The following is a 112,524-nucleotide window of genomic DNA, read 5'->3' as shown; positions in this document are numbered from 1 at the left end:
CTGGCGGCGGCGGGCGTCGCGCCGGTGACCGGGCCGGGCCTGCTGCGCAAATCGCCGGGGATGCTGCGCGACCCCGAGTTTCCGCTGTTCCTGCGCTGGCCCTATCTGCCCCGCCTGCTGCCATGGCTGCGCCGCTACATGGCCCACGCCAATGACCGCGATACCCGCCGCATCTCTGCCGGGCTGGTGCCCATCGTGAGCGACAGCGTGGCGCAGCACAAAGCCCTCTGCGCCGATCTGGGGCTGGAGGACTGGGTCCGCGACAGCGACTACTGCTTTGCCTATACCAACCGCGCGGCCTTTGAGGCTGAAGCCTACACATGGGCGCTGCGCCGCGAGGCGGGTTTCGAGCCGGAAATCATCGAAGGCGGCGCGGTCAGGGAATTTGACCCGGCCTATGGTCCGCAGATCACCTGCATCGCACGGCTGGCCGACCACGGCTTCATCGCCGACCCCGGCGGCTATGTCCGGGCGCTGGCCAAAGCCTTCGAGAAGATGGGCGGCACCATCCGGCAGGCCGGGGTGCAGGACGTGGCGATCACCGACGAAGAAGTCACTTCGGTCCTCACCGATCAAGGCTCCCTGCCCTGCGATGACGTGCTGCTGGCGACTGGTGTCTGGTCGAAACCGCTCATGCGCAAACTGGGGATCAACGTGCCGCTGGAATCCGAACGCGGCTACCACATCGTCTTCAAGGATGCCGAGGGCGGCCCGTCGCGCCCCACCATGATGGCGGCGGGCAAATTCGTCGCCACGCCCATGGCCGAAGGGCTGCGCTGTGCCGGGATCGTCGAGTTCGGCGGGTTGGAAGCGGGCGCGTCCAAGGCGCCGCTCGCCCTACTGCGCCGTCAGGCCAAGGCCGCCTTTCCGCATCTCACCGCCAAGGAAGAGATCGAATGGCTGGGGCACCGACCCGCCCCCAGCGACTCGCTGCCCCTTATCGGGCAGATCGGGACGAGCCGGGTCTACACTGCCTTCGGGCACCATCACATCGGGTTGACGGGCGGGCCGAAAACGGGCCGACTGATCGCCGGATTGATCACGGGGCAGACGCCAAACACGGATCTGACCCCGTATCACCCCCAACGCTTCGACGGATGACGCCAAGCGTGGGACTGCAACAACAAGGGAGAAACCATATGACACTGACAGCAAGACTGATGGCCGGCGCGGCCATGACCGCCCTGACGCTGGGCACCGCGATGCCCGCCTTCGCGGCCGAGAAATGGGACATGCCGATGGCCTATTCGGCCTCGAACTTCCACTCCGAGAACGGCGTGCAATTCGCCGAATGCGTGGGCGAGAAAACCGGCGGCGAGATCGAGATCACCGTACACCCGGGCGGCGCGCTCTTTGCCGGCGCGGATATCAAACGCGCGATCCAGACCGGGCAGGTCCAACTGGGCGAGCGTCTGCTCTCGGGCCACCAGAACGAGAACGCCGTCTTCGGCTTTGACTCCATCCCCTTCCTCGCGCCCTCTTTCGAGGCCAGCGCGCAGCTTTGGGAAGCCGCCAAGCCCAAGGTTGAATCCGTGTTGGAAGAGCAGAATCTCGTCCTGCTCTATAACGTGCCTTGGCCGCCGCAGGGTCTCTATTTCAAGAAAGAAGTCGACTCGGTCGAGGACATGAAGGGCGTAAAGTTCCGCTCCTACAACAACACCACCGCGCGTCTGGCGGAACTGACCGGCATGTCCCCGGTGACCATCGAAGCTGCCGAAGTCAGCCAAGCCTTTGCCACGGGCGTTGCAGAGTCGATGATCTCCTCGGGCGCTACTGGCTATGATCAGAAAGTCTGGGAAAGCCTGACCCACTTCTACGAAGTCGACGCATGGCTGCCGCGCAACTACGTGATGGTAAACGCGGATGTCTGGGCAGATGTCTCTGATGCCAACAAGGAGGCGATCACCACCTGCGCCACCGAGGCCGAAGAGCGCGGCCTGCAAGCCTCCAAGGACTACACCCAGTTCACCTATGACGGGCTGCGCGAAGGCGGCATGAACGTGGAACCGGCCAGCGAAGAGCTGATGTCGGGCCTGCGCGAAGTGGGTGAGACCATGACGCAAGAGTGGCTCGAAGCCGCGGGCGAAGACGGTCAGGCGATCGTCGACGACTACAAGGCGATGCAATAATCACGAAACCTGCGGCGGCCCGTCACCCGGGCCGCCGTTCTCATGCCCGGGCATGACTTGACGGAGGGAGAGCCGCATGAAGGCGCTGCGCAGACTATTGGACGGGCTATATACCGGGGCGGGGGCGCTTGCCGCGCTCTGTCTGGTGGCCATCCTTACCTTGATCGTGGCCCAGATGGTCGCCCGCTGGACCGGCAATGTCTTTCCGGGCGCTGCCAGCTATGCGGGCTATGCCATGGCCGGGGCCAGTTTCCTTGCCTTCGCCAATGCGCTCAACCGCGGCTCGCATATCCGCGTGTCGATCCTGCTTAACGCGCTGAGCGCGGGCGGGAGGCGGCTGCTGGATATCTGGTGTTTCGCCGTGGCGGCTGCGGTCGCGTGGTACTTTACTTACTACGCCTATTGGTTCGTCTACTGGTCGTGGAAGTTCAACGAAGTCAGCCAAGACCAAGACGCCACCGCACTCTGGATACCGCAATCCGTCATGGTCATCGGCGGCGGCATCCTTGCCATCGCGCTGACCGACAATCTTTTGCACCTCATCTTCAAGGGCGACCACCGCGTCACCCGTGACCTAGTCGATCAAAGCTTCGGGGAATGACGCCATGACCGAGATCTATGCCATTACCCTGTTTCTGATCGTTCTCTTCTTCCTCCTCGGCACCGGTGTCTGGGTTGGCCTCGCCCTGATGGGCGTGGCCTGGGTCGGGATGGAGCTTTTCACCACCCGCCCCGTGGGCGACGCCATGATCACTACGATCTGGGCCAGTTCCTCAAGCTGGACGCTGACCGCGCTGCCGCTCTTTGTCTGGATGGGCGAAATCCTCTACCGCACGCGGCTATCGCAAGACATGTTCCGCGGGCTGTCGCCCTGGCTCGCGAAACTGCCGGGCGGGCTGGTGCATACCAATATCGTCGGCTGCACGGTCTTTGCCGCCGTCTCGGGCTCTTCCGCCGCGACGCTCACCACCGTGGGCAAGATGTCGATCCCCGAACTGCGGGCGCGCAACTATCCCGAAAAGATGATCATCGGCACGCTCGCGGGTGCGGCCACGCTGGGGCTGATGATCCCGCCGTCGCTGGCGCTGATCGTCTACGGTGTGACGGTGAACGAAAGCATCACCAAACTCTTCTTCGCGGGCGTCCTGCCCGGGCTGCTGCTGGCGCTGATGTTCATGGGCTATGTCGCCGTCACCAGCATGTTGTCGAAGGATTGGAACCCCGATGCGGAGACCGGGATGAGCTTTGGCGAAAAGCTGCGCAACTCGCGTTTCTTGCTGCCGGTCTTTGCGCTGATCACGGTCGTGATCGGGTCCATGTACCTCGGTTTTGCTACGGCGACCGAGGCCGCCGCCATCGGGGTCATCGGCTCGCTGACACTGGCGCTGTTCCAAGGCTCGCTGAACTGGCACAGTTTCCGCGAGAGCCTGATGGGCGCGATGCGCACCTCTGCGATGATCGCGCTGATCCTCGCGGGCGCGGCTTTCCTGAAACTGTCGATGGGCTTCACCGGCCTGCCCCGCGCGCTGGCCGACGGGATCGCGGCGATGGAGCTGTCGCGCTTCGAGCTGCTGATGGCGCTTTTGGTCTTTTATATCGTGCTGGGCATGTTCCTCGACGGCATCTCCTCGGTCGTGCTGACCATGGCCGTGGTTGAGCCGATGGTGCGCAGCGCGGGCATCGATCTGATCTGGTTCGGCATCTTCGTGGTCGTGGTCGTCGAAATGGCGCAGATCACCCCGCCGATTGGCTTTAACCTTTTCGTGCTCCAAGGCATGACCAACCACGAGATGGGCTATATCACCAAAGCCGCGCTGCCGATGTTTGCCATCATGGTCTTCATGGTCTTTGTGCTGATCTGGTTCCCCGAGGTGGCGACATGGCTGCCCGAAAACCTGCGCAGCGCACCGGTTTAGCGGTGAAGGGCCATGCGCTATATGCTGAGACTGGCTTCGCGCCATGCGCGGGCCTGCCTGATCGTCGGGCTGCTGTCGGGGCTGGCCCTGCCCGGCGTCGCGGCGGTGCTGGCCGACTGGCTGCCGCAGTTGGTGGCGGCGCTGCTGACGATCACCGCGCTCAGGATTGGGCATCGCGCGGCGCTTGGAGCGGTGCGCGATCTCATCTGGGCGTTGGCCTCGGTACTGGCTTTGCAGACGTTGCTGCCCATGCTGCTGTTCGGGGTCTTCGTCCTAGCCGGGCTGGGGCAGACGCCTGCGGCATTGGCCGTGACGCTTGCCGCGGCGGCCCCGGCCCTGACCGGCAGCGTGAACCTCGCCCTGCTGATGCGACTCGACGCGGGGCGGATGATGCAGCTGATGGTGTTGGGCACCGCCGCCTTTCCCCTGACCGTCTTGCCGGTGCTGGCGGCCCTGCCGCAACTCGGCCCGGCTTCGGAAATCGCGCTTGCCGCCCTGCGGCTCTTGGCGGTGATCCTTGGCGCGACGGGGCTGGGCTTTGCCCTGCGTCATGTCTTTCTGCTTCATCCCACCCCGCGCCAGACCGAGGCGCTGGATGGCGCGTCGGTGCTGGCCTTCTCGGTCATCGTGGTGGGATTGATGGCGGCGTTGAACCCCGCGCTGGGCAGCGATCCATGGGCTGTGGCGGGCTGGACGGGGCTGGCCTTCGCCCTAAGCTATCTGTTGCAGGCGGGCACGTTGCTGCTGACCCGGCGTGGCCCGCTGCGCGCCGTGGCCGGACCACTGGCGATCGGCGCTGGCAACCGCAATATCGCGCTGTTTCTCGTGGCGCTGCCTGCGGATGTCATCGCGCCGCTGATGATCTTTATCGGCTGCTGGCAACTGCCGATGTATCTGACCCCGGTGCTGCTGCCGCGCCTTTACGAAAGGATGCTTCGCAATGACTGACTGGCCCCGCATCCGCAGTGTCGGCCTCTCTGGCCTATTGGTCACCTTTGCCGAGAAGATGTCCGAACCCGCCAACCGCGCTGCCCTCGCCTTTCGCGCGGCGGTGGAGGAACAGGACTGGCCCGAGGTGAGTGAGACGAGCACCTCGCTGGTGTCGACCTTCGTGCAATTCGAGGTCTCCCAAGAAGCCATTACCAAGATGACCGACCGCCTGCACGATCTGCTGCAAACCCGCGATTGGTTCGCCGAAGCCCTCCCCGCCGGGCGCAGCCTGTGGCATGTGCCGACGGTCTATGGCACCGACCTCGCCCCGCAAATGGAGGAGGCCGCCGAGGCCGCGGGCCTCAACCCCGATGCGGCAATTGCCGAGCTGTCGCAGTCCCGCGTGCGGGTGCTGACCATCGGTTTCGCCCCCGGTCAGCCCTATATGGGTGAACTGGCGCCCCATTGGGACATCCCGCGCCAACAGGGGCTGACGAAGTCGGTGCCACCGGGATCGCTGGTGGTGGCGATCCGGCAGTTGATCATCTTCACCAATGCCTCCCCCACCGGCTGGCGGCACATCGGGCAAACCGCCTTTCGCACCTTCCGCCCCGGCAGCGATATGCCCTTTCCGCTGTCCCCGGGCGATGAGTTGATCTTCCCATCCATCACCCGGCAAGAGTTCGACCGCATCGCCGACGACCCCACCGGCGGCGCGGAGCGGGAGGCGCTGGCATGAGCGGCACGTTGACCATCCTTCAAGCCGGTCCAGCCATGACCATCCAAGATCTTGGTCGCCCCGGCTATCGCGCCGTTGGCCTGACCCACGGCGGCGCGGCGGACCCGACCGCCCTGCACGAAGGGGCCGCCTTGCTGGGGCAAGACCCCAACAGCGCCGCGCTGGAGATGGCCGGGAGCGGCGGCAGTTTCGAGGTCGATCAGGACACCCGCATCGCCCTGACTGGGGCGCAGATGCAGGTGAGCATCGACGGCGAGCCGGTCGCGTGGAACGCCAGCCACCTCTTGCCCGCCGGGGCGAAGCTGACCATCGGCGGCGCGCGGGACGGGGCCTATGGCTACCTCCATGTCGGCGGCGGGTTTGACGTAGCGCCGGTGATGAACGCGCGTGCCAGCCATCTGGCCGCTGGCATCGGCGCGCTGCTGCAAAGTGGTGAGACCCTGCCGCTGGGGGTCGATAAGGGCGGCGAGTCGAGCCTCACCCTGCCCCGCGAGAGCCGGTTCGGGGCGGAGAAGGTGCGCATCGTCGCCTCCATGCAGACCGATGCCTTCGACGAGGCAACCCGCCAGCGGTTCACCGAAACCACCTTTCGCCGTGATCCGCGCGCCAACCGCATGGGCGCACGGATGGATCATGACGGCGAAGGTTTTGCCACCGGTGGGCAGTTGACCATCGTGTCGGAGGTCATCACCCCCGGCGACATCCAGATCACCGGCGACGGCGCGCCCTTCGTGCTGATGTGCGAATGCCAGACCACCGGCGGCTACCCCCGCATCGGCACGGTGATCCCCTGCGACCTGCCCATCGTGGCGCAGGCGCAGCCGGGGGCAGCGCTGCAATTCGCGTTCGTCGACCTCGACGAAGCGCTGGCCGCCGAGACGCGCCACCGCGCCGACCTCGCTGCCCTGCCCAAGCGCCGCCAGCCGCTGTTGCGCGACCCGGCGCGGATTCGCGACCTTTTGGGCTATCAACTGATCTCCGGCGTGGTTTCGGCCACTGCCGACCCATTCGAGAAGGAGCAGACATGACCACCGTCGATCTCAACGCCGACATGGGCGAAAGCTTTGGCCCTTGGAAAATGGGCGACGACGCGGCGCTTCTGCGCGTCGTAACCTCGGCCAATATCGCCTGTGGCGGGCATGCGGGCGACGCCGATGTCATGGCGGCGACGATGCACATGGCCCATGAAAACGGCGTCGGCATCGGCGCGCATCCGGGGTTCATGGATCTTGCCAGTTTTGGCCGCAACCGCCTCTCAGTGCCGCGTGGCACCTTGCAGAACCAGATCCGCTATCAGGTCGCCGCGAGTGTCGGCATGGCGCGCAGCGTTAGCGCTGAGGTACGCCACCTGAAACTGCACGGCGCGCTGGCGAATATGGCGTCGGAGGATGAGGAACTGGCCCGCGACCTTTATGAGGCGGCGCTGAGCGTGGCGCCCGACCTCATCGTCATGGTCCTTGCTGCCACGGCGCAGGAACGGGCGGTGAAATCACTGGGCTGCAAATGGGCCGGGGAGATTTTCGCCGACCGCGCTTATAACGACGACGCGACGCTGGTCGACCGCAGCAAGCCCGGCGCGGTGATCCACGACGCGGAAACGGCAGCGGCGCGGATGGTTGAAATGGTGAAGGCAGGCGCGATCATCACCGAGAGCGGCAAGCACATCCCCAGCCGGATCGACACGATCTGCCTGCATGGCGACACCGCAGAGGCCGTTCAAATCGCAACCGCCGTCCGCAAGGGTTTGCAGGACGGCGGCGTAACTTTGGCAAAGTTCAGCGGCAGCGTTTAGCTGCGCACCAGCTTTTCATAGTCCAAGGCGATCTCACGAGTCAGCGCGCCGACCTCAAAGTTCCAGTCGCCGATCTGACCCACCGGGGTCACTTCGGCGGCGGTGCCGGTCAGCCAGCACTGCTCGAAACCTTCCAGTTCCTCGGGCATGATGTGGCGCTCGTGGACCTTGATGTTCTTCTCGCGCAGCATGTCGATGACGGTCTGCCGGGTGATGCCGTTGAGGAAGCAATCGGGCGTCGGCGTGTGCACTTCGCCATCCTTGACGAAGAAGATATTCGCGCCTGTCGCCTCGGCCACATAGCCGCGGTAGTCATACATCATCGCGTCCGAGCAGCCCTTCGCCTCGGCCGCATGTTTGGACATGGTGCAGATCATATAGAGACCCGCCGCTTTGGCATGGCTCGGGATCGTCTCAGGCGAGGGGCGCTTCCATTTGGAGATGTCGAGCTTGGCGCCCTTCATCTTGGCGTCACCGTAATAGGCACCCCATTCCCATGCCGCGATGGCCATGCGGACCGGGTTGCGGGCCGAGGCGACACCCATGTCTTCGCCCACACCACGCCAAGCGACCGCACGCACATAGGCGTCTTGCAGACCCGAGGCGGCGAGGACTTCGGCCTTGGCAGCTTCGATCTCATCAATGGTGTAGGGGATCTCAAAGTCGATCATCTCAGCCGAGCGCTTGAGCCGCTCGGAATGCTCCCGGCTTTTGAAGATTTTGCCGTTATAGGCGCGCTCGCCCTCGAACACCGAAGACGCATAGTGCATCGCATGGGTCAGGATGTGGACATTGGCCTCGCGCCAATCCACCATTTCGCCATCCATCCAGATGTGCCCATCCCGGTTGTCATATCCGCCTGCCATGGTGTTTCCCCTCCAAATGACGCGCTATCTTTTCAAAAATTGCGCAACAATCGGCAGATGCAGACATTTAATTGCGCAAAACACGAGATTCGATAGCCTTTCACTATTGGAATGTCAACAACGCTGACGTAAACTGATCCCCAACAGGCCCGAGAGAGAATGAGACTTACTATGGCTGACGGGCGCATGATGGCCCCTAGCAGCGGCGACAGCCTGCTGTTTTTGACGGACGAACAACTGCGGCAGGGGATCGAGGCGATGTTCTTTGCCTATCGCGGTTTCACTGCCGATCCCGACCGGATTCTGGCCGATATGGCCTATGGCCGCGCGCATCACCGCGCCATCCACTTCATCAACCGCGCCCCCGGCACGACGGTGAACAACCTGCTCAATATCCTTGGGGTCACGAAACAATCGCTCAACCGTGTCTTGCGCACGTTGATCGCCGATGGTCTGGTACAGAGCAAGGTTGGCCGCAATGACAAGCGCGAGCGGCATCTGTTCCTGACCGACGAGGGTCGCAACCTGGAACAGGAGCTATCAGACGCTCAGCGCGCGCGCATGCGGTTGGCCTTTCGCACCGCCGGACCCGAAGCCGTGGCCGGTTTCAGAACGGTATTGGAGGCCATGATGGACCCCGAAATGCGCCAGAGCTTTGACCGGCTGCGCGAAAGCGCCCCATGAACGATCTCGACCCGCACCTGCTGGTCGTCGACGACGATGAGCGGATCCGCAGCCTGTTGAAGAAGTTCCTGATGCGGAACGGCTTTTTGGTCAGCACGGCCCGCGATGCGGCCCATGCGCGGCGGGTGCTGGCGGGGTTGGAGTTCGACCTCATCGTGCTTGACGTGATGATGCCCGGCGAAGACGGCATGGCCCTGACCCGCGCTTTGCGCGAAACTCTGCAAACGCCGATCCTGTTGCTGACCGCCAAGGGCGAGACCGACAACCGCATCGAAGGGCTGGAGGCTGGGGCGGATGACTACCTGCCCAAACCCTTTGAGCCGAAAGAACTGCTGCTGCGCATCAACGCCATCCTGCGCCGAATGCCCGACACCTCTGCCGCCGACACCGCGCCAAAGGTGCTGTCGCTCGGCGTGATCCGCTATGACATGGAGCGGGGCGAAATGTGGCAGGGCGACGATCTGGTGCGCCTCACCGCGACCGAGGTGCAGCTGATGAAAATCTTCGCCGCTCAGCCCGGTGTCGCGCTCAGCCGTGCCAAATTGGTCGAGGAACTGGGCCGCGACCGGGGGCAGGCGCAGGAACGCGCGGTCGATGTTCAAATCACCCGCCTGCGCCGCAAGATCGAGAGCGATCCGAAACAGCCGCAATACCTGCAAACCGTGCGCGGCGCGGGCTATATGCTGGCCCCGGACTGATCCGGCCCTTTCAGCGAAACACATAGGTAAAATTCATGGGGCCAGCCCGCTGGCAATGCGCGGCGCGAAGTTCTATTGTCGCGCGAAATTCCGACAACGAGGCGCGCAATGTCCGACACACCCGTAGAAGAGATGAACTTTGAGACCGCCATGGCCGAGCTTGAAAAAGTCTTGGGCCAGCTTGAAAACGGCAATGTCGCATTGGACGAGAGCATCGCGCTTTACGAACGCGGGGCCAAGCTGAAGGCACGCTGCGAGACCAAGCTGAAAGAGGCCGAAGAGAAGGTCGCCGCGATCACGCTTGACGGCGATGGCAACCCGAATGGGCTGAAACCCGTCGAAGGGCTTTGACCGCCCACATGCAAGAGATCACCCCCCGTCCCTTGGCAGAGGCGCTCACCCATGCCCGCGATCTGTCGCAAGCGCAGATCGACACAGCACTCGGCGCGCATGACGGCCCTGTGGCCGAGGCGATGCGCTATGCCTGCGGCGGCGGCAAGGGGCTGCGCGGCTTTCTGGTGATCGAGTCCGCCCGGCTGCACGGCATCGCCCCCGGCATGGCCGCCCCTGCGGCGGCAGCTATCGAGGCGCTGCATGCCTATTCGCTGGTGCATGACGACCTGCCCTGCATGGATGACGACGATCTGCGCCGGGGCCAGCCCACAGTGCACCGCAAATGGGACGAGGCCACCGCCGTTCTGGCCGGTGACGCGCTGCAAACGCTGGCCTTTGAACTGCTCGGCAAAGCGCCCTGCCCGGCGGAGGCACGGCTGACCTTGATGACCAGCCTCGCCCAAGCGGCAGGCGTCGGCGGCATGGTCGGCGGCCAAGCGCTGGACATCGCCGCCGAAACCGCCCCCGCACCGCTGTCGCTGGCCGAGATCACGGCGCTTCAGGCGGGCAAGACCGGTGCCTTGATCGAATGGTCCGCCATGGCCGGGCCACGGATGGCGGGTGCCGATGCCACCGCCCTTGGCGCTTACGCCAAACACCTCGGCCTCGCCTTTCAGATCGCCGATGACATTCTCGATGTCGAAGGCGACGCCGAAACGGTGGGCAAGGCGGTCGGCAAGGACGACGCGGCGGGCAAGGCCACTTTCGTGTCCCACCTTGGGCTGGTCGGGGCCAAGACCCGCGCCGCCGAATTGGTGGACATGGCCTGCGACGCCCTATCTGAATATGGACCAGAGGCGCAGAGCTTGCGAGCCGCTGCCGCCTTCGTTATTGCCCGCGACAGCTAGCCGGGCGGCACATGCGCCAATGCGGCACCAGAGAGGCCCCGATGAGTGACAAACCCGCCACACCCCTGCTTGATCAGGTCACCCGCCCTGCGGACCTGAAACACCTGTCCGATGCCGAACTGACCCAAGTCGCGCGCGAATTGCGGGCCGAGACGATCTCGGCCGTGTCGGAAACCGGCGGGCATCTTGGCGCGGGGCTTGGCGTGGTGGAACTGACCGTCGCTTTGCACGCGGTTTTCGACACGCCGCGCGACAAGATCATCTGGGACGTCAGCCACCAATGCTACCCGCATAAGATCCTCACCGAACGCCGCGACCGTATCCGCAGCCTGCGCATGAAGGACGGGTTGTCGGGCTTCACCAAACGCAGCGAATCCCCCTACGACCCCTTTGGCGCGGCGCATAGCTCGACCTCGATCTCAGCCGCGCTCGGCTTTGCCGTGGGCCGCGATCTGGGTGGTGTGATCCCCGAAGGTCTGGGCGACGCGATCGCCGTGATCGGCGACGGCGCGATGAGCGCCGGTATGGCTTACGAGGCGCTTAACAACGCAGGCGATCTGAAGAAACGCCTGATCGTGATCCTCAACGACAATGAGATGTCCATCGCCCCGCCGGTGGGTGCGATGTCGAGCTACCTCAGCCGCCTCTATGCCGAAGCGCCGTTCCAAGATTTCAAAGCCGCCGCCAAGGGCGCGGTGAGCCTGCTGCCCGAACCCTTCCGCGAGGGGGCCAAACGGGCCAAGGACATGCTCAAGGGCATGGCTGTGGGCGGCACGCTCTTCGAGAACCTCGGCTTCTCTTACCTCGGTCCGATCAACGGGCATGACATGGACCAGTTGCTGCCCGTGCTGCGCACCGTTCATCAACGTGCCACCGGGCCGATCCTGATCCACATCCAGACGCAAAAGGGCAAGGGCTACGGCCCCGCCGAAGCCGCGCGGGATCGCGGCCATGCCACGGCCAAGTTCAACGTGGTGACGGGCGAGCAGAAAAAAGCCCCCTCCAACGCGCCGAGCTACACCCGCGTTTTCGCTGACAGCCTACTGGCCGAGGCCGCCGAGGACGACAAAGTCTGCGCCGTGACTGCCGCCATGCCCGATGGCACCGGCCTTGACCTTTTCGCCGAACGCTACCCCAGCCGCTGCTTCGACGTGGGCATCGCTGAGCAACACGGCGTGACCTTCTGCGCGGGCCTCGCCGCGGCGGGAATGAAACCCTTCTGCGCGATGTATTCCACCTTTTTGCAACGCGGCTACGACCAAGTCGTGCATGATGTGGCAATCCAGCGCCTGCCGGTGCGTTTCGCCATCGACCGCGCCGGATTGGTCGGCGCTGACGGGCCGACCCATGCGGGCGCCTTCGACGTGGCCTTCCTTGCCAACCTGCCGGGCTTTGTCGTCATGGCAGCCGCAGACGAGGCCGAGTTGCGCCATATGGTCGCCACCGCTGCCGCCCATGACGAGGGCCCCATCGCCTTTCGCTATCCGCGGGGCGAAGGCCGCGGGGTCGAAATGCCGGAGCGCGGCACGCCGCTGGAAATCGGCAAGGGCCGGATGATCCGCGAAGGCAGCAAGGTCGCGCTTTTGTCCTTCGGCACGCGTTTGGAAGAGGTCGAGAAGGCCGCCGAACAGCTTCGGGCCAAGGGCATCACCCCCACCATCGCCGATGCCCGCTTCGCCAAGCCGCTGGACCGTGAGATGATCCTCAAGCTCGCCCATGACCACGAGGCGCTGATCACCATCGAAGAGGGCGCCGTGGGCGGTTTCGGCAGCCATGTCGCACAGCTGCTGGCGGATGAGGCGGTGTTCGACAAGGGGCTCAGGTTCCGCTCCATGGTGCTGCCCGATACCTTCATCGATCAGGCCAGCCCGGCGGATATGTATGCCGTGGCGGGGATGAACGCCGAACAGATCGCCGCCAAGGTGCTCGAAGTGCTGGGGATCGGTGACTTGGACGCGCAGCGCGCCTAACTGGCGGCGGTTAGCACCAGCAGGCCGCCCGCAACCAAGGTGATCACCACACAGACATAGCCCAAAAGCACGAAAAGCCCGTCGCGGGTGAACAGCCCAAACACCAAGAGGGCAACGGTTCCCGCCCCCAGCGATGACATCATTGGCAGCACCTCCATAAAGGGCCAGCCGAGCGGGATGATCGTGACCACCACCAGTGTGATGAACCGCATCGGCCCGGTGGTGAGAAACTGAAGGCGCGGCTTGCAACGCCCGTCGACGAAGGCGCAAGGGCGGCGCAGAAAGCGCACGCAGCCGCTCAACCGATGGCCTGCGACCTCGCGGCGCAGCAGAAATTGCGGCATCCATAGCCTGCGCCGCCCGGTCACCGCCTGCACGGCCAGCAGGATGATTGTCACCGCCGCGAGGGTCGAGACGCCGGGAATGCCCGACAGGGGTGAGACCAGCAGCAAGGCGACGATCAGGATCAGAGGGGTGATCGAACGGTCCCCGATCTCATGCAGCACGTCGTTGATCGACACCGCCTCCCTCTCTGCCGCGCGCTCCATGCTATCCAGCAAATGGGCCAACGTGTGTTCGTCTTGACGCATTCAGTGCCTCTGGCAGTGCCTCGGATTCAGTCTTCCGCCTCCAGCAGCGCGGCCAGACCAGAGCGGTAATCGGGATAGATCGGTTGCCAGCCCAACGCCGCCTTGGCGTGATCGTTCCGGACCTTCTTGCTCTCCGCGTAAAAGCTGCGGGCCATGGGGGTCATCTCGGCCTTGTCGAAGTCCACCGCCAGGGGCAAGGGCAGGCCCAAAAGCGCAGCGGCATGGCCGATCACATCCTGCGGCGGGGCCGGATCATCGTCACAAAGGTTATAGATCGCCCCCGGCTGCGGCTTGGCCAGCGACAGGTGCAAGGCTTGGGCGATATCCTCCACATGAATACGCGAGAAGACCTGCCCGGGCTTGATGATGCGCCGCGCCGCACCTTTGCGCACCTTGGCGAATGGCCCGCGCCCGGGGCCGTAGATGCCCGCGAGCCGAAAGATATGCAGCGGCAGGCCGGGGATCGCGCCCCATGCCGCCTCGGCCTGCACCCGCGCCGCGCCGCGCCGGGTGGAGGGGGTGAGCGGTGTCGTCTCATCCACCCAATCGCCCCCATGGTCGCCGTAAACACCGGTGGTCGACAGATAGCCGACCCACCGCAAATGGGGGGCCGCTGCGGTGATTTCATCCTGCAGATCCAGCAGAACCGGATCCCCCTCCGGCCCCGGCCCGGCAGAAACCAACAAGTTGGGCACCTCTTGCAAAAGCGAAGACAGATCGCTGCCGGGCCAGAGCATCGGCTCCACCCCCGTTGCGGCAATCTCATCCAATTTTTCACGGCTGCGGGTCGTGCCAATGATGCGCCAGCCCTGCGGGAGCAACCGGGCCGCCAAGGCCCGCGCGCTATAGCCATGACCGAGGGAAAGAAGCGTTTTATCCATACCGCCAAAGTGGCCCGCATGGGCCGCAATCACAAGCGGCAAGCGGTGGATTTACTCTTTCAGGAGGTCGATCCGCTGCGATCATTAGAGCCTGCGCGACTAACCCCGGCGCTCCGCTGGTAGCGAGACTACCATGCACTTCGCTATGAGGACTTTCGCAACGCCTCAGGCGGGGCGAACCCTTCGACCCAGCGGTAGACCACTTGACGCGCCAGCGCTTCGTCATTCCCCACAAGCGCTTCACGGAGGTCTCGCAGGGCAGAGGCGATTTCGAGTTCGTGCAGCCCGTTTTCCCGCGCGGAATAGATTTTGGGATGGGCCGTATTGATCAGCAGACCGCTCAACGTGAGTTCTTCGGTCATCTTTTCGCCGGGGCGCAGACCGGTGATCTCAATCTCGATATCGCCATCGGGGTTGTCTTCGTCCCGCACGGTGTAGCCGGCGGTCTCGATCACCTGCCGGGCCAGTTTGAGGATCGGCACGGGTTTGCCCATGTCCAGAACAAAGACCTCGCCCCCTTGGGCCAGCGATCCGGCCTGTAGGACCAAGCGCACGGCCTCTTCGACCGTCATGAAGTAGCGCGCCACCCCGCGGTCCGTCACCGTCAACGGGCCTCCGCGGCTGACCTGCTCTTGGAACAGTGGCACGACCGACCCGGAGGACCCCAGAACATTGCCGAAGCGGACCATGGAGAAGATGACACCGCCCGGGCCGCCATATTTGCGCGCCATATCCTGAATGACGAGTTCGGCAAGGCGCTTGGACCCGCCCATGATATTGGTCGGGCGCACGGCCTTGTCGGTGGATACGAGGATGAAACGCTCCACCCCCGCCCGGGCCGCCTGTTCGGCCAGAGCATGGGTCCCGAGGACATTGTTCACCAGCCCCGACAACGGGTTCGCCTCGACCAAGGGCACATGTTTATAGGCCGCGGCATGAAGAACCACATTGACCCCGTGTTGCGACAGCACTTTGCGCAGCTGCCGGGTATCCGTCACCGTTCCCAAGACCGAGACGATTTCGATATCGCTGCCCTCGGCCAACTGGCGGATCTCCATGTCGGCATTATAGAGGGCCAGTTCGCTCAACTCGAAAAGCACCAGTTTGGTGGGCCGACAAAGCAACACTTGGCGGCACAGTTCCGACCCGATGGAGCCCCCTGCACCCGAGACGAAAACCACTTTACCCGCATAGCTCTCGCCCCCTTCGTTGATCATAGGGGTGACCTCATCCCGGTTCAAAAAGCGGCTCGGAGAGACGGGGGAGAGCTTGTCGACCAAAGCCTCTTCGCCGATCAGCTGCGCGAAGGAGGGGAGGGTCTGCACCTCAAGACCTAGCTTCTCCAACCGCCGGGCGATCTGGGCCTGTTTGGGGGTGCTGAGCGAAGGCACGGCAAGCAACACGCGGTCGATCTGCTTTTCGACGGTAAGTTCAGCGATGCCCCGTGGAGAATAGACCGGCAGCTTCGAGACGTTGAGCCCCTGAAGCGCGATATTGTCATCAACAAAAGCAATCGGTTCGATCGTTTCATGGCCGCGCAGGGCCGAAACCAGTTGCGTCCCCGTGGTGCCTGCGCCGTAGATCAAAACGCGGCACCGCGCGTCGCCCGTCCGGTAGATTTGCAACACGATATGCAACAAGATGACCCGCGACAGCACCACCAGAGAGAAAAAGATCGCCCCAAACATCACATGAACGCCGATTGGGAAATCCAGTCCCAGAAGGGTCGCGCCCAGCAGAGATACGGCCGCAAGGATAGTCCCGAGTATTGCGGTGCTTCCGACCGCTGCGGTCTCGTAGGCGTTGAGTTGTGTTGTGCAAACCCCCAAGCGGATCGACACGATGATACCGACAATCAGGGTGAGAGGTAGCGTGAGGGCGTAGCTGAAAAAGGCATCGAGGAAGGGTTCAGGCAATCCGCGCACCGCCAGCGCGAGGACGGCAGCCAGCAGGATCAAACAGGAATCGAGCGTCAGCATGATTACGCGCTTTTGCCGCTTGGTCAGCGACTTGATAATGCTCAACATGCGCCGCTCCCCTGTTTACGGCTGTATTCGAGAATGCACTGCGTTCCCCACCTGCGCACTACCATCTTCTGTCCTTGGCGCCGATGCACCACACTACGGGGGAAAACGGCCAAACGCGCATAATACATCGCCATCCGAATCTACAATTGCTTAAATATGCAGCAAACAATGCCACGCTTTGGTTAACAAAACCAATTCTTAACACATGTGCTCAGCGGCGTCTCGCCCGACGACTGAAAACGTTAACCACGGCTGAAGAAGTTCTGGACGGTTTGCAGCATCAGGGCAAAGTCAAAACAGATGCTATGATGGCGCTGATAGATCAGATCAAGCTGCGCCTTACGCGGGACGCAAGTGCGACAATAGACACGATCGGTCTCTGCGGCGGTCTCGCAGCGTGACAGCAGCCGTTCTTCATGTTTGTGAAAGCGGATCGTGGCCAATCCGGTCACGCCGGGCCGGGATTTCAGGACTTCGGCATAGACCTCGGGGAAACGCTCAACATATTCGCGCAGCGGCGGGCGGGGGCCGACAAAGCTCAGATCACCGCGCAGGATGTTCCACAGCTGGGGAAACTCATCCAAGCGCCGCGCCCTGAGCCATGCGCCCGTGGGGGTGATCCGCGCGGCCTTGTTGCCGCCCGACACGCCCTGATCCTCTTCGGCCACCGTCATCGTGCGCAGTTTCCAGAGCTTGAAACTCTCTTCCGGCGTTTTCATCCGCTCGGCCACATGGAAAAGTGGCCGCCCCTCTTTGACCAGCAGCCAGACCAGCAACCCCAGCAGGATCGGCCCCAAGATGACAACGAGAAGGCTGGCGAAGAACAGATCGAAAATGCGCTTGCGCAAAGTCATTGATGGGTCTTCATCGTTTGTTCATATCCTGCTGCCATTCATGCACCAAACCGGCGGGCGTTTGAGTTTCTGGCGTGAAATCGACGTGGCGTTCAAGTGCATTCGTATCCAGCCGCACCTCGGGAATGGCAGCGGCAGGGGCGGGTTTGGGCTGCCACGCCAGCCCCGCCGCATCCAGCAACGCGCCCATTTCCACCGCGCCGGGGGCCGCGATGTTCAGAATGGGCGGCAGTTTGTCTGCTCGGCAGAGCGCGTGCAGCACCCGCGCCAAGGTCACCGGCCCGATGTAACTGCGGCTTGGCGTGCGACCATTGGGGAAGCGATCAATCTGCATACCCGGCCGCCAGCCCCCGAGGATCGCATCCGCCCCCGCTACGTTGCCGATCCGTAGCGCAGTGACTGCGGTCTCGCCGCTCGCCTCTTGCACCGCCTTTTCCATCGCAAGCTTCTGCCTGCCGTAATCCGACAGCGGAGCGCAGGACAGTTCCTCTTGCAGCGGGCCGTCCTCTGCACCGTAGACCGCCGCCGATGAGGCGACGAGAAGCCGCGGGACCCCCGCCGTTTCTGCCAGTTTCAGCGCAGCTATGGCCAGGGTGGCGTTATCTTTTAAGGTGGCACCCCTAGCCCCCGCCCGGGCTGGCGTCACACCCGCCAAAGAGATGATCGCTCTTGCCCCACGCGCGGCTGCGAGGGCCGCGTCGCTTGGGCTCTCTTCTGCATCTGGCAAATCGAAATCATAAAAACCGGGCCGCGGCTCTCTCGACTGGCTGCGCAGCGCCTCCGGCTCTGGCCAATGACGGCGCAGCATGCCGCCCAGCCGCCCCGTCGCGCCAAGCAAAAGCACATCGCCAGATGCCAACCCCCTGCCCGAAGCCGCATTGCCCATTGAAATCATTGACGCCATAGGTTCAGTCATTATCCTGCCGAATTAGAATTGTAATCATAGGCCGTGCAGGCAGTATCCTGCGAGACCCGTTATTTTACATTAGACATTGATCAAATACCCCGGTTTGCCGGTAAAACATTCGGAAGCGATGCGCATCTTATGAAGCACCTCAGCAAGCTGTTCCTCTCGATCCTGCTGGCATCTTCTCTCGCGGCCTGCGCAAACCTTCCGCGCGGTGCCGCCATTCAGAAAGAGGTGACACGGGCGGCGGAGACGCCGGATGCGGATATCGCTGTCTATCCGGTGACCCATGCCTTTCTGCCCCATGTCGCCCAATGGCCCCGTACCGATAGTAAGCGCCATAGTTGGATCGGCGCCAGCCGGGGGTCAAATGCCCAAGTCATCCGCCCCGGCGATCGGCTGGACCTTTTGGTCTGGGACAGCGGCGATAACTCCTTGCTGACCTCGCCGGCTCAACAAGTCGCCACCCTGCCCGGCATTCGCGTCTCGGAAAGCGGGACCATTTTCATGCCCTATATCGGCAAGGTCAAAGTCTCTGGCCGCACACCGGATTCGGCCCGTCAATTGCTTCAACGGCAGCTTGAGGGGATCGTGCCCTCCGCACAGGTACAACTGGCAATGACCGAAGGGCGCGGCAATTCGGTGGACCTCGTGGGAGGGGTCAACAAGCCCGGCAACATCCTGATGCCAGACAACAACTTCACCGTTCTCGCTGCAATCTCAGCTGGCGGCGGCGTGCTCTCCAGTATCGAAAACCCGCAGGTCAAACTGCTGCGCGGCGCCAATATCTATACCACCTCGATCGACCGGCTTTATGAGAACCCAAGCCTCGACACCCGGCTGATCGGGGGCGATAAGCTGATCATCGAAGATGACCGCCGCTACTTCCTGTCGCTAGGTGCCGCCGGGCGCGAGGCACAGTTTCCCTTCAACCGCGACGAAGTCTCGGCGCTGGACGCATTGGCAATCATCGGCGGGGTGAACGAATCCCGCGCCGATCCCGAAGGCATCCTGATCCTGCGCGAATATCCCGCCAGCGCGGTGAGTGCGGGCGTGCGCGGCCCGCGCCGCACGCGGGTGGTGTTCACGCTGGATCTGACCACATCCGACGGGCTGTTCTCGGCGCGGAATTTCCACATTCAATCCGGCGATCTGGTGCTCGCGACGGAAAGCCCGCTGTCGGACACCCGCACCATTCTGGGCCTTGTCGGTTCGGTCTTCGGGCTGGTGAATACCGCCGGAAACCTCAGCAACTGACCCTAGCCGATCCGCTTGCCCTCGGGCACCAATGCGTTGATCTGCGCAAGGTGTTCGGGCAGGCAGCGGGTCAGGAAATCATAATTCTCGACCACATGGGCCCGCGCCGCCGGGCCGAGATGGGCGTGATCCTGCGGATGGGCGAGCACCTCTACCACCTGCGCTGCCAGCGCATCGGGGTCGAAGAAATCCACCAGCAGGCCGGTTTCACCATGGGTCACGGCCTCGCGCACCGGGGCCACATCAGAGGCGACGATCGTGGCCTGCATCGACATGGCTTCGAGCAAGGACCAAGACAGCACGAAGGGCATCGTCAGATAGATGTGACAGCGGCTGATCTGCACCAGCTTCTTGAAGTCGGGATAGGGCACTTTGCCCACGAAATGCACGCGGTCCCAATCGACCCTATCCTGCAACTCCGCCGCCATCTCTCCGCGCAGACCGCCGGGATGATCGCTCTGTTTGCCGTAGGAGACCTCATTGCCGCCGACGATCACCACCCGCGCATGGGGCCGCTCGGCCAAGATACGCGGCAGCGCGCGCATCATCGTGTGAAAGCCGCGGGTCTTTTCCAGATTGCGCGCGACATAGGTGATGATCTCATCCTCGCGCGTGACGGGCCGCGCCAAACGCCCTAGACGCAGGCTCACATCCGGGTCGGGCAAAAGCTGATCGGTGCGGATGCCGTCGTGACAGACATAGAGCTTGCGGTGAAAGCTCTCGGGAAAACGGTCGCGCTGCCAATAGGTCGGGCAATGGCCCAGATCGACGGTTTCGATATTGGCCAGCGGCACGATGTTGCGGGCATGGTTGAGGTAGGGCGCATGGGCCGAGATTTTCTCGGCAGGGTCAAAGCCCACCATGCCGCCGGTCATGTTATAGTAATACTCGAAATAACCGATGATCGGCACATCCGGCCAAAGCTGTTTGAAGAAACTCAACTCCCCCCAACCGACGTGGCCGATGATGATGTCGGGGCGAAACCCCTCTCGCGTTTCTATCTGCTGGGCGGCGTTGACGGCGCCGAACCCATTGCCTGAGGCTTCCTCCCAAATGCGCGAGAGACCATAGGCTTTCTCCTCGGGGCGGTGATGGGGGCGGTAGACACGGGTTTCGACCCCCGGCAGCTGCGGCGCATTTTGGCGTTGGGTCAGAAAATAAATGCGATGCCCGCCCGCCTGCGCCAGCCATTGTATCAATTCCCGGTATTGGCCGGGCATGTTCTGGTGCACAAAGAGAAAATTCATATAATCGTTCCGTAAATGTCTTGCGCGCCAGTTAGCCGCAAGCGGCGCGCTCTGGCAACATCGCGCGCCCTTTCCGATGGCGTGATCGCTTGAACCTCCCCCGGCCCTATGTCACCTTTGGACATGACAGATAAAACGTTCCCCTCTTGGCCCGATGTGGCCGCGCAATTGGTCGAGGTCGCCGCCGGACGGCGCGCGGCCGATACGATCATCACCGGCGGCATTTGGGTCAATGTGCACACCCGCGAATGCCTGCCCGATCATGACATCGCCATCGCCGCCGGGCGCATCGCCTTCGTTGGCCCCGACGCCAGCCATTGCCGGGGCGAGAGCACCCGCATCATCGAAGCCAAGGGCCGCTACATGGCGCCCGGCCTTTGCGACGGGCATATGCATATCGAGAGCACGATGCTCACCCCCGCTGAGTTCGCCCGCGCGGTGATACCGCATGGCACGACTTCGGCCTTCACAGACCCGCATGAGATCGCCAATGTGCTGGGCCTCGACGGCGTGCGCATGATGCACGACGAGGCGCTGCTGCAGCCCATCAACATCTTCACGCAGATGCCCTCCTGCGCGCCCTCCGCCCCGGGGCTCGAGACCACGGGCTTTGAGATCACCGCCGAGGACGTGGCCGAGGCGATGACATGGCCCGGCATCGTGGGTCTGGGCGAGATGATGAACTTTCCGGGCGTCAGCAATGCCGATCCGCAGATGCTGGCCGAGATCGCGGCCACGCAACGCGCGAACAAGACGGTGGGCGGGCATTACGCCTCCCCCGACCTCGGCGCCGCCTTCGCCGCCTATGTGGCCGGTGGCCCGGCGGACGATCACGAGGGCACCTGTGAAGCCGACGCCGTGGCGCGGATGCGGCAGGGCATGCGCTCAATGATCCGGCTCGGCTCCGCGTGGTACGACGTGAAGACGCAGATTACCGCGATCACCGAAAAGGGGCTCGATCCGCGCAACATGATCCTGTGCACCGACGATAGCCACTCGGGCACGATCACCAACGAGGGCCACATGAACCGCGTGCTGCGCCATGCCATCGACTGCGGCTGCGACCCGCTGGTGGCGTTGCAGATGGCGACGCTCAACACCGCCACGCATTTCGGGCTGGAACGCGAAATCGGCTCGCTCACCCCCGGACGCCGTGCCGACGTGATCCTGACCTCGGACCTTGTCTCTTTCCCGGTCGAGATGGTGATCGCCCGCGGTGAGGTCGTGGCTGAGAGCGGCAAATGCCTTGTCGCCTGCCCGCATTACGACTGGCCCAGCAGCGCGCGCAACACCGTGAAGATGGCGCGCGACCTCGCGGCGGCGGACTTCGACATCCCCGCCCCCGAGGGCGCCAATGCCGTCACCGCCAATGTCATCGGCGTGGTCGAGAACCAAGCCCCGACCCGGGCGCTGAAGTTCGAACTGCCGGTGACCGAAGGCCGCGTGCAGGGCACCGGCGAGGTCTGCCAGATCGCGCTGGTCGAGCGCCACCGCGCCACCGGCACGGTGACCAATGCCTTCGTCTCGGGCTTCGGCTACGAGGGGCGCATGGCGATGGCCTCGACCGTCGCGCATGACAGCCACCATATGATCGTCGTCGGCACCGATGCCGAGGAGATGGCCCGCGCCGCCAACCGTCTGCGCGAAGTGGGCGGTGGCATCACCATCTTCCGCGAAGGCGAAGAACTGGCGCTGGTCGCCCTGCCGATCGCCGGGCTGATGTCCGACCGTCCCGCCGCTGAGGTCGCCGCCGATGCCGAAGCCCTCGTCCAAGCGATGATCGACTGTGGCTGCAAGCTGAACAACGCCTATATGCAGCATTCGCTCTTGGCCCTTGTGGTGATCCCCGAACTGCGGATCTCGGACCTTGGGCTGGTCGATGTGCAGAAATTTGAAATCATACCTTTGTTAGAGCCGCAAACATGACAACGATCCTGACCCCGGACACCCCGAACCCGGAAAGCTTCCGCGATGCGACCGCTGCCGTGGACCGACTGACCGAACTCTATCAGCAGGCCACCACCTTCTTGCGGGAGTCTTTTGCCAAGGCGATGGAAAGCTCGGCCCCCGATGCGCGTGTCCGCGCTTTTTACCCTGAGCTGCGGTTTCGGACCTCTTCCTATGCGCATGTGGATACGCGGCTGTCTTTCGGGCATGTCTCCTCTCCCGGAACCTTTGCGGCGACGATCACCCGGCCCGATCTGTTTCGGAACTACCTGATCCAGCAAATCGGCCTGTTGATCGAAAACCACGACCAGCCGGTGATTGTCGGCCCTTCGACCACGCCGATCCCGGTGCATTTCGCCATGTCCGGCGACAACGCGCTGAACGTGCCGCAGGAGGGGGCGGCGGACTTCACCCTGCGTGATGTCTTTGACGTGCCGGACCTGTCGACCACCAATGACGATATCGTCAACGGCACCTATGTGCCCGAGGACGACGTGCGTCCGCTTGCCCCCTTCACCGCGCAGCGGGTCGATTACTCCCTCGCACGGCTGGCGCATTACACGGCCACGGATCCTGAGCATTTCCAGACACATGTACTGTTCACCAACTACCAGTTCTATGTGACGGAGTTCGAACAATACGCCCGCGAGATGCTGCGCGACCCGGAAAGCGGCTATACCGCCTTCGTCTCGACCGGCAATGCCGAGATCACCGACCCCGATGCGCCCTTGGCCGAGACGCTGAAGACGCCGCAAATGCCGACCTATCACCTCAAGCGGGCGGACGGCTCGGGCATCACGCTGGTCAACATCGGCGTCGGGCCGTCCAACGCCAAGACCGCGACGGACCACATCGCCGTGCTGCGCCCCCATGCATGGCTGATGGTGGGCCACTGCGCCGGTCTGCGCAACACGCAGGCTTTGGGTGATTTCGTGCTGGCGCATGGCTACCTGCGCGAGGATCACGTTCTCGACGACGACCTGCCGGTCTGGGTGCCGATCCCGGCGCTGGCCGAGATCCAGATCGCGCTGGAGCAATCGGTGGCGCAGGTCACCCAACTTGAGGGCTATGAGCTGAAACGCATCATGCGCACCGGCACCGTCGCCACCATCGACAACCGCAACTGGGAGCTGCGCGACCAATCCGGCCCGGTGCAACGGCTGAGCCAATCGCGCGCCGTGGCGTTGGATATGGAAAGCGCCACCATCGCGGCCAATGGCTATCGCTTCCGGGTGCCCTATGGCACGCTGCTATGCGTGTCGGACAAACCGCTGCATGGGGAGTTGAAACTGCCCGGCATGGCGTCAGACTTCTACAAAACCCAAGTCGCCCGCCATCTGATGATCGGCATCCGCGCCATGGAGTTGCTGCGCCGCATGCCGCTGGAGCGGATCCACAGCCGGAAACTTCGGTCCTTCGACGAAACGGCGTTCCTATAGGGCTAGAAACAGCGGAAAATCGCATGTTTTCGCGTTTATAGCGCCACAATTCGTTGTGTTATCCCACAACATACCGTTACATTCCGGCCATGAGGCCCTAAAAAGCGGGCAGTCTAAGGAGAATAAAATGGCAAAACCGATGACCAAGACCCAGCTCGTTGCTGCTCTGGCAGAAGAGATGGACACCGACAAGAAATCCGCAGGCGCAGCGCTCGACGCCGTTTGCAACCTGATCACCCGTGAAGTGTCCGCCGGCGGTGCCGTGACCCTGCCGGGCGTTGGCAAAATCTATTGCCGTGAGCGCCCCGAGCGGATGGTCCGCAACCCCGCCACTGGCGAACAGTTCAAGAAAGACGCCGACAAAGTGGTCAAGATGACCATCGCGAAGGCGCTGAAGGACAGCGTGAACGAGTAAGCCTTGGGCTGAGCGTTTACGAAAGGGTCGTCTTCGGACGGCCCTTTTTTGTTGGAGGGATTGATGGAGGGCCATCGCCTACGGCCTGTTTCCGGGCCGGGTGGCATATCCCACCAAACCCACCTTGCCCTCCCCCTACAAACCCGCCATTCCTTAGCAAGTTCAGCACAGGGGGCATTTCATGGACATCCGCGCAATTCTCATGGGGCTGGCCTTTGCCGTGATGTGGTCCTCGGCCTTCACCTCAGCCCGCATCATCGTGATGGACGCCTCTCCCCTGCTGGCCCTTTCCCTGCGCTACCTGATCTCCGGCCTGATCGGCGTTGGCATCGCGCTGGCTTTGGGGCAAAGCTGGCGGCTCACCCCGGCGCAGTGGCGGGCGACGATCATCTTCGGCGTGCTGCAAAACGCGGTCTACCTCGGCCTCAACTTCATCGCCATGCAAACGATCGAAGCCTCCCTCGCCGCGATCATCGCCTCCACCATGCCCCTGCTCGTGGGCTTCGCGGCGTGGGCGTTTCTGGGCGAGAAACTGCGCCCCTTGGGCATCGCGGGTCTCTTCGCCGGTGTCGTCGGCGTCGCCATCATCATGGGCGCGCGCCTCGGCGGGCAAGTCGACCTCTACGGCCTCATCCTCTGCGCCATCGGCGTCGTCGCCCTCACCGCCGCCACCCTGCTGGTGCGGGGGGCAACCTCGGGCGGCAATTTCCTCATGGTGGTCGGTCTGCAAATGCTCGTGGGCTGCGTCGCCCTCTCCATCGCGACGCTTTTGTTCGAAACACCCCGCATCGACCCCAGCCTGCGCCTGACGCTGGCCTTCGCCTATACCTGCCTTGTCCCCGGCCTTGCCGCCACTGTGGTCTGGTTCTGGCTGGTCAACCGCATCGGCGCTACGCGGGCGGCGACCTTTCACTTCCTCAACCCCTTCTTCGGCGTGGCCATCGCAGCGCTGCTGCTGGGCGAAACGCTGGGGCCGCGCGACATCCTTGGCGTCGCGATCATCGCCGGCGGCATCCTCGCCGTTCAAATCTCGCGCCAGCGCAAAGCGTAACGCCAGTGTGAGGCGCACCCCCTTTGAATTTCACCGCCACACCCCATCTAATAGGCCAAGCCCATGAACGGAGGACGCCATGCCGCAATACGAAAAAACCAACGCCGCGATTGACGCGCTGAGCCCCGAAGAATTCCACGTCACCCAACGCAGCGGCACCGAACGCCCCGGCACCGGCAAATACCTCGACAACAAGGAACCGGGCATCTACGTCGACATCGTTTCGGGCGAGCCGCTCTTTGCCTCCTCCGACAAATACGAAAGCGGCTGTGGCTGGCCGAGCTTCACCAAACCGATCGAGCCTGCCTACGTTGAAGAGTTGGAAGACGCCTCGCTCGGCATGGTCCGCACGGAAGTGCGCAGCAAACACGGCGACAGCCACCTTGGCCACGTCTTCCCCGATGGCCCGCCCGACCGGGGCGGTCTGCGCTATTGCATCAATTCCGCCTCCCTGCGCTTCATCCACCGTGACGACATGGAAGCCGAAGGCTATGGTGAATATCTCAACCAAGTGGAGAATGTGACATGACAACCGAACGCGCAGTGCTGGCCGGAGGCTGTTTCTGGGGCATGCAGGACCTGATCCGCCGCCGTCCCGGCGTGGTCTCGACCCGCGTCGGCTATACCGGCGGCGACGTGCCCAATGCGACCTACCGCAACCACGGCACCCATGCCGAAGGGATTGAGATCATATTCGACCCCGCCAAGACCTCTTACCGCGAGTTGCTGGAATTCTTCTTTCAGATCCACGACCCGACCACGGTGAACCGTCAGGGTAACGATATCGGGATGAGCTACCGTTCGGCGATCTACTATGTGAACGACGAACAGAAAGCCGTCGCCGAAGACACCATCGCCGATGTCGAAGCCTCCGGCCTCTGGCCCGGCAAAGTGGTGACCGAGGTTGAGCCGGTGGGCGACTTCTGGGAGGCCGAGCCCGAGCATCAGGATTATCTGGAGCGGCTGCCCAATGGCTACACCTGCCACTTCCCCCGCGCCGATTGGGTCCTGCCCAAACGCGACGCCGCAGAATGAACCGCTGCCCCCGGCTCCGCGCCGGGGGTTAGCCCACCGCCACCCGCGGGCGGCCCGAAGCTTCGACGGTCAGCGCGGCCTCCACGAAAACCTCCCGCCCCTCCACATCCGCCAGCCGGATATCCCGCGTGACATGGCATTCAATCTCCGCCGCCCCGGCTGCTCGCGCGCGGGCGCGGGCGGCTTCGGTCAAAGCGCGCTCCGCTTGGGTCAAGGCGCGTTCAGCGGTCGGGAAATCCAGTGGGCCATTGGCGAGGTGGAGGCGAAACACCCCCTCTTGCGGAACGGTGATGGTCGCGCTTTCGCGCATGGTGACCCGGCCCACCACCGCGCCGATGGCGTTGGCGACATGGGCGTATTTGGGCAAGATCATCTCATTGCCCAGCCTTTTGCCCACCGGCGGGTAGTAGGTCGCCGCCGAGGCGCCCAATCCCACGACAGGTAAGTTCAGCCCCGCATCGATCCGCAGCACGCCACGATGTCCCGACAGGCCGCGCTGCATCAACACATGGCGCGCCAGAACCTCTGGCGGCAGGTCGAAACCGGCGGTTTCCTCGGCGAATGCAGTCTCTAAAAGGGCCAAAGTCGTCTGTTCGGTCAAACGGTCGAGGATGATCTGGGCGAGGTCATCAGGGTCGGGGCAGAACCGCAGCCCCGAACCGCCCCGCTTGCGCCCGAACAGGATTAGCGCCTTGCGCGCGGCATCGGCATCCCATGCAGAAAGATGCCCCGTCACATGGCTCGCATCCGTGGGCGTCACCCCTGCCAGTTGCACCAACCCGCGTGCGACCAACCGCGCCAAAGCGCTTTGGTCGACCCGGTTCCGCAGCACATCGCCCAAGGGCCAAACGTCGCCGCCGATCCGGTCCAGCAGGCCCAAGTCGCGCGGGGCCAGACCTTCGACCCCCTGCCCCTCTACGGCGCGGACAAAGCGGCCATCGTGCTCTGCCACCACGCTGCGGCGCAGCTGCGCATCCAAGGCGCTATGCACCACCTCCGGCGCGTCGACCGCGATGAGAGAGATCGGCAACAGCCGCTTCGGCCCAAGGGTCACGCCTGCGGTGAGCCCCTCAGACGTGAAATGCACCTCGCTGTCACCGCCCAGCCCGTGGGTGCGCATCGCGACCGCCTCGACCATGGTGCGGTAGGGACCAACCTGCGCGCCCGCCGGGTCAATCGCCGGGCGACCGTCGCGCAATAGGGCCACATCGGTCGTCGTGCCGCCGATATCCGATACCAGTGCCGTCTCTGCCCCGGTCAACCAGCGCGCGCCCACCAGCGACGCCGCAGGGCCGCTGAGGATGGTCTCGATGGGCCGTTCGCGGGCCTGTGCGCTCGACATCAGGGCGCCATCGCCGCGCACCACCATCAACGGCGCGTAGATGCCCAGATGGCGCAATTGATCCTCTGCGCGGCCAATCAGCCGGTCGATCATGCCGATCAACCGCGCGTTCAACAGCGCCGTAAGCGCCCGTTTCGGCCCGTTCAGCTTGACCGAGAGACTGTGAGAGGCCGAGACGGGGCGCGCCGTGACCTCTGCCACCAGTTCCGCGATCCGCTGCTCATGCGCGGGGTTGCGCGTGGCGAATTGGCTGGCCACGGCAAAGCCGCTGACCTCTGCCCGATGTGTCTCTAAAAAGGCGATCAGGGCCGGTTCGTCCAGCGGCGCCGCCTCTGCCCCCGCGTGATCATGCCCGCCGGAGAGCAGCAGAAATGGGTCCCCGCGCAGCGCCTCCGACAGCCCATGCGCTTCAAGATCCGCCGCCCGAAACCCGACATAGATCAAGGCGACGCGCCCGCCCTGCCCCTCGACCAGAGCATTGGTCGCCAGCGTGGTAGAGAGGGAGGCAATGGCGATCTCTTCGGCCGCCACGCCGGATTGTGCCAAAACCGCGCTGACCGCCTTGCCGACACCGACGGCCAGATCGGCGCGGGTGGTCAGCGCCTTGGCGGTGGCGATCACCTCGGTCTCATCGCGGATCAGCACCGCATCCGTATAGGTGCCGCCCGTGTCGACGCCCAATAACACCGCCATGGGCGTGCCTCCTATGCCAAACGCGCTGCCGCCCAACGCGCGGCATCCGCCACGGTGGGATCAGCGTCTTCGGTCAAAGATTGCGCTACAGGGCGCAGCCGTGCCAGCCCGGAATTGCCGATGGCATAAAGCACGTTGCGCACGAAACGATCCCGCCCGATCCGTTTGATCGGAGAGCCGGAATAGCGCGCGCGGAAAGCGGTATCGTCAAGGCCCGCAAGCTCGGCCAGATCGGCGGGCTGCACCGCCGGACCATGATAGCGCATATCGCTGGCTGCCACGGCGAACTTGTTCCACGGGCAAGCGGCAAGGCAGTCGTCACAGCCATAAATCCGGTTGCCCATCTTCTCGCGCAGTTCCAGATCGACCGGCCCTTTATGTTCGATCGTCAGATAGGAAATGCAACGCCGCGCGTCGAGTTGATAGGGCGCGGGGAAAGCATCCGTGGGGCAAGCCTCAAGACAGGCCCGGCAAGAGCCGCAGTGGTCCACCTCCCGGTCGTCGGGCGGCAGATCGAGGGTGGTGAAAACAGAGCCTAAAAAAGCCCAATTGCCGAACTTCCGGCCAAGCAGGTTGGTGTGTTTGCCCTGCCAGCCGAGCCCCGCGGCCTGCGCGAGCGCCTTTTCCGGCACCGGGGCGGTATCGACGAAAACCTTCACCTCCGGATCGAGCGCGCGGGCCTCTTCCATCAGCCACCGCGCCAGCCGCTTCAGCCGTTTCTTGACGATATCGTGGTAATCGCGCCCCTGTGCGTAGACCGAAATCCCGCCCTTGTCGGGATGCTCCAACACCGCGCGGGGGTCATGTTCGGGGGTGTAGCTTTCGGCCAGCATGATGACGGACCGCGCCTCGGGCCAGAGGGCAGCGGGGTTGCCCCGCCAATGCATCCGCTCTTCCATCCAGCCCATCTGTCCGTGAAACCCGGCCTCGACAAAGCGGGCGAGCCGTTCGGGCACTTCGGGCACGTCTTGGGGGCGGCAAATGCGGCAGGCGACAAAGCCTTCCTCAAGCGCCCGGGCCACCACCCGCGCCTTCAGAGCCTCCGGCCCGATCTCGGCGCAGGGGGCGGCAGGCATCAGAAGTCGAGGTTGTTGTAATGCAGCGGCGGCGGGAAGCCCGGCAGTTGATCGGCGAGGATCGAGCGGAAGGCCGGGCGCGACTTGATCTTGGCGTACCAATCCTTGACCACGTCAGAGCGGTTCCAATCCACGTCTGAGATATAGTCGAGCGAGGACAGATGCGCGGCGGCGGCGAAATCGGCCAGCGTCATCACGTCGCCCGCCAGCCAGCGGCGGTGATCCAGCAGCCACGCCATGTAGTCGAGGTGATATTTGATCGCCTTGGCCCCGGCCTTGACGTTCTTGCTGTCGGGGTAGCCCTGTTTGGTGACCTTCTTGTTGACCCGCTCATACAGCAGTTTCGAGGTCACCTCGTCGTGGAACTTGTCGTCGAACCAACTGACCAAACGTCGCACTTCCAAGCGCTGCACCGGGTCACTGGGCAGCAAGGACGCCTCGGGGCGGGTCTCTTCGATATATTCACAGATCGCGGCGCTTTCCGCCATCATGATGCCGTCGAGCCGCAGCACCGGCACCTTGCCCGCCGGGTTGCGGCGCAGAAAATCGGGGTCTTGTTCCCAATAGCGCTCCTCGACCAGTTCCACCTCGATCTTCTTCTCCCCAAGGCTAAGCCGCACCTTGCGGCAGAAAGGGGACAAGGGAACGTGAAACAAGCGAGCCGTCATATAAAGTCCGTGTGGTTAAAGGGATTGCACTCTTCCATGCCTGCTTGCGCGGGGATTTTCAACTCTCGAAACAGGCGGCGCGACCGTCCGCGCGGATGGTCGCCGCCCCGTCCATGATCTGCGCCGTGCGCTTGCGGGTAAAGTCACCGGGGCGCGAGGCGGACCGCTCTTTCGGGTCGGGCAGGATTGCGGCAAGGCGCGCGGCCTGCGTCGGGCTGAGGTCCGCCGCCGCCACGCCAAAGTAATGCGGGGCCGCAGCACCAACGCCAAAGACGCCTTCGTCAAACTCGGCCACATTCAGATAGACCTCGATGATCCGCCGCTTGGGCCAGAGCGTTTCGACCAGCGGGGTCATCCCGGCCTCCAACGCCTTGCGCAGCCACGAGCGACCATGCCAAAGGTAAACGTTCTTGACGGTCTGCTGGCTGATCGTCGATGCCCCGCGGGCCGAGCCGTTCTCGATCGCGGTACGGATCGCCTGCATGTCAAAACCCCAGTGATTGCAGAAATTCGCATCCTCCGCCGCCACGGCGGCGCGGGCCATCACGGGGGCGATCTGTTCCAGCGGCACCCAGTCCCGCTGCACCCCGCCCAAACGGCGCGATTCCGAGAACATGTAGAAACCCGTGGGCGGATTGACGAAGCGGAAGAGCAGCACCAACAGCACCGCCAAGAGAAAGGCCAGCGCCAAGGCGCGCAAGGCCCAACGGCGCGCGCGTTTCTTGAGCGAGGGGCTGCTCTTGCTCGATTTCTTACCCTTGGGGGCGGTCTTTTTCCGTGTCGCCATAGATCAGCTATAGGCCGTCTGCGGGATTTTGTGAACGGCTCTCACGCGCGGTGATCTCTTGGGCGAGGTAGGCCCCGATCCGGGCAGAGCCTCGGGCCGAGGGGTGTACGTTGTCGCGAGCGAAGAGCCCGCGATCCCCCCGGTCGATCACATCTTCGGAATCGACGAAATGGACCCCGGGGCGGCGCGCGGCGAAGCGGGCGATGCGGGATTCGATTTCGACCAGATCATCACGGCAGCCCGCGAAGGCGCCCGAACCGGAGCCTGCGTAATACCCCATCCACATGACCTGCGCGCCGGTCTGGGCGCGAAGACGTTGCAGGAAGGCAGGGATGCTACCGCTTTGACCATCCGGCGCAATCAGCGCATCGACAGCGGCTCCGCAGGCGCCACAGCCGCAATCGGCGTTCAGGTCATTCGCGCTGCCATTGACCACCACCCAGTTCCAGCGCCCGCCGGGGAACTGCTGCTGGATGTCAAAGCCGACGGCAGAGGCCACGGTCGAGGCATTGTCGAACTGAGCGCCCGGCACGGCGCGGCTGGTGACGTTGCGACCCGTTTGACTGGCGATGACATCAGGGATGGCCCGACCCCCGTTCCACGCCATGATGGAGTCGCCCAAGACGAGGATGTCACCCCCGCCGCGCGGGGCGGTGTCGGTGCAAGCGGCAAGGCCGGTGACAAAGGCGATGGCGATCAGAATTTTATGCATGGAGTCCTCCGATGCGGAGGAGGTAGCGCATCCCGTTCCGTCTACCACCCCGGCCCGGAAGCAAGCCGATGGCCCTCCCCGCGCGACCGGAGCCGCGCGGGGCAAAGGTTACTCCGCCGGAACCGCCGCCTCTTCCACGCTGAGCGGCGCGGGCAGATGCACCAACATCTCCTTCGGGCAGACCTGCAAGAAGTTGTGCTTCTCGGTCTCCCAATGCTGAAGGATATCGGCGGCCTTGCGGCTCTTGGTCTCGGCGACATGGCGTTCCAGCAGACCGTGCAACTGATCGAGCCAATGATCGACGCTGACCGGGCATGTCACGATGGTTTCGGCGTTCATCAACTTATGGGCCGAGCCTTCGGGATCATAGAGATAGGCCATCCCCCCGGTCATCCCGGCAGCAAAGTTCGCGCCGATCTCACCAAGGATCACCGCCACACCGCCGGTCATATATTCGCACCCGTTGCTGCCGCAGCCTTCGATCACCACATGCGCGCCCGAGTTGCGGACGGCAAAACGCTCGCCCGCCCGGCCCGCGGCAAAGAGGTATCCCGCCGTCGCACCATAAAGCACCGTGTTGCCGATGATCGTATTCTCCGACGCCACCACCGGGCTCGCCATCGAAGGCCGCACCACGATCGTGCCACCCGACAGACCCTTGCCGACATAGTCATTGGCATCGCCCGAGACTTCGAGCTTGAGCCCCGGTGCGGCAAAGGCCCCCAGCGACTGCCCAGCCGAGCCGGTCAGCTTCACCGTTAGGTGGTCCGGTTGCAGCGAATTGCGCATCCCGAAGCGCTTGACGATATGGCTCGACACCCGCGTGCCGACGGTCCGGTGCGTGTTTTGGACGGCATAGGACAGTTGCATCTTCTCACCGTCCTCAAGGAAGCGCGCGGCATCGCGGACGATCTGCGCGTCCAGCGTGTCGAGCACGACCTGACGCGGCTTGTCGCGGTCATAGACGTTCTCATTCGCGCCATCGACGGTGATCAACAGCGGGTTCAGATCCAGATCATCAAGGTGCGCCGAGCCTCGGCTGACCTGCGTCAGCAGGTCCGCACGGCCGATGACCTCATCAAGGCTGCGCGCCCCGATGGAGGCGAGAATTTCCCGCACCTCCTGTGCGTAGAAGGTGATGAGGTTAACGACCTTATCCGCATTGCCGGTGAACTTGCCGCGCAGCGCTTCGTCCTGCGTGCAGACGCCGACGGGGCAGGTGTTGGACTGGCACTGGCGCACCATGATGCAGCCCATGGCGATGAGTGCCGCGGTGCCGATGCCGTATTCCTCGGCCCCCATCATCGCCGCCATGACGATGTCGCGCCCAGTGCGCAGCCCGCCGTCGGTGCGCAGCGTCACCCGGTCGCGCAGGTTGTTCATCGACAGAACCTGATGCGCCTCAGTGAGGCCCATCTCCCACGGCAGACCCGCGTATTTGATCGAGGTCGCAGGCGATGCCCCGGTGCCGCCGTTGTGGCCCGAGATCAGGATGATGTCGGCCTTGGCCTTGGCCACGCCCGCAGCAATCGTGCCGACGCCACTCGAAGCGACGAGCTTAACGGTTACTTTGCAGCGCGGGTTGATCTGCTTGAGGTCGTAGATCAACTGCGCGAGGTCTTCGATCGAGTAGATATCATGGTGCGGCGGGGGCGAAATCAGGGTCACCCCCTTCGTCGAATGCCGCAGCCGCGCGATCAGGTCGGTGACCTTCATGCCCGGAAGCTGGCCGCCCTCACCGGGCTTGGCGCCCTGCGCGACCTTGATCTCCAACTCTTCGCACTGGTTCAGATACTCCGCCGTCACACCGAAACGGCCCGAGGCGACCTGTTTGATCTTGGCCGAGGGGTTGTCGCCATTGGCCTCAGGCACGAAATGCGCCGGATCTTCGCCGCCCTCGCCGCTGTCAGACTTGGCGCCAATACGGTTCATCGCCACGTTCAGCGTCTTATGCGCCTCGGGCGACAGCGCCCCCAGCGACATGCCCGGCGTTACGAAACGCTTGCGGATTGAGGTGATGCTCTCCACCTCCTCCAACGGCACCGGGTTGCCGCGCGGCTTGATGTCCAAAAGGTCGCGCAGATGGATCGGCGGATTGCTCTGCATCTTTTTCGAATACTGCTGCCACATCTGGTAGGACGCTTTGTTGCAGGCCATTTGCAGCATATGCATGCTGCTCGCCTCCCAAGCGTGTTTCTCACCCGAGCGGCGCAGCTTGTAGAAGCCACCGATGGGCATCACGACACCGTCGCCCTGCCAGCCCTTGGCGTGAACCTCTTCGGCCTTGCGCTGGATGCCGACGACACCGATGCCGGAGATGCGGCTGGTCATGCCGGGGAAATACTCGGCACACATGGCACGGGACAGGCCCACCGCCTCGAAGTTCAGACCGCCGCGATAGGACGAGATCACGGAAATCCCCATCTTCGCCATGATCTTGAGCAGACCTTGATCGATCGCTTCACGGTATTTCTGCACCGCCTGCGTCAGGGTCATGTCCAGCAATCCGCGCTCAATCCGGTCGGCGAGGGAATCCTCGGCCAGATAGGCGTTCACCACGGTCGCACCGCAGCCCACCAGCACGGCGAAGTAATGCGGATCGACACATTCGGCAGAGCGCACGTTAAGCGAGGTAAAGGTCCGCAACCCCTTGCGCACGAGGTGGCTGTGCACCGCGCTGGTGGCAAGGATCATCGGCATCGCCACGCGGTCAGCACCGCTGTGCTGATCGGTCAGCACCAGATGCCCCGCGCCCGAGCGCACGGCGTCTTCCGCCTCGGCCCGGATGCGCGCCAGACCGGCGCTCAGATTGCCGTTGCCGGGCTCGAAAGTGCAGTCGATGGTGACTGTATGCACTTTGAACTGGGCCATCAGCTCATCGAACTGCGCGTTGCCCACAAAGGGGCTGTCGAGCACGATGATCTCGGTCTGCGAGCTGTCTTCGTCGAGCACGTTCTTGAGGTTGCCGAACCGTGTCTTGAGGCTCATCACCCGGAATTCGCGCAAGGAGTCGATCGGCGGGTTGGTGACTTGGCTGAAGTTCTGGCGGAAGAAATGGCTCAGGGGGCGGTACTGGCCGCTAAGCACCGCCGAAGGCGTGTCGTCGCCCATCGAGGCCAGCGTTTCCTTGCCGTCCTCGGCCATCGGCGCGAGGATCTGTTCTAACTCTTCGATGGTATAGCCCGCGGCCACCTGACGGCGGCGCAACTCGGCGCCTTCGAACAACGGTTTTTCGGTGACACCGGCAAGGACACCATCCATCTCGGTGATCTTGCCGACCCATTCGCCGAAGGGTTGGTTGGCGGCTAGTTTGTCTTTGATTTCAGTATCATGGAAGAGTTTCCCCTCTGCCATATCCACCGCGATAATCTGCCCGGGGCCAAGCGCGCCCTTGGCCACGACGCGCGCCTCGTCCAGCGGCACCATCCCGGCTTCGGAACCGGCGATCAACATGCCGTCCGAGGTTTCGACATAGCGCATCGGGCGCAGCCCGTTGCGGTCAAGCCCGGCGCAGACCCAGCGGCCATCGGTCATCGCTAGGGCGGCGGGGCCGTCCCAAGGCTCCATGACGGAGTTGCAATAGGAATACATGTCGCGCCACGCCTGCGGCAGTTCCACGGCCTGTTTAGACCAGGATTCCGGCACCAACATCGTCTTGGCCATCGGCGCGGAGCGGCCCGCGCGCACGAGCACTTCGAAGACCGAGTCGAGTGCCGCGGAGTCGCTGGAGCCGGAGGCCACGATCGGCTTGATGTCCTCGGCCATCTCGCCAAAGGTCGCGCTCGCCATGCGGATCTCATGGCTCTTCATCCAGTTCATATTGCCCTTGAGGGTGTTGATCTCACCGTTATGGGCCAACATGCGGAAGGGCTGCGCCAGCCACCACTGCGGGAAAGTGTTAGTGGAATAGCGCTGGTGATAGATCGCGAAGGCGCTGATGAATTTGTCGTCCTTCAGGTCGGGATAGAACTCCGCCACCTGTTCGGCCAGCATCATGCCCTTGTAGATGATCGAACGGCAGGACATCGAAGCGATATACATCTGCGGCACCTGCGCCGCGATGGCGGCTTTCTCAATGCGGCGGCGGATCACGTAGAGCTCGCGCTCAAAGGTCTCTTCATCCACGCCCTTGGCGTTGGAGATCAGGATCTGCTCGATCTCGGGCCGGGTCGCATTGGCCTTTTCACCCAGCACCGAGATGTCGACCGGCACATGTCGCCAGCCATAGATGTAGTAGCCCATGCGGAGCACTTCGGTCTCCACGATGGTCCGGCATGTCTCTTGCGCGGCGAAGTTGGTGCGCGGCAGGAAGACCTGACCGACGGCGATCAACTCGTCTTCGCGCGGGGTGTGGCCGGTGCGGCGGACTTGCTCATAGAAGAAGGGCACGGGGATCTGCACATGGATGCCCGCGCCATCGCCGGTCATGCCGTCGGCGTCGACCGCGCCGCGGTGCCAGATCGCCTTGAGCGCGTTGATCCCGTTGACCACGACCTCGCGGGTCTTCTCGCCGTTGATGTTGACCACGAGGCCCACGCCGCAGGAGGAATGCTCTTCCTCGAAACTATACATTCCCTTTTCGGCCATCATCGCGCGTTTGGCTTCTTCGCGGGCCACCCAGGCGTCATCATATTTGGTCATGGCTTGGTTCCTTCCACAAACGCCGCAAATCCTGCTTTGACTTGGGCCTTGGTTTTGTTCTCGTGCGCGCTGGCAAAGGCAGGGCCGTCGGGCGTCACGTCTATTTCACTCTTGGTCTCGGGCAGCGCCGCAGGGGGCGGGGCGGCAGGGCCGCCCCGGTGCCATCACTCCGCCGCGATGCGCTGCGCGCCGTTGAAATCGTCAAGGATCGCCTGCGCGCAGTCGCGCCCGTCTTTGATCGCCCAAACCACAAGGCTCGCCCCGCGCACGATGTCGCCCACGGCATAGACCCCGTCGAGCGCGGTCGCCCCGGTGACGTAATCGGCCTTGATCGTGCCCCAGCGGTTGACCGGCAGCTCCGGCTCGTTCCAAAGCGTTGGTAGGTCTTCAGGCTCAAAGCCAAGCGCCATGATGACCAGATCGGCCTCTTCGACGTAATCCGCGCCTTCGATAACCTCGGGCGCCTGACGGCCTGTCACATCCGGAGCACCAAGGCGCATCTTCTGCACCATGACGCCGGTCACCGGATCGCCGACGAAGCCCTTGGGCGCACTCAGCCATTCAAAGATCACGCCCTCTTCCTCGGCGTTTTGCACTTCGCGCTGACTGCCCGGCATATTCGCCCGGTCGCGGCGGTAGAGGCATTTGACGCTTTCCGCACCCTGACGGATCGAGGTGCGCACGCAGTCCATCGCCGTGTCGCCGCCGCCGATCACGACAACCTTTTTGCCCGCGGCGTTCAGACGGCCGTTTTCGAATTCTTCGACCGTGTCGCCAAAACTCTTGCGGTTGGAGGCGGTGAGGAAGTCGATCGCCCGTTCCACGCCGAAACCACCCACACCGGGGGCTTCGATCTCACGGGTTTTGTAGACGCCAGTCGCGATGATCACGGCATCATGCTTGCCCCGGATCGCGCCAAAGCTGATGTCGACACCGACATCGCAATTCAACTCAAAGGTCACGCCACCTTCGGCCAACTGCGCATTGCGGCGCTCAACCACGTCTTTCTCAAGCTTGAAGCCGGGAATGCCATAGGTCAGCAAGCCGCCGGCCCGGTCGTAGCGGTCATAGATGGTGACCTGCACGCCCGCGCGGCGCAGCATATCCGCCGCCGCCAGACCGCCCGGGCCCGCGCCGATGATGCCGACACTTTCGGGCCGCTCTTCGCGCGGGGCGGCGGGTTTGACCCAGCCCTGCTCCCAAGCGGTGTCGGTGATGTATTTCTCAATCGAGCCGATGGTGACGGTGCCATGGCCCGACTGTTCGATCACGCAGTTGCCTTCGCAGAGGCGGTCCTGCGGGCAGATACGGCCACAGATCTCGGGGAAGGTATTGGTCGCCTGGCTGATCTCATAGGCCTCTTGTAGACGCCCCTCGGCGGTCAGGCGCAGCCAGTCGGGGATGTTGTTGTGCAGGGGGCAATGGGTCTGGCAGTAGGGCACGCCGCATTGGCTGCACCGGCTCGACTGTTCTGCCGCTTTTGCATCCGCATATTCGGCGTAAATTTCATCGAAATCCGTCCGGCGCAAATCGGGCGGGCGTTTTTCGGGCATATCCCGCGCAACGTCTGTAAATTTTAGCATGACCTGCTTCGCCATATACCCGTTCCTTCGACAAATTCCGTCAGAAGGCTCGTATACGAGAGCGCCAAAGTAAATAAAAGACAGCAATGCTGACCTATTTACCTCTTTCCGAGCAAATGGGAGGCTCGACCATCATTTTTATGCATCATTTAAGGTCCGATGCGGACCTACCTACTAAAACCCAGCCCAAAGTGCGAGGATAACCACCCCGCCCACAAGGATTCGCCACCATCCGAAAAGCGCATATCCATAGCGGCTGATGTAATCGAGCACCCAACGCACCACGAAAACGGCAGAGATAAAGGCCATGGCGAAGCCCACGGCAATCTCGCCCATGGCCGAGGCATCCAGCACATCGCGGTTCTTGTAGATGTCATAGGCGAAAGCGCCCGCCATCGTCGGCATCGACAGAAAGAAGGAGAATTCCGCCGCCGCCCGCTTACTGGCGCCCAGCAACAGGGCGCCAACAATCGTCGCCCCCGAACGTGAGGTGCCCGGCACCATGGCGAGACATTGGATCACCCCAATCTTAAACGCCATGGAAAGCGGGAATTTGGTCGCGTCGGAATGGGTCGGCGCAGGGGCAATGCGGTCTACGACCAGCAGGACCACCCCGCCCAGCACCAACATGACGGCGATCAGCAAGGGCGTCTCGAAAAGGACTGTTTTGATGAAGTCATGCGCCAAGACGCCGATCACGACCGCAGGCAGAAAGGCCAGAAGCACGGACCAGATGAACCGCCGCGCCTGCGGATCATGCGGCGCGGCCGAGAAGACCGCCCAAAGCCGCGCGGAATAAACCGTCAGGATCGCCAGCACCGCGCCCAATTGGATCACGACCTCAAAGGTCCGTCCGGCGCTTTCGAAACCCAGAAAATGACCGGCCAGCAAAAGATGCCCGGTCGAAGATACGGGGATGAACTCTGTCAGCCCCTCCAGCAAACCCAGAAAGGCGGCGATCAGAGTGGTCGATTGTTCCATTATCCCTGCCGCAGGTTACGTGCCGATGCTTTGATGGCGTCATATTGCCCCGAAGGCCGGAACCGCCAGAGATAGTCAGGCAGCACCGCATCCATCGCGGTGGGGGTGATGTCAATCTCGGCAAAGCCACGCGCGTCATCCGCTACGACATTGTCCTTGCGCAGGTTCTTGACCTGATCGCGGGTCAGCATCTTGTTGGTGAACAGCCCAAAGGTAGCCGTCTGCACCATATCGAACCCGAAGGCGACGATTTTGGCGAGGAACCACGGCATGTTGAGCACCAACCGACGGCGGTGAATCACCTTAAGCATGCGCTGCATCAACCCGCGGAAGGTATCCACATCGGGACCGCCGAGTTCATAGACGCCCGAAGGGACCTGCCCCTCCAGTGCTTTTTCCGCCGCCTTGGCCACGTCATCGACGAACACCGGCTGGAAGCGGGTCGAGGCCCCGGCGACCGGCAGGATCGGGCCGGTGCGGGTCATGCCTGCAAAACGGTTAAAGAATTCGTCCTCTGGCCCGAACATGATCGAGAGGCGCAGGATCACGGCATGGGGCATATGCTTGAGAATGGCAGCCTCGCCCTCGCCTTTGGTGCGGGCATAGTCGCTTTCGGCCTCCATATCCGCGCCGATGGCGGAGACATGCACGAAATGGCCGATCTCTTCGGCGGCGGCCATGCGGGCGATACGCTCGGCCCCTTCGGATTGGACGGCGTCAAAGCTGTTCTTGCCGGTCTCGACCAGAATGCCCACGCAGTTCACCACCGCATCCGCGCCGCGCAGCGCGTCGGCCACGGAGCCATCGTTGCGGATGTTGCACAAAACAGGTTCAACCTGGCCGACCACACCATAGGTCCGCACAAAGAGCGCTTCGTTGGGATGGCGCACCGCCACCCGCACCCGCCAACCAGCTCTGGCCATGCGATACGCGATATAGCGTCCGACAAACCCCGAACCGCCATAAATCGTGACCAGCTTAGACATTCTGCCGCTCCTGTAGATAAATTCTCTGACAGGATGTACCCGCGCACCGCCCCTGTCACAAGGCCAAACCCCCGGCTGCAGCGCCTCGCGGGCAGGATTTTCCGATTTTCGCATAAATTGCGATTGACAGTCACCCGACTGAGCCTTAGAGCACCCCACACGATACGTGCCCAGGTGGCGGAATGGTAGACGCGCTAGCTTCAGGTGCTAGTACTGGCAACGGTGTGGAGGTTCGAGTCCTCTCCTGGGCACCATATTCCCCGACAGATGATTGACTAAAGATCAGGCCTTCAACGGCCCCGACGCACCACCCCTTCGGGGGCGCTTAGCCACGCCGGTCACGCACGGCCCTATTGGACGCGGACACCCGCATTTTGCAGGCAAAACTGTAGCCGCGCAGCAAGCTCGGCCAGGCTGAAAGGCTTTTTCAAACAATCGCTTGCCCCCGCCGCCAAAGCGCGGCGCAGCAGATCGGCGTCTTTCCGGGTTGAGATCATGACGACCGGGATGCCCCGATAGAACGGCAAACCTCTGACATGGCTACAGAACTCAAGCCCATCCATCGCGGGCATCATGAAATCCGTGATGATCACATCCGTCGCGATCCGCTCCTGCGCCAGCGCGAGCAGAGCTTGGGCGGGGCAGCCATAGTCCGCCACGCAGGAAAACCCGACCTCGGCGAGGGACGCTTGAATGAACTGTCGTGCGATCTCAGAATCGTCGATAACGATAGCATTCCAGTTCATCGCGCCCCGCCTTACACTTTAATCACGCCCCAAGGGGTCACCCTAGTGGTGAGGGATTTAATATGACGTGAATGCTTAAATGCGTTTGCCGACGAACATCGCCGAGTCGGAACGCACGCAGGCGATCTCACCCCTTTGCCAGATAAGCTCCCCCTGTGCGGTCGCGTATTTGCCCATGCTGACGCAGGTGGTGATCGGCGTGATTTCGCTAACGGCTTGGGCGGCGTCGAAACTGTTGCTGAACTGAATGGACATGGCTTGTGCTCCTGAGTTGACTTGCCTCAACCTTCACACATCTCGCCGCGCAATGCCTGTTGGCGTCGGGATAAGCGCCCTATTCTGAGGTATAGAGCGCCCCACCCTCGGGCTGCGGCTAATGCCTGTTCAGCAGCTTTTGGTACTTCGATACAAAGAGATGCGCGCCCTTCATCTTTTGCGTCACCCAATCGCCCGCGGTGAAGAGCATCAAAAAGCTATTGCCGCGCACCGGCCCCAAGGGCAGCAGAATCGGTGCCTCCGCGCCCCAAGGGCGATAGGTTTTCATATCCGCCAGCTTGCGGCCCGTGATCAGCCCGGTGAGGGTCTTTCGCAGCCAAGGCAACTGCCGGCTGACCGCGACGATGGTCATATTGTCGCCCGGGTCCGCCACATCCCCCGCGGCAAAGACATTGGGCGGGGATGAGGGGCGCAAATAGCCATCGGTCTTGATCCGCTCCGCAGCGGTGACCTCGGCCCCCGGCAGGTTCTTCAACAATTCTGACGCGGCGCGCGCGCCCAAGACGGGGAAGATCAGATCGAATGCCCGCTCCGCCCCGCCGTCAAGGGTGAGGCTGCCCGCATGTGGCTCTGTCATGGAGGCGAGCCCTTCGGCCTTCTTGCCGAGGATCAGCTCCACCCCGGCGCGTTTCAGCTTCCTGCCCAGCGACGCGCCGAGGCTGTCGGGCTTTCCTGCGAAAAGCTTGTCGTCTTTCGTGATCAGGGTGATCTTCTTGTCGGGCATGGCATGGGCGATCTCACCAGCAAGTTCGACCCCGACAGCACCCGCACCGATGATGCCCACCGTCTTGGCCGCGAGCAATTTCTCACGCGTCTCTTGGTTCGCGGCCCGCAGCCCGTCGATATCTGCGCCCTTGGGCTTGAACGGCGTCGCATAGTCCGAGCCGGTGGCGACGACGATGTAATCCGCCTCGACCCGCGTGCCGTCCTCCAGCGTGACACCCTCGCCATCGACACCAGTCGCCCGCGCCGCAACAACGCGGCCCCGTTTCAGCAACCGGTCATATGGGATCAGCGATTCCTCAACCAAACTGGGCTGCACCACGGCGCGGATCATCGCGGAGGCATGTACGAAATGGCTGCGCGGCTCGATCAAGGTCACCTCGGCGATCTGGTCCATCGCCTTGGCCAGTTCAGCCCCCAGATAGCCGCCCCCTACGATTGCGATACGCTTGCCCATCGGTGCCTCTCCTTTTGATCGGTTTCGCCTGCCGGACAGTCTGCCCGCGTGGTCAGCTTTCTACATAGGTGCTCTACCACCGATTTCTCGCAGAACGTGGCGAAAGCCGCCGATCTTGCCATCACCCGGGGCTAAATGCCCATGCGATAAGCGCCGGGAAGGGCGCGATTCTCTTAAATGGTGCAACATATTGTTTAGAATCATCGCACCTGTTTAACTCCCCCCAGCGACAGGGAGAGCCGCGACACAATGAAAGACACCAAAGCAGAGACTTTTCTGCGTTTCGATAACGTCAAGAAGAGCTACGATCAGGAAAATCTCGTCGTCAAAGGCTTCGACATGGATGTACAGGAGGGGGAGTTCATCACCCTTCTTGGCCCCTCGGGCTCGGGCAAGACCACCGTTTTGATGATGTTGGCGGGGTTTGAGAGCGTCACCTCGGGCGATATCGCGATCAACGGCCGCTCGATCAACAAGACCGCGCCGAACAAGCGCAACATCGGCATGGTGTTTCAAAACTACGCGCTGTTCCCGCATATGACCGTGGCCGAAAACCTCGCCTATCCGCTGAGCGTGCGGAAAATGTCCAAGGCGGATATCAAAGAGCGTGTGGCCGAGTATCTGTCGCTGGTCGAGCTTTCGGCCTTTGGCGACCGCCGCCCCGGGCAGCTTTCGGGTGGGCAACGGCAGCGCGTGGCGCTGGCCCGCGCGATGATCTTCCAGCCGACGCTCATCCTGATGGACGAACCTCTGGGCGCGCTCGACAAGAACCTGCGCGAACAGATGCAGTTTGAGATCACCCGCCTGCACAAGCAGATCGGCTTTACCGTCATCTACGTCACCCATGACCAGACCGAGGCGCTGTCGATGTCCGACCGGATCGCCGTCTTCAACGACGGTGTGGTGCAGCAATGCGCCCCGCCCGCGGAATTGTACGAGCGCCCGGTGAATGCCTTCGTGGCCGAATTCATCGGCGAGAACAACTTCGTGCAGGGCCGCGTCACCCGGATCGAAGGCGAGATCGCCAAGGTCGAGACCGATACCGGCACGATCACCACGCAGACCTCCGAAGGGCTGACCGAAGGCGCGCAATGCCGCGTCTCCATCCGGCCCGAGAAACTGTTCATCCATCCCACGACCCACGCCCATGACAACGCGCTGACGGCGACCTTTGTCACGCGCATCTATGTGGGCGATTTTATCCGCTATTATTTTCGCCTGCCGGACGGCACCGACATTATCGTCAAAGTGCTCAACGACCTGTCCGCGCCCGAGTTCGAAGAGGGCGCGACGGCGCAGCTGTTGTCCCTGACGAAAGACTGCATCGCCTTTGCCAATTAAGGGCGACCGGGGGCAAACCGGGGCCCCGCATAAAACCTGGACATGACAAGGAGAGACCGATGAAGAAGCATCTGAGTTATCTGGCCACCGCGGCGCTGATCGCCAGCACCGCCTTGGCCGAGGATCTAACGGTGACGTCCTTTGGCGGGGCCTATGGCGCCGCGCAGATGGAACATATGATCCAGCCCTATATGGATAAATCCGGCACCAACATCCTGTTCGAGGACTACGGCGGCGGCGTGGCCGAGATGAAGGCGCAGGTCGAGGCGGGCAACATCCTGTGGGATGTCGTCGACATTGAGGTGATCGACCTCGAACGCGCCTGTGCCGAAGGCTATCTGGAAGTGATCGACCAATCGGTTCTGCCCGATGGCGACGATGGCACCTCGGCAGCGGATGACTTCATCGAGGACGCGCTGGCCAATGAATGCGGCGTGGGCAATATCGTCTGGTCCGTCGTCTTTGCCGTGAACACCGAGAACGGCGAAGGCCCGAAAACCATCGAAGACTTCTTTGATACCGAGGCGTTCCCCGGCAAACGCGGTCTGCGCAAGCGGCCTCAGGTCAACATGGAATGGGCGCTGCTGGCCGATGGCGTCGCCCCGGAAGAGGTCTATGAAGTGTTGGCCACCGAAGAGGGGCAGAAACGCGCCTTTGCCAAACTCGACACCATCAAGGACGACATCACTTGGTACGACAGCTGGTCTCAGGCCCCCGTTCTGCTGAACGACGGTGGGGCGACCATGGTGCAATCCGCCAATGGCCGCATCTTCGCCGCGATCAAGGATGATGGCGCCCCCTTCGAGATCGTCTGGGACAGCCACATCTATGACCTCGACGTTTGGGCCATCATGAAGGGCACCGAGAAGAAAGAAGAGGCGATGGAGTTCATCAAATTCGCCACAGGCACCGTGCCGCTCTCGGGCATGCAGGACGTGGCCTATGGTCCGACCCGCGCCTCTGCTCAGGCGCTGCTGCCCGAAGAGGTCAAGCAAGACCTGCCGACCGCGCATCTTGACGAAGGCGTCAAAGCCGATGGCATCTTCTGGGCCGACTACGGCGAGACGTTGGGCGAGAAGTTCAACGAATGGCTGCTGCAATAAGCCCCCTGCCCCGCGCCTGACCGGGCGCGGGGCACCCAACCCCTATAGAAGAGTAACCGCGTGTCCAGCCTCAGTTCCCAAGACGCCGCCAACGCCCGTCGCCAAATGCGCAGACGCCGCACGCAGGCGTTTCTGTTCGTGGTGCCGCTGCTGGTCTTTATCCTTTTCGCCTTTGTCGCACCGATCACCACGATGCTGTTCCGCAGCGTCTACAACCCCACCGTGGCCGAACTGGTGCCCGAAACGCTGGAGATGCTCGAAGACTGGGAGGGCGAAAGCCTGCCCGACACGGCGGTCATCACCCAGATGGCCATCGACATGAAGCGCATGGCAAACAACCGCACCTCCGGCAGGTTCGCCGATGAGATCAACCGCGCCCTGCCGGGCATGTCGAGCGTCATCAAATCCACCGCCCGGGGCCTGCGCCGCGCCGAGGATGCCGAGCTTGCCGCCAATGGCGCCGAGATGCTGCTGGAAAAGAACGACCGTTGGGCCAAGCCCGCCACTTGGCGCGCGATCCGCAGCGCCGGGCAGGTCTATACGTCGAGCTACTACCTCACCGCTGTCGATATGGAATACGACTCCGAAGGGGACATCGTCCAACGCGACACGCAGATCTACAAACAGCTCTACACCAAGACGCTGAAGATGGCTCTGATCATCACCGGGCTGACGATGCTGCTGGGCTATCCGCTGGCTTTCTACATGTCGCAGGCCAGCCCCGCGACGGCGAATTTCCTGATGGTCTTTGTCCTGCTGCCCTTCTGGACCTCGCTCTTGGTGCGCACCACCGCGTGGATCGCGCTGCTGCAAGCCGGGGGCGTAGTGAACTCCTCCCTGCTCTGGGCCGGGCTGATCAACGAGCCCATTGAGCTGCTCTACAACGAATTCTCCACCATCCTCGCCATGACCCACATCCTGCTGCCCTTCATGGTGCTGCCGCTCTACGCGGTGATGCGCGGGATCGATTCGAGCTTCATGCGCGCGGCGATTTCGATGGGGTCGAACCCCATCGGCGCGTGGTACAAAATCTACCTGCCAATGAGCCTGCCGGGCCTCTCTGCCGGGGCGCTCTTGGTCTTCATCATCTCGGTCGGCTACTACATCACGCCCGCACTTGTGGGCGGCACCGATGGGCAGATGATCTCGAACATCATCGCCTTCCACATGCAGGTGTCCAACAACTGGGAACTGGCGGCGGCCTTGGGCTCGCTCCTGCTGATCCTGATCCTCGTTCTCTACTGGCTGTTCGACCGTTTCGTCGGCACCGACAACCTTAAGCTGGGATGACGTCATGAGCCAACTGCCCGACTATTACACGATCTGGCACAAGGCGGGGCACTACGGCCTGCGCATCATGGCGGGGCTGGTGCTGATTTTCCTGATGCTGCCGATCCTCGTCATCATGCCGCTGTCGTTCAATGCCGAGCCCTTCTTCACCTTCACCCAAGGCATGCTGTCGCTCGACCCGAACGCCTATTCGACGCGCTGGTATCACGAGATCGTCGACGATCAGAAATGGCGCATCGCGATCCGCAATTCCTTCGTCATCGGCATCGCTGCGGCAAGCATCGCCACGGTTCTGGGGACACTGGCCGCCGTCGGCCTCGCCTCGCCTTGGATGCCGTTCAAACGGGTCATCACCGCGCTGCTGCTGTCGCCGATGATCGTGCCGTTGATCATCATCGCGGCGGGCATGTTCTTTTTCTATACGCAGTTCAATCTGGTCGGCACCTTCACCGGGCTGATCATCGCCCATGCGGCGCTCGGCGTGCCCTTTGTCATCATCACCGTTACCGCCACACTCAGCGGCTTTGACCGCTCACTCTTCGTGGCGGGGCTGAGCCTCGGGGCCTCTCCGATCAAGGTGTTCTGGGACGTGGTGATTCCGCTCATCCGCCCCGGCGTGATTTCGGGCGGGCTTTTTGCCTTCGTGACCTCCTTCGACGAGGTGGTGCTGGTGCTCTTCCTCGCAGGCCCCGAACAACGCACGATTCCGCGGCAGATGTTCTCGGGCCTGCGCGAGCAGATCAACCCGACGATTCTGGCGGTTGCGACGCTGCTGGTGGTGCTCTCGGCGACGATGCTTTTCGTGCTCGAAGCGCTGCGGCGGCGCTCGGCCCGGCTGCGCGGTCAGGAATAGGCAAAACCGCCCGCGGGCGGCACCAAACACCTGATCCATAACCATTTAGGAAGGGGGGTGAGTGGTGAGCCGTGATGGGTTCGAACCATCGACCTACTGATTAAAAGTCAGTTGCTCTACCAACTGAGCTAACGGCCCACTAGGCGGGTAACTAGAAATTACGGGCGGCAGGGTCAAGCCCTTAATTACGAAAATCTTGCGAGATGCTGGATTAGTTTTCATGCCGGGGTTATATGCGCCGAATGTACAGCGATCAGACCCCCGGATTGCCCTTCATGAAGATGCATGGGCTTGGCAATGATTTCGTCGTGTTCGATGCACGCGCGGAAGGAATCGACGTGACCCCGGCGATGGCACAAGCCATCGGACACCGGCAATTTGGTGTGGGATTCGATCAGCTTGCGGTGATCACGCGCGGGGCCGGCGACGCGCATCTGACCTTTTACAACAGCGACGGCTCCCTTTCCGCCGCCTGTGGCAACGCCACCCGCTGCATCGCGCGCTATCTGATGGACGACACAGGCCGCGATTCGCTGCATCTGACTACAGCACGCGGCGATCTGGCAGCGAAAGACGCCGGGGGTGGCCTGACTTCCGTCAACATGGGCCATCCGCAGCTAAAGTGGGACGAGGTGCCGCTGGTGCGCGAGATGGACACGCTGCACCTGCCGATCGACGGCGACCCGACCGCCACCGGCATGGGCAACCCGCATTGCACCTTTTTCGTCGAGGATGCCGAAGCGGTGGACCTTTCCGATCTGGGCCCCCGCGCCGAGCATGACCCGCTCTACCCTGAGCGCACCAACGTGCAGGTCGCGCAGATCGTCGGACCGGACCACATCCGCATGCGCGTCTGGGAGCGTGGCGTCGGCGTGACGCTGGCCTCGGGTTCCTCCTCCTGCGCCACCGCCGTGGCCGCCGCGCGCCGGGGCCTCACGGGCCGTGCCGTGCGCATCGATCTCGACGGCGGCACGCTGCATATCGACTGGCGCGAGGATGGCGTCTGGATGACCGGGCCGACGATGCATGTCTTCTCCGGCAGCCTCACCCCCGCATTTCTGGAGAGCCTGACATGAGCGCCCCGATTTTCAGCACCATGGGCTGCCGCCTCAACGCCTATGAGACCGAGGCGATGAAAGAACTCGCCGAACAGGCGGGCCTTGAGAACGCCGTGGTGGTCAATACCTGCGCGGTCACGGCCGAGGCGGTCCGCAAGGCCCGTCAGGACATCCGCAAGCTGCGCAAGGCACATCCCGAGGCGAGGTTGATCGTGACCGGCTGCGCCGCCCAGACCGAGCCCGAGACCTTTAACGCCATGCCTGAGGTCGATGCCGTGATCGGCAACACCGAGAAGATGCAGGGCGCGACGTGGCAGGGCATGGCCGCCGATTTCATCGGCGAGACTGAGACCGTGCAGGTCGACGACATCATGTCGGTGACCGAGACCGCTGGCCATCTGATCGACGGTTTTGGCACCCGCAGCCGCGCCTATGTGCAGGTCCAAAACGGCTGCGACCACCGCTGCACCTTCTGCATCATACCCTATGGCCGCGGCAATTCGCGCTCGGTGCCCGCGGGCGTGGTGGTGGACCAGATCAAGCGGCTGGTGGACAAGGGCTTCAACGAGGTGGTGCTGACCGGGGTCGACCTGACCTCTTGGGGCGCCGATTTGCCGGCGACGCCAAAGCTCGGCGACTTGGTGATGCGCATCCTGAAGCTGGTGTCCGACCTGCCGCGGTTGCGGATCTCTTCAATCGATTCGATCGAGGTGGACGAGAACCTGATGCAAGCCATCGCCACCGAACCGCGCCTGATGCCGCATCTGCATCTGTCGCTGCAGCATGGCGACGACATGATCCTCAAGCGCATGAAGCGCCGGCACCTGCGCGACGACGCGATCCGGTTTGCCCAAGAGGCCCGCGCGTTGCGCCCCGATATGACCTTCGGCGCGGACATCATCGCTGGCTTCCCGACCGAGACCGAGGCGATGTTCGAGAACTCGCTGAAACTGGTCGAGGAATGCGACCTGACATGGCTGCATGTCTTCCCCTACTCCGCCCGTCCCGGCACGCCGGCGGCGCGGATGCCCGCGGTGAATGGTGCGGCGATCAAGGAGCGTGCCGCACGACTGCGGGCGGCTGGCGAGCGGCAGGTGCAACGGCATCTGGAGGCGCAGGTCGGGCGCACACATGACGTGTTGATGGAGAACCCCCACATGGGCCGCACGGCGCAGTTCACGGAGGTGAGCTTTGCCGCTCCGCAGGTTGAAGGTGAGATCGTGCAGGCTGAGATCACCGGAATTTCAGGAACGCAGCTGACCGCCTAGCGCGAAGGGCATCGCCCTCCCCGGGGGCGATAGAACGAGGCTGTGGCCGGAAGGGCTGCCGCACTCGAAACGATTCCGTATCATGTAACCTCGCCAAATCGCGCTGTTCCAATGCGCGGAACCTGTTGAGAGGTTTTAGGCCAAGTGGCCGCCATCATAACGCATGGCCACAAAAAAAGGGCGCCGGTTTCCCGACGCCCTTCTCATTTCCAAAAGCCGTGGCCCGATCAGCCGTCCTTGCGGCGGTTCTTGACCGGCGCCCAGAGCTTCTTGTTGGTCAGATAGAGCAGGACCGAGAGCAGACCCAGCAGAACAACCCCGGCAAAGCCAGCTTGTTTGCGTGCGCCCAGCTTCGGCTCGGCGGTCCACATCAGGAAGGCAGAGACGTCCTCGGCCATGTGCTGCACGTCGTTGGCATGCTCATCCGCGAACTCGACCAGCTCATCCGAAAGCGGGGGCGCCATGGCGATCCAGCCGCCCGGGAAAACGGTGTTCTCATAGAGAACCGTGCCCGCTTGCTCTTTCTCTTCGCCGGTGTAGCCGGTCAGAAGCGCTGTGATATACTCCGGCCCGCCGATCCCTTTAAGGAACTGGTTGATGCCCAGACCGTAAGGGCCGTGGAACGCGGCGCGCTTTTTGGCCATCAGCGACAGGTCCGGCGCGTTCGGCAGGTTGGAACCGGGGAAGTGGTCAACCGGGGTGCCGGGACGGGTGTCGTCCAGCTCGGCGTCATAGACGTCATAGCCTTTGGCGTATTCGATCACCTGCTCTTCGGGCATGTTCGGACCGCTTTCGTCCGCCAATGTCCGCATCGCGACATATTCCAGACCGTGGCAGGCCGCGCAAACCTCGGTGTAGATCTGCAGACCGCGCTGAAGCTGGTTTACGTCATAGCCGCCGAAGGGACCATCGAAGGAGAAGTCGATGTTGTCGATATGCGGTGTCGCGTGGGAATCATGCGCGTCGTCACCGTGACCGTCTTCATCCCCGTGATCGTCTGCCGCATGCGCTTCGCCGTGATCATCGGTTTCCATAACACCGACATTGGGGTCTTCGGCATGCGCCTGACCATCAACGTCGTCTTCGACGATCACTTCGTTTTCGGCGTTCTCCTCGGCTGTCGATTGCACTTCGTCGGTGGCTTCGACTTCTTCGGCAGGCGCTTCGGATGCATCCTCGGCGGAAACCTCTTCAGGCGCTTCCTCTGCGGCAGCTTCCTCAGTTGCAGGCGCTTCGGCCGGTGCCTCTTCCGCTACGGCTGCTTCTTCGGCGGGGGCCTCTTCAGCAGCAGGTACTTCTTCAGTTGCCACGTCATCCGCAGGTGCTTCCTCTTCGGTAGCAACCTCTTCAGCCGGCGCTTCTTCGGTTGCGGCTTCCTCAGCAGGAGCCGCTTCAATCGCGGGTTCCTCTGCCGGAGCCGCTTCGGCTTCGGCCTCAACGTCCGCCGCTTCGGCTTCAGCCGGGGCTTCTTCACCCGGAGCTTCTTCAGCAGGCGCTTCTTCCGCTACCGACTCTTCGACAGGCGCGGTTTCGGCTTCGGCCTCCGGCGTTTCCGCCGGAGTGGTTAGCAGTTCTTCTTCCGTCGCCGTGTCCTGCGCCAGCACTGCCGTTCCCGGCAGGGCGAGGCCCAGAGTAACCACAGCAGAAAGGAGGTTGGTCTTCATCATGGTCATGATCCTTATTCCGCCGGGTTCACAAGCGTCTTGGTGCCGCCTGCCTTGGGCGCATAATGCGCGTCAAAGTCGGCTTCGATGGTTTCAGGCTGCGCCAAGGGCTTCTCGATCACGCCCAAGAGGGGCAGGATGACGAGGAAATAGGCGAACCAATAGGCTGCTGCGATCAGCGAGAAGGTCGCATAGGGCTCCTCTGCGGGCATCGCACCCAGCCACATCAGGGCGAAGAAGTCGATCACCAAGAGGGCGAACCACCACTTGAACATCGGACGATACCGGCCCGAACGCACGGAGGAGGTGTCGAGCCACGGCACCAGCGCCATCACGGCAATCGCCCCGAACATCGCCAGCACGCCGAAGAATTTAGCGTCGATGATGCCACCGGTCACGAAGGACGCGATTTGCACGACCCAAACCTCGGAAGTGAAGGCCCGCAGGATCGCGTAGAAGGGCAGGAAGTACCATTCCGGCACGATATGTGCAGGTGTCGCCAGCGCGTTGGCTTCGATGTAGTTGTCCGGGTGGCCCAGATAGTTCGGCATGAAGCCCACGACAGCGAAGAACAGCGTCAGGATCACGGCCAGCGCGAAGAGGTCCTTGATCACGAAGTAGGGCCAGAAGGGCAGCGTGTCTTTCTTGGCGTCTTCTTTCGAGGTGCGGCGCACTTCAACCCCGGTGGGGTTGTTGTTGCCGGTGGTGTGGAAGGCCCAGATGTGCAGCACCACGAGGCCCGCAATCACGAAGGGCAGCAGATAGTGCAGCGAGAAGAAGCGGTTCAGCGTCGCGTTGTCCACGGCGGGCCCGCCCAGGAGGAAGGTCTGAAGACCCTCGCCCACGAAGGGGATCGCGCCAAAGAGGCCGGTGATCACGGTCGCGCCCCAGAAGGACATCTGACCCCAAGGCAGAACGTAGCCCATGAAGCCGGTGGCCATCATCAGCAGGTAGATCAACATGCCGATGATCCATGTGATCTCACGCGGGGCTTTGTAGGACCCGTAGTAGAGACCACGGAAGATGTGGGCATAGACCGCGATGAAGAACAGCGACGCGCCGTTCATATGCAGGTAGCGGATCATATAGCCGCCGTTCACGTCACGCATGATGTGCTCGACCGAGGCGAAGGCCAGATCGACATGCGGCGTGTAGTGCATCACCAGAACGATACCGGTGATGATTTGCAGTGCCAGACAGAAGGTCAGCACGATGCCCCAAATCCACATCCAGTTCAGGTTCTTGGGCGTGGGGATCATCAATGTGTCGTACAACAGGCCAACGATGGGAAGGCGGCGGTGCAGCCACTTTTCGCCGTTCGAATTCGGCTCGTAATGGTCGTGAGGAATTCCAGACATCTCTCTTCCGCTCCCTTAACCCAGTTTGATCGTGGACTCGTCCACGAATTCGGCGACAGGCACCGGCAAGTTGCGCGGCGCCGGCCCTTTACGGATGCGGCCCGCCGTATCGTAGTGCGACCCGTGGCAGGGGCAGAACCAGCCGCCAAAGTCGCCAGCATCACCCAAAGGCACGCAGCCAAGGTGCGTGCAGACACCCATCTGAACCAGCCATTCGCCGTTTTCGTCCAAGGCGCGGTTGGCGTCTGTGGCGGGCACGTCACCGCCCAGGTTGGCGTTCTGCGCAATGGGGTCCGGCAGGCTGGAGACGTCGACAGCGTTTGCCTCTTCGATCTCGGCCTCGGTGCGGCGGCGAATGAACACCGGCTTGCCCAGCCATTTCACGGTCAGCTGCGTCCCGACTTCGACGCCGGACACATCCACACGAATGGACGACAGCGCCTTTACGTCGGCAGAGGGGTTCATCTGGTTGACCAGCGGCCAGACGGCGGCACCAACGGCGACGGCACCTGTACCGGCTGTCGCGTAATACAGGAAATCCCTCCGGGTGCCTGCGTGTTCTTCTGCTTGGGACACGGGTTTACTCCAATTCTTGGCCAACTTTGGCCGACAGACATAGGGGTGGCGTCACCTTGCCACCTGACTTCTCGCCGCTATCTACCGGGATGGACCGCGCCCGTCCAGATGTCAAAGCCGCGCATCTTGGATCAACCGCGCCACAACGCGGCAAAAATACCGCGATTGTGGCAATATCATTACGGCACGCTTACTGCGGCGGCGCGGTATGGGTCATCGCGGGACGCGAATCAAAGGCATCGAACCATGCCGCCAGATCAGGGTTTCCGGCCCGCCAATCCCGCGCGCCATGGCGGAAATCGATATATCCCAAGGCGCAGCCAAGCGCGATTTGCCCCATGTCCAAGGGCCCGGCCAAATGTGCAGCCCATTGATTGTTAAGCGTCTTACAGGCCCGATCGACCTTGCCCCACTGGCCTTCGACCCATTCCGACATGCGTTTGTCTTCGGGGCGCAGCTTGCCCTCATAGACCATGGCGAGCGCAGCATCGAGCATCCCATCCGCCGTGGCCTCCAGCGTCAAAGTGTCCCACCTGCTTGTGCCTTGGGGGTAAAGCCCCGCCCCGGCGCGGTCATCCAAATAGGCGCAGATCACCCGGCTGTCGTACAGCGTACAGCCGTCTGGCCGCTCCAGCGCGGGCACTTTGGTCAGCGGGTTGCGCGCGGCAAAGCCCTCCGCCGGGGCCAGCGGCGTGCCCGATGTCGGCTCCAGCGCGACTTCATCAAGCTGGCCGGTCTCATGCAGCAGTACCATGACCTTGCGGACATAGGGCGAGGTTGGAGAATAAAATAGTTTCACGTGAAGTCCCCCCTTGGTTGCCCGCACTATTCAACGGCGCCGCGCCAGACGCAACGGCGATCACACCCCGCGCATCAGAGCCGCCATCACCGCCGGATCCGTGCCGAATCCATGTGCCGCCATCTGATCCGCCGCCGCGAGACGCACGGCCGCATCCTTGTTCTGGCCCAGCTTCCATGTGCCGTCGACCCCGGTGATGCGAAGGTGACAAGGCACGATCATCCGGAGCATCTTGTCCCGCGCCTCGGGGGTCATCTTGTCCATCTTCCACGGGGTCTTCGGGGCCAGCCGCGCCTCATACACCGCCGATTGCCGCGCCAGCAGATCCGGCAGTTCCTCTGCCGGGCGCAGCACCAGCGTGCCGGTCAGATGCACGGCCACATAGTTCCATGTCGGCACCTGATCCTCGATCCCGTACCAGTCGGGCGAGACATAGCTATCGGCCCCCGTCACCGCCAAACGCACCGGCTGCGGGGTTTTCAGCGCCCGCGCGATGGGGTTTGAGCGCACCAGATGCAACGCAGCCAAATCCCCGGCGTCGTTCAGGATGAAAGGCACATGCGCCATCAACGGCCCCTCTGCCCCGTTGATCGCCAGAACGCCAAAGCCGGTGTCACGAGCAAAGGCAAGGTTCCGGTCGCGGCCCTCTTTGCGGTAGATCGGATTGGGGTGCATGGTCACTCCTATGCGTTTCTTTTGGTATTGCAGAGCCTTGCGCAACTTGGCAACCTGACATCATTCTCAGGGCGGGGCGAAATTCCCCACCGGCGGTAAGCGGTCCCCGCAAGCCCGCGAGCGGCCTTTTCGAAGGTGTCAGCAGATCTGGTGCGACTCCAGAGCCGACGGTCACAGTCCGGATGAAAGAGAATGCGAACAAGGACAGGGGCGAAGCCTCGGTCTTTGCGCGTGATCGCCTTGGATGGACGTGTCTGAACCTAGGAGATCACCATGACACAAGAACGTTCCGCCCGTTTCGCCTTTGTGCGTGCAAGCTGGCATGCGGATATCGTCGACCGCGCCTATGACGGGTTTACCGAATTTATCGACGCCGCGCAGGTGGACAGCTTTGCCGTTCCCGGGGCCTTTGAACTGCCGCTCATGGCGCAGCGTCTGGCCAAGACCGGGCGCTACGACGCCGTGATCTGCGCGGCCTTCGTGGTGGATGGCGGCATTTACCGGCATGACTTCGTAGCGCAGACGGTGGTCGATGGGCTGATGCGCGTGGGGCTCGACTGCGACCTGCCGGTGCTGTCAGTCTCGCTCACGCCGCACCACTATCAGGAAACGGATCATCACAACGCGATCTACCGCGAGCATTTCGTCACTAAGGGCCGCGAGGCCGCGCAGGCCGCTCTTGGCATGACCCAAGCACTGGAGACGTTTTCTTCAAATGAAAACGGCGCGGAAATTTCAAAAATTTCCGCCGCCTAGCCGAGATAGGCGCGCAAGGCCGGGGGCGGGTTGTCGAGCAATTCCGCCGCCGGTCCCGGCGCATGGGCGCGCCCGCCTTCGACAAAGATCACCTCATCCGCGATGCGGCGCACGTCATCGGGGGCATGGGTCACCATGATCAGCCCCGCGCCGGTCTCACGGGCGAGGTCTTGGACCAAATCCAGCATCTCCACCCGCAGCGCCGGGCCGAGCGCGGCAAAGGGCTCATCCAACAGCACCCAAGGCCGCGCCTGTACCAGCACCCGCGCCAGCGCCACGCGGCTTTGCTGCCCGCCCGAGAGCGCGCCGGGGCGTTTGGCGGCATGGGCGGCAAGCCCCACCCGCGCGAGGGCGGCATCGACCGCCTCCCGATCCGCTGCTTTCAGCCGCAAATCGGGGCGCAGGCCAAGGCCGACGTTCTGCCGCACGGTGAGATGCGGGAATAGGTTGTTGTCCTGAAACAGCATCGTCATGCCGCGCTGGCCGGGATGTTGATCCGTGATCTCCTCCCCCTCCCGCAACAACCGCCCCGCCGCCACCGGCACGAACCCACAGATTGCCGCCAGCAGGGTCGACTTGCCCGACCCGGAGGGGCCGATCACCGCGTAGTTGCGCCCCTGCGCCAGCCTCATATCGGCCACGAGGGAGAACTCGCCCCGCTCAATGCGCATGTCTTCAAGCGTCAGCATGCCAGCGCCCCCATTTGTCGCAGATGAAAAACACCGCCAGCGCCAAGACCAGCAAAAGCAGCGCTGCGCCCGCCGCGGCCTCCATCCGGTAGGCGCCCATCAGACGATACATCTGCAAGGGCAGCGTCGCACGTTCCTGATCGGCGAAAAGCGCGATCACGCCGAGATCCCCCACCGAGAGCGCCCCCGTCAGCCCGGCGGCAAAGCCCAGTTGCGGGCGCAGACGCGGCAGGACCAGCAGCCGCCACAGCGCCCAACCCGTCATGCCGAGGGTTTGGGTCAGGGGGCCATAATCCTGCAAGGTCTCGCGCAGGCGCGGCACCAGAATGCGCAGCACGAAAGGCAACGCCATCAGCGCGTTGACCAAGGCGGTGACCGGCAGGCTCAGCCGTGCCGGGTCCAGCACCGGGTTGATCAAGATGAACCACCCCGTGCCAATCATCAGCGGAGAGGCCGCAAGCCCCATCAGGCCAATCGCCTCCACCCCGCCGCGCCGCCGGGTGGCGATCCAGCCTGCCATCGGCAGCGCCAGCAGGGCCAATACCGCCACGCTCAACCCCGCCACCAGAATGCTGTTCCCGGTGGCTTGCCAGACCGAGGCGGGCAGTTGCGCGACCCCCACCAGCCCGCGCAGCACCACGGCGCCCAGCGGCAGCAGCAAAAACAGCGCGGCGAGCGCGATCACCACCCCGTCCAACGCCCGCTGCACGCCGCCCCGCGCATCCCAGCGGCGCAGGGGGCGGTCCAACCCGCCGCCCAAGCTGATCGGTGGGATCAGCCAAAGCGCCGCCACCGCCGCAGCGCCAGCCAGAACAAGCTGCACCACAGACAACAGCGCGGCGCGGCCCAGATCGAAGTCAAACCGAAAGGCCTGATAGATCGCCAGTTCAATCGTCGTCGCCCGCGGCCCACCGCCCAGCGTCAGGGCCACGGCGAAACTGGTCAGGCAAATCACGAAAATCAGCGCCGCCACGCCGGGCAGCACCTGCCGCATCATCGGCCATTCCAGCGCCAGAAACAGCGCCCGCGGCGTCATCTGGAGCTGCCCCGCCAGCCGAAACCGCTCAGAAGGGATGCTCTGCCAGCCTTGCAGCAAAAGCCGCGTGGCCAGCGGCAGGTTGAAGAAAACATGTGCCAGAACCACGCCATGCAGCCCGTAGATCGACACCGGCGGCAAGCCCAGAGCCGCGCCAAATTGGTTCAGCACACCCGACCGGCCAAAGACCGTCAGCAGCCCCAGCACCGCCACGATCACCGGCAGGATGAAGGGCGCGCCCAGCAGCGTGATCAGCGCCCCACGCCCCCAGAACCGCCGCCGCGCCAAGGCCCGCGCCACCGGCACGGCCAGCAGCACCGAAAGCACCGCCGACCAAACCGCCTGTGTCGCGGTAAACCGCACCGCCGCCCAATCCGCCGGGCCGAGCCCCGCGCCCACATCGGCCGCCATGAAGACGGCGACCAAAGCGACAAGGATCAGCCCCGCGACCAGCGCGGCGGCGAAAAGCCCCGTCTTGCCGCTTAACGCGACAGCGCGGTCAGCCATTCGTCCAAAGCCTCCTCACGGAGCGCGGGGACCTCGCCGTTCGGCACCAACAGCGCCTTGCCGGGCTGGATCATGCCCTCGAACCCTGCGGGCAGACCGCCTTCGGGCGTCACGGCGGGATACATCCAGTTGGTCGTCGGCAGCACCGATTGCGCGGCATCAGAGACGAGGTATTGCAAGAACCGATCCGCCAGTTCCGGCTGATCCGACCCGGCAAGCTTCCCCGCCACTTCGATCTGCATGTAATGGCCCTCGTCGAACAGCGCCGCGGTCTTGCTGTCGTCCTCCTCCGCGATCAGGTGATAGGCCGGAGAGGTGGTGTAGCTCAGCACCATATCAGCCTCGCCTTCGAGGAAGAGACCGTAGGCTTCGGACCAACCCTTTGTCACGGTCACGACGTTGTCGGCCAGCCCCGCCCAAACCTCGGGCGCGTCCTCGCCGTAGGCCGCTTTAACCCACATCAGCAGCCCCAAACCGGGCGTCGAAGAGCGCGGGTCTTGGATCACGATTTTCAGATCGCTTTCGGCCAGCGCTTTGAAATTACCGGGCGCGTCCAGATCGGTGCCATGGACGAAGGCGAAGTAACCCCAGTCGTAGGGCACGAAGACTTCGTCTTCCCACGTGATCGGCAGATCATAGTCGGCCTGCAACCCGCTTGGCGCGAAAAGCTCAGTCTCCTTCGCGGCAGCGACAAGGCTGGTGTCCAGCCCCAGCACGATATCCGCGTCAGAGCGTGCGCCCTCAAGCTTGAGCCGCGCCAGCAAAGCCGCGCCATCGCCCATGCCGACGAATTTCACATCGCAGCCGCACTGCGCCTCGAACCCCTCTTCGATGGCCGGGCCGGGCCCCCATTCGGTGACAAAACTGTCGTAGGTATAGACCGTCAGTTCAGGCGTTTCGGCCCAAGCCGCCGATGCGCCCATGACGCCCGCAGCAAGTGTAAGATACTTCATCGCATCCTCCTTTTGCGGCGAAAGGTAAAAGGTGGATGTCTGTCCTGACCTTCCCTCCGCCGGTGTTAACCGGTTCAGGTTCAACGGGTCCGCACAACATGCACATCTCAGCCCAAAGGCCCCCCGAGGTAGCGTCAGGGGTAGATCGGACCTGCACAATTGGCAAGGCAAATCCCCTTGAGGCAGGGCGCTGCCCCGGCTAAGGGTTTGACAACAGGAGGTCCGCCCATGTCGATCAACAGCTTTGGCCATCTTTACCGGGTCACCACATGGGGCGAGAGCCACGGGCCCGCCCTTGGGGCGACCATCGACGGCTGCCCGCCCGGCGTGCCGATTGACGAGGGTATGATCCAACAGTGGCTCGACAAGCGCAAACCAGGCCAGAACAAATACACCACTCAGCGGCGCGAAGCGGATGAGGTGCGGATCCTGTCGGGCACCTTCGAAGGGGTCACCACCGGCACGCCCGTGCAGCTGATGATCGAGAACACCGATCAACGCTCGAAAGACTACGGCGACATCAAGGACAAGTTCCGCCCCGGCCACGCCGACATCACCTATTTCCAGAAATACGGCATCCGCGACTATCGCGGGGGTGGCCGTTCCTCGGCCCGGGAGACCGCCGCGCGGGTGGCGGCGGGCGGTCTGGCGCGTGAGGCGATCAAGGCGCTGGCGCCGGAGCTTCAGATCACCGGCTACATGGTGCAGATGGGGCCGCATAAGATCGACCGCGATGCCTTTGACTGGGACCAGATCGACCAAAACCCCTTTTGGGTGCCGGATGCCAAAGCAGCGGATGACTGGGCCGACTACCTCGACGGGCTGCGCAAATCGGGCAGCAGCGTCGGCGCGATCATCGAGGTGACGGCGCGCGGCGTGCCTGCGGGCCTCGGCGCGCCGGTCTATGGTAAGCTCGACACCGATCTGGCCGCCGCGATGATGAGCATCAATGCCGTCAAAGGTGTGGAGATCGGCGAGGGCATGTCGGCGGCGATGCTGACGGGCGAATTGAACGCCGATGAGATCACCATGGGGCCGGATGGGCCGGAATATTCCTCGAACCACGCGGGCGGCATCTTGGGCGGGATCAGCACCGGGCAGGATGTGGTGCTGCGTTTCGCGGTGAAGCCGACCTCCAGCATCCTGACCACGCGCCGCACCATCACCAAGCACGGCAACGAGACCGAGATCATCACCAAGGGCCGTCACGATCCTTGCGTCGGCATCCGCGCGGTGCCGGTGGGCGAGGCGATGATGGCCTGCGTGCTGCTGGATCACCTGCTGCTGCATCGCGGACAGATTGGCCAGAACCGCGGCATAATTGGCCCCGAGGCGTGAGGATCAAAGCATGAAAGTCGATGATTTCTCCGCCCGCCCCGCCCTTGGTGTCGGTCTGAAAATCACGGCGATCCTGCTCTTCACCTGCATGTCCGCGATCATCAAATCGCTGGCCGATGAGGTCCCCGCCGGGGAGTCTGTTTTCTTCCGCTCCTTCTTTGCCATTCCGGTGATCCTGATTTGGCTGGCGCAGCGCGGCAAATTGAAAAGCGGGCTAAAGACGCAAAACCCGATGGGCCATGTTTGGCGCGGGCTCTTCGGCACCACGGCGATGGGGCTGACCTTTACCGGCCTCGGCCTGCTGCCCCTGCCCGAGGTCACGGCCATCGGCTTTGCCACACCGATTTTCACGGTCATCCTCGCCGCCGTGTTGCTGGGCGAGAAAATCCGGCTGATCCGCGTGAGTGCCGTGGCGATTGGGCTGGTGGGGGTGATGATCATCCTTTGGCCGCGCTTCACCAGCATCGGCACGATGGAGCAGACAGCCACCATCGGCGCGTTGCTGATCCTGATGGCGACGATGGTGCGCAGCCTCGTGCAGATCCACATTCGCCAGTTGGTGCAAAGCGAAGACACCGCAGCCATCGTGTTCTATTTCTCGGCCACCGCGTCGATTCTGGCGCTTTTCACCCTGCCCTTCGGCTGGGTCATGCCCGATCTGCAAACCTTTGGTCTTCTGGTCCTCGCCGGGTTGATCGGCGGGGTGGCGCAGATCCTGATCACCTCGGCCTATCGCTTTGGCTCGGCCTCGATGCTGGCGCCCTATGACTACACCTCAATGCTTTTCGCCATTTTGCTGGGCTATGTCTTCTTTGCCGAACTGCCCACGATGATGATGCTGGCGGGCGCGGCGCTGGTGATCAGCGCGGGCGCGTTGGTGATCTGGCGCGAGCGGCAGCTGGGGATGGAGCGTGGCAAAGCGCGGTCTGTCACCGATCCCAAGGCGTAATTCATTGCGGGCTTTCGCCCGGCCCGGCCTCTCCCTATGGTGCCCCGAAACCGGATATAGGAGATGACCGATGAGCGACGCGGATCCGAAAGATCACAAGGAAAAGATGCAGCAGCGTCAGGCCGAACAGCGCGCCAAGGTGGCCGAGTTGCAAGACCCGGACAAGGGTCTGGTGCTGGTCCATACCGGCCCGGGCAAGGGCAAATCCTCTTCCGCCTTCGGCGTCGTGGTGCGTGCGCTTGGCTGGAAGCAGCGCGTCGGCGTGGTACAGTTCATCAAGGGCAAATGGAAAACCGGCGAACGATTGTTCTTTGAACGGCTGGACGAGGTGACATGGCACACGATGGGCGAAGGCTTCACTTGGGACACCCAAGACCGCAACCGCGACATCGCCGCCGCCGAGGCCGCATTTGGCAAGGCGCGCGAGATGATGGAAAGCGGGGAGTATGACCTTGTGGTGATGGATGAGATCAACATCGCCATCCGCTATGAATACCTCAAGATCGAGGACGTGATCGCCGGGCTCGATGCGCGCGACAAGCGCACCGCCGTGGTGCTGACAGGCCGCGACGCCCGGCCCGAGCTTTGCGACTATGCCGATCTGGTGACCGAAATGTCCGAGGTCAAACACCCGTTCAAAGCGGGCATCAAAGCACAGCGCGGCGTCGACTACTGAAACAAAAAGGATCGCCCGCTTCCGGGCGATCCTCTCACTGTGCCATCCAGAGGGCGCTTAGATCGCCGCCCCCTTGGGGTCGAGCGTCACCGAGTAAAGCTCGGTATCGGCGCGGTCCATCAGGCGCACTTTCATCTGCTGGGTCTTGGCGTCGATATCGACCAAGCCAAAGAATTGCAGACCGGCGGAAGGCGGCAGGTTCACCTGACCTTCTTCGGGGGCTTTGACGTATTTCAACTCGGGGCCAAAGGTGCCGTCCAATTCGTTCGGGCCAAAGGTGCCGGCGTGCAGCGGGCCCGACACAAACTCCCAGAATGGGTCAAAGTCCTGAAACTGCGCTTTGTCGGGGTTGTAGTAATGCGCGGCGGTGTAATGCACATCCGCCGTGAACCAGACCACGTTGTCGACCTGCGCGGTTTTGATGAAACGCAGCAGCCCCGCGATCTCTTGCTCGCGGCCTTTGGCGGCACCATCGTCGCCATTGGCAACCGCCTCGGCCCCGCCGCCGACGACCAGACCGATGGGCATGTCGCAGGCGATGACCTTCCACGTGGCCGCCGAATTGGTCAGCTCCCGCTTGAGCCATGCCATCTGCTCGGCCCCGAGGATATCGGTGGCCTGCGACATCTCGGTCTGCATGTTCTCGCTGTTCGGCCCCCGGTAGCTGCGCAGGTCAAGGAAGAAGACATCCAGCATCGGACCGTAGTTGATCTTGCGGTAGACCCGGCCCGGCTCGGCGGGGGTGATGCGCAGCGGGGTCATCTCATGGAAGGCCTGCGAAGCGCGGGCGGCGAGGACATGGATCGACTTCTCGCTATAGCGGTCGTCTTCCATCAGGCTGCGCGAGGAGGACCAGTTGTTCACGACTTCATGGTCGTCCCACTGCATGAAGGTCGGCACATGGGCGTTCATCTCACGCACATGGTCGTCCATCAGGTTGTATTTCCACTGACCGCGGTATTCGTCCAGCGTCTCGGCCACCTTGCGCTTCTCGTCGATGATGGTGGTGTTCTTCCACATCGTGCCATCGTCAAGCTGCACCTCATCCTCAAGCGGGCCATCGGCATAGATGGTGTCACCGGAATGCAGGAAGAAGTCGGGGCGGTGTTTAGCCATGGTCGCATAGGTGCGCATGCCCTCATCGTCGATGCCCCAGCCCTGACCGGCGGTGTCACCGGACCAAGCAAAGCGCACGTCGCGGCGCGCGGTGGGCGCGGTGCGGAACTGGCCGATGATCGGCTCGGAGGTGGCGTTGATGTCGCTCAGATCGGCGGCGGTGAAGCGGTAAAAGATATCCTGATCCGAGGGCAGCCCTTCGACCAGACGTTTCACCGCCAGATCGTGGTTCGGCAGCGCGTTCATCGGCGCAAGCTGGCGTGCGTTGGCAAAGCTTTCGGTGGTGGAGATTTCGACCTGCACCCGCGCCGGGCGGTCGGTGCGGGTCCAGATCATACCGGACTGCGTGTCGACATCGCCCGATTGCACCCCATGGGTAAACATCGGGCGCGAGGCCGCACGGCTAAGGCTGGGCATGGCAAGACTTGCGGCAAAGGCGGTGGAGCCCGCCAGCACAGCGCGACGGGTCGGGCGGATCAGTTTGGTCATCGTGAGCTTCCTCTGAGGGTGGCGATGGCGGCACAGAACCCCCGATGCGTGACAGATGGCCGACGAATGCGTGACTCTTTGGCAAAGCTTTGGTGACAGAGCGGTGACGTGTTACCAAAATCGACCCTCTAATTTCATTCCGTAACATTTTGATTGAACCGAATCGCCCCGATGTGTAGATTACGGTGCAACAACAGGAGACCCCCATGCAGGCATTCATCTGCGACGCGCAGCGCACCCCCATTGGCCGTTACGGCGGCGCCCTCTCTTCGGTTCGCGCCGATGATCTGGCCGCCGTGCCGCTGAAAGCGCTGATGGAGCGGAACCCTTCCGTCGATTGGGCGCGGGTCGATGACGTGATCATGGGCTGCGCCAATCAGGCGGGCGAGGACAACCGCAACGTCGCACGCATGGCGTCGCTATTGGCCGGTCTGCCGGTCGATGTGCCGGGTGCCACGATCAACCGTCTCTGCGCCAGCGGGATGGACGCCGTCGGCGCCGCCGCCCGGGCGATCCGCGCGGGCGATATGGATCTGGCCATCGCCGGCGGGATCGAAAGCATGTCGCGCGCGCCCTTCGTGATGCCCAAAGCCGAGACCGCCTTTGCGCGCAACAATGCCGTCTATGACACCACCATCGGCTGGCGCTTTGTGAACCCCAAGATGAAGGCGCAGTTCGGCGTCGACTCCATGCCCGAGACCGCCGACAACGTCGCCGCCGATTATGACGTGTCGCGTGAAGATCAGGACGCCTTCGCCGCCCGCAGCCAAGAACGCTATGCCGCCGCGGCCGAAAAAGGCATTTTCGCCGAAGAAATCGCCCCGGTCACCTTTCCGCAGCGCAAGGGCGACGACATCGTCGTCGACAGCGACGAACACCCCCGCCCCGGCACCACGCTGGAGAAACTGGGCAAGCTGCGCGGCATCAACGGCGCCGACCTGACCGTCACCGCCGGCAATGCCTCGGGCGTGAACGACGGTGCCGCGGCGATGCTGCTCGCCTCCGAGGCCGGCGTGAAGGACCACGGCCTTGCCCCCATCGCCCGCGTCGTCGCCATGTCCGCGGCGGGCGTCGAGCCGCGGGTTATGGGCATCGGCCCGATCCCGGCGGTGCGCAAGGTGCTGGACCGCGCGGGCCTCACGATCGAGCAGATGGACGTGATCGAGCTTAACGAAGCCTTCGCGAGCCAAGGCCTTGCCACGCTGCGCGCGCTTGGCGTGCCGGACGACGCACCCCATGTGAACGCCAACGGCGGCGCTATCGCCATCGGCCACCCTCTGGGCATGTCCGGCGCGCGTCTGGTGATGACGGCGGCGCTGCAGCTTAAGCGGACGGGCGGCAAATACGCGCTATGTACCATGTGTGTGGGCGTGGGTCAGGGCGTTGCCCTGATCCTCGAAAACGCAGGCTGACACTTCTTTCCTCGAAAGGAACGGACCGATGTATGCACAGATGATCAAATCCACCGGCAAGGGCGTCAAATCCCTCGACGAGATGGACCCCGAAGAGCGCGCCTTTCAGGAACGCATCGACGCGGGCGGCAAGATCGAGCCCAAGGACTGGATGCCCGACGGCTATCGCAAGAACCTGATCCGCCAGATCGGACAGCATGCGCATTCCGAGATCGTAGGCCAGTTGCCGGAAGGCAACTGGATCACCCGCGCCCCGACGTTGGAGCGCAAGGCGATCCTTCTGGCCAAGGTGCAGGACGAGGCTGGCCACGGCCTTTACCTCTACTGCGCGGCGGAAACGTTGGGCGTGACCCGCGACCAGATGACCCGCGACCTCCTTTCGGGGAAGATGAAATATTCCTCCATCTTCAACTATCCGACCCTGACATGGGCCGACATGGGCGCCGTCGGCTGGCTGGTCGATGGTGCCGCGATCATGAATCAGGTGCCGCTCCAGCGCACCTCCTATGGGCCCTACGCCCGCGCCATGGTGCGGATCTGCAAGGAAGAATCCTTCCACCAGCGCCAAGGCTTCGACATCATGCTGAAGATGGCCAACGGCACCCCCGCGCAGCGCAAGATGGCGCAAGACGCGCTCAACCGCTTCTGGTTCCCGGCGCTGATGATGTTCGGCCCTTCGGACAAGGATTCGGTCCATTCCGCGCAATCGATGGCGTGGAAGATCAAGATGAACACCAATGACGAGCTGCGTCAGAAGTTCGTGGACGAGACCGTGCCGCAGGCGGAATACCTCGGCCTCACCATCCCCGACGAGACGCTGAAGTTCAACGAAGAGACCGGCCACTACGACTTTGCCGAGCCGGATTGGGAAGAGTTCTTTCAGGTGCTCAAGGGCAATGGCCCCTGCAACACCGAACGGCTGGCGGCGCGCAACAAGGCTTGGGACGAAGGCCGTTGGGTGCGCGAGGGGCTTCTGGCCCACGCCGAGAAGAAGCGCAGCAGACAAATGGCAGCGGAGTAAGCGACATGAGCAGCCCTGAATCCAGCGAATACAAAGGTACCGAAGCCGCCCCCCACGGCGACGCACGGCCCACCGAATGGCCCCTATGGGAAATCTTCATCCGCGGCCAGCACGGGCTGAGCCACCGCCATGTCGGCAGCCTGCACGCGGCGGATGCGGAAATGGCGATCAAGAACGCCCGCGACGTCTATACCCGCCGCAACGAAGGTGTGAGCATCTGGGCGGTCGAGGCCAGCGCCATCGCCGCTTCCTCCCCCGAGGAGAAAGGCGCGCTTTACGAGCCTGCCAACGACAAGGTCTACCGCCACCCGACCTTTTACGACATTCCTGACGAAGTGGGGGCGATGTGAGCGGCACCGATCCCAAGTTCGAATTCCTCTGCCGGATGGGCGACAACGCGCTGGTGCTGGGCCACCGCGTCTCGGAATGGTGCGGCGTGGCGCCGGTTCTGGAAGAGGACATCGCGCTGGCCAATGTGGCGCTCGACCTGATCGGGCAGACGCAGTTGTGGCTGGGTCTGGCGGGCGAGGTTGAGGGCGAAGGCCGCGACGCCGACAAGCTCGCCTTTCACCGCGATGTCTGGGACTTCCGCAATGTCCTGCTGGTGGAACAGCCCAACGGCGATTTCGGCCAGACCATGATGCGGCAGTTCCTCTTCGATGCTTGGCATTTGGCGCAGCTCACCGCGCTGATCGACTCCAGCGACAAAGAGATCGCCGCCATCGCCGAGAAATCGGCGAAAGAGGTGACATATCATTTGGAGCGGTCCTCCGACACGGTGATCGGCCTTGGTGACGGGACCGAGGAAAGCCACCGCCGGATGCAGGCGGCGCTCGACCTGCTTTGGCCCTATGTGGGTGAGATGTTCATCAGCGATGATGTCGACGCCGCCATGGCCGAAGCTGGCATCGCCCCCGATCCGGCGAGCATGCGCAAAAGCTATGACCAACTGGTCGGCGACACGCTGGCGGCGGCGACCCTCAGTAAGCCTGAGGACGACTTTGCTCATAAGGGCGGGAAAACCGGCGCGCGGCACAGCGAGCATCTGGGCCATATGCTGACCCAGATGCAGTGGCTGCAACGCGCCTACCCGGACGCCACATGGTGAAACCCGCCCCCCACAGCCGGCCCGCCCCCGCGCCGGTGCCGGGGGTGGTGCGCGGGTCCCCCTCGCGCGGCCCCGCCCGCGGCGAAAGGCCGTCGGTCAAGACGGTCTGGGCGTGGCTCTCCGCGATCCCGGACCCCGAGATCCCGGCGATCTCCCTTACCGATCTGGGCATCATCCGCGATGTGGCATGGCAGGGCGACACGCTGGTCGTCACCATCACACCGACCTATTCGGGCTGCCCCGCCACCAGCATCATCAACCTCGACATCGAGATGGCGCTGCACGGCCACGGGATCGAGAAGCTGGAGCTGAAACGCCGGCTCTCCCCACCTTGGACCACCGAATGGATGAGTGACACCGGCCGCGCCAAGCTCGAAGCCTACGGCATCGCGCCGCCGCGCCCCGCCGGCGGGCCGCAGCACTGCCCGCACTGCCAATCGAAAGCGGTGGAGCGGATCAGCCAGTTCGGCTCGACCCCCTGCAAGGCGCAATGGCGGTGCTTGGACTGCCTTGAACCCTTTGACTATTTCAAATGTATCTGAGGCCCCGATGAGCCAGTTCCACCCCCTTTTAGTGACTGATATTCACCACACCATCCGCGACGCGGTGGTGTTGACGCTGAAGCCGGAAGACCCCGAGGCCTTCGCCTTCACCCAAGGTCAGTACCTGACCTTCAAACAGGATTTCGACGGCACCGAGCTGCGCCGCAACTACTCGATCTGCGCGGGGCTCGACGACGGCGAGTTGAAGGTCGGGATCAAACGCGTCGACGGCGGGGCCTTTTCGACCTATGCCAATACCGAGCTTAAGGTCGGCGACGTGCTGCACGCCATGCCGCCGCAGGGCAAGTTCTTCACCCCAATCGAACCGGAGGTCGCCAAGAACTACCTCGGCTTCGCGGGCGGCTCGGGCATCACCCCGGTGCTGTCGATCCTGAAGACGGTGCTGAAACGCGAGCCGAAGTCCACCTTCACGCTGGTCTATGCCAACCGCGCGGTGAACACGATCATGTTCCGCGAGGAACTCGAAGACCTCAAGAACCGCTACATGGGCCGCCTGACGGTGATCCACATCCTCGAATCCGGTCAGGACATGGAGCTTTTCGAGGGCCGCGTCGATCAGGACAAATGCGACGCGCTGTTCAAGCACTGGATTCAGATCGACACCATCGACACCGCCTTCATCTGCGGGCCGGAGCCGATGATGCTGGCGATTGCCGAGGCACTTAAGACCAATGGCCTGGGCGAGGAGCAGATCAAGTTCGAACTGTTCAGCGAAAGCCAGCAGGGCCGTTTGGCGAAACAGGAGATGGCCAAGCGCAGCGAGGGCCAGAAGGGCACCGAGATCACCGTCATCATCGACGGCGCGCGGCGCAGTTTCACCATGCAGAAGGGGCAATCGGTCCTCGAAGCGGCGCTGGAGAACGGGCAGGAGGCGCCGTTTTCCTGCAAGGCCGGGGTCTGTTCGACCTGCATGGGCAAGGTGCTGGAAGGCGAAGTCGAGATGATCTCGAACCACGCACTGGAGGATTACGAGGTCGAACGCGGCTACGTGCTGACCTGCCAGTCCTACCCGCTGAGCGACAAACTCACCATCGACTACGACACCCACTGAAGGAGCCGACATGCGCGATATTCACAGTTACGCCGCCGGCGAATGGCTGGCCCCCGGGGCCGGCGCCCGCAACATCGCCAGCGCCATTACCGGCGAGGTGATCGCGCAGGCCGGGAACGACGCGCTGGACGCGGGCGCCATGCTGGGCTTCGCCCGCGAACACGGCGGCCCCGCCCTGCGCGCCATGACCTTCCACGACCGCGCGCGCATGCTGAAGGCGCTGGCGCTGCACCTGATGGAGCACAAGCAGGCGCTTTATGATCTGAGCTACGACACCGGCGCCACGCTCTCGGACCACAAGATCGACGTCGATGGCGGCATCGGCACCATGCTGGTCTTCGCCTCCAAGGGCCGGCGCGAGATGCCGGATGCGCATGTCTACCTCGACGGCGCACCCGAGCAACTGGGCCGCGAGGGGCAGTTCATGGGCCGTCATATCTGCACGCCGCTGCAGGGCGTCGCCGTGCATATCAATGCCTTCAACTTCCCCGTTTGGGGCATGCTGGAAAAGCTTGCCCCGACGCTGCTTGCAGGCGTTCCGGCCATCGTGAAACCCGCGACCACCACCTGCTACGTCACCGAACATTGCGTGCGGCTGATGCTCGACAGCGGGCTGCTGCCGAAAGGCGCGCTCCAGCTTGTGAGCGGCGGCTTGGGCGACATGCTCGACCTGCTCGGCTGTCAGGATGCCGTGGCCTTCACCGGCTCCGCCGACACCGCGCTGAAGCTGCGCGGCAACCCGCGGCTCATGGAAAACTCCGTCCGCTTCACCTCCGAGCAGGACAGTCTCAACGCCTCGGTCCTCGGCCCCGATGCCGTGCCGGGCACACCGGAGTTCGACCTTTTCGTCAAGGAAGTGCAGCGCGAGATGACCGCCAAGGCGGGGCAGAAATGCACCGCCATCCGCCGCATCATGGTGCCGCAGGCGCAGGTCGACGCGGTGATCGCGGCGCTCTCCGAGCGTCTCGCCAAGACCACCATCGGCGATCCCCGCGCCGAGGACACGCGCATGGGCGCACTGGTCTCGGGCAGCCAGAAACGCGACGTGCTGGAAAAGGTCGGGCTGCTGAGCGCCGAGGCCGAGCGGGTCTTCGGCGACCCCGACAACTTCACCGTGAAGGGCGCGGACCGGGACAAGGGCGCTTTCCTGCCCCCGATGCTGTTCCACTGCGCCGATCCCGACGCGGCCGAGCGCGTGCATGATACCGAGGCATTCGGCCCGGTTTCCACCCTTATGCCCTACCGCGATTTGGCGCATGCAAGCGCGCTTCTCAATCGCGGCCAAGGCTCACTCGTCGCCTCCATCATCACCAATGACGGCGATGTCGCGCGCGAGTTGACCATGGGCTCGGCCGCCTTCCACGGACGGCTTTATTTCAACAACCGCAAATCCATGGCCGAGGCCACGGGCCACGGCTCGCCGCTGCCGCATATGGTCCATGGCGGCCCGGGCCGCGCGGGCGGCGGTGAAGAGCTGGGCGGCGTGCGCGGCGTGATGCATTACATGCAGCGCACTGCCGTGCAGGGCAGCCCCGACATCCTCACCGCCATCGGCAAGCAATGGGTGCCGGGAGCCGAGGAAATCACCGACCGCGCCCATCCCTTCACACGGCGCTTCACCGAATTGGATCTGGGCGAGACCTTCCATTCCCCCAGCCGCGAAGTGACGCTGGAAGATATCGAGACCTTCGCCCATTTCACCGGCGACACCTTCTATGCGCACATGGACGACGAAGCAGCCGCCGCAAATCCGTTCTTCCCGGGGCGCGTGGCGCATGGCTACCTTCTGCTAAGCTTCGCTGCCGGACTCTTCGTGCAGCCCGACCCCGGTCCGGTGCTGGCCAACACCGGCCTCGACAACCTGCGGTTCCTCGAACCGGTCTCGGCGGGTGACAGCATCAAGGTGCGGCTTTCGGTCAAGCACAAGACGCCGCGCAACGAGGAATATGGCGAGGTGCGCTGGCATGTGACCCTCACCAACCAACGCGAGGAAGCGGTCGCCGAATACGACCTGCTGACGATGAATGCCGTCTGACCACGCGCCAGCGGTCGTTGCCGCACTCGCGGGCCTTGGCGGTCAGCGGGTCTGGTCGCTGATGGTCAGTCTCTTCGGCGATATGGCGCAGGGACAGGGCGATGCGATCGACGGGCCGGTGTTGTCGCAGATCATGGCCGCACTCGACGTGCGCCCCGAGGCGAACCGCGTCGCACTCCACCGTTTGCGCAACGACGGCTGGCTGCAATCGGTCAAGGCCGGGCGCATCAGCCAACACAGCCTGACCCCGATGGGCCGCCGTGAGAGCGCCGCTGCCAGCCCGCGCATCTACGCCCCGCCGCCCGATCTGGACGAGCCGTGGCAACTGGCGCTTTGCGAGACCGGCGGCGCGGAGACCGAGGCCACGATGCGTGCGGCAGGTTTCATTCCCGTCATGCCGCGCGGCTTTGCCGGTCCCCGCGGAGTGCGCCCACCCGAGGGATGCGCCTGCCTGCCCGGCACCGAAGCCCCCGATTGGCTACGCCGCGCGGCCGAGCCATCGGCGCTCGAGGACGACTACACCGCCCTGCTGGAGGCTCTGCAGAAGCTGGAGGCTGCGCTGCCCCCGAACGCGGCGCTGTCGGCCCTCGACGTGGCGGTGCTGCGCTGCCTCATCGTGCATAATTGGCGTCGGTTGGTGCTGAAACACCCCGCCGCTCCCGGCGGGCTGATCCGCCCCGATTGGTCCGGTTATCGCTGCCACCTGCTGGTCGACGCCCTCCTCGCGCGCTATCCACGCCCGACGCTGGCCGAGGTCGCCGCGGCATCGGCGGCAGGCTGACCGTCCGCGAAAGGGCTGCTTTCCCATGCGCCCCATGCACGATATAGACGGCCCATGACGAATTATCTTTACCAAGGCGATCTGCCCGATGACCTCGACCTCGGTCCGATGGTCGCCATCGATTGCGAGACGATGGGCCTGAACCCGCATCGCGACCGGCTTTGCGTCGTGCAATTGTCGGGCGGGGACGGGCGCGCCCATCTGGTGCAGGTTGCGCCTGGTCAGACCACGGCGCCGAACCTTTGCGCGCTGCTGGAAAACCCGGACGTGCTGAAAGTGTTTCACTACGGACGTTTCGACATCGCGGCGATGCTGAACACCTTCGGCGCCACCGCCGCCCCGGTCTATTGCACCAAGATCGCCAGCCGCCTCGTGCGGACCTACACCGACCGGCACGGGCTGGCGAAGCTCTGCCAAGAGCTTCTGGGCGTCGATATCTCGAAACAGCAGCAGTCCAGCGACTGGGGCGCCGAGGAACTGACGCAGGCGCAGATCGACTATGCTGCCTCGGACGTGCTCTACCTGCACCGGCTGCGCGACGAATTGAACAAACGCCTCCTGCGCGAGGGCCGGATGGAGATGGCGCAAGCCTGTTTCGATTTCCTGCCCATGCGCGCGCGGCTCGATCTGGAGGGATGGCCGGACACGGACATCTTCGCACACGCATGAACACACCTTTCCTCGACACCGCCCGCCGCGTGATCCGTTGCGAATCCGAAGCGCTGCTGCTGTTGGCCGACAGTCTCGATGACCGCTTCCGCGCTGCCGTCGACCTGATGCGGACCTGCAAGGGCCGGGTGATTGTCACCGGCATCGGCAAGTCGGGCCATATCGGCAACAAGATCGCGGCGACGCTGGCCTCCACCGGCACGCCCGCGCAATTCGTCCACCCGGCCGAAGCGAGCCACGGCGATCTGGGCATGATCACCGCCGCCGATGTGGTGCTGGCGATCTCCAACTCCGGCGAAGCGCCCGAGCTTGCGAATCTCATCGCCTATTCGCGCCGCTACGAGATCCCGCTTATTGGCCTCACCAGCCGCCCCGAAAGCAGCCTTGGCCGCCATAGCGACGTGGTGCTTGAACTGCCCCGCACGGCAGAGGCGTGCGGCACCGGCGTGGTGCCCACCACCTCGACCACGCTGACGCTGGCGATGGGCGATGCCGTGGCCGTGGCGTTGATGGAAAACCGCGCCTTCACCGCCGAGCATTTCCGCGACTTCCACCCCGGCGGCAAGCTGGGCGCAAGGCTGAGCCGCGTGGCCGATCTGATGCATGTGGGCGATAAGCTGCCGCTGGTCACCGCCGACGCCCCGATGCCCGAGGCGCTGAGCGAGATCAGCCGCAAGGGCTTTGGCGTGGTCTGCGTCACCGATGCGGCAGGCGCGCTGGCCGGGATCATCACCATGGGTGACCTCGCCCGGCATCTGGATGGCTTGATGACCATGACCGCCCGCGACGTCATGACCCCCTCGCCCGTGACCATCACCCCCGACGAATTGGCCGAAAAGGCCGTGGGCGTGATGAACAGCCGCAAGATCACCTGCCTTATCGTGACCGACCCCGCGCAGAACGACGGCAAATCGCCCATCGGGCTGCTGCATATCCACGACTGCCTACGCGTCGGGCTGGGGTGACGCAGGGTGAAGGGGGATCGTCACTCTCGTGTCGTGTCGTGGCTGAAAGTGCTCTTTCCGCTGATCGCGCTGGCGCTGCTATCGACCCTGTTCCTGCTGTCGCGGGCGATTGAACCGCAGGCCGTGATCCCTTTCGCGGATAAAGAGGTTCAGGAACGGCTGCGCGACCAACAGATCACCGGCCCCTTCTATTCCGGCACCACCGCGGATGGCGATCTGATCTCTTTCTCTGCCGAAAAGCTGACCACTCCCGGCGGGGAGACGGGCACAAATGAGGCCGAAGAGATCGAGGCGACGCTGGACCTAGAAGGCGGCTCCAAAATCACGCTGCACTCCAACAGCGGGCGGTTCGACACTGGGGCTGAGGAAGCGGAACTGGCGGGCGATGTGCGGGTTAGCACCTCAACCGGCTACGAAATCTTGTCCGAGCGGATGATCTCGAACCTCACCACGCTGGACCTGCAATCGCCCGGCCCGGTGCGCGCCACCAGCCCCGCGGGCGAGATCACCGCCGGCAGCATGGCCATCACCAACCGGCAGAACAGCGCCGGATCGCAATTGCTTTTCACAAAGGGTGTGAAACTGATATACACGCCGCAAGCAACGAAAGAGTAACTGCCTTGAGACATTTGTTTATTTTGATGCTGCCGCTGTTTTTCGCGCTGCAGGCCGCCCCTGTCTCTGCACAATCTGCCAATGTCGCCTTCGGCGCGCTTGAGCAAGACACCAGCCAACCCGTCGAAGTGACCGCCGATAACCTGTCGGTCGACAATGCCACGGGCACCGCCGTCTTCACGGGCAATGTATTGATTTCTCAGGGCGAAATGACCCTTTCCGCCGGTAAGGTCGAGGTCGTCTATCGCGCCTCGGATCAGGGCATTGCCAAGCTGGAGGCGACCGGCGGCGTGGTCTTGGTCGCGGGGGAGGACGCCGCTGAATCGCAGCGCGCCGACTACGACATCGACGCTGGCACCTTGGTGATGCGCGGCGATGTGCTGATGACCCAAGGCCCCAGTGCGCTGAGCGCGCAGGAAATGACGGTGAACCTGAACGACGGCACGGCGCAGATGTCGGGCGGCGTGAAGACCATTTTGCAGCCCGGCAGCGACAACTGATGCCGCCTGAACTGAAAGTCGCCGGGGGCGATTCCGGCCTGCGCATTCAGCATCTGCGCAAGTCTTACCGCAAGAAAGCGGTGATCCGCGACTTTTCGATGGCGCTCGACAGGGGGGAGGTAGTGGCGCTTCTGGGGCCGAACGGCTCGGGCAAGACGACGACGTTCTACGCGGTGGCCGGTCTGGTCACGCCCGAAGGCGGGCGCGTCACCGTGGACGGCAAAGACGTGACCACCCTGCCGATGTACCGTCGCGCGCAGCTTGGCATCGGCTATCTGCCGCAGGAGATGAGCATTTTTCGCGGGCTGTCGGTGCAAGACAACATCAGCGCGATCCTCGATATCCGGGTCAAACACCGCCACCAGCGCCGCGAACGGCTGGAAGAGTTGCTGACTGAATTTTCCATCGAACACCTGCGCCGCGCACCTGCCCTGGCGCTATCGGGTGGGGAGCGGCGCCGGGTGGAAATCGCCCGCTGTCTGGCCGCCAACCCGAACTATCTTCTGCTTGATGAACCCTTCGCCGGGGTCGATCCGATCTCGGTCGGGGACATTCGGCAACTGGTTGCTGACCTCAAGAAACGCGGCATCGGGGTGCTGATCACCGACCACAATGTGCGCGAAACCCTAGAGATCGTGGACCGCGCCTATATCTTGCATGAGGGCAAAGTTCTGATGTCCGGAACGCCCGAAGAAGTTGTGCAAAACGAGAATGTGCGCCGCGTCTACCTTGGCGATAATTTCCGTATTTCCTAAGACTTAGCGCGTTTTTCCGGGCCTTCCAGCCCTCGGCGAAGCCTTGCTCGCATGATGCGGAAAACCGCTCTGATTGTAGCGATAAAAGGATGGCGCGCGCATCGGCGCCATTGACTTTCAAACCGAAACGCGGCCTCATTGAGCTATGGTGACATCGCGTTCCTGTTTGATCCTGCATCGCCCTTCCCGCGAAGGAACGGTCAAAATCATCCTGGTCGCAGCGCCATTCCTCCATATCTGAAAGTTGTCGCGCTCCACGCATGTGGACCGTTTGGCAATGTTCGGAACAAGAAAGACAAGGAGACGATATGCGGTATCAGATCAGTGGCAAACAGATCGACATTGGCGACGCGCTTCGGACACATGTCCGGACCGAACTGGACGAGGCGGTTAGCAAATATGCCGAACGCCCGACAGATGCGATGGTGGTGTTTTCCAAAACGGGCCACGAATTTGCCTGCGAGGCGACCGTGCATCTTTCCACCGGACTCAATGCGTCGGCCAAGGCCAAGGCGACAGAGATCTACGCCGCCTTCGACAGCTGCTGCGAAAAGATGGAAAAACAGTTGCGCCGCTATAAGCGCCGCCTGAAGGACCATCACAAAGAACGCGCCGAACCGGTTGAACTTCTGGGGGCGTCCTCCTATATCCTCGCGTCAGACAGCGATTCAGATGCGCAGGAACCTGATACCCTCCAACCCATGATCATTGCAGAGATGCAGACGAAGGTGCCAACTTTGTCTGTCGGCGAAGCGGTGATGCAAATGGAATTGTCGGGCGATCCGGTGCTATTGTTTCGCAAGGAAGGCCAGGAAGGGATGAATGTCGTGTACCGCCGCGAAGACGGCAACATCGGCTGGATCGACCCTTCGTAACCCACGGCGGTAACTTCCGCCACAGAGCAGGGCGAGCGGAATGGATTTCGGCAAACTCCTCAAGCCAGAGGCCGTGAAGGTTTTGACTTCGGCTTCGAGCAAGAAGCGTCTAATGCAGGATATCGGCGAACTCGCCCAGCAAGCCTATGGGCTGCCGGCCGGCCAAGTGGTGGACGCGCTGATGACGCGCGAAACCCTTGGGCCGACCGGCGTGGGCCACGGTGTCGCCCTGCCCCACGCGCGGATGGATGGGATCGACAAGGTTGTCGGTGCCTTCGTGCTGTTGGACAAGCCGATTGATTTTTCCTCGGTCGACCGGCAACCGGTTGACGTGGCCTTTGCCCTCTTCGCCCCCGAAGATGCGGGGGTGGAGCATCTCAAAGCGCTGGCACTGGTGGCCCGCACGCTGCGCGACACCAGCATCTGCACCAAGTTGCGGTCGAACCCCGACCCGGCCACGCTTTACACGATCCTGACCGAAGACAAGGCCGATAAGGCGGCTTGATTTTGGGCCGCTTGATCTTGGGCCGCCTGACCTTACGCTAGACGGCGACCGGTTCCGGCTCCGGCGTGGTCGGCTCGGCGCGTTTCGCTTTCTTCTCTCCCAGCATCAACATCGCCGGTGTCACCACCAGCGTCAGCACCGTGGCAACCACCAGACCGCCCGCAATGGCCGAGCTTAGTTCGGTCCACCATTGGGTGGAAGGCGCGCCATAGACGATCTCGCGCGTGAAGAAGTTGATGTTGAGGCCGATCACCATGGGCATCAGACCAAGCGCCGTGGTGACCGACGTCAGCACCACGGGCCGCAAACGCTGCGCCCCGGTGCGCAGCGCAGCCTCTAGCGGCGACAGCCCCAGTTTCTTAAGGTCGTTATAGGTATCAATCAGAACGATATTGTTGTTCACCACGATCCCCGCCAGCGCGATGACCCCGATGCCGCCCATGACCACCCCGAAGGGCCGTCCGGTAATCAGCAGGCCAAAGAGCACCCCGGCGATCGAAAAGACGATGGCCGACATGACGACGAAGGCTTGGTAAAAGCTGTTGAACTGGATCACGAGGATCACGAACATCAGGAAAATCGCGGTGACAAAGGCACCGACGAGGAAGATCATCGATTCCTGCTGATCCTCCGCCTCTCCGGCGAAGGAGGCTTCGACCCCCGGCGGCAGGTCCATCGCGTCAATCGCACTGCGCAGGGCGACGGTTTGGTCGTTCACCAAAACGCCCGGTGCGACGTTGGCCTCGATCGTCACCACCCGCTCTTGATCCACCCGCGTGATCGTGCCGGTCCGCGGACTCGGCTCAAAAGTCACGAAGTTCGAGATCGGCACCAGCCCTGCGGAGGTCGGCACGCGCAGCGATTGCAACTCTTCCAGCGTGCGCTCATCCGACGGGAAGCGCACGTTGATGTCGATGGAGCCTTCGGCATCGTCGGGCCGGTAATCCGCGACCGTGATGCCCCGTGTCAGTAGTTGCACCGCCTGCCCGAGGGTCGATATATCGGCCCCGAACCGCGCGGCCTCGGACCTGTTCACGGCGATGCGCCATTCCACCCCCGGCAGGGGGCGCGAGTCGGTCACATCGGTGAAACCGCCGATATCGGCCATCTTCTCGCGAATCTGATCCACCACCTGCTGCTGCACCTGCGGGTCATGCGCCTCGATCCGCAGATTGACGGGCTTGCCCGCCGAGGGGCCGTTCGAGGCGGTCTGCACCTGCACGTCGATCCCCGGAATGGCCGCCATCTCGGTCCGGATTTCCTCGCCAATGATGGCGGCGGGGCGGCGTTCGTCCCACTCGGTGAACTCAACCTGAATAGTGCCGATCAAATCCGCGCTGTCGCGGTTGCTGCTGCCGGTGCGGGCATAGACGCTGGCAATCTCGTCATAGGCAAAGAGGCGTTGTTCGACCTGCCGCACCAGCGCGTCTTGTTCGTAGATCGAGAAATTGTCGCGCGCGCGCACCTGCACCTGCGCAAAATCAGGCTCTACATCGGGAAAAAAGGTGATCCCATTGCCGAATTGCGCATAGGCCGTAAAGCCGCCCATCAGCATGGAAATGGCAAGGATCAGGGTCATCCACGGGCGCAGGATGGCGAATTGCAGCAGTTTGACATAGCCGCCGGTAAAGCCCTTCAGGTCACGCGGGTCGCCCTGTTCAGCGGCATGGAGCGTCGCCTTATCCTTGGCCGATTGCGGGGGGCGCTTGCCGATGATCCCGCCAACGACGGGGATAAAGACCAGCGCCATGAAAAGCGATGCGGTCAGGGTCAGGATCACGGTGATGGGCAGAAACTTCATGAACTCCCCCACCGTGCCGGTCCAGAACAGCAGCGGGAAGAACACGCTGAGCGTCGTCGCCGTTGAGGCGATGATCGGCCATGCCATGCGTTTGGCGGCATGGGCATAGGCGGCGCGGGGCGAATGCCCCTCTTGCAGACGGCGGTCGGCCAGTTCGGTGGTCACGATAGCCCCGTCCACCAGCATCCCCACCACAAGGATCAGCGAGAAGAGCACCACAAGGTTCATCGTATAGCCCATGACCCAAAGCGCCGTGACCCCGGCCAAGAAGGCGCCCGGAATGGCCAAGCCCACCAGCAGGGCCGAGCGGACGCCCAAGGCCCAGACAATCACGATCATCACAAGGATCACCGCCGCAATAACATTGGCCTCAAGATCGCTGAGCATGTCTTGGACCTGCTCGGATTCGTCTTGGGTGTATTTGACGGTGATGCTGTCGGGCCATTCCGCGCGCATCTCGTCAATCAATTCGCGCACCGCCGCGACCGTCTCGATAATATTCGCGCCCGAGCGTTTCTTGATCTCAAGCGCCAGCGCGGGCTGGCCGTCGATCCGGGCGAAGCCAGTCGGGTCTTTGAAGGTTCGGCGGATCGTGGCGACATCGGCAAAGGTCACCACCGTATCGCCGCGCACCTTGATCGGCAGAGACATGACATCTTCGACATTCTCGATCAGCCCCGGCACCTTGAGCACCAGCCGCCCCGCGCCGCTTTCAATCGCCCCCGCTGCGATCAGGCGGTTGTTGCGGTTGATCTGGCTGATCAGCTCTTCGAAAGAGATATTGTAGGTCTCAAAGACCGTGGGGTCGATCAGCACCTCCAAAAGCTCGGTCCGCTCCCCCCCGACATCGACTTCAAGCACGCCGGACAGCCCTTCGATCGCGTCCTTCAACTCTTCGGAAATGGAGTTGAGCGTCCGTTCCGGCACCGGGCCGGAAAGGATCGCGGTTAGGATCGGGAAAAGCGCCGTGTTGATCTCGGTCACGACCGGGTCGGTGGCGTCTTCGGGCAGGTCCGACTTGGCCCGGTCCACGCCCTCGCGCACCTTGTCGAGTGCCTCGTCGGAATCGAACCCCGGCTCGAACTCCAATTGCACCGAGGCATGGCCCTCGGCCCCGTTCGAGGTGATTTGTTTCAACCCGGTTATCGCGCTGAGTTCGGTCTCAAGCGGCTCAACGAGCAGCCGCTCGCTGTCCTCGGGCGAGATGCCTTCGAGAGAGGTGGAGACATAGAGCGTCGGAATCGGAATCTCGGGCGAGCTTTCCTTGGGGATACCGACATAGGCATAGGCCCCGACCGCCAAGATCATCACCAAGCTCAGGATCACCACGCGGGCGCGGCTGAAAGCGGCGTCGATCAGCGTGTTCATTCCACCTGCTCCGGCTGGGCGGCTTCGGCGCTGCCGGTGATCTGGCCGTCGCCGCTTGGCTGGTCTTCCAACTCGTCAATCTCGGGCACACCCGTCATGGGCTGCGCTTCCCCTTCATTGTCGCCACCGGTTTCGGGCTGCGGATTGACCGTTTCCCCGTCGTTGACGAAGCCCTGCCCGATGGTGATGATCTGGGCCTCATCCGGCAGGCCCGCGATCCAGATGCCATCGGTCTGCGCGCGTACGATGGCGATCTTGTTAAAGACAACCTTATCGTCATCGTTGACCGTTTTGACGCCCAAGGTGCCATTGGTGTCCAAGGATAGGATCGCCGGAGAGACGAAATGCGCGCGGGTCTCGCCCGTGGGGATGCGCACGCGGGCCGATATGCCCGCGGGGATCGAACCATCAGCGTTTTCGACCCTGACTTCGGCGGTAAAGGTCCGGGTTTCGGCGCTGGCGCTGCTTGAAACGAACTGCACCTTGCCCTGCGCCTCTGTCCCGGTGATGAAGACAACCTCGGCCTCTTGCCCCTCTTCAATATCTTTGAGCGACTGCTGGGGCACCTGCACTTGGATCGTCAGTGGCGTGTTGTCGACCAAACGCGCGATTTCTTCACCGGTAGAGACGAACTCTCCCGCTGAAATATCGAGCATCTCTAGCCGGCCCGGAAAGGGGGCGCGGATTTCGGTGTTGTTCAGAGCCTCTTCGGCGGCGGTGACCGAGGCCTGAGCGGCGGCCAAGGTCGCGCGCGCTTGGCTCACGCGGTCCACGGTCGAGACACCCCTGTCCAGTAGGGCTTGGGCGTTGTCGTATTCGCGCTGTGCGCGGCTCAATTCCTCACGCGCGCGGGCCAGATCGGAATCGCGCGCCGTGGTGCTGAGCCGCGCGATCAACGCGCCCGCTTCGACCACATCGCCCTTGGCGACCAGCACCTCGGCAATTTCACCACCCGCTTCGGCGCGGACCATCGTATCGCGATCCGGCAGGGCCTGCCCTTCGGCCACGAAGACCTGCGTCACGCTGTCCGCCTGAGAGCCGCGCACGGCCACCGTCACCGCTTCGGGAGCAATGGGCGCAGGCGCGGCTTCTTCGGTCTCTTCGGAGGGGATAATATAGCCGCTGCCCATCCAAAGAGCGATCAACAGCGCGATCCCACCGGCGATGAACTTCGACCGTTTCGAGCCGGCATCGCTGTCGAATGAAAGCGTCTGGCGCTCTTGAGATGTGTCACTCATTGATCGAACTCCATCACCGCGACCCTGTGATCAGGCGCGCGTCAATTCTTGGGCTTGCTCACCCGGGTTGCTACGTCATCAAGCGCGGCGCTGATCGTGTCATAGAAGGCGGCGAAAGTATCGAGCCTTTCGCGCACCCCTTCGGCCTCTTCGGGCAGCTTGCGGATCGTATCGTTAATCTCGGATTTGGCGTGGCGAGTCCCTGCCAGCGCGTATTTCGTCATTGCGGCATAGGCGTCATCGGCGAGTTGAAAGTAATCCTGCCGGTCGCCGGTCTTGTTCACACGCCGGATCAAGCCCCGCTCTTCGAGCAGGCGAATGGAGGTGCTGATTGTGGCGCGGCTGACGGAAAGGCGGCGCGACAGCGCGCCAAAGGCAATCGGCTCGCCCTCGAAAACCAGCATGGCAAAGACCTGCCCTGCCATGCGCGGCAACCCCTCGCCCATGGCGACGACGCCCATGCGGGTGATGAAGTCATCGCGGACTTGGTCGATCTGGTCAGTGCTATCCATCATTCCCCGTCCACGGCAGGCGCGTTGACGGTAGATAGACAAGGCGAGGCACAAATCAAGACTATTCAGAATTTTCCGAACAGACGGAACAACGCGCGTCGCCGGTAGACTTCCGGCGCTCGACCCTACTTCAACCCGTTCCGGGCGATATAGCGGGCCAGATCAAGGACGAGTTGCCCCCGCGCCGCGGCGATGGCGTTTGCGCCACCTTCGGGATTGAACGGCACGCTGAGGTCAAACAGGCCCGACCGCTCCCGACGGTCATCGCGGACGGCCACGAAATACTGACCGGAGGCGCGGAACTCCCCCGCTTCGGTGGCCACCAGTTCGGCAAAGCGCACTTCGAGGCTGGCATCGGGGAAGGCTTCGAACGGCCAAGGCTCAGACGCGATGCGCCGCCCCGTCATCCGCGCAAGGTTCTGGCTAAGCTCCAGCGCCACGGCACGCTCAGGCGCATCGGCCCAGAGCACATCGGTGGAGCTGACCAGACGGCCATCGGCCAATTGAACCGAAATCTCCTCGGAGGCGGCATAGGTCGGCAGTGAGACATCGCGCACTTCGACGGAACTGAAAGAGATGGGGGTCTTCTCTGTCACCGCCGGGGCGCGGACGGGGAAACGTTCAGCCGTACTGCCACAGGCCGCCAAGGCTGCCATGAGGCCGAGGGTGATCAAGGGTCTTGCAAATGTCATGCGTTACCGTCCCAGCAATAGAGAATTGGGGTTACGTTCGATGGTCCGCGCCAAAGATGCAAGGGCATCGGCGGCTTTCTGGATGTCGCGCAGGGTGCGCTCGGCGCTGCGGCTGAGCTGTTCACCTTGGTTATAGCCTTCGATGGTGCGGCTGGCTTGGGCAAAAAGCGCGGTCAAACGCTCGACCACCTGCGGCAGGTCTTGGGCCGAAAGGGCGATATTGTCCGCCGCTTTGCGAGCCGAGGCCAAGGTGCGGTTCACATTCTCAACCGCGCCGCCTTCGCGCAGCTCTTCCAATGTGGCGTTCAATTCGTCCAAGGCGCGTTTCAATGCGCCCGGCAGGGCCACCGCATCTTCGGTACCGATCACCGCATCGGCGGATTCGGTGAGGTCGGTGAGTGCGACGACCAGTTCTTCGACCTCAAGCGTTTCGGCCTTGGCCGCCACCGCCTGAATGCGCTCCACCAACTCCGGCACGCCTTCGACCGAGGAGGACACCGCATTGGCCGCATCCGACGCGCCTTCGAGCGCGGTGGAAAGCCGTTCGGCAATCCGCTCTTCCTCAAGCTGGGCCACCAATTCTTCGATCCGCACCAGCGTGCCGTTCAGGGCGACAGGCACGTTCTTGACCTCTTCGGAAGAGACCAGCCCGGTCAATTCACCCAAAAGGGTGCGCACGTCCTGCGGGGTTTCGCGCAGGTCTTCGTCCGACACGAAAGCCTCTGCCGAATTGAGGAAGGTGATCGCGCTGTTGAGCAATTCTTCGATCGGCAGGCTGTTGATGCGGGTAAAGACCCCTTCGACCGTGGCCGCCGCATCGGAGACATCGCTTTCGGTAGTGGGCATCAGGGCAAGACCGTTCTCCGTCTCGGCCAACGACGCTTCGGGTGCGTCTTCCACTCTCACGAATTCAACCTTCAAACCACCCGTCAAAAGGCTGGCCGAGGCAAGCCGCGCGCGCAGGCCGTTTTCCACACGTTCTTTCAAGAACGCCAGCGCGGCTTCGGCGGTCACATCGTCCTGCATCCCCAAATGCGCCGGTTGGATCGACAGGATGGCGTTCAGCCGAACGCGGCTGTCGCCGAACCGTTCGAAATCCACCAACCCCGAGAGGGTCTCGACCTCACCGATCTCCAGCCCGCTCATCTCAACCGGGGCGCCGACAATCAGACCCGAAATATTGTCGTCGAACACGACGCTCAGCTTCAGCGGATCGACTTCGGAGGCGTTAAAGACAGAGTTCCGCGCGGTTTCCTTGTCGGGGTAAATCTCAAACACCGTGCCGTCAGACACCTGCGCCCCGCCCGAGACGAAAGTGTCAAAGGTGATGCCGCCGCCAACGAGGGTCGCCAATGAGGAAAAGTCGATCTCGGCCCCCGCGGGGCCGATGTTGACGCTAAAGCCCGATGCATCCCAAAAGCGGGTGGATTCATTGATCAACTGGCGGTGCTCTTCGAAAATCAGTGCCTCGACAATGGCGTAGTTGCCGCGCGGGGCGATCTTGGCATAGCCGACGCGGCCCACTTCGATGCCCTTGTAAAGGATCGGCGCATTGTCGGTCAGATGCCCGTTTGCGGTGGAGCGGAAGGCAATCTCAAGCCCGCCTTGGCCGCCGCGGATCAACGGCTCAGTCGACGATCCCTGAAAGCGCTCTGCCGCGGGGCCGACCTGTTGGTCCCACGACCCTTCGATATAGACACCGCTCAGCACCGTGCTGAGACCGGTGATGCCCTGTGCGGTGACTTCGGGCTGCACGACCCAGAAGACCGCGCCATTGTCGATGTAAGGCGCCACGTCCTTGTCGACGCGGATATGCGCCGTCACCCGGTCCAAACCCGAGGTGAAGCCGACCTTCTCGACCACCCCGACCGTCACATCGCGAAAGCGCAATTCGGTCTCTCCGGCAGAGATACCTGCGCCCTCTTCGAATTCTACGACGATCACCGGGCCGCGCTCGCTGTAAGACCGATAGGCCACGAAAAGCGCCACGATCAGGGCGAGGATCGGGATGATCCAGATCACCGAGGCCCCGCTGAGAAACATCTTGCGGGCCGGGGAAATCGGTACGTCGGGAGGCGTCTTAGTCATTGGTTTTCAGGCCCTCGTCCTTGGTCTGAGCGTCCCAGATCATGCGGGTGTCGAACGCTTGTGCCGCCAGCATGGTAAAGATCACGGAGAGGGCAAAAAAGATGCTCGCGGTACCGGGATTGATGGCGGCCAGTGTCTTGAGTTGCACCAGAGACGACAAAATCGCAACCACAAAGATATCGATCATGGACCAGCGTCCGATGTACTCAACCACTTCGTAAAGGTAATGCCGTTGGCGCTGCGAGGTGACCGAGCGCCGCTTCACGCTGATCGCAAGAAAGGCCACGGCCATGAATTTGGCCAACGGAATGGCGACAGAGGCGAAGAGGATGATCAGGGCGATCCCCCAGTTGCCATATTGCGCCAGTTCCACCGCGCCGCCAATGATCGTGCTTTCCTCGACCTGAAACAGCGTGCGGGTTTTAAGCATCGGATAGGTATTCGCGGGGATGTAGCACATCAGCCCCACCGTCCAGAACGCCCAGACACGCTGAAGGCTCATCCGATCGCGCGAGACCAGCTTGCTGCCACAACGGCTGCAAAGCTCCGTGCCCATCGGCGCGGGCTTGTTACAGCGGGTGCAGGCCACGATGCCCAACTCCCGTGCGCTCACGATGTCTTGGGATGTTCCAGAGAGTTCCATACGGACCATTTGCATAAGAATCTGTCCTGCGCGATGACGAGGATCACCAGCGCGCCGAACATGTAAAACGCGGGGCCAAAGCCCACATCGGCCAGATCGGCCACTTTGACCAACGCCACGGCACAGCCGATGGCAAAAACCTCGGCCATCGACCAAGGGCGCAGTTCCTCCGACAGGCGAAAGGCGGCGACGGCATGGCGCGCGGGCGGGCGATCCAGCACCACGGGGATCAGCACATAGAGCGTCAGCAGCACCCGCAAGAGCGGGATGAAAAAGATCAGCGCCGCCGTGGCCAGCGACAAGAGGATCATCGGCCCGCCGGAAAAGGCAAGCGCTGCATCCAGCACCGACACCGCGTTGCTGGCCCCCGCCGCGTCGATGGTGAGGAAAGGAAAGACCGCCGCCCCGATGATCAAGACCATGACCGCCACCGCCACGGCGATGATCTGCAACCCGGCGTTCCTGCGGGGCGTGATCAGGGCGGTATGGCACCGCTCACAACTCGCCCGCTCCCCATGGGCGGGGCGGCGCAGCCGGTAGACGGCGTCGCAATGCGGACAGACGATCAATTCGTCCATGGGCAATTCGGCAAGGGGGGTGTCGGGGCGATCCATTCTGAACGCATATATGATGCCGTCCTTTGACGTATCAACAAATATTCACCGCCCTGTGGCGCATCTGCACCGGCGGATCATCGCCCTCGCGCGAATGTGAGGGGAACAGGCGGCTATGCAGACCGTTGGTCTAGCAGAAATGCCAAAGGAGAAAGCAATGACTGATATCACCAATGCAAAGATCCTGATCCTCGCCACCAATGGCTTTGAGCAGTCCGAACTGGAAAAACCCCTGAACGATCTGCGCGACCGCGGCGCCACCGTCCATGTGGCCACGCCCGACGGCAATGAGATCAAGGGTTGGGACGAAGATGACTGGGGCAACACCGTGCCCGCAGACCTCGCCCTTCAGGACGTGAATGTCGACGACTACCAAGGCATCGTGCTGCCCGGTGGCCAGATCAACCCCGACCTGCTGCGCGCCAACGAAGACGCGGTGGCTTTGATCCGCAAGTTCCACGACAGCGGCAAGACCGTCGCCGCCATCTGCCACGCCCCGTGGCTGCTGATCGAGGCGGGCATCATCAAGGACCGCAAGGCGACTTCCTTCTCCTCCATCGCGACGGATGTAAAGAATGCCGGTGCGCATTACGAAGACAGCGAAGTGGTGGCCGACCAAGGCATCGTGACCAGCCGCTCGCCCGAGGATCTCGACGCTTTCGTCGCCAAGATCGTCGAGGAAATCGAAGAGGGCAAACACGACCGCAAAGCGGCCTGAGCCTTGCCTCTGTGACAGGATTTACCCCCGGTCCTGTGGCCGGGGGTTTTTCATGCGCGGTCGCGCGGCAAGCCAAGTTCGGCCAGCACCGCATCGGTATCCGCGCCGATGGCCCGTGGGGGGCTGGGCATCTGCGGCGCGGCACCGTCAAACCGCGGCGCTTGGCCTGATTGCAACACGCCATTCGCCCTCACCACATTGCCCCGCGCCGCCATCTGCGGATGATCCGGCGCTTCGGAAAGGCTGAGCACCGGGGCCACGCAGGCATCAGAGCCGTCGAAATGCGCCGCCCAGTCGTCCCGGGCGCGGGTGGCAAAAATCGCGGTGAACTCAGCAATCCGTTCGTCCCATGTCGTCCTGTCATTCTGGCTCTCGGCAAGCTCCGCAGGCAGGCCCAACTTCTCTAACAAGATCGCGTAGAACTGCGACTCCAATGCCCCGACCGAGATGAACTTCCCATCCGCACAGGTGTAGCAACGGTAAAATGGCGCGGCCCCGTCAAGCCAATTGGCGGCACGCTCTTCGGTCCATGCGCCTTGGGCCAGCATGCCATGGATCAGCCCCATCATCGCAGGCACCCCATCGACCATCGCGGCGTCGACGACTTGGCCCTTGCCGGTCACCCCGCGTTCGATGACGGCAGCAAGGATGCCGAACAGCAAGAACATCGTCCCGCCGCCGTAATCCGCCACCATGTTCAGGGGCGGCACCGGGGGCGCGTCGGCATGGCCCATGGCATGAAGTGCCCCTGTTAGAGCCAGATAATTGATGTCATGCCCCGCCGTCTGTGCCCACGGGCCGGTCTGGCCCCAGCCGGTCATTCGGCCATAGATCAGGGCCTCAGGGCAGTCGTCGGGGCCAAGGCCCAAACGTTCCATCACGCCGGGGCGGAACCCTTCGATCAGCACATCGGCAGAGGCGATCAGCGCCTTCGCCGCGGCGATCCCTTCGGCGGTTTTCAGGTTCAACACCACCGACCGCTTGCCGCGCCGGTTGATGTCCGACGGGTCCGCCGGGGCGGCTTTGCGGTCAACCGTGATGACAACCGCGCCTAGATCGGCCAGCAGTTGCCCGGCCAGCGGCGCGGGGCCAAGGCCGGAAAACTCCACCACCCTGAGCGAGGACAGCGGCCCTTTGCGCGCCGCCCCGCTCATGCCGCCCCCGGCACCAAGACCTGCCGCGCCCCTTCGGTGAAATCCGACAGTGACAGCGCCCATGTCGTGCCGGGCCAGCGCAACTCCATCTCGCGTTTGCGCGGACGGTAGACGGCGGTGTAAAGCGTGCCGAACCCGGCGTTGAAGGCCGTGGAATAAAGCGGCGGCTTGAGGAACGCCCCGATGAACTTCTCCTCCGGGTCGCGGTGCAGACGCAGACGTTGCAACAGGTAGCGCTCACGCTCGACCGTGGCGGTAAAGCGGGCGTGGCTGATCCACTCCACATTCTCTTGATGGTTGGTCGCCACCGCGGCGCGGGTGATGACAGCGGGGCGATCGGGGGCCATCATGGCTGTCAGGTAATTGCGCTTTCGGTCCAGCACGGTGACATTGTAGCTCATATGCGTAGGCACCCGCGCCAGCACCTTGCCCGCCTCCTGCGCGGTTTCGCAGGTCTGCAAGACATAGCGCAGGATCAGCGGCACGCCGAAGCCTTCGCCCACCACACGTCGCCCGCCAAAGGTGAGCGAGATCGACAGCCCTGCATCATTCACCCCGTCGACCAGCCCCCAAAGCCCGTCGGAGGTGCCCATGACCTGCCGCCCCTGCCAACCGGTGCGCAGCACCATCGCGTCGAATGCATTGGGATTATAGTCATAGTTGCGCACCATGACCGGCTCTTTCCCCGCCCAGATCGCCTGCGAACAGGCCGACAGATAGGGCGGCGGACAATAGAAGCTAAGGAAGCGCGCAGCGTGATCGCCGCCCCCTGCAAGACTGCAAAGCTGGTCATAAAGCGGCAGCATCTCGGGCATATGCTGGGCCAGCGCACGGCGGCATTGGGCATAGGTCGGGCGCGCGGCCTCCCCTTCCTTCAACCACCATGCGTGATAATCAGGCCAATAGGCCGCGAAGAGACCGGCCCATTTCGGGCCGGGCTGGTCTTCGGACAATGCGCGCCAGTACATCGCGGCCTTTCAACTCGTTACAGGATCTTGAACGCCGGATCAGAAAGCTCTGGACCGGCAGAGGCGGTGGGCAAGGGTTTGCCATCCACGCTGCGTTTGATCCCATGAATCCACTTTTTCGCGCGTTCGTTCAACTGGAAAGACTTGGTCATCGACCGACCCCGCGTCACGAGGATGCCGATATCCGCGCCCTCGTAACGATAATCACCCGGTTGCAGGATGCGCAGGAAGAAGGCTTCGTTCTCGCTCTCGACCGCGCGGCGGTGATAGTCGAAACGGTCAAACACCACGCTGCCGTCTTCCTTCATCTTGTAAATCCCGGTCTCGGGCGCTTCGGTGCAGATGTCGACACTGTCTTCGGTGTGTTTGATGACCATCTGGCTCCAACCGTCGATATTGTCCGGATCGGCCCAGCGGGCGTTCAACTCATCCACGTCGAGGGTGAACTTCTTGCGGCTGAACTCCAGCAGGTGGAACAGGAACAGCGGCGCATCGGCATGGGCAAAGGCCGCGTGGTTGGTCATGGAACTCGCCCCGGTGATGCGCGGGTTCAACTCCCCCAACCACAGGTCGCCGGTCTTCTTGTCGATCAGGAAGTCGAGCTCGAAATAGCCGCGATAGCCTTCTTTGCGCAGCTGCTCGCCGAACTTGAAGGTCAGATCGCGCGCCTTCTCACGAACCTTGGGCGGGAAGGCGGTGGCGAGGATCTCGTTGCCGCACCAGCCACCGCGGTAGGGGGTCAATTCCTTGAAGCCGACCAGTTCGGTCATCAGCGGGCCGACGATGGTGCCTTCCTTGGTGGCGCAGGCTTCGATCGCGGCGCCACGGCAGTCGATCCTCTTCATAATCTTAATCTCACCTTCGCCGATAATCTCGCTCTCATGGCGGCGGAAATCGGCCTCGGACTTGATGAAGAAGGTCGTGTGCCCGCTGTCGCCATAGGCCGATTGTAGCACGAGGTCATGGCCCAGATCGGCCTTCTCGCAGATCTCGCGGAGGTGGTCGTAGCTTTTCACCTCGCTCAGCGTGTTGGGCACCGAAGGCACGCCGGCCTTGTTGCCGATGCGCACAGTCTCAATCTTGTTGTCCATCGACTGGCGCAGTTTCGCCTTGGGGAACCAGACCTCGGCGCCCAGCTCTTTGCTCAGGCGCTCGGTCTCTTCGTCGAACATCAGGAAGACGAACTTGGGCTTGCCCCCGCGGCGATTGATGAAGTCGATGACCTCCTTGTGCTGCAGCAGGTAGTTGTTGATGTCCTCGATGCTCTGGAACTCCGCATGGGGCTGTTCCGAGGGGCAAAAGACGTTGGGATGCTTGCCGCCGTAGCAGTCGATATAGCAGATGTATTTGAAATTTTTCACCCACTCATCGAGGCCCAGCAGATTGAAGTTGGTGGCCGAGATGAAATAGACTGGGTCCTCGTTTCGGTGAAAGAACCGGCGGATTTCGGAGATATTCTTGAGAATTTTTGCCATGTCGTAGGTCCTTTTGGTCAAACGGGTGAAGAAGAAAGGTCTTTGCGGCGCACGCGTTTCAATGCCTCCGCGGTAAAGACGCGCAGGCCCAGATCGGGCCGGTATCCGTGGATCTCGCTGACATCGAGCGCGCGCATGAAGTCGAGAATTTCCTGACTGACGACCTGTCCGGGTACGAGGATCGGAAAGCCGGGCGGATAGGGGATGATGAAACTGGCCGAGACCACCGTTTCGCCCGCGTCCATCACCTCTTGCAAGGATCCGTTCAGGTCGAGGTAGTCACAATTCTTCTCATCATAGGCGAGGAAGAAGGGCGTGCGTATGTCGCCCTCGGGCGTGTCGGCGGCGCGGAAGGCTTCGTGGAAGCAACTGAAATCCGGCAGCGGCGGGTAGTTCTCCATCAGATTGGTGACGCGGCGGTCGAAAGATAGCCGCTCCATCCGGCTGGCATCGTCGAGCAGATCGTCGAGCGATTTGGCGATCTCGACCAGTACCTCAATCAGATAGGCGACCGAAGAGCGCGTGGTGCCGATGTTGGTCATGAACAGCACGGTATTGCGCGAGGTCTTGTTGATCTGGATGCCGTATTTGTCCATCAAGATCTGGGTCTTGAAGGTATCGCCATCCCAGCCCGTGCCGCCCACCGCGAGGGTCACGCGGGTCGCGTCGAGCACGAATTCATCCTGCTCCCAGCAATCCCACATGTCGGTCCAGCCCTGCTCAACGTCATAGTAGCTGGTGACGCCGCTTTCGCGGTGCTGTTCGGGGATCATGTCCCCGGCGGAGAGCACTTTGAAATACTTGCGTAAGAGGGGGTGTTCGCTGATCGCGCGACGCATCGACATCGCCGCTTCGACCTGTCGCTGGACAAACTCGAACCCTTCGAGTTCGACCTGACGCCGCCCCACGTCGAGCGAGGCGATGATCTGATAGTTCGGAGAGGTCGACGTATGGGTCATATAGGCTTCGTGAAAGCTCTGCTCGACCTCGCCTTTGAAGTCCTGATCGTTGACGTGGATCATCGAGCCCTGCCGCAGCGAGGTCAGCGTCTTGTGGGTCGATTGCGTGGCATAGGCCCGTACCCGCGCCTGCGGCGGGGGGATCAGCCGGGTGTTGAGCAGGGTCTCATCATCCGCGTCCTTCAGGGTCTTTTGCTGGGCCTCATAGGCGGCGGCATGGGCCTCGGACTTGAACTTCGCCCGCAGGGTATTGGCCGCGTTCATCGCGGTGCGTTGGCGATATGTGGGACTAAACCGGGCGAAAGCGAACCATGCCTCGTCCCAAAGGAAGATGAGGTCGGGCTTGATTGCCAGACATTCCTCCATCACCCGCTCGACGTTATAGACCAGCCCGTCGAAGGTGCAGTTGGTCAGCAAGAGCATCCGCACCCGGTCGAGTTTGCCCGCCGCCTTCAGCTCCAAGAGCCGCTCCTTGATCTCGCGCAGCGGCACCGCGCCGTACATCGAGTATTCGTTAAGCGGATAGCTGTCGAGGTAGCTGACCTGCGCGCCTGCCAGCACCATGCCGTAGTGGTGGCTCTTGTGGCAGTCGCGGTCGACCAGCACGATGTCGCCGGGCCGCACCAGTGCCTGCACCACGATCTTGTTGCAGGTCGACGTGCCGTTGGTGGCGAAAAACGTCTGTTTAGAGCCGAAGGCGCGGCTAGCCAGTTCCTGCGCCTCTTTGATCGGTCCATGTGGCTCTAGCAGGCTGTCGAGCCCGCCCGAGGTGGCGGAAGTCTCTGCAAGGAAGATATTCGGCCCGTAGAACGCCCCCATGTCCTGAATCCAGTGACTGCGGGTGATCGACTTGCCACGGCTGATCGGCATGGCGTGGAAGACGCCGGTGGGCTGTTTGGAATATTCCACCAGCGCGGTGAAGAAGGGCGACTTGTTACGCGCCTGCACCCCACGCAGGATGTTGAGGTGCAGCTCCATGAAGTCTTCTTGATTGTAGAAGACCCGCCGACAAATCCCCAGATCGAGCCCGGCGATATCCTCGACCGAGCGTTCGGTGACCAGATAGGCATCAAGCTCGGGCCGGACCTTGGCGATCATGCGGCAAAGCTCTGGGCCATAGCTCTCGGGTTGAAGTGCGTCGATCTCATCCTGCCCCCCTGCGCGGGCGAGGTAGCGGGTCAGGATCTGTTGATCGACTTTCGATTTCAACGTGAGCCCGGGGCGGACGACGATGGCTTGGATGTTATGGTTGAACATCACCGCGATCAGCGCGTCTTCAAGGCTGGGCACCACGACGGCTTCGTAGATGAACGGGTCTTCGGTCCGGCGCATGCGGGTGACATTGCTGCGCAGCCAGCGTTCCTGCTGTTCATTCACATTGTCGACGATCAGCACTTCGAAATAGGGTTTCGCCAGCGCCCGCGCCTCGGGCGGCAACATCGCCTCGTCGTCATGCTCGTCCTGATCCAGACTGTCGCGTTCCAACGGGATGGTGCGGCGCCGGTAAGCGCCGGTGGTCAGCGCCCGGGTTACCCGGTTCACGGCAAAGGCCAGATCCTCGTAATTGCCATGGGCGAACTGCCGGCGCATGTGGTCAAAGGCGGACATGCCCGGAAAGGCCCAATAGGGCTCAATCAGGGCCAGTGACTCAAACAGCGCCTCAATTTCCTTGCGCCCCTGCGCCGCGTTCTTGCCTTTCGGATCGCGCGACATGGCGGCGGCGGCGGCGCGCAGTGCGCTCCACCGATCCGACCGCAGTTGAATGGCCGAGGAATAGTCGTTCATAGAATGCATCAGTCGTCCTCTGCTGGAGGGCCGACCGATGCGTCAGGTAGCGCTTTGTGCGAACCTAACCCCGGCCTAGCCGCTGGTATTGTCGTTCTGCCCGGGCGTGTCGGGCGTTGTCTGTGGGTCGGGCGTGCCCGCAGCCGGGGCCACGGGCGCCGGTGTCTGGGCCACCTCGGGCGCCGTCCCGGCGGTGGGGCTGGCAAGCGGCTCAGGCGGGAAACCGTTCTTGCCCTTATAGGTCGGGATTTCGGCAGGCACCTGCTGGGCGGGCACATCGACATGCAGCCCCGCGCGGCTGCCCTGTTGCGGGATTTCAAGCGGGCCAAGGGTGTGCAGGAAGGCATCCGCGCCGCTGTCACGGTCATAGACCGGGAAGTCTGTCGGGCGGTCGCGGAAGGATTTGAGCAGTTGGCCCAGCCCCTTCATCCCCGTCTCACGCTGACGGCGCACCATGTTGAGGTCGATCTCAATCGGGAACATATCCTCTTGCCCCGCTGATTGGTGCAGCACCATCGAAGTCGGGTCGACCACGCAGGAGCGGCCCACGCCCCCGGCGCCAAGGCCATTCACGTCGAAGATATAGCACTGGAACTGCGCCGCCGTGGCGCGCGCGATGGCAAGTTCCGCATCGCGGTCGGTGGTGCCGGTCAGCACCGGGTGCAGCAGCACCTCGACCCCTTGCGAGGTCAACTGCCGCGTCGTTTCGGGGAACCACATGTCATAGCAGATCGACAGGCCAAAGCGGCCCACATCTGGCACATCGAAAATACAGAATTCATTGCCCGCCGCGATCCCGGCCTCATAGGGCCGGAAGGGGAACATCTTGGCATAGCGGCGCACCACCTCGCCTTCGGGGTTGATGACGACCGAGGTGTTATATACGCGGCCATCCTCGGGATGCTTGAGGAACATCGAACCGGGGATCAGCCAGACCCGATGCCGCCGCGCGGCGGCCTGAAACTGTTCGATCGTCTCATTCTCGGGCGGCAGGGCAAACCGGTCAAGCGGGCCGAAAGGTGCCAGTTCGGAGAACAGCACCATCTGTGTCCAAGGGAAACGCGCCATCAGAATGTCGAGCCGCTGGATCATGCCCTCGACATTGGGCTGCAAGGCATTGACGTACATCTGCACGCCGGCAATCGCGAAAGGGGTCATGCGTGAATACTCCGAACTACGCGGCGCAATGGACCATTTCCTTGCCTATCTCCGCGACGCACGTGTCTTACGCCCTCACGACCAGAACGGAAACAGGGGAACGACGCACAATGCGGTCGGCGTTGGAGCCGACGAGGAATTCGCGCAGGCTGTCGGGGTGCTCCGACCCCATGACCACCAGATCGGCGTTTGATTTCTTTATCGTTTTCAGCGCCTCACGGTGGATCTTGCCGAATTTCAGATGCTGCTTCACCTTTACGTCATCAGACACCTCACGCTCGACCAGCTGTTCAAGCGCCTTAGCCGCGCGGCCCGTGGCCTGTTTCTCGTAATCCGCGGGAAAGAACCCTTCGACCAGCGGTGTGCCCATGTCCGGCACGACCGAGAGGATATGCAGCGTGCCTTTGGAGAGGCGGATCATATCAATCGCCTGCGGCAACGCCTTTTCCCATGATTTCGGGTCGCTCAGATCAACGGTCAGCAGGATGTTATCGAACATGATGCGCCCTCCTCAGGCTGTCGCGGGCTTACGGGGGGCCTGCGCGGCACGGCCCCGTTGCAAGAACACCACCAGCGCCAGAAGTAGCAGGGCGGGGATGAACATCCAGTACTTGCTGGGTTGTGGCATCGGTTTTAGCACCCGCAGCACCTCTTGATCCCAATCAAGGCCCGCGCCCTGCGCCGGGCTGTCGTAGAGGACATCGTCGATGATCATCTTGTCGCCATCCTCGCGGAACATCAGACCCGCGGCCTCCAGCTTCTCGGCCCCTGTCTCGCCCTCGCCAATAGGCAGCAGCGCCACGAACTCCAGCGGATCGCCCAGATCGTTCACGCCTGAGATGCGCAGCCGCAGCCGTTCGCCCGCCGGCGTTTCCTCAGCCGCCTGCACGATCTCGGTCGGGGCTTCCTCGCTATAGGGGGGATAGATCATGTCCATCCAAAAGCCCGGGCGGAACAGGGTAAAGGCGATAAGCAGCAGCGCGATGGTTTCATAGAAACGGTTGCGGGCCAGAAAGAAGCCTTGGGTCGCCGCCGCGAAAAGCAGCATGGCCACGGTGGCCACCACAAAGATGAACAGCCCCTGCCCCCATGTGACCCCGATCAGCAGCAATTCGGTGTTGAAGATAAACAGAAACGGCAGCGCCGCGGTGCGCAGGGAGTAGAAGAAGGCGACAAGCCCAGTGCGGATCGGATCACCGCCCGAAACGGCGGCGGCGGCAAAGCTTGCCAGTCCCACCGGCGGGGTCACATCGGCCATGATGCCGAAGTAGAAGACGAAGAGATGCACCGCGATCAGCGGCACGATCAGCCCGTTCTGCTGGCCCAGCGTCACGATCACCGGCGCCAGCAGCGCCGAGACGACGATATAGTTCGCCGTGGTGGGCAGCCCCATGCCAAGGATCAGCGACAGCACCGCGGTCAGGAACAGGATGGCAAGGATATTGCCGCCCGAAAGCACTTCGACCACATCCGCCAGCGCCGAGCCGACACCGGTTTGGCTGACCGCGCCGACGATGATGCCCGCCGTGGCGGTGGCGATGCCGATACCGATCATGTTGCGCGCGCCGGTGACCAGACCGTCGATCAGGTCAAGGAACCCGGCTTTGACATCATTCAGGAACTGGCTCTCACCCCGGAACATCGCCATCAGCGGGCGCTGTGTCAGCAGGATGAAGATCATATAGGCCGCCGCCCAAAAGGCCGAGAGGCCGGGCGACAGGCGGTCGACCATCAGCGCCCAAACCAACACCACGACCGGCAGGATGAAATGCAGACCGGAACGCGCAGTGGGCCCCGGCATCGGCAGGGTCGTCACCTCGGCGTTGGGGTCTTCCATCTCAAGCGGTTCTTCCTTGCTCGCCACATAAAGTAGGCCGACATAGACCGCCGTGAGGAAGACAAAGATGATATAGCCCGCCGTTTCGGGGAAGGCCGGGCGGATCCAGCCCATCAGATAGTAAACCGCGAAGGACAGCGCGCAGATCGCGATGATTGCAAAGGCGATGCCGATAAGCTGCTGCACCAGCGGCTTGGGCGTATAGGCACGCGGCAGCCCCTGCATCCCGGCTTTCATCGCCTCAAGATGCACGATGTAGACCAGCGCGATGTAAGAGATCACCGCAGGCAGGAAGGCGTGTTTGACCACGTCGAAATAGGGAATGCCGACATATTCGACCATAAGGAAGGCCGCAGCCCCCATGACGGGCGGCATAATCTGCCCGTTGACCGACGAAGCCACCTCGACCGCGCCAGCCTTCTCGGAGTTGAAGCCCACTTTCTTCATCAGCGGGATGGTGAAGGTGCCCGTGGTCACCACGTTGGCGATGGATGAGCCCGAGATCAGGCCGGTCATCGCCGAGGCCACGACCGCAGCCTTCGCCGGGCCGCCGCGCATGTGGCCCATGAGGCTGAAGGCGACCTGAATGAAGTAGTTGCCCGCACCCGCACGGTCCAACAGCGAGCCGAAGAGCACAAAGAGGAAGACGAAGGAGGTCGACACGCCAAGCGCGATGCCAAAGACACCTTCGGTCGTGATCCACTGGTGGTTCACGATCTCCGAAAGGCTGTTGCCCTTATGCGCGATGATGCTGGGCATATAGGGGCCAAGCACGGTGTAGAAGAGAAAGACGCTCGCCACGATCATCAGCGCGGGCCCAAGGGCGCGGCGGGTGGCTTCGAGCAGGATCAACAGGCCGGTCACCCCCGCGATATAATCCGGCAGGATCGGCGCGCCGACGCGGTTGGCGATGTCACGGTAAAAGATAAAGAGGTAGAGCGCGCAGAATGTACCGACGATGGCCAAGGCCCATTCCCAGATCGGAACGCGGTTCTTGGGCGAGCCGAGGAGTACTGTGGCAATAACGAAGAGCGCGGGGATCGGGATCCACCAGATGGCGGTCGAGTCCTTGGTGCTCACCATAAAGAGCGCGGCAAGAACGATGGGCACGATGACGCCAAGCGCCACCTGAAAACTCGTGCGCGTGGCTGGAAACACCATGATGCCAAGGAACACGGCAAAGCCAAGGTGAATGGAGCGGGCCAGCGTATCGTTGAAAAGACCAATGGGCGACGCGATGTAGAGCTGAAACAGGGACCAAGCCAGCGCGACGAGCAGCAGCAATGTGCCCATCAAACCACCGACCGAACGCCCACCCGTATCAGAAGAAGCGACAAGTTCGTCCAGTTCCGCCTGGCTCAACCCCCCCCGGTCACCGGTCGCGGCGGTTTCGACAGCCGCCGCCTTTTGCTGGTCCTTCTCAGACATATCGTCCCCCTGTCGGCTCCACCTTGGGGCGGATGCGCATATTGTTTTTCGGGCCTCTGACGGCAGCGTACCGCCGCCAGAGCTATCATGTCACGGATAGATTACTCGAGCCAACCTTGCTCTTTGTAATACTTCTCGGCACCGGGGTGCAGCGGCGCGGAAAGACCGCCCGAGATCATTTCCTCTTGGGTCAGGTTCTCAAAGGCAGGGTGCAGTCGCTTGAAACGGTCGAAGTTGTCAAAGACTGCCTTGACCACCTGATAGACGACTTCGTCGTCAACATCGGCGGAGGTCACAAAGGTGGCTTTCACGCCGAAGGTTTTCACGTCTTCGTCGGTGCCCTTATACATGCCGCCCGGCACGGTGGCCTCGGCATAATAGGGATTGTCGTCGATCAGACCTTGGATCGCGTCACCGTCCACGGGGATCAGCTTGGCATCAACGGTCGACACGGCTTCTTGGATCGAACCGTTGGGGTGGCCCACGGTGTAGATGATCGCATCCACCTTGTTGTCGCCCAGAGCGGCGGCTTGCTCGGCCGGTTTCAGCTCGGATGCCAGTGCGAAATCGTCCAGCGTCCAGCCTTTGGCGTCCATCACGACTTCCATGGTGGCGCGCTGACCGGAACCGGGGTTGCCGATGTTGACGCGCTTGCCTTTGAGGTCGTCGAAGGACTCGATGCCGCTGTCGGCACGGGCGATGACGTTGAAGGGCTCACCATGCACGGAGAAGACCGCGCGCAGGTTGTCGAACTTGTCACCCTCGAACTGGGAGGAGCCGTTGTAGGCGTGGAACTGCCAGTCGGACTGGGCCACGCCCATGTCCATGTCGCCCGCTTTGATCGCGTTGATGTTGGCGATCGACCCACCGGTTGAGGGGGCGGTGCATTTCAGGTTGTGATCCGCTGTGCCGCGGTTCACCAGACGGCAGATCGACTGACCGACGACAAAGTAAACGCCCGTCTGGCCACCAGTGCCGATGGTGATGAACTTTTCCTGAGCCATGGCCGCAGTGCCGGCCACCATGGCACCGGTCATCGCGAGCATTTTGAACATTTTCATAAGATGTCTCCCATTGTTATAATTGGCGGACCACCCTTTAGGCGGACACCATTGCATGCACAAGTAGAGCGCCGCAGCCTTCAGGCAATTGACTGGGCTGGGAAATTCTTCACACACCATTCAGACCGCGAGCAGACATGCCCCTGTGGCGGGAATCCCCGATTTCACGTTAGGTCGGTTTTTCATCGCAATCAATGCAGCTGACACGAAGGGCCGCAACACCTACCCGACCGGCTGGGGCAGGTCAGGCAGAACCGGCGCGGCGGCGATCAGCGATTTAGTATAAGCATGCTGCGGCGCGTCAAAGACCTGCGCGGTCTCTCCGGCCTCTACGATCTTGCCGGACTGCATCACCAACACCCGATCCGTCACCGTGCGCACCACCGACAGGTCATGCGAGATGAAGAGATAGGTCAGGTCATAATGGCTGCAAAGATCGGCCAGCAGATCAAGGATCTGCGCCCGGACGGAGACATCAAGCGCGCTGACGGCCTCATCGAACAGGATCAACTCGGGCCGGATGATCAGCGCCCGGGCAATGGCGATCCGCTGGCGCTGCCCGCCGGAGAATTCGTGAATGTATTTCCGTGCATCCGCCGGGCGCAGTCCCACGGCGGTCAGCGCTTCGTCAATCGCGCGGGAACGCTCGGCCCCCTGTGGCGGGTTGTCGAGCAGGTGAAACGGCTCGGTCACCAAACGGTCGACCCGGTGGCGCGGGTTGAAGCTGCCGAAGGGGTCCTGGAACACCACCTGCATTTTGCGCCGCACGGCGAGGTTCGGCTGCGTGCCGGTAAAGACGGGCTGGCCATCTACGGTGATGCTGCCCTCTTGCACTTGTTCCAGACCCAAAATCGCCCGCGTCAGGGTCGATTTCCCGCAACCGGATTCGCCCACCAGCCCCAAACGTTCCCCACGGTTCAGGGTAAAGCTGAGGTTGTCCACCGCGCGGAACGTGCCGGGCGCGCCGAAGAGTGTCTTGCGCGGCAGATGGTAATCGCGACAGACGCCTTTGACCTCTAACAGAGGCTTAGGCGCGGGCGGCGCGGGCAGGTTCACCTCATGGCGTGAGGCGTCGAAAAGCATTTTGGTATAGGGGTGCTGCATGTTGTGCAGTAGGGCCTGCGTCTCCCCTTGTTCGACGATCTGCCCCTTGCGCATGACGATGATCCGGTCGGCCATATCCGCCACGACGGCAAGGTCGTGGGTGATCATCAACAGCCCCATGCCGTCTTCGCGCGCCAAACGGGTCAGCAGGGCGAGGATCTGCGCCTGCGTAGTGAGATCCAGCGCGGTGGTCGGCTCGTCCGCGATCAGCAAACGGGGGCGCAGGGCGATGGCGATGGCGATCACCACCCGCTGGCGCTGCCCACCGCTCAGCTCATGCGGATAGCGCGACAGGGGGAAGCGGTCTTGGGGCAGGCCGACGCGGGTCAGCGTATCGGCGGCGCGGGCCTCGGCCTCGGCCCGCGAGACGCTGGGTTCATGTACCCGGATGGTTTCGGCCACTTGGCGACCGATGCTTTGCACCGGGTTGAGCGCGGTCATCGGCTCTTGGAACACCATGCCGATGTCATTGCCGCGCATATCGCAAAGCGCTGCCTCGTCCATCTGGGTCAGATCGTCCTCGCCCAGCATGATATGCCCGGTCGTCGTCGCGCCCTTGGGCAGCAGCTGCATCGCCGCCAGCGCGGTCATCGACTTGCCCGAGCCGCTTTCCCCGGTCACGGCCACGATCTCTCCCGGTGCGACGGAAAAGGTCACCCCATCGAGGATGCGCAGCCCGTGGATCGAAAGCGAAAGATTGGAAACGGTCAGAAGCGTCATGTGCGTGCCACCCTCAGACGGGGATCAAGCAGGTCGCGCAGCCCGTCACCCATCAGGTTCAGCCCCAACACCGTCAGGATGATCGCGAACCCCGGCATCAGGGCCATATGCGGCGCGATGCTGACCATGGTCTGCGCATCGGCGAGCATCCGGCCCCAAGACGGCACCGGCGGCTGCGCGCCGAGGCCGACATAGCTCAGCCCCGCCTCGGCGAGGATGCCGAGAGAGAATTGGATGGTCCCCTGCACGATCAGCAGATTGGCGACATTGGGCAGGATATGCTCGAACGAGATCCGCGCCGCGGATTTGCCTGCCACCCGTGCCGCCATGATGAACTCCCGCTGCCACAGCGAGAGCGCGGCACCACGGGTGATCCGGGCGAAAACGGGAATATTGAAGATGCCGATGGCGATAATCGCATTGATCGCCCCGGCGCCAAAGACCGCCGTAATCAGAATGGCGATGACAATGGCCGGGAAGGCAAAGACCAGATCATTGCCACGCATGATGACCTCATCCACAAGGCTGCCGCGCCGTGCCGCAGCCCAAAGCCCCAACGGCACACCCACGCCCATGCCAATGCCAACCGCCACCAGCGCCACGGCGATAGAGGTGCGCGCGCCGACCATGATCATGCTCAGAATATCGCGGCCAAAGTGATCCGTGCCCATCGGATGGGCCAGCGACGGGCTGCGCAGCTTGTTCGCGATATCAAGCCCGGCATAGTCATAGGGCGTCCAGACAAAGGAGATCAGCGCGGCCAGCAGAAAGACCGAGGTCAGCACGGCCCCAAGAAACAGGTTGCGGTTCATGTGCGGGCCCTCAACCGGGGGTCGACGGCGGCATAGGCCAGATCGACAAGGAAGTTCACCAAGATCACCGAAAAGACCAAAAGCATCACGACCGACTCGACCACGATCAAATCCCGCGCCGAGATCGACTGAAACACCAGCCGCCCCAGCCCCGGCAGGTAAAAGACCTGCTCAATAATGATCGACCCGGCCAGCAGGAAAGAGAACTGCAGGCCGATGATGGTCAGCACCGGGATCAGCGCATTGCGCAGCCCGTGCCGCCAAAGCGCCTGCCGCGCCGTCAGCCCCTTGGCCCGCGCGGTGCGCATGAAATCTTCGCCCAGCACATCCAGCAGGGCCGAGCGCATGACCCGCGCAAGGATCGCCGCCTGCGGCAAGGCCAGCGCGATGGCGGGTAGGGTCAGCGCGTGCAGCCCGGCGAAAAGCCCCTTGTCCCAACCGACGAAACCGCCTGCCGAAAACCAGCGCAGATTGATCGAAAAGATCAGCACGAGGATCATGGCGAACCAGAAGTTCGGCACCGCCACGCCCAATTGCGTCGCCCCCATCACGCCCACATCCCCCGCCCGACCGCGGCGCGAGGCAGCATAGATGCCCGCCGGAAAGGCCACGACGACAGAGAAGAAAAGCGCATAAAGCGCCAAAGGCACAGAGACCCAAAGCCGGTCGCCGATCATCTCGGTCACCGGGGTGCGATAGGTGTAGGACGTGCCGAAATCCCCCTGCAACATGCCGCCAACCCACTCCAGATAACGCTCGGGCCGGGACTGATCGAGACCCAGTTCACTGCGCAGCGCGGCCAGCGTTTCGGGCTGGGCATTCAGGCCCAGCATAAAGGACGCCGGATCGCCGGGGGCGACCTCGATCACCATAAAAATCACCAGCGACGCGACCGCGAGACTGATTAGCAGGGAGAGAAATCTTTTCAACGCATAGCGCAACATAGCGCGGAGGTTAGGCGGCACGCTCGGGAGGGTCCAGAGCCCGCGTGCAGTTTCCCCGGCAAGAAGGACAAAAATGCTGATTTTTTAAGTGCCGCTGTGATTTCCGCGCTGGACCGCTATTGGAAGAATCCAGCAGTGACAGAGCCTTATACGCTCAGAACGCGGTTTTCCTGTGCCTTATTGCTATGCGCTGGAACCATATCCGTTATGCGGTGTTGTCTTCGGGAGAACAGACAAAACTGGAGAATGAAAATGAAAACGACTTTGAAAACACTTGCGATCGCCGGCCTTCTGGGCACCGTTTCCGCACCCGCTTTTGCCGCCGCTCACATGGACATGGCCACCATGACCTGCGCCCAGTACCAAGAACTGAGCGATGACGACAAAATGAAAGTCGCTTCCATGGCAATCGCCGAGCTGGAAGATGGCGGCCACGGTGGCTCCCTGATCACCGAAACCAAGAGCGACGGTTCCGAGCCGAGCGACATCTCCGCTGAAGAAGCGACAGATTCCGAAGAGACTGAAGATTCCCTGATCGACAACACCAAAGCTGTTGAAGATTCCGAAGAAGCTGACGAAATGGCAGACACGGACATGCAGCAGGAAATGGAAGACTTCATGGTCGTCTGCAACCAGAACCCTGACGCGCTGGTAAGCGAAGCCGCTGCTGGCATGCGTGGCAAAGACTAATAGGTCTTCGCATCTAATTACAAAGGGCGCGCCTCACGGCGCGCCCTTTTTTAGTGTCTCGACATGATCCTTTCAGATCACTCCGCCCAGCTGACGCCGGTCAGATCGGTCGCCTGTGTAGGTGCGTTCACCCAAAGCCCTTCGACACCAGCCTTGGCAATCGTCGGGAAGGCGAGCTGGAACAGGTAACCGTTCACATAGTCTTCGGCGATAATACGCTGCGCCTTGGCCAGCATTTCGCTCCGCGCGGCGGGGTCGGCGGTCTTGTTGAACTCGGTCATCAGAGACTGGAACTCGGCATTGTCATACTGGAAGTAATAGTCCGGGTTGGCATAGATGTTGATGTCCATCGGCTCGGTGTGGCTGACAATCGACAGGCCGAAATCCTTACCCTTGAACACGGTTTCCAACCACTGCGCCCATTCGACATTGGTGATCTGCGCCTTGATGCCAACCTCGGCCAACTGCGCGGCAATGATCTCACCCCCGCGGCGGGCGTAGGAGGGGGGCGGCAGGTGCAATGTCGTCTCGAACCCATCGGGGAAACCGGCCTCGGCGAGCAGCGCCTTGGATTTCTCGGGATCGTAGGCGCTCATCTCTGTCAGGTCGACGTAGTCTGGATTATGCGGCGCGAAATGGGTGCCGATGGGCGTGCCATAGCCAAACATCGCGCCGTCGATGATCGCCTGCCGGTCGATGGCATGGGCCACGGCCTCGCGCACTTTGACGTTATCGAAAGGTTCGCGCTGGTTGTTGATTGACAGGATCGTTTCCCCCTCGGTCGAGCCGACCAGAACCTGAAACCGCGGGTCGGCTTCGAACTGGGGGATATTCTCGGGCGCGGGGAAGCCGGTAAAAACATCGACATCTTCGGCCATGACGGAGGCGAAAGCCGCTGTCGGGTCCGAGATGAATTTGAAGGTCGCGCTGGCAAGGGCGGGCGCTTCGCCCCAATAGTCTTCATTCCGGGTCAGGGTGATCTTGTCGCCTTGGTTCCAGTTCTCAAATTTGAAAGCGCCGGTGCCGATTGGGGTCTGTTTGATCGTCTCGACCGATTCCGGCGCCACGATCACCGCATCGCCCCAGGCGAGGTTGAAAAGCATGTTGCCGTTCGGCTCGCTCAGTTTGACCTCAACGGTCTGGGGATCGATGACATTCACCTCGGAGATTGCGGAATAAAGTGCCTTTTGCGCGTTGGCGCTGTCTTCGGCATTGATCCGGTCGAGGGTGAACTTCACATCCTCGGCATCCATCGTGGTGCCATCGTGAAAGGTGACCCCCTCGCGCAGCTTGAAAGTATAGGTCAGCCCGTCTTCGGAAATTTCCCAAGATTCCGCCAGCCCCGGCACGACAGAGCCATCGCCCATGAAGCGGGTCAGCCCTTCGAAAACATTGGTATATAGCACCGAGTCGATGGCGCCCGCAGCGGCGGAGGTCGGATCGAGGTGCGGCGGCTCAAGCTGCATGGCGACGGTGATGTCGTCCTTGGCAAGGGCCGTCGTGGCGGCAGCGGCCAATGCGGCGCTGGCCACACCGGTCATCAAACGGTTCAAACGGTTCATGAAAGTCTCCCATATTGGCGTATTTTTTTGCGAGGCTAGCCAAAAGCCACGCGGCACGCCAGCCTTCGTTGCCAAGCACGCGCGAGAAGGGTATCGCGGGTGCTTTGCACGGGCGCGCCGCGCATCGGCCGACCGTGAAAAGGCATCAGGAGAACATCATGGCCACGCTGGGGATTGATTTCGGAACCTCCAACACCGCGGCGGGCATCGCCATCGACGGCACGCCGCGACTGATCCCGCTGGAGGCCGAGGCGCAGACCCTTCCGACGGCGGTGTTCTTTGATTTCGAAGCGCGGGAAATGCGGATCGGTGCCGCGGCATCCGACGCGCTGCTGGCCGGGGCCGAGGGCCGCTATATGCGCGGCTTGAAAAGCCTGCTTGGCACCCGGCTGATGCGCGAACGAAGGGTGCTCTTGGGCGAAAGACTCGACTTTATCGACATTGTTGCGCGGTTTCTGGCACGGGTCAAAACGCAGGCCGAAGCCGCCACGGGACTGCACTTCGACAGGGCGCTCTCGGGACGCCCCGTGCGCTTTCACTCAGCCGATGACGCCCGCGATGCCCAAGCCCTGACAGACCTGCGCGAGGCCTATGGCCGGGCGGGTTTCGATCATGTGGACTTTATGAACGAACCCGAAGCCGCCGCGATTGCCAATCGCGCGGCCTTGCGTCCGGGGGATCTGGGGCTGGTCATCGATATCGGCGGCGGCACCTCGGATTTCACGCTGTTCCGGCAGCGCGGGAATGATGAGATCGACATTCTGGAAAGCCACGGCATTCGGCTGGGCGGGACCGATTTCGACCGGTCCCTGTCGATCGGGCGGGTGATGCCGCAGCTTGGCATGGGCAGCGAAATTCGCCACGCTTTCGGGGGTGACACACATATCGCGCCCAATGCGATCTTTAACGATCTGGCCACTTGGGCGAAAATTCCGTTTCTCTATGGGCCGGAGATCCGCAAGGCGGCGGCGGAACTCCATAAGTTCGCCGAACATCCCAAACGTCTGGCCCGCCTGGTCAAAGTGCTTGATGAAGAGCTTGGTCATGACCTCGCCTTTGCTGTCGAAGCGGGGAAAATCCGTGCCAACGGGGCGGGCGACGCGGGGGATGCTGAACCGGTGATCGACGTGTCGATGCTCAAACCCCGCGCGACCTTGCCCCTGCCCCGCGATTGGATGCGCAAGCGGCTGTCGAAGCTCGCCGTCCAGATGGGGGACGCGGCAGAGGCGACGGCGCAGAAGGCAGGCCTCGCGCCCGAGGCAGTGGACCGGCTGATCTTTGTCGGCGGATCGAGCCTGATGGCGGTGGTCGAAGAGGAGATGCGGGCGCGGTTTCCACGGGCGGAACTGCATCGGGGGGCGGCGCTGACGGCGATTGTTGAGGGGTTGGCCTTGCGGGCCGGTGGGGATGAACACGGCTGATCCGGCTGGTTGAGAGTGCGGGATCGGTATTTGAGAAAGGATGAAGGTGAAGGGGGGAGGCTCGACAGGGCCGCTGGTGGTGCGGCGTGAGGCTGCGGTCTTTTTACTGTGCAGGAGGCCGGGGCGGGCTATGTTCATTATGTCCATAGTTTTTAGGAAGAACGCGCATGGCCCCACTGATCCAGAAAAAACCCCCGACCTCTGCTGTGCAGGAGGAGGCGGAAGAACGCTCTGTCAGTGATGCGGCGGCGCTGTCGCCCAAGCTGATCTATGAGGTGATCCGCCGCGAGGGGCGCGATGAGTTGAACCGCACCAACCGGTCATTGATCTGGTCGGGGATTTCTGCGGGGATGCTGATCAGTCTTTCGGTCTTGGGCGAGGCGATTTTCCGGACCTATCTGCCGGATGCAGAATGGCGCTTCCTGCTTGAGAACCTTGGCTATTCCTTGGGTTTCATCGCGGTCATCATGGGCCGGATGCAGTTGTTTACCGAAAACACCATCACCACCGTCTTGCCGCTGATGCAGGAGCGCAGCTTGGGGGTCTTGTGCAGCCTGTTGCGGCTTTGGGGTGTTGTATTGGGGGCGAATGTCGTCGGGGCCTTTGCGGCGGCGGCGCTATTTATCTATACGCCTGCGATTCCAGAAAACATTCTGCCCGCCATTATCAGCCTTTCGGAACATGCCACCGGGATGGGGGTATCGGAGGCATTCTGGCGCGGCATTCCGGCGGGCGTGATCGTGGCGCTGATCGTTTGGATGCTTCCGCAGGCGGATGAGACCGCTTTTTTCCTGATCCTGACCTTCACTTGGCTGATTGCGGCGGGGGATTTCACGCATATCGTCGCGGGTTCGGTCGAGATGGCCGCGCTGATCCTGCATGGCGGCTTGGGGGTCGGTCAGGCGATCTTTGGCTTCTTCCTGCCGGTGCTTGTGGGCAACATCATTGGCGGCACGGTGGTCTTCACCCTTGTTGCCTGGGGCCAGGTCCGCGACGATGTGGAGGACAGTTGAGGCAAAGCGGTCCCGATCAATGGCGGGGCCGAATTGAGAGGAATGGCATTGGTGTTGCGCAGACCCCCGACCCGACCGGCGATCTATTGGGATGCTTTCAAAGCGAGCCTGAAACAGGCGGCGGAGGACAACCTTGCGCTGATCTCGGCCGGGGTGGCGTTTTTCGCCATGTTGTCGCTGTTTCCGGCGCTGGCCGCATTGATCGCGCTTTTGGGGTTGATTTCAGACCCTGTCGTCGTCGTCGCCCAATTGGAGGAAGTGCGCGGGCTGCTGCCGGATGATGTCTATGACATCATCAATACGCAGGTGACCGGCTTGGTCACCGCGCGGGCCGATACATTGGGTTGGGCCGGTATCGTGTCATTGCTGGTGGCGCTTTGGTCCGCCCGGGCCGGGGTGGGGGCGATGGTGATCGGATTGAACGCCGTTTACAATGAGCGCAACCGCAATGCCGCGAAACACTACCTTCATGCCCTGCTTCTGACGGTGAGCCTCGTGGCGGTCGGCATCGTGGCGCTGCTGGCGGTAGTGATCGCGCCGATCATTCTGGCCTTCATCCCGCTTGGCCCCTTTGGCAATGCGGTGGCCGACCTTTTGCGTTGGACCGTGGCGACGATGGTTTTGTTTGCCGGGGTTGGGGTGCTTTACCGCTTTGGGCCGAACCGGCGGGCGGCGCGGCTTCCGTGGCTCAGCAGCGGGGCGATCTTGGCGGTGCTGTCTTGGGCGGTGCTTTCCATCGGTTTTTCCTATTATGTGGCCAATTTCGGCAACTACAATCAGGTCTATGGCTCGATCGGGGCGGTGATCGCGATGTTAATCTGGCTTTGGATCAGCAGCTTTTTGATCTTGTTTGGGGCCGCGTTGAACGCGCAGGTGGAGCGGCGGACGCGGCCTGACAGAACCGTCGGCCCGGCCAAACCGCGGGGTCAGCGCGGGGCGGAGGCGGCGGATACCTATATCGATGTTGCGCAGGACTGACGGTTAGAGCAGCGGGCGTTTTTGGCGGCTTTCCGGATCGGTCATCCCCTCTTTCGCCAAGGCGGCGAGATCGTTGATTTGCAGCACCCTGTCGGACCATGACAGCAACTGACGTTCTTTCAGTGCGCCGAGGGTCTTGTTGGTGTGCACCACCGAGAGGCCAAGCGCATCGGCCAGATCGCGTTGCGAATAGGGCAGCAGCATCTGGTTGTGGGTGACCATCCCGAGCGACTGGCCGCGTTCGAAAATCTTGACCATCGCCCAAGCGATGGCCTGCATCGCGCTGCGTTGGCCGATGGTGGCGAGGACTTCGCCCATGAAATGCTCTTCGATGGCGGCCAGCCAAGTAATGTCAAAAGCGCGTTCGGGGTGAGATTTGAAGAAATTCCAGAACTCACTGCGGTTGAAAACGCAGAGCCGCATATGGGTGCGGGCTTCGACGGAATGGCCCATTTCGCCCATGATGCCTGCCTGTAGCCCGATGAAATCGCCGGGGAAGACAAAGCTGATGACCTGCCGGCTGCCGTTCTCTAGCGTCTTGTCGCGGATGCCCATTCCGGTGAGCGCCGTGTAAAGCTGGGGCGAGTTCGACCCTTCCATCAGGATCGGCGTGCCCGGTTCGACGGTCAGCTCACCCGACTTGAACTTCTCCATGAAGCTCACTTCTTCTTTCGACATCGGCAGGAAGGCATCCTTGCGCCGAAGGGGGCAATAGCGGCATTGTGTCGTCATTAGATAAAATTTGCCTTCATATGTCTTAGTTTAATGCGCGTGTTTTGCGCACCCCCTACACCGGCGACTTTGCTTACCCGGGGGAAGACCATGTCGATCTTGATCTACGAACCGGACCCATTGGTCTGTTCAGACATAAATGAAACGCTTTCTGCTGCGTTTCCGCAATCTCAAATTAGCGTTCTTGAGACGTTTGATCTCAGCGCCTTGGTGGACAACATCAATGGCATCAAATTCGCGGTCCTGTCGCTGCGGCGCGAGCAGTTGCAGCAGCATCTGTCAGAACTGTTGAACTTGCAGGAGTGGTTTCCGGTCATCTGTATCATGAACGATACGCCCCGGCTGGCGGAGGTTGGTGAGAGGCTGCGGTTCATCACCCGCCCCTTTTCCAGCAGCAACTTGCTAAGCGCGGTTACCGGCGCGCTTTCTGACCCGCGGTTATGCCAGCCAGAAATGCCATAACCAAGTTCTTGAGGCCATCGTGTTCGGGGGAGGCGTGTTCTTCCTCCCGAGGCTTCTGGGCCGCGGCTTCACTGTCTGATCCGGCCATGGCCAACAACAGAAAGCCGATACCGAAATAGACCGCGCCGAGGATCAGCGCGGCTGTGAGCGGTGTGGCTACGGTGATGAGATAAAGCCACGCAGCCAGTGTGAGAAACAGCAGGCCGATCAGCAGAAAAAGCGCGGCCCCGGCGCTGAGCATGGCGGTGCGCAGCGCCCGTCGCAGGGAGCCGCGCAAATGGTGCATCACCGAAGACAGCATTCAGCGGCGGACCGTCACAAGACCGACGAGGAAACCGATGCCTGCGGCAATCCCCAAAGCGGTTCCGGGCTGGGCCTTGAGGAATTCCTCGGCCTGTTGCTGAACTTCCATCGCCTTGAGACGCCCCGTATCGGCGAAATCATTAGCCGCATTGCGGGCATTGTCGCGCATCTCTTCCGACTTGGCCTTGCCATAGTCGCCCAAGGTTTCGGTCAGGGATGCGATGTCTTTTTTGAGAAGTGCGATCTGATCCGACAGATCGTCAATCGTCACCTCTTTTGCGGCAGCGGTTGTGGTCTTGGCCATGCGGGCCTCCTGAATGTTTGAGTGATGTTAGGCGGCACATGCTTTTAATGAAAAGGGTTCCCTACGCGACGTTGCGCGCGGGGAACCCTGTTTTCGCGGCTCAGCTTCAGGCGTTGAGCGTTTCCGTGGAGGAAAAGAACATCGCTTGCGACACGGCTGAGACGACCTGATCCACCGAATAGGGCTTGGAAATCAGGAAGGCAGGCTCGGGCTTGTCGCCGGTCAGCAGACGTTCGGGGAAGGCCGTGATGAAGATCACCGGACGCATGCCCAGCTCGTTCAGCAGGTCGTTCACCGCGTCGATGCCCGAAGAGTTGTCGGCCAGTTGAATGTCGGCGAGGATCAGGTCCGGCACATCGGCCTTGCCCAGTTTCACCGCCTCTTCACGGGTGCGGGCGATGCCGGTCACCCGGTGGCCCATCTCGGCCACGATGGATTCAATGTCCATCGCGATGATGGCTTCGTCTTCGATGATCATCACCGAACCCGAGGTGCTGTCGGCCATCTCACGATGGGCGATCTGGATCAACTCGCCCGCTTCGGCCTCATCCACACCGATGATCTTGGCGATTTCCCCGTGAGAGAATCCTTCGATCGTGTGCAGCAAAAGCGCTTCACGGCTGTTGTTCGTGAGGCTGGAAAGATGGCGCTGTGCCTTGGCCCGTGGGCCGCTTTCGCCTTCTTCCACCGGGGCGCCTGCGCTGGCCCAAATACCGTACAAAACCTTGAAAAGACCCGTCTTTGTATCTACTCCATCGAGCACCGAGCGATCAACCAAGATGGCTTCGAGGGCTGCCGCGGCAAAGGTGTCGCCACTGGTCTGGCTGCCTGTCATCGCCCGCGCGAACCGGCGAAGGTAGGGGATGTTGGCTCCCAGTTCATCGCTGATGCTGGTCTTTTGTGTCGCATCGTTCATCTAGTCGAATCCTTTTTACTTTTCTTGGAACCAAACACGTCGACATTGTGTTTGGTTCCAGTATGCATGCATAATTATTCAAACGAGACGACGATGCCAGAGGTGATGTTAGTGAATTCAGGAAACAAGGACGAGCGCGAGCGCGTCATCGACGACAACCTCAAACGGGTCTTCGATGAGACGCTCGAAGAAGGCATCCCTGATCGTTTCAAGGATCTGCTTCAGAAGTTGAAGGAACAGGATTCAGAAAAAGGAACGTCATGATGACCCGTCCCGATCCGCGCGACGAGCTGGTAGAACATCTGCCGGCCATGCGGGCCTTTGCCATCAGCCTGACACGCAATGGTGCCACGGCAGACGACATGGTGCAGGACACGTTGGTCAAGGCGTGGACCAACATCGAAAAGTTCCAAGAAGGCACGAATATGCGTGCTTGGCTCTTCACGATCCTGCGTAACACCTACTATTCCTCGCGCCGCAAGGCGAAGCGCGAAGTCTCGGACGTGGATGGCGTGCTGACCGATGGGCTGGCCGAAAAGCCCGCGCATGATGGCCACATGCAGATGACCGACTTCCGCAAAGCGCTGGCCCTTTTGAAGGACGAACAACGCGAAGCGCTGCTTCTTGTCGGGGCCTCCGGTTTCTCTTACGAAGAAGCTGCGGAGATGTGTGGGGTCGCTGTCGGCACCATCAAGAGCCGCACCAACCGGGCGCGTGCCCGCCTTGCCGAACTGCTGGGTCACCATGACGATGAGTCGCTTGAAATGACCGATGACGCAACAATGTCTGTCCTATCCGCATCTAAAGTTTCCTCTTTCTAAATATGACATCTGGCTTCTTCAGCGGTGATCTGATGCGTGGGCTGACGATCCGTATCCTGCTGTTCCTGTCTCTCGCGCTTTTGCCCATCGGGCTGATCGCGGTTGTACAGACACGGCAGATCGCGGATCAAAGCCGCCAAAGCGCGGAGCTATCGCTGATCGCCGTCACGGAACAAGCCTCGGCGGCGGAACGCCGGGTGATCCAAGAGGCCTTTGGCGCGGCAGAAGCGCTCACCGCCATCGTGCGGCTCAGGCGGGACGATCCCGAGGAATGCACGGCCTTCCTTAGGGAATACAAACAGGCGTCAGACATTTATTCGCTTGTGGGTTTCATCGGGCTAGACGGACAAATGACCTGCTCCTCCACGGGGCAGGATCATGACTTTTCGCAGGATGAGAATTTCCAGACCCTGCTGGAAAACCCCGTCCGCCGCGCGATGCCAGTGTTGCAGGGGGCGGTCAGCAACCAAGTGGTGACGCTGATCAACGCGCCGGTCTACGAAGAGCGCGAGTTGATCGGCTTCATGGCACTTAGCATCCCCGAGGATGCGATCAACGCGATCCGCGAGCCCAAGAGCAAACACAGCAGCGTTGCGATGATGACCCTCAATAAGATGGGTCATATCCTTACCACCGAAAACGGACTTGAGGTGGCCAAGACGGAATATCCCAGCGATGTCGCCCTGTCGCTGCTGACCACCAAAGAGCCCAATGTCTTTCTTTCGCAAAATTCCGACGGCCAAGAACGCGCCTATGTGATCGTGCCGATCGTGCCCGACACGGTCTTCGCGCTTAGCGTTTGGCCCAGCAACACCCCGTTTTTGGACACCGGCGTTTCGACCCGCCTCAGCGCGCTTTTGCCCATCGTCATGTGGCTGGCGAGCCTTATCGTGGCCTTCTGGGCGCTGAACCGTCTGGCGATCAACCATATCCGCAAACTCGGGCGGCAGATGCGGCGCTTCGCGCTGAACCGCACCCTGCCGCGTGGGACACTCGGCCCCTCGGTTCCCACCGAATTGGTCGAGATGGAGTCTGCTTTTGTTGGCATGGCGGAATCCATCCTGCGGGACGAGGCGACGTTGGAAGACAGCCTTCGGCAGAAAAACATCCTGCTGAAAGAGGTGCATCACCGGGTTAAGAACAACCTGCAACTGATCTCTTCGATCATGAACATGCAGATCCGGCAGGCCAAAAGCGAAGATGCGCGTTTCGTGCTGCGCCGGTTGCAAGACCGTATCCTCAGCCTCGCCACGGTGCATAAGAACCTTTATCAGAATGACGATCTGGTCCGCGTCAATGCCAGCGAGTTGCTGCGTGAGATTGTGGGCCAGATGCTCTCAGTCGGCTTGCCATCCGGCTCTGGCGTGAAGGTGGAACAGTCCTTCGAGCCGATCAAGATCGACGCCGACGATGCCGCGCCGCTGACCCTGCTGGTTTCTGAGGCGCTGACCAATGCGCTTAAATACGTCTCGACAGTCGAACATGGCAAAGGCTTCATTTCGCTTAAACTGATCCAAACCGGGCCAGAGCAGGCGATGCTCGAAGTGCGCAACACCATCGGCAACCCCGAAGAGGTGAAGTCCGGCACCGGGCTTGGCTCGCGTCTGATCCTCGCCTTTACCCGCCAGTTGAACGGCCAGGTCGAGGTCGAAACCAACGACGACACCTACCAGATCAGGGTGAACTTCCACGTCCCGACCGACAGTAAAATGATCTACGATTACTAAGGCCCCAAAGCCGCAATGGAATCTGGCCCAAAACGTGGCGGACCGATCACAGACTCGTCATAGGCGAAAAATTTGTCGGAACCCTTTGGCCTGCGCGCGGTTGAGCACCTGAAACGCAGTGCTAAAAAGGAACACGGAGATGACCACGGAGCTTTTTCTCGGCGGTCTGACCATCCTGACCTTAGCGGCGGTCATCATCCTTGCCCTCACCACGGGCCGAAGGGAACTTCACCCGGATGAGGACCGCGCCGGGCGCGAAAAACAGCAACCGGAGACCCAAAGGTCGAACTACCGGTCAGACTACTAAGACCTGACACCCCCTATCGACCGCCCCGAGCAGAATGCTCGGGGCGGTCGATATTTATGGGGCACCTTTTTTAGAAACTGGGCGGGGTACAGGCGCTGACGATCTCACAACTCTCGGACCCGGTGTTGCGGAACCGATGCGGCAGGCGGCTGTCGAACAGATATCCATCCCCGGCATGAAGCAGGCTGACCGCGCCATCCACCGTCACTTCGATGCTCCCGCGCACCACGACCCCCGCCTCTTCGCCCTCATGGCTCAGAAACTCAGGTCCGGTATCGGCGCCGGGTTCATAGGTTTCATGCAACACCTGAAGCGCGTGATGTGCGGCACTGCCCAACTGGCGCAGGGATACGCCGCCCTGATGGCTCGGTGAAATCTCGGTCAACTCCTCGGCGCGGTAGAAGACCTTGGCGCTATCGTCTTCTTCCAAAATCGCGAAAAACTCGGCCATGCTGATGGGAATCGCGTCCAACAGACTTTTGAGCGACGCGACCGAGGGGCTGGTTCGGTTCTTTTCAATCAGCGATATCGTGCCATTGGTCAGCCCGGCCTTGGCCGCAAGCTCCCGTTGGGA

General features: G+C 62.5%; 107 protein-coding genes, 2 tRNA genes and 2 riboswitches (2 of these 111 running past the window's edge). Of the genes, 56 read left to right on the top strand and 53 right to left on the bottom strand.

The window, feature by feature from the left end; translation table 11 throughout:
• From ACGYLX_RS11365 to ACGYLX_RS11330, 8 genes are all read left to right on the top strand, one after another.
• Positions 1-1,101, top strand: partial view of an NAD(P)/FAD-dependent oxidoreductase gene (locus ACGYLX_RS11365; RefSeq protein ID WP_394449531.1) — the 3' portion only. The gene continues 141 nt to the left of window position 1, outside the view; only the last 1,101 of its 1,242 coding nucleotides appear in the window; its start codon lies off the left edge, out of view; its stop codon occupies positions 1,099-1,101.
• Positions 1,102-1,139: 38 nt separating this feature from the next.
• Positions 1,140-2,129 carry a TRAP transporter substrate-binding protein gene (locus ACGYLX_RS11360; protein WP_394449529.1) on the top strand — a complete coding sequence of 330 codons (990 nt, stop codon included), beginning with the start codon at positions 1,140-1,142 and terminating at the stop codon, positions 2,127-2,129.
• A gap of 76 nt (positions 2,130-2,205) precedes the next feature.
• The gene (locus ACGYLX_RS11355; RefSeq protein ID WP_394449528.1) at positions 2,206-2,730 is read left to right on the top strand and encodes a TRAP transporter small permease; all 525 of its coding nucleotides are present in this window, start codon (positions 2,206-2,208) and stop codon (positions 2,728-2,730) included.
• Between the two features lie 4 nt (positions 2,731-2,734).
• Positions 2,735-4,045: a TRAP transporter large permease gene (locus tag ACGYLX_RS11350; RefSeq protein ID WP_271688758.1), complete on the top strand. Its 1,311-nt coding sequence runs from the start codon at positions 2,735-2,737 to the stop codon at positions 4,043-4,045.
• A 12-nt stretch (positions 4,046-4,057) separates the two neighbouring features.
• Positions 4,058-4,993: a hypothetical protein gene (locus tag ACGYLX_RS11345; RefSeq protein ID WP_394449527.1), complete on the top strand. Its 936-nt coding sequence runs from the start codon at positions 4,058-4,060 to the stop codon at positions 4,991-4,993.
• Positions 4,986-5,714: an allophanate hydrolase subunit 1 gene (locus ACGYLX_RS11340; protein ID WP_394449525.1), complete on the top strand. Its 729-nt coding sequence runs from the start codon at positions 4,986-4,988 to the stop codon at positions 5,712-5,714. The genes ACGYLX_RS11345 and ACGYLX_RS11340 overlap by 8 nt, the downstream gene beginning before the upstream one ends.
• Positions 5,711-6,742 (top strand): biotin-dependent carboxyltransferase family protein, encoded by a 1,032-nt coding sequence (locus ACGYLX_RS11335; protein WP_394449523.1) that lies wholly within the window; start codon positions 5,711-5,713, stop codon positions 6,740-6,742. The genes ACGYLX_RS11340 and ACGYLX_RS11335 overlap by 4 nt, the downstream gene beginning before the upstream one ends.
• Positions 6,739-7,506, top strand: coding sequence for a LamB/YcsF family protein (locus ACGYLX_RS11330; RefSeq protein WP_394449521.1), 768 nt, complete (start codon positions 6,739-6,741; stop codon positions 7,504-7,506). The genes ACGYLX_RS11335 and ACGYLX_RS11330 overlap by 4 nt, the downstream gene beginning before the upstream one ends.
• Here ACGYLX_RS11330 and ACGYLX_RS11325 read toward each other — a convergent pair.
• Complete coding sequence (locus ACGYLX_RS11325) at positions 7,503-8,372, bottom strand: branched-chain amino acid aminotransferase (RefSeq protein ID WP_271688753.1); 870 nt, start codon at positions 8,370-8,372, stop codon at positions 7,503-7,505. The genes ACGYLX_RS11330 and ACGYLX_RS11325 overlap by 4 nt on opposite strands.
• Before the next feature lie 171 nt (positions 8,373-8,543).
• Between ACGYLX_RS11325 and ACGYLX_RS11320 the strand changes: the two genes are divergently transcribed.
• The 5 genes from ACGYLX_RS11320 (at position 8,544) to dxs (ending at position 12,965) form a co-directional block, all read left to right on the top strand.
• Positions 8,544-9,056, top strand: a complete 513-nt coding sequence (locus ACGYLX_RS11320; RefSeq protein ID WP_394449519.1) for a MarR family winged helix-turn-helix transcriptional regulator — start codon at positions 8,544-8,546, stop codon at positions 9,054-9,056.
• Positions 9,053-9,754: a response regulator gene (locus ACGYLX_RS11315; protein ID WP_067264987.1), complete on the top strand. Its 702-nt coding sequence runs from the start codon at positions 9,053-9,055 to the stop codon at positions 9,752-9,754. The genes ACGYLX_RS11320 and ACGYLX_RS11315 overlap by 4 nt, the downstream gene beginning before the upstream one ends.
• Before the next feature lie 108 nt (positions 9,755-9,862).
• Positions 9,863-10,105, top strand: a complete 243-nt coding sequence (locus tag ACGYLX_RS11310) for an exodeoxyribonuclease VII small subunit (RefSeq protein ID WP_067264990.1) — start codon at positions 9,863-9,865, stop codon at positions 10,103-10,105.
• A gap of 8 nt (positions 10,106-10,113) precedes the next feature.
• Positions 10,114-10,995 (top strand): polyprenyl synthetase family protein, encoded by an 882-nt coding sequence (locus ACGYLX_RS11305; RefSeq protein WP_394449517.1) that lies wholly within the window; start codon positions 10,114-10,116, stop codon positions 10,993-10,995.
• A 41-nt stretch (positions 10,996-11,036) separates the two neighbouring features.
• A complete protein-coding gene (gene dxs / locus ACGYLX_RS11300; RefSeq protein ID WP_394449515.1) occupies positions 11,037-12,965 on the top strand; it encodes a 1-deoxy-D-xylulose-5-phosphate synthase in 1,929 nt (642 codons plus the stop codon).
• On the opposite strand, the gene ACGYLX_RS11295 is transcribed toward dxs, so the two are convergent.
• The 5 genes from ACGYLX_RS11295 to ACGYLX_RS11275 form a co-directional block, all read right to left on the bottom strand.
• A complete protein-coding gene (locus ACGYLX_RS11295) occupies positions 12,962-13,555 on the bottom strand; it encodes an exopolysaccharide biosynthesis protein (RefSeq protein WP_394449513.1) in 594 nt (197 codons plus the stop codon). The two genes, dxs and ACGYLX_RS11295, sit on opposite strands and share 4 nt — an antisense overlap.
• A 26-nt stretch (positions 13,556-13,581) precedes the next feature.
• On the bottom strand, positions 13,582-14,436 hold the full coding sequence (locus tag ACGYLX_RS11290) for an SDR family oxidoreductase (protein ID WP_394449798.1): 855 nt from the start codon (positions 14,434-14,436) through the stop codon (positions 13,582-13,584).
• Between the two features lie 143 nt (positions 14,437-14,579).
• Positions 14,580-16,463, bottom strand: a complete 1,884-nt coding sequence (locus tag ACGYLX_RS11285) for a polysaccharide biosynthesis protein (RefSeq protein WP_394449511.1) — start codon at positions 16,461-16,463, stop codon at positions 14,580-14,582.
• Between the two features lie 242 nt (positions 16,464-16,705).
• The gene (locus tag ACGYLX_RS11280; protein ID WP_394449509.1) at positions 16,706-17,317 is read right to left on the bottom strand and encodes a sugar transferase; all 612 of its coding nucleotides are present in this window, start codon (positions 17,315-17,317) and stop codon (positions 16,706-16,708) included.
• Positions 17,318-17,327: 10 nt separating this feature from the next.
• Positions 17,328-18,221 carry an NAD-dependent epimerase/dehydratase family protein gene (locus tag ACGYLX_RS11275; RefSeq protein WP_394449507.1) on the bottom strand — a complete coding sequence of 298 codons (894 nt, stop codon included), beginning with the start codon at positions 18,219-18,221 and terminating at the stop codon, positions 17,328-17,330.
• 141 nt (positions 18,222-18,362) lie between these two features.
• Between ACGYLX_RS11275 and ACGYLX_RS11270 the strand changes: the two genes are divergently transcribed.
• Positions 18,363-19,481 carry a polysaccharide biosynthesis/export family protein gene (locus ACGYLX_RS11270; RefSeq protein ID WP_394409483.1) on the top strand — a complete coding sequence of 373 codons (1,119 nt, stop codon included), beginning with the start codon at positions 18,363-18,365 and terminating at the stop codon, positions 19,479-19,481.
• A gap of 2 nt (positions 19,482-19,483) precedes the next feature.
• Here the strand turns inward: ACGYLX_RS11270 and ACGYLX_RS11265 are convergent, their stop codons facing one another.
• The gene (locus ACGYLX_RS11265; RefSeq protein ID WP_394449505.1) at positions 19,484-20,728 is read right to left on the bottom strand and encodes a glycosyltransferase family 4 protein; all 1,245 of its coding nucleotides are present in this window, start codon (positions 20,726-20,728) and stop codon (positions 19,484-19,486) included.
• A 123-nt stretch (positions 20,729-20,851) separates the two neighbouring features.
• On the opposite strand from ACGYLX_RS11265, the gene ade reads away from it, so the two are divergent.
• The 6 genes from ade (at position 20,852) to msrA (ending at position 26,615) form a co-directional block, all read left to right on the top strand.
• Positions 20,852-22,654: an adenine deaminase gene (gene ade, locus ACGYLX_RS11260; protein ID WP_394449503.1), complete on the top strand. Its 1,803-nt coding sequence runs from the start codon at positions 20,852-20,854 to the stop codon at positions 22,652-22,654.
• Positions 22,651-24,114: an AMP nucleosidase gene (locus ACGYLX_RS11255; RefSeq protein WP_067262140.1), complete on the top strand. Its 1,464-nt coding sequence runs from the start codon at positions 22,651-22,653 to the stop codon at positions 24,112-24,114. Before ade ends, ACGYLX_RS11255 begins: the two co-directional genes overlap by 4 nt.
• A gap of 127 nt (positions 24,115-24,241) precedes the next feature.
• The gene (locus tag ACGYLX_RS11250; RefSeq protein WP_007118569.1) at positions 24,242-24,529 is read left to right on the top strand and encodes an HU family DNA-binding protein; all 288 of its coding nucleotides are present in this window, start codon (positions 24,242-24,244) and stop codon (positions 24,527-24,529) included.
• A gap of 181 nt (positions 24,530-24,710) precedes the next feature.
• Entirely contained in the window at positions 24,711-25,580 is an 870-nt protein-coding gene (locus ACGYLX_RS11245) for a DMT family transporter (protein WP_394449501.1), read from the top strand.
• Positions 25,581-25,659: 79 nt separating this feature from the next.
• Positions 25,660-26,109, top strand: coding sequence for a peptide-methionine (R)-S-oxide reductase MsrB (gene msrB / locus ACGYLX_RS11240; RefSeq protein WP_067263849.1), 450 nt, complete (start codon positions 25,660-25,662; stop codon positions 26,107-26,109).
• Positions 26,106-26,615, top strand: coding sequence for a peptide-methionine (S)-S-oxide reductase MsrA (gene msrA, locus ACGYLX_RS11235; protein WP_168612444.1), 510 nt, complete (start codon positions 26,106-26,108; stop codon positions 26,613-26,615). Before msrB ends, msrA begins: the two co-directional genes overlap by 4 nt.
• Before the next feature lie 28 nt (positions 26,616-26,643).
• Here the strand turns inward: msrA and ACGYLX_RS11230 are convergent, their stop codons facing one another.
• The 9 genes from ACGYLX_RS11230 to ACGYLX_RS11190 form a co-directional block, all read right to left on the bottom strand.
• A complete protein-coding gene (locus ACGYLX_RS11230; RefSeq protein WP_394449499.1) occupies positions 26,644-28,650 on the bottom strand; it encodes a hydantoinase/oxoprolinase N-terminal domain-containing protein in 2,007 nt (668 codons plus the stop codon).
• A gap of 11 nt (positions 28,651-28,661) precedes the next feature.
• Positions 28,662-29,726 (bottom strand): tRNA epoxyqueuosine(34) reductase QueG, encoded by a 1,065-nt coding sequence (gene queG / locus ACGYLX_RS11225; RefSeq protein ID WP_394449497.1) that lies wholly within the window; start codon positions 29,724-29,726, stop codon positions 28,662-28,664.
• Positions 29,726-30,394, bottom strand: a complete 669-nt coding sequence (locus ACGYLX_RS11220; RefSeq protein WP_067263858.1) for a glutathione S-transferase family protein — start codon at positions 30,392-30,394, stop codon at positions 29,726-29,728. Before ACGYLX_RS11220 ends, queG begins: the two co-directional genes overlap by 1 nt.
• Positions 30,395-30,452: 58 nt before the next feature.
• Positions 30,453-31,181, bottom strand: a complete 729-nt coding sequence (gene mtgA, locus ACGYLX_RS11215) for a monofunctional biosynthetic peptidoglycan transglycosylase (RefSeq protein WP_394449495.1) — start codon at positions 31,179-31,181, stop codon at positions 30,453-30,455.
• A 7-nt stretch (positions 31,182-31,188) separates the two neighbouring features.
• Positions 31,189-31,893 (bottom strand): SGNH/GDSL hydrolase family protein, encoded by a 705-nt coding sequence (locus tag ACGYLX_RS11210; protein ID WP_394449493.1) that lies wholly within the window; start codon positions 31,891-31,893, stop codon positions 31,189-31,191.
• Positions 31,894-32,001: 108 nt separating this feature from the next.
• Positions 32,002-36,534, bottom strand: coding sequence for a glutamate synthase large subunit (gltB, locus tag ACGYLX_RS11205; RefSeq protein WP_394449491.1), 4,533 nt, complete (start codon positions 36,532-36,534; stop codon positions 32,002-32,004).
• A gap of 164 nt (positions 36,535-36,698) precedes the next feature.
• The gene (locus ACGYLX_RS11200; RefSeq protein WP_394449487.1) at positions 36,699-38,132 is read right to left on the bottom strand and encodes an NAD(P)-dependent oxidoreductase; all 1,434 of its coding nucleotides are present in this window, start codon (positions 38,130-38,132) and stop codon (positions 36,699-36,701) included.
• A gap of 159 nt (positions 38,133-38,291) precedes the next feature.
• Positions 38,292-39,098 (bottom strand): undecaprenyl-diphosphate phosphatase, encoded by an 807-nt coding sequence (locus ACGYLX_RS11195; protein WP_271688732.1) that lies wholly within the window; start codon positions 39,096-39,098, stop codon positions 38,292-38,294.
• On the bottom strand, positions 39,098-40,084 hold the full coding sequence (locus ACGYLX_RS11190; RefSeq protein WP_394449484.1) for a complex I NDUFA9 subunit family protein: 987 nt from the start codon (positions 40,082-40,084) through the stop codon (positions 39,098-39,100). Before ACGYLX_RS11190 ends, ACGYLX_RS11195 begins: the two co-directional genes overlap by 1 nt.
• A 168-nt stretch (positions 40,085-40,252) precedes the next feature.
• Between ACGYLX_RS11190 and ACGYLX_RS11185 the strand changes: the two genes are divergently transcribed.
• A tRNA-Leu gene (locus ACGYLX_RS11185) sits at positions 40,253-40,338 on the top strand.
• 96 nt (positions 40,339-40,434) lie between these two features.
• Here ACGYLX_RS11185 and ACGYLX_RS11180 read toward each other — a convergent pair.
• From ACGYLX_RS11180 to ACGYLX_RS11170, 3 genes are all read right to left on the bottom strand, one after another.
• The gene (locus ACGYLX_RS11180) at positions 40,435-40,830 is read right to left on the bottom strand and encodes a PleD family two-component system response regulator (RefSeq protein WP_394449482.1); all 396 of its coding nucleotides are present in this window, start codon (positions 40,828-40,830) and stop codon (positions 40,435-40,437) included.
• A gap of 75 nt (positions 40,831-40,905) precedes the next feature.
• Positions 40,906-41,085 carry a hypothetical protein gene (locus ACGYLX_RS11175; RefSeq protein ID WP_394449480.1) on the bottom strand — a complete coding sequence of 60 codons (180 nt, stop codon included), beginning with the start codon at positions 41,083-41,085 and terminating at the stop codon, positions 40,906-40,908.
• Positions 41,086-41,203: 118 nt separating this feature from the next.
• Complete coding sequence (locus ACGYLX_RS11170) at positions 41,204-42,286, bottom strand: NAD(P)/FAD-dependent oxidoreductase (protein WP_394449477.1); 1,083 nt, start codon at positions 42,284-42,286, stop codon at positions 41,204-41,206.
• A 249-nt stretch (positions 42,287-42,535) separates the two neighbouring features.
• Between ACGYLX_RS11170 and ACGYLX_RS11165 the strand changes: the two genes are divergently transcribed.
• Genes ACGYLX_RS11165 through ACGYLX_RS11150 form a run of 4 tightly spaced genes read left to right on the top strand, consistent with a single transcriptional unit; the run spans position 42,536 to position 46,873 of the window.
• Positions 42,536-43,627, top strand: coding sequence for an ABC transporter ATP-binding protein (locus ACGYLX_RS11165; protein ID WP_209219605.1), 1,092 nt, complete (start codon positions 42,536-42,538; stop codon positions 43,625-43,627).
• A 59-nt stretch (positions 43,628-43,686) separates the two neighbouring features.
• Positions 43,687-44,730: an ABC transporter substrate-binding protein gene (locus tag ACGYLX_RS11160; protein ID WP_394449474.1), complete on the top strand. Its 1,044-nt coding sequence runs from the start codon at positions 43,687-43,689 to the stop codon at positions 44,728-44,730.
• Positions 44,731-44,790: 60 nt separating this feature from the next.
• Positions 44,791-46,020, top strand: coding sequence for an ABC transporter permease (locus ACGYLX_RS11155; protein ID WP_394449471.1), 1,230 nt, complete (start codon positions 44,791-44,793; stop codon positions 46,018-46,020).
• 4 nt (positions 46,021-46,024) lie between these two features.
• Positions 46,025-46,873 carry an ABC transporter permease gene (locus tag ACGYLX_RS11150; protein WP_394449468.1) on the top strand — a complete coding sequence of 283 codons (849 nt, stop codon included), beginning with the start codon at positions 46,025-46,027 and terminating at the stop codon, positions 46,871-46,873.
• A gap of 62 nt (positions 46,874-46,935) precedes the next feature.
• Here ACGYLX_RS11150 and ACGYLX_RS11145 read toward each other — a convergent pair.
• Positions 46,936-47,011: transfer RNA gene (locus ACGYLX_RS11145), tRNA-Lys, on the bottom strand.
• Positions 47,012-47,115: 104 nt separating this feature from the next.
• On the opposite strand from ACGYLX_RS11145, the gene dapF reads away from it, so the two are divergent.
• Both dapF and mtaB read left to right on the top strand, forming a co-directional pair.
• Positions 47,116-47,949: a diaminopimelate epimerase gene (gene dapF, locus ACGYLX_RS11140; RefSeq protein ID WP_394449465.1), complete on the top strand. Its 834-nt coding sequence runs from the start codon at positions 47,116-47,118 to the stop codon at positions 47,947-47,949.
• Positions 47,946-49,199, top strand: a complete 1,254-nt coding sequence (mtaB, locus tag ACGYLX_RS11135; protein ID WP_394449463.1) for a tRNA (N(6)-L-threonylcarbamoyladenosine(37)-C(2))-methylthiotransferase MtaB — start codon at positions 47,946-47,948, stop codon at positions 49,197-49,199. Before dapF ends, mtaB begins: the two co-directional genes overlap by 4 nt.
• A 227-nt stretch (positions 49,200-49,426) precedes the next feature.
• Here mtaB and ACGYLX_RS11130 read toward each other — a convergent pair whose 3' ends face one another.
• The 5 genes from ACGYLX_RS11130 to ACGYLX_RS11110 form a co-directional block, all read right to left on the bottom strand.
• Positions 49,427-50,866, bottom strand: a complete 1,440-nt coding sequence (locus tag ACGYLX_RS11130) for a cytochrome c1 (protein ID WP_394449460.1) — start codon at positions 50,864-50,866, stop codon at positions 49,427-49,429.
• Between the two features lie 11 nt (positions 50,867-50,877).
• Positions 50,878-52,221, bottom strand: a complete 1,344-nt coding sequence (gene petB, locus ACGYLX_RS11125) for a cytochrome b (RefSeq protein WP_394449459.1) — start codon at positions 52,219-52,221, stop codon at positions 50,878-50,880.
• 15 nt (positions 52,222-52,236) lie between these two features.
• Positions 52,237-52,797, bottom strand: a complete 561-nt coding sequence (petA, locus tag ACGYLX_RS11120) for a ubiquinol-cytochrome c reductase iron-sulfur subunit (protein WP_394417461.1) — start codon at positions 52,795-52,797, stop codon at positions 52,237-52,239.
• A gap of 190 nt (positions 52,798-52,987) precedes the next feature.
• Positions 52,988-53,596 carry a glutathione S-transferase gene (locus ACGYLX_RS11115; protein ID WP_394449455.1) on the bottom strand — a complete coding sequence of 203 codons (609 nt, stop codon included), beginning with the start codon at positions 53,594-53,596 and terminating at the stop codon, positions 52,988-52,990.
• 60 nt (positions 53,597-53,656) lie between these two features.
• Positions 53,657-54,271, bottom strand: a complete 615-nt coding sequence (locus tag ACGYLX_RS11110) for an FMN-binding negative transcriptional regulator (RefSeq protein WP_394449452.1) — start codon at positions 54,269-54,271, stop codon at positions 53,657-53,659.
• 58 nt (positions 54,272-54,329) lie between these two features.
• Positions 54,330-54,469, top strand: a riboswitch (FMN riboswitch).
• Between the two features lie 75 nt (positions 54,470-54,544).
• Between ACGYLX_RS11110 and ACGYLX_RS11105 the strand changes: the two genes are divergently transcribed.
• On the top strand, positions 54,545-55,027 hold the full coding sequence (locus tag ACGYLX_RS11105) for a 6,7-dimethyl-8-ribityllumazine synthase (RefSeq protein ID WP_394449450.1): 483 nt from the start codon (positions 54,545-54,547) through the stop codon (positions 55,025-55,027).
• Here the strand turns inward: ACGYLX_RS11105 and ACGYLX_RS11100 are convergent.
• Genes ACGYLX_RS11100 through thiB form a run of 3 tightly spaced genes read right to left on the bottom strand, consistent with a single transcriptional unit; the run spans position 55,024 to position 58,212 of the window.
• On the bottom strand, positions 55,024-55,716 hold the full coding sequence (locus tag ACGYLX_RS11100) for an ATP-binding cassette domain-containing protein (RefSeq protein WP_394449447.1): 693 nt from the start codon (positions 55,714-55,716) through the stop codon (positions 55,024-55,026). The genes ACGYLX_RS11105 and ACGYLX_RS11100 overlap by 4 nt on opposite strands.
• Positions 55,703-57,259, bottom strand: a complete 1,557-nt coding sequence (locus tag ACGYLX_RS11095) for a thiamine/thiamine pyrophosphate ABC transporter permease ThiP (RefSeq protein ID WP_394449445.1) — start codon at positions 57,257-57,259, stop codon at positions 55,703-55,705. Before ACGYLX_RS11095 ends, ACGYLX_RS11100 begins: the two co-directional genes overlap by 14 nt.
• The gene (thiB, locus tag ACGYLX_RS11090) at positions 57,235-58,212 is read right to left on the bottom strand and encodes a thiamine ABC transporter substrate binding subunit (protein ID WP_394449443.1); all 978 of its coding nucleotides are present in this window, start codon (positions 58,210-58,212) and stop codon (positions 57,235-57,237) included. Before thiB ends, ACGYLX_RS11095 begins: the two co-directional genes overlap by 25 nt.
• 34 nt (positions 58,213-58,246) lie before the next feature.
• Positions 58,247-58,348, bottom strand: a riboswitch (TPP riboswitch).
• Between the two features lie 92 nt (positions 58,349-58,440).
• Between thiB and aroC the strand changes: the two genes are divergently transcribed.
• The 3 genes from aroC to cobO all read left to right on the top strand — a co-directional run bounded on the left by aroC (position 58,441) and on the right by cobO (position 61,175).
• The gene (gene aroC, locus ACGYLX_RS11085; protein WP_394449440.1) at positions 58,441-59,550 is read left to right on the top strand and encodes a chorismate synthase; all 1,110 of its coding nucleotides are present in this window, start codon (positions 58,441-58,443) and stop codon (positions 59,548-59,550) included.
• Positions 59,551-59,560: 10 nt separating this feature from the next.
• A complete protein-coding gene (locus ACGYLX_RS11080) occupies positions 59,561-60,499 on the top strand; it encodes a DMT family transporter (protein WP_394419876.1) in 939 nt (312 codons plus the stop codon).
• Positions 60,500-60,569: 70 nt separating this feature from the next.
• Positions 60,570-61,175: a cob(I)yrinic acid a,c-diamide adenosyltransferase gene (gene cobO, locus ACGYLX_RS11075; protein WP_394449437.1), complete on the top strand. Its 606-nt coding sequence runs from the start codon at positions 60,570-60,572 to the stop codon at positions 61,173-61,175.
• 57 nt (positions 61,176-61,232) lie between these two features.
• On the opposite strand, the gene ACGYLX_RS11070 is transcribed toward cobO, so the two are convergent.
• Complete coding sequence (locus ACGYLX_RS11070; RefSeq protein WP_394449434.1) at positions 61,233-62,780, bottom strand: alkaline phosphatase D family protein; 1,548 nt, start codon at positions 62,778-62,780, stop codon at positions 61,233-61,235.
• A gap of 206 nt (positions 62,781-62,986) precedes the next feature.
• Between ACGYLX_RS11070 and pcaF the strand changes: the two genes are divergently transcribed.
• The 15 genes from pcaF to ACGYLX_RS10995 all read left to right on the top strand — a co-directional run bounded on the left by pcaF (position 62,987) and on the right by ACGYLX_RS10995 (position 75,635).
• Positions 62,987-64,192, top strand: a complete 1,206-nt coding sequence (gene pcaF, locus ACGYLX_RS11065; protein ID WP_394449431.1) for a 3-oxoadipyl-CoA thiolase — start codon at positions 62,987-62,989, stop codon at positions 64,190-64,192.
• Between the two features lie 28 nt (positions 64,193-64,220).
• Positions 64,221-65,213, top strand: a complete 993-nt coding sequence (paaA, locus tag ACGYLX_RS11060; RefSeq protein WP_394449428.1) for a 1,2-phenylacetyl-CoA epoxidase subunit PaaA — start codon at positions 64,221-64,223, stop codon at positions 65,211-65,213.
• A gap of 5 nt (positions 65,214-65,218) precedes the next feature.
• Positions 65,219-65,563: a 1,2-phenylacetyl-CoA epoxidase subunit PaaB gene (gene paaB / locus ACGYLX_RS11055; protein ID WP_231886377.1), complete on the top strand. Its 345-nt coding sequence runs from the start codon at positions 65,219-65,221 to the stop codon at positions 65,561-65,563.
• A gap of 35 nt (positions 65,564-65,598) precedes the next feature.
• Positions 65,599-66,321, top strand: a complete 723-nt coding sequence (paaC, locus tag ACGYLX_RS11050; RefSeq protein WP_394449796.1) for a 1,2-phenylacetyl-CoA epoxidase subunit PaaC — start codon at positions 65,599-65,601, stop codon at positions 66,319-66,321.
• Positions 66,315-66,863, top strand: coding sequence for a 1,2-phenylacetyl-CoA epoxidase subunit PaaD (gene paaD / locus ACGYLX_RS11045; protein WP_394449424.1), 549 nt, complete (start codon positions 66,315-66,317; stop codon positions 66,861-66,863). The genes paaC and paaD overlap by 7 nt, the downstream gene beginning before the upstream one ends.
• Positions 66,864-66,870: 7 nt before the next feature.
• Entirely contained in the window at positions 66,871-67,935 is a 1,065-nt protein-coding gene (locus tag ACGYLX_RS11040) for a 2Fe-2S iron-sulfur cluster-binding protein (protein ID WP_394449421.1), read from the top strand.
• Positions 67,936-67,945: 10 nt separating this feature from the next.
• Positions 67,946-69,970, top strand: coding sequence for a phenylacetic acid degradation bifunctional protein PaaZ (gene paaZ / locus ACGYLX_RS11035; protein WP_394449419.1), 2,025 nt, complete (start codon positions 67,946-67,948; stop codon positions 69,968-69,970).
• The gene (locus ACGYLX_RS11030; RefSeq protein WP_394449416.1) at positions 69,960-70,751 is read left to right on the top strand and encodes a PaaX family transcriptional regulator C-terminal domain-containing protein; all 792 of its coding nucleotides are present in this window, start codon (positions 69,960-69,962) and stop codon (positions 70,749-70,751) included. The genes paaZ and ACGYLX_RS11030 overlap by 11 nt, the downstream gene beginning before the upstream one ends.
• A gap of 54 nt (positions 70,752-70,805) precedes the next feature.
• A complete protein-coding gene (locus ACGYLX_RS11025; protein WP_394449414.1) occupies positions 70,806-71,420 on the top strand; it encodes a ribonuclease D in 615 nt (204 codons plus the stop codon).
• Positions 71,417-72,385, top strand: coding sequence for an SIS domain-containing protein (locus tag ACGYLX_RS11020; RefSeq protein ID WP_394449411.1), 969 nt, complete (start codon positions 71,417-71,419; stop codon positions 72,383-72,385). The genes ACGYLX_RS11025 and ACGYLX_RS11020 overlap by 4 nt, the downstream gene beginning before the upstream one ends.
• Positions 72,386-72,391: 6 nt before the next feature.
• Entirely contained in the window at positions 72,392-73,000 is a 609-nt protein-coding gene (lptC, locus tag ACGYLX_RS11015; protein WP_209216978.1) for an LPS export ABC transporter periplasmic protein LptC, read from the top strand.
• Positions 73,001-73,026: 26 nt separating this feature from the next.
• Entirely contained in the window at positions 73,027-73,500 is a 474-nt protein-coding gene (gene lptA, locus ACGYLX_RS11010; RefSeq protein WP_394374296.1) for a lipopolysaccharide transport periplasmic protein LptA, read from the top strand.
• Positions 73,497-74,255 carry an LPS export ABC transporter ATP-binding protein gene (gene lptB / locus ACGYLX_RS11005; RefSeq protein WP_136720275.1) on the top strand — a complete coding sequence of 253 codons (759 nt, stop codon included), beginning with the start codon at positions 73,497-73,499 and terminating at the stop codon, positions 74,253-74,255. Before lptA ends, lptB begins: the two co-directional genes overlap by 4 nt.
• Before the next feature lie 308 nt (positions 74,256-74,563).
• Entirely contained in the window at positions 74,564-75,130 is a 567-nt protein-coding gene (gene hpf, locus ACGYLX_RS11000) for a ribosome hibernation-promoting factor, HPF/YfiA family (protein ID WP_067267651.1), read from the top strand.
• 40 nt (positions 75,131-75,170) lie between these two features.
• Positions 75,171-75,635: a PTS sugar transporter subunit IIA gene (locus tag ACGYLX_RS10995; RefSeq protein WP_067630567.1), complete on the top strand. Its 465-nt coding sequence runs from the start codon at positions 75,171-75,173 to the stop codon at positions 75,633-75,635.
• Positions 75,636-75,672: 37 nt separating this feature from the next.
• Here ACGYLX_RS10995 and ACGYLX_RS10990 read toward each other — a convergent pair whose 3' ends face one another.
• The 7 genes from ACGYLX_RS10990 to ACGYLX_RS10960 all read right to left on the bottom strand — a co-directional run bounded on the left by ACGYLX_RS10990 (position 75,673) and on the right by ACGYLX_RS10960 (position 84,591).
• Positions 75,673-78,804: an efflux RND transporter permease subunit gene (locus ACGYLX_RS10990; RefSeq protein WP_168612828.1), complete on the bottom strand. Its 3,132-nt coding sequence runs from the start codon at positions 78,802-78,804 to the stop codon at positions 75,673-75,675.
• A complete protein-coding gene (locus ACGYLX_RS10985) occupies positions 78,801-80,042 on the bottom strand; it encodes an efflux RND transporter periplasmic adaptor subunit (protein WP_168612827.1) in 1,242 nt (413 codons plus the stop codon). The genes ACGYLX_RS10990 and ACGYLX_RS10985 overlap by 4 nt, the downstream gene beginning before the upstream one ends.
• A 41-nt stretch (positions 80,043-80,083) precedes the next feature.
• Positions 80,084-80,557 (bottom strand): MarR family transcriptional regulator, encoded by a 474-nt coding sequence (locus tag ACGYLX_RS10980; protein ID WP_168612826.1) that lies wholly within the window; start codon positions 80,555-80,557, stop codon positions 80,084-80,086.
• Positions 80,558-80,679: 122 nt separating this feature from the next.
• Entirely contained in the window at positions 80,680-81,246 is a 567-nt protein-coding gene (locus ACGYLX_RS10975) for an ABC-type transport auxiliary lipoprotein family protein (RefSeq protein ID WP_168612825.1), read from the bottom strand.
• 3 nt (positions 81,247-81,249) lie between these two features.
• Positions 81,250-83,334, bottom strand: a complete 2,085-nt coding sequence (locus ACGYLX_RS10970) for an MlaD family protein (RefSeq protein WP_168612824.1) — start codon at positions 83,332-83,334, stop codon at positions 81,250-81,252.
• Positions 83,327-83,986, bottom strand: a complete 660-nt coding sequence (locus tag ACGYLX_RS10965; RefSeq protein ID WP_271690018.1) for a paraquat-inducible protein A — start codon at positions 83,984-83,986, stop codon at positions 83,327-83,329. The genes ACGYLX_RS10970 and ACGYLX_RS10965 overlap by 8 nt, the downstream gene beginning before the upstream one ends.
• Positions 83,944-84,591 carry a paraquat-inducible protein A gene (locus ACGYLX_RS10960; protein ID WP_168612823.1) on the bottom strand — a complete coding sequence of 216 codons (648 nt, stop codon included), beginning with the start codon at positions 84,589-84,591 and terminating at the stop codon, positions 83,944-83,946. The genes ACGYLX_RS10965 and ACGYLX_RS10960 overlap by 43 nt, the downstream gene beginning before the upstream one ends.
• 157 nt (positions 84,592-84,748) lie before the next feature.
• Between ACGYLX_RS10960 and ACGYLX_RS10955 the strand changes: the two genes are divergently transcribed.
• On the top strand, positions 84,749-85,309 hold the full coding sequence (locus ACGYLX_RS10955) for a type 1 glutamine amidotransferase domain-containing protein (RefSeq protein WP_168612822.1): 561 nt from the start codon (positions 84,749-84,751) through the stop codon (positions 85,307-85,309).
• Between the two features lie 50 nt (positions 85,310-85,359).
• Here ACGYLX_RS10955 and ACGYLX_RS10950 read toward each other — a convergent pair whose 3' ends face one another.
• The 11 genes from ACGYLX_RS10950 to ACGYLX_RS10900 form a co-directional block, all read right to left on the bottom strand.
• A complete protein-coding gene (locus tag ACGYLX_RS10950; protein WP_168612821.1) occupies positions 85,360-86,463 on the bottom strand; it encodes a CaiB/BaiF CoA-transferase family protein in 1,104 nt (367 codons plus the stop codon).
• On the bottom strand, positions 86,460-87,431 hold the full coding sequence (locus tag ACGYLX_RS10945) for a C45 family autoproteolytic acyltransferase/hydolase (protein ID WP_168612820.1): 972 nt from the start codon (positions 87,429-87,431) through the stop codon (positions 86,460-86,462). The genes ACGYLX_RS10950 and ACGYLX_RS10945 overlap by 4 nt, the downstream gene beginning before the upstream one ends.
• 17 nt (positions 87,432-87,448) lie before the next feature.
• Entirely contained in the window at positions 87,449-88,906 is a 1,458-nt protein-coding gene (locus ACGYLX_RS10940; RefSeq protein ID WP_168612819.1) for a biotin carboxylase, read from the bottom strand.
• 17 nt (positions 88,907-88,923) lie between these two features.
• Positions 88,924-91,659: an aminotransferase class I/II-fold pyridoxal phosphate-dependent enzyme gene (locus tag ACGYLX_RS10935; protein ID WP_394409350.1), complete on the bottom strand. Its 2,736-nt coding sequence runs from the start codon at positions 91,657-91,659 to the stop codon at positions 88,924-88,926.
• Positions 91,660-91,725: 66 nt separating this feature from the next.
• Positions 91,726-92,808 carry a carbon-nitrogen hydrolase family protein gene (locus tag ACGYLX_RS10930; RefSeq protein WP_136720276.1) on the bottom strand — a complete coding sequence of 361 codons (1,083 nt, stop codon included), beginning with the start codon at positions 92,806-92,808 and terminating at the stop codon, positions 91,726-91,728.
• 67 nt (positions 92,809-92,875) lie between these two features.
• Positions 92,876-93,307 (bottom strand): universal stress protein, encoded by a 432-nt coding sequence (locus ACGYLX_RS10925; protein ID WP_168612609.1) that lies wholly within the window; start codon positions 93,305-93,307, stop codon positions 92,876-92,878.
• 12 nt (positions 93,308-93,319) lie between these two features.
• Positions 93,320-96,073: a TRAP transporter permease gene (locus tag ACGYLX_RS10920; protein ID WP_168612608.1), complete on the bottom strand. Its 2,754-nt coding sequence runs from the start codon at positions 96,071-96,073 to the stop codon at positions 93,320-93,322.
• Positions 96,074-96,174: 101 nt separating this feature from the next.
• Complete coding sequence (locus ACGYLX_RS10915) at positions 96,175-97,134, bottom strand: TAXI family TRAP transporter solute-binding subunit (RefSeq protein WP_067268205.1); 960 nt, start codon at positions 97,132-97,134, stop codon at positions 96,175-96,177.
• A 222-nt stretch (positions 97,135-97,356) separates the two neighbouring features.
• Positions 97,357-98,958, bottom strand: a complete 1,602-nt coding sequence (locus ACGYLX_RS10910) for an ABC transporter ATP-binding protein (RefSeq protein WP_394449402.1) — start codon at positions 98,956-98,958, stop codon at positions 97,357-97,359.
• Complete coding sequence (locus ACGYLX_RS10905; protein WP_067268208.1) at positions 98,955-99,770, bottom strand: ABC transporter permease; 816 nt, start codon at positions 99,768-99,770, stop codon at positions 98,955-98,957. The genes ACGYLX_RS10910 and ACGYLX_RS10905 overlap by 4 nt, the downstream gene beginning before the upstream one ends.
• Complete coding sequence (locus ACGYLX_RS10900) at positions 99,767-100,714, bottom strand: ABC transporter permease (protein ID WP_168612611.1); 948 nt, start codon at positions 100,712-100,714, stop codon at positions 99,767-99,769. Before ACGYLX_RS10900 ends, ACGYLX_RS10905 begins: the two co-directional genes overlap by 4 nt.
• 252 nt (positions 100,715-100,966) lie before the next feature.
• Between ACGYLX_RS10900 and ACGYLX_RS10895 the strand changes: the two genes are divergently transcribed.
• Positions 100,967-101,404 carry an HdeA/HdeB family chaperone gene (locus tag ACGYLX_RS10895; RefSeq protein WP_168612606.1) on the top strand — a complete coding sequence of 146 codons (438 nt, stop codon included), beginning with the start codon at positions 100,967-100,969 and terminating at the stop codon, positions 101,402-101,404.
• A 77-nt stretch (positions 101,405-101,481) separates the two neighbouring features.
• On the opposite strand, the gene ACGYLX_RS10890 is transcribed toward ACGYLX_RS10895, so the two are convergent.
• Positions 101,482-102,966 (bottom strand): ABC transporter substrate-binding protein, encoded by a 1,485-nt coding sequence (locus tag ACGYLX_RS10890; protein WP_168612605.1) that lies wholly within the window; start codon positions 102,964-102,966, stop codon positions 101,482-101,484.
• Between the two features lie 158 nt (positions 102,967-103,124).
• Between ACGYLX_RS10890 and ACGYLX_RS10885 the strand changes: the two genes are divergently transcribed.
• The 3 genes from ACGYLX_RS10885 (at position 103,125) to ACGYLX_RS10875 (ending at position 106,378) form a co-directional block, all read left to right on the top strand.
• Entirely contained in the window at positions 103,125-104,387 is a 1,263-nt protein-coding gene (locus tag ACGYLX_RS10885; protein WP_168612604.1) for an Hsp70 family protein, read from the top strand.
• Positions 104,388-104,554: 167 nt separating this feature from the next.
• Positions 104,555-105,400 (top strand): formate/nitrite transporter family protein, encoded by an 846-nt coding sequence (locus tag ACGYLX_RS10880; protein ID WP_168612603.1) that lies wholly within the window; start codon positions 104,555-104,557, stop codon positions 105,398-105,400.
• A gap of 42 nt (positions 105,401-105,442) precedes the next feature.
• Entirely contained in the window at positions 105,443-106,378 is a 936-nt protein-coding gene (locus tag ACGYLX_RS10875) for a YihY/virulence factor BrkB family protein (protein WP_394449397.1), read from the top strand.
• A 3-nt stretch (positions 106,379-106,381) separates the two neighbouring features.
• Here the strand turns inward: ACGYLX_RS10875 and ACGYLX_RS10870 are convergent, their stop codons facing one another.
• Entirely contained in the window at positions 106,382-107,110 is a 729-nt protein-coding gene (locus ACGYLX_RS10870; RefSeq protein WP_168612601.1) for a Crp/Fnr family transcriptional regulator, read from the bottom strand.
• Positions 107,111-107,200: 90 nt separating this feature from the next.
• On the opposite strand from ACGYLX_RS10870, the gene ACGYLX_RS10865 reads away from it, so the two are divergent.
• On the top strand, positions 107,201-107,572 hold the full coding sequence (locus ACGYLX_RS10865; protein ID WP_168612600.1) for a hypothetical protein: 372 nt from the start codon (positions 107,201-107,203) through the stop codon (positions 107,570-107,572).
• On the opposite strand, the gene ACGYLX_RS10860 is transcribed toward ACGYLX_RS10865, so the two are convergent.
• The 3 genes from ACGYLX_RS10860 to ACGYLX_RS10850 form a co-directional block, all read right to left on the bottom strand.
• Positions 107,523-107,873, bottom strand: a complete 351-nt coding sequence (locus ACGYLX_RS10860) for a phage holin family protein (protein ID WP_168612599.1) — start codon at positions 107,871-107,873, stop codon at positions 107,523-107,525. The genes ACGYLX_RS10865 and ACGYLX_RS10860 overlap by 50 nt on opposite strands.
• Positions 107,874-108,179 (bottom strand): DUF883 family protein, encoded by a 306-nt coding sequence (locus ACGYLX_RS10855; protein WP_168612598.1) that lies wholly within the window; start codon positions 108,177-108,179, stop codon positions 107,874-107,876.
• 106 nt (positions 108,180-108,285) lie between these two features.
• Positions 108,286-109,095 (bottom strand): response regulator, encoded by an 810-nt coding sequence (locus tag ACGYLX_RS10850; protein ID WP_067264155.1) that lies wholly within the window; start codon positions 109,093-109,095, stop codon positions 108,286-108,288.
• Between the two features lie 93 nt (positions 109,096-109,188).
• Between ACGYLX_RS10850 and ACGYLX_RS10845 the strand changes: the two genes are divergently transcribed.
• The 4 genes from ACGYLX_RS10845 to ACGYLX_RS10830 all read left to right on the top strand — a co-directional run bounded on the left by ACGYLX_RS10845 (position 109,189) and on the right by ACGYLX_RS10830 (position 111,950).
• The gene (locus ACGYLX_RS10845; protein WP_197470876.1) at positions 109,189-109,359 is read left to right on the top strand and encodes a NepR family anti-sigma factor; all 171 of its coding nucleotides are present in this window, start codon (positions 109,189-109,191) and stop codon (positions 109,357-109,359) included.
• Positions 109,359-109,916: an RNA polymerase sigma factor gene (locus tag ACGYLX_RS10840; protein WP_067264157.1), complete on the top strand. Its 558-nt coding sequence runs from the start codon at positions 109,359-109,361 to the stop codon at positions 109,914-109,916. Before ACGYLX_RS10845 ends, ACGYLX_RS10840 begins: the two co-directional genes overlap by 1 nt.
• A gap of 32 nt (positions 109,917-109,948) precedes the next feature.
• Positions 109,949-111,643, top strand: a complete 1,695-nt coding sequence (locus ACGYLX_RS10835) for a sensor histidine kinase (RefSeq protein ID WP_394449392.1) — start codon at positions 109,949-109,951, stop codon at positions 111,641-111,643.
• Between the two features lie 139 nt (positions 111,644-111,782).
• Complete coding sequence (locus ACGYLX_RS10830) at positions 111,783-111,950, top strand: hypothetical protein (RefSeq protein WP_156505676.1); 168 nt, start codon at positions 111,783-111,785, stop codon at positions 111,948-111,950.
• 70 nt (positions 111,951-112,020) lie between these two features.
• On the opposite strand, the gene ACGYLX_RS10825 is transcribed toward ACGYLX_RS10830, so the two are convergent.
• Positions 112,021-112,524, bottom strand: the 3' portion of a protein-coding gene (locus ACGYLX_RS10825; RefSeq protein WP_209216952.1) for a cupin domain-containing protein. It continues 48 nt past the right edge of the window; 504 of the gene's 552 nt are visible here — the last part of the coding sequence; its start codon lies off the right edge, out of view — the gene reads right to left on this strand; it ends in the stop codon at positions 112,021-112,023.

It is taken from the genome of Sulfitobacter sp. 1A13496, assembly GCF_043557225.1.
In the GTDB taxonomy this organism is placed as follows: domain Bacteria; phylum Pseudomonadota; class Alphaproteobacteria; order Rhodobacterales; family Rhodobacteraceae; genus Sulfitobacter; species Sulfitobacter faviae.
The sequence above is the reverse complement of the archived record's forward strand: the minus strand, read 5'-3'. Positions and strand labels throughout refer to the sequence as shown.

Bases quoted from the DNA above. Each gene is read 5' to 3' on its own strand.
- ACGYLX_RS11350 (WP_271688758.1), top strand. From the start codon at position 2,735: ATGACCGAGATCTATGCCATTACCCTGTTTCTGATCGTTCTCTTCTTC.
- ACGYLX_RS11165 (WP_209219605.1), top strand. From the start codon at position 42,536: ATGAAAGACACCAAAGCAGAGACTTTTCTGCGTTTCGATAACGTCAAG.
- ACGYLX_RS11025 (WP_394449414.1), top strand. From the start codon at position 70,806: ATGACGAATTATCTTTACCAAGGCGATCTGCCCGATGACCTCGACCTC.
- ACGYLX_RS10905 (WP_067268208.1), bottom strand. From the start codon at position 99,770: ATGAACCGCAACCTGTTTCTTGGGGCCGTGCTGACCTCGGTCTTTCTG.
- ACGYLX_RS11100 (WP_394449447.1), bottom strand. From the start codon at position 55,716: ATGCTGACGCTTGAAGACATGCGCATTGAGCGGGGCGAGTTCTCCCTC.
- ACGYLX_RS10945 (WP_168612820.1), bottom strand. From the start codon at position 87,431: ATGTACTGGCGCGCATTGTCCGAAGACCAGCCCGGCCCGAAATGGGCC.
- ACGYLX_RS11320 (WP_394449519.1), top strand. From the start codon at position 8,544: ATGGCTGACGGGCGCATGATGGCCCCTAGCAGCGGCGACAGCCTGCTG.
- ACGYLX_RS10985 (WP_168612827.1), bottom strand. From the start codon at position 80,042: ATGAGTGACACATCTCAAGAGCGCCAGACGCTTTCATTCGACAGCGAT.
- paaA (WP_394449428.1), top strand. From the start codon at position 64,221: ATGTATGCACAGATGATCAAATCCACCGGCAAGGGCGTCAAATCCCTC.
- ACGYLX_RS11070 (WP_394449434.1), bottom strand. From the start codon at position 62,780: ATGACCAAACTGATCCGCCCGACCCGTCGCGCTGTGCTGGCGGGCTCC.
- ACGYLX_RS11315 (WP_067264987.1), top strand. From the start codon at position 9,053: ATGAACGATCTCGACCCGCACCTGCTGGTCGTCGACGACGATGAGCGG.
- ACGYLX_RS10850 (WP_067264155.1), bottom strand. From the start codon at position 109,095: ATGAACGATGCGACACAAAAGACCAGCATCAGCGATGAACTGGGAGCC.
- ACGYLX_RS11020 (WP_394449411.1), top strand. From the start codon at position 71,417: ATGAACACACCTTTCCTCGACACCGCCCGCCGCGTGATCCGTTGCGAA.
- gltB (WP_394449491.1), bottom strand. From the start codon at position 36,534: ATGACCAAATATGATGACGCCTGGGTGGCCCGCGAAGAAGCCAAACGC.
- petB (WP_394449459.1), bottom strand. From the start codon at position 52,221: ATGTCTGGAATTCCTCACGACCATTACGAGCCGAATTCGAACGGCGAA.
- mtaB (WP_394449463.1), top strand. From the start codon at position 47,946: ATGAGCGCCCCGATTTTCAGCACCATGGGCTGCCGCCTCAACGCCTAT.
- ACGYLX_RS10980 (WP_168612826.1), bottom strand. From the start codon at position 80,557: ATGATGGATAGCACTGACCAGATCGACCAAGTCCGCGATGACTTCATC.
- ACGYLX_RS10940 (WP_168612819.1), bottom strand. From the start codon at position 88,906: ATGGCAAAAATTCTCAAGAATATCTCCGAAATCCGCCGGTTCTTTCAC.
- ACGYLX_RS10935 (WP_394409350.1), bottom strand. From the start codon at position 91,659: ATGCATTCTATGAACGACTATTCCTCGGCCATTCAACTGCGGTCGGAT.
- ACGYLX_RS11200 (WP_394449487.1), bottom strand. From the start codon at position 38,132: ATGGCGAAGCAGGTCATGCTAAAATTTACAGACGTTGCGCGGGATATG.
- cobO (WP_394449437.1), top strand. From the start codon at position 60,570: ATGAGCGACGCGGATCCGAAAGATCACAAGGAAAAGATGCAGCAGCGT.
- ACGYLX_RS10965 (WP_271690018.1), bottom strand. From the start codon at position 83,986: ATGGTCCGTATGGAACTCTCTGGAACATCCCAAGACATCGTGAGCGCA.
- ACGYLX_RS11245 (WP_394449501.1), top strand. From the start codon at position 24,711: ATGGACATCCGCGCAATTCTCATGGGGCTGGCCTTTGCCGTGATGTGG.
- ACGYLX_RS11340 (WP_394449525.1), top strand. From the start codon at position 4,986: ATGACTGACTGGCCCCGCATCCGCAGTGTCGGCCTCTCTGGCCTATTG.
- ACGYLX_RS11325 (WP_271688753.1), bottom strand. From the start codon at position 8,372: ATGGCAGGCGGATATGACAACCGGGATGGGCACATCTGGATGGATGGC.
- ACGYLX_RS10910 (WP_394449402.1), bottom strand. From the start codon at position 98,958: ATGACGCTTCTGACCGTTTCCAATCTTTCGCTTTCGATCCACGGGCTG.
- dapF (WP_394449465.1), top strand. From the start codon at position 47,116: ATGTACAGCGATCAGACCCCCGGATTGCCCTTCATGAAGATGCATGGG.
- ACGYLX_RS11310 (WP_067264990.1), top strand. From the start codon at position 9,863: ATGTCCGACACACCCGTAGAAGAGATGAACTTTGAGACCGCCATGGCC.
- ACGYLX_RS11335 (WP_394449523.1), top strand. From the start codon at position 5,711: ATGAGCGGCACGTTGACCATCCTTCAAGCCGGTCCAGCCATGACCATC.
- ACGYLX_RS11280 (WP_394449509.1), bottom strand. From the start codon at position 17,317: ATGACTTTGCGCAAGCGCATTTTCGATCTGTTCTTCGCCAGCCTTCTC.
- ACGYLX_RS11180 (WP_394449482.1), bottom strand. From the start codon at position 40,830: ATGAACTGGAATGCTATCGTTATCGACGATTCTGAGATCGCACGACAG.
- ACGYLX_RS10930 (WP_136720276.1), bottom strand. From the start codon at position 92,808: ATGACCCCTTTCGCGATTGCCGGCGTGCAGATGTACGTCAATGCCTTG.
- ACGYLX_RS10840 (WP_067264157.1), top strand. From the start codon at position 109,359: ATGACCCGTCCCGATCCGCGCGACGAGCTGGTAGAACATCTGCCGGCC.
- ACGYLX_RS11265 (WP_394449505.1), bottom strand. From the start codon at position 20,728: ATGAATTTTCTCTTTGTGCACCAGAACATGCCCGGCCAATACCGGGAA.
- ACGYLX_RS11110 (WP_394449452.1), bottom strand. From the start codon at position 54,271: ATGCACCCCAATCCGATCTACCGCAAAGAGGGCCGCGACCGGAACCTT.
- ACGYLX_RS11345 (WP_394449527.1), top strand. From the start codon at position 4,058: ATGCGCTATATGCTGAGACTGGCTTCGCGCCATGCGCGGGCCTGCCTG.
- ACGYLX_RS10860 (WP_168612599.1), bottom strand. From the start codon at position 107,873: ATGCTGTCTTCGGTGATGCACCATTTGCGCGGCTCCCTGCGACGGGCG.
- ACGYLX_RS10995 (WP_067630567.1), top strand. From the start codon at position 75,171: ATGGATTTCGGCAAACTCCTCAAGCCAGAGGCCGTGAAGGTTTTGACT.
- ACGYLX_RS10920 (WP_168612608.1), bottom strand. From the start codon at position 96,073: ATGTCTGAGAAGGACCAGCAAAAGGCGGCGGCTGTCGAAACCGCCGCG.
- msrB (WP_067263849.1), top strand. From the start codon at position 25,660: ATGCCGCAATACGAAAAAACCAACGCCGCGATTGACGCGCTGAGCCCC.
- ACGYLX_RS10925 (WP_168612609.1), bottom strand. From the start codon at position 93,307: ATGTTCGATAACATCCTGCTGACCGTTGATCTGAGCGACCCGAAATCA.
- ACGYLX_RS11190 (WP_394449484.1), bottom strand. From the start codon at position 40,084: ATGTCTAAGCTGGTCACGATTTATGGCGGTTCGGGGTTTGTCGGACGC.
- ACGYLX_RS11040 (WP_394449421.1), top strand. From the start codon at position 66,871: ATGAGCCAGTTCCACCCCCTTTTAGTGACTGATATTCACCACACCATC.
- ACGYLX_RS10890 (WP_168612605.1), bottom strand. From the start codon at position 102,966: ATGAACCGTTTGAACCGTTTGATGACCGGTGTGGCCAGCGCCGCATTG.
- ACGYLX_RS10970 (WP_168612824.1), bottom strand. From the start codon at position 83,334: ATGACTAAGACGCCTCCCGACGTACCGATTTCCCCGGCCCGCAAGATG.
- ACGYLX_RS11290 (WP_394449798.1), bottom strand. From the start codon at position 14,436: ATGGATAAAACGCTTCTTTCCCTCGGTCATGGCTATAGCGCGCGGGCC.
- paaZ (WP_394449419.1), top strand. From the start codon at position 67,946: ATGCGCGATATTCACAGTTACGCCGCCGGCGAATGGCTGGCCCCCGGG.
- aroC (WP_394449440.1), top strand. From the start codon at position 58,441: ATGTCGATCAACAGCTTTGGCCATCTTTACCGGGTCACCACATGGGGC.
- ACGYLX_RS11210 (WP_394449493.1), bottom strand. From the start codon at position 31,893: ATGCATAAAATTCTGATCGCCATCGCCTTTGTCACCGGCCTTGCCGCT.
- dxs (WP_394449515.1), top strand. From the start codon at position 11,037: ATGAGTGACAAACCCGCCACACCCCTGCTTGATCAGGTCACCCGCCCT.
- ACGYLX_RS11270 (WP_394409483.1), top strand. From the start codon at position 18,363: ATGAAGCACCTCAGCAAGCTGTTCCTCTCGATCCTGCTGGCATCTTCT.
- ACGYLX_RS10870 (WP_168612601.1), bottom strand. From the start codon at position 107,110: ATGACGACACAATGCCGCTATTGCCCCCTTCGGCGCAAGGATGCCTTC.
- ACGYLX_RS10875 (WP_394449397.1), top strand. From the start codon at position 105,443: ATGGCATTGGTGTTGCGCAGACCCCCGACCCGACCGGCGATCTATTGG.
- ACGYLX_RS11160 (WP_394449474.1), top strand. From the start codon at position 43,687: ATGAAGAAGCATCTGAGTTATCTGGCCACCGCGGCGCTGATCGCCAGC.
- ACGYLX_RS11150 (WP_394449468.1), top strand. From the start codon at position 46,025: ATGAGCCAACTGCCCGACTATTACACGATCTGGCACAAGGCGGGGCAC.
- ACGYLX_RS10955 (WP_168612822.1), top strand. From the start codon at position 84,749: ATGACTGATATCACCAATGCAAAGATCCTGATCCTCGCCACCAATGGC.
- ACGYLX_RS10960 (WP_168612823.1), bottom strand. From the start codon at position 84,591: ATGGATCGCCCCGACACCCCCCTTGCCGAATTGCCCATGGACGAATTG.
- ACGYLX_RS10865 (WP_168612600.1), top strand. From the start codon at position 107,201: ATGTCGATCTTGATCTACGAACCGGACCCATTGGTCTGTTCAGACATA.
- ACGYLX_RS11130 (WP_394449460.1), bottom strand. From the start codon at position 50,866: ATGATGAAGACCAACCTCCTTTCTGCTGTGGTTACTCTGGGCCTCGCC.
- thiB (WP_394449443.1), bottom strand. From the start codon at position 58,212: ATGAAGTATCTTACACTTGCTGCGGGCGTCATGGGCGCATCGGCGGCT.
- ACGYLX_RS11175 (WP_394449480.1), bottom strand. From the start codon at position 41,085: ATGTCCATTCAGTTCAGCAACAGTTTCGACGCCGCCCAAGCCGTTAGC.
- mtgA (WP_394449495.1), bottom strand. From the start codon at position 31,181: ATGGCGACACGGAAAAAGACCGCCCCCAAGGGTAAGAAATCGAGCAAG.
- ACGYLX_RS10835 (WP_394449392.1), top strand. From the start codon at position 109,949: ATGCGTGGGCTGACGATCCGTATCCTGCTGTTCCTGTCTCTCGCGCTT.
- paaB (WP_231886377.1), top strand. From the start codon at position 65,219: ATGAGCAGCCCTGAATCCAGCGAATACAAAGGTACCGAAGCCGCCCCC.
- ACGYLX_RS10885 (WP_168612604.1), top strand. From the start codon at position 103,125: ATGGCCACGCTGGGGATTGATTTCGGAACCTCCAACACCGCGGCGGGC.
- ACGYLX_RS11330 (WP_394449521.1), top strand. From the start codon at position 6,739: ATGACCACCGTCGATCTCAACGCCGACATGGGCGAAAGCTTTGGCCCT.
- ACGYLX_RS10880 (WP_168612603.1), top strand. From the start codon at position 104,555: ATGGCCCCACTGATCCAGAAAAAACCCCCGACCTCTGCTGTGCAGGAG.
- ACGYLX_RS11255 (WP_067262140.1), top strand. From the start codon at position 22,651: ATGACAACGATCCTGACCCCGGACACCCCGAACCCGGAAAGCTTCCGC.
- ACGYLX_RS11360 (WP_394449529.1), top strand. From the start codon at position 1,140: ATGACACTGACAGCAAGACTGATGGCCGGCGCGGCCATGACCGCCCTG.
- ACGYLX_RS10855 (WP_168612598.1), bottom strand. From the start codon at position 108,179: ATGGCCAAGACCACAACCGCTGCCGCAAAAGAGGTGACGATTGACGAT.
- paaD (WP_394449424.1), top strand. From the start codon at position 66,315: ATGGTGAAACCCGCCCCCCACAGCCGGCCCGCCCCCGCGCCGGTGCCG.
- ACGYLX_RS10900 (WP_168612611.1), bottom strand. From the start codon at position 100,714: ATGTTGCGCTATGCGTTGAAAAGATTTCTCTCCCTGCTAATCAGTCTC.
- ACGYLX_RS10895 (WP_168612606.1), top strand. From the start codon at position 100,967: ATGAAAACGACTTTGAAAACACTTGCGATCGCCGGCCTTCTGGGCACC.
- paaC (WP_394449796.1), top strand. From the start codon at position 65,599: ATGGGCGACAACGCGCTGGTGCTGGGCCACCGCGTCTCGGAATGGTGC.
- ACGYLX_RS11355 (WP_394449528.1), top strand. From the start codon at position 2,206: ATGAAGGCGCTGCGCAGACTATTGGACGGGCTATATACCGGGGCGGGG.
- ACGYLX_RS11275 (WP_394449507.1), bottom strand. From the start codon at position 18,221: ATGGCGTCAATGATTTCAATGGGCAATGCGGCTTCGGGCAGGGGGTTG.
- ACGYLX_RS11250 (WP_007118569.1), top strand. From the start codon at position 24,242: ATGGCAAAACCGATGACCAAGACCCAGCTCGTTGCTGCTCTGGCAGAA.
- ACGYLX_RS11195 (WP_271688732.1), bottom strand. From the start codon at position 39,098: ATGGAACAATCGACCACTCTGATCGCCGCCTTTCTGGGTTTGCTGGAG.
- ACGYLX_RS10915 (WP_067268205.1), bottom strand. From the start codon at position 97,134: ATGAAAATGTTCAAAATGCTCGCGATGACCGGTGCCATGGTGGCCGGC.
- ade (WP_394449503.1), top strand. From the start codon at position 20,852: ATGACAGATAAAACGTTCCCCTCTTGGCCCGATGTGGCCGCGCAATTG.
- ACGYLX_RS11080 (WP_394419876.1), top strand. From the start codon at position 59,561: ATGAAAGTCGATGATTTCTCCGCCCGCCCCGCCCTTGGTGTCGGTCTG.
- ACGYLX_RS10975 (WP_168612825.1), bottom strand. From the start codon at position 81,246: ATGACATTTGCAAGACCCTTGATCACCCTCGGCCTCATGGCAGCCTTG.
- msrA (WP_168612444.1), top strand. From the start codon at position 26,106: ATGACAACCGAACGCGCAGTGCTGGCCGGAGGCTGTTTCTGGGGCATG.
- hpf (WP_067267651.1), top strand. From the start codon at position 74,564: ATGCGGTATCAGATCAGTGGCAAACAGATCGACATTGGCGACGCGCTT.
- queG (WP_394449497.1), bottom strand. From the start codon at position 29,726: ATGCCTGCCGCCCCCTGCGCCGAGATCGGGCCGGAGGCTCTGAAGGCG.
- ACGYLX_RS11030 (WP_394449416.1), top strand. From the start codon at position 69,960: ATGCCGTCTGACCACGCGCCAGCGGTCGTTGCCGCACTCGCGGGCCTT.
- ACGYLX_RS11305 (WP_394449517.1), top strand. From the start codon at position 10,114: ATGCAAGAGATCACCCCCCGTCCCTTGGCAGAGGCGCTCACCCATGCC.
- ACGYLX_RS10950 (WP_168612821.1), bottom strand. From the start codon at position 86,463: ATGAGCGGGGCGGCGCGCAAAGGGCCGCTGTCCTCGCTCAGGGTGGTG.
- ACGYLX_RS11105 (WP_394449450.1), top strand. From the start codon at position 54,545: ATGACACAAGAACGTTCCGCCCGTTTCGCCTTTGTGCGTGCAAGCTGG.
- ACGYLX_RS11230 (WP_394449499.1), bottom strand. From the start codon at position 28,650: ATGGCGGTGTTATTGGGCGTCGACACGGGCGGCACCTATACGGATGCG.
- ACGYLX_RS10845 (WP_197470876.1), top strand. From the start codon at position 109,189: ATGCCAGAGGTGATGTTAGTGAATTCAGGAAACAAGGACGAGCGCGAG.
- ACGYLX_RS11220 (WP_067263858.1), bottom strand. From the start codon at position 30,394: ATGACGGCTCGCTTGTTTCACGTTCCCTTGTCCCCTTTCTGCCGCAAG.
- ACGYLX_RS11295 (WP_394449513.1), bottom strand. From the start codon at position 13,555: ATGCGTCAAGACGAACACACGTTGGCCCATTTGCTGGATAGCATGGAG.
- ACGYLX_RS11095 (WP_394449445.1), bottom strand. From the start codon at position 57,259: ATGGCTGACCGCGCTGTCGCGTTAAGCGGCAAGACGGGGCTTTTCGCC.
- ACGYLX_RS11285 (WP_394449511.1), bottom strand. From the start codon at position 16,463: ATGTTGAGCATTATCAAGTCGCTGACCAAGCGGCAAAAGCGCGTAATC.
- lptA (WP_394374296.1), top strand. From the start codon at position 73,027: ATGCTGCCGCTGTTTTTCGCGCTGCAGGCCGCCCCTGTCTCTGCACAA.
- ACGYLX_RS11170 (WP_394449477.1), bottom strand. From the start codon at position 42,286: ATGGGCAAGCGTATCGCAATCGTAGGGGGCGGCTATCTGGGGGCTGAA.
- pcaF (WP_394449431.1), top strand. From the start codon at position 62,987: ATGCAGGCATTCATCTGCGACGCGCAGCGCACCCCCATTGGCCGTTAC.
- ACGYLX_RS10990 (WP_168612828.1), bottom strand. From the start codon at position 78,804: ATGAACACGCTGATCGACGCCGCTTTCAGCCGCGCCCGCGTGGTGATC.
- ACGYLX_RS10830 (WP_156505676.1), top strand. From the start codon at position 111,783: ATGACCACGGAGCTTTTTCTCGGCGGTCTGACCATCCTGACCTTAGCG.